At 70.8% G+C, this 114,313-nt stretch carries 98 protein-coding genes and 1 pseudogene (2 of these 99 cut by a window edge); 44 read left to right on the top strand and 55 right to left on the bottom strand.

All coding sequences use genetic code 11. The features are described from left to right. Positions 1–770 carry the 5' portion of an SIS domain-containing protein gene (locus ACTWPV_RS21170; RefSeq protein WP_443153118.1) on the bottom strand. The gene continues 109 nt to the left of window position 1, outside the view, so the window shows 770 of its 879 coding nt (coding positions 1–770); its start codon is at positions 768–770; the stop codon falls past the left edge of the window. Between the two features lie 129 nt (positions 771–899). On the opposite strand from ACTWPV_RS21170, the gene ACTWPV_RS21165 reads away from it, so the two are divergent. Continuing rightward, on the top strand, positions 900–1,670 hold the full coding sequence (locus ACTWPV_RS21165) for a DeoR/GlpR family DNA-binding transcription regulator (protein ID WP_347646524.1): 771 nt from the start codon (positions 900–902) through the stop codon (positions 1,668–1,670). Between the two features lie 77 nt (positions 1,671–1,747). Further along, the gene (locus tag ACTWPV_RS21160; protein ID WP_347646525.1) at positions 1,748–3,481 is read left to right on the top strand and encodes a glycerol-3-phosphate dehydrogenase/oxidase; all 1,734 of its coding nucleotides are present in this window, start codon (positions 1,748–1,750) and stop codon (positions 3,479–3,481) included. A gap of 4 nt (positions 3,482–3,485) precedes the next feature. On the opposite strand, the gene ACTWPV_RS21155 is transcribed toward ACTWPV_RS21160, so the two are convergent. After that, complete coding sequence (locus ACTWPV_RS21155) at positions 3,486–5,642, bottom strand: beta-propeller domain-containing protein (protein WP_443153117.1); 2,157 nt, start codon at positions 5,640–5,642, stop codon at positions 3,486–3,488. A gap of 32 nt (positions 5,643–5,674) precedes the next feature. Then, on the bottom strand, positions 5,675–7,828 hold the full coding sequence (locus ACTWPV_RS21150) for a protein kinase domain-containing protein (protein WP_443153116.1): 2,154 nt from the start codon (positions 7,826–7,828) through the stop codon (positions 5,675–5,677). A gap of 129 nt (positions 7,829–7,957) precedes the next feature. On the opposite strand from ACTWPV_RS21150, the gene ACTWPV_RS21145 reads away from it, so the two are divergent. Then, on the top strand, positions 7,958–8,551 hold the full coding sequence (locus ACTWPV_RS21145; RefSeq protein WP_443153115.1) for a TetR/AcrR family transcriptional regulator: 594 nt from the start codon (positions 7,958–7,960) through the stop codon (positions 8,549–8,551). Between the two features lie 5 nt (positions 8,552–8,556). Then, positions 8,557–9,294: an MBL fold metallo-hydrolase gene (locus ACTWPV_RS21140; RefSeq protein ID WP_443153114.1), complete on the top strand. Its 738-nt coding sequence runs from the start codon at positions 8,557–8,559 to the stop codon at positions 9,292–9,294. A 7-nt stretch (positions 9,295–9,301) separates the two neighbouring features. On the opposite strand, the gene ACTWPV_RS21135 is transcribed toward ACTWPV_RS21140, so the two are convergent. Further along, positions 9,302–10,042 carry an N-acetyltransferase gene (locus ACTWPV_RS21135; RefSeq protein WP_347646530.1) on the bottom strand — a complete coding sequence of 247 codons (741 nt, stop codon included), beginning with the start codon at positions 10,040–10,042 and terminating at the stop codon, positions 9,302–9,304. Positions 10,043–10,120: 78 nt separating this feature from the next. Between ACTWPV_RS21135 and ACTWPV_RS21130 the strand changes: the two genes are divergently transcribed. Both ACTWPV_RS21130 and ACTWPV_RS21125 read left to right on the top strand, forming a co-directional pair. Further along, positions 10,121–11,614: a DUF885 family protein gene (locus ACTWPV_RS21130; RefSeq protein WP_443153113.1), complete on the top strand. Its 1,494-nt coding sequence runs from the start codon at positions 10,121–10,123 to the stop codon at positions 11,612–11,614. 52 nt (positions 11,615–11,666) lie between these two features. Then, the gene (locus ACTWPV_RS21125) at positions 11,667–12,488 is read left to right on the top strand and encodes an SDR family NAD(P)-dependent oxidoreductase (protein ID WP_443153112.1); all 822 of its coding nucleotides are present in this window, start codon (positions 11,667–11,669) and stop codon (positions 12,486–12,488) included. On the opposite strand, the gene ACTWPV_RS21120 is transcribed toward ACTWPV_RS21125, so the two are convergent. Beyond that, positions 12,479–13,417, bottom strand: coding sequence for a hypothetical protein (locus ACTWPV_RS21120; protein WP_443153111.1), 939 nt, complete (start codon positions 13,415–13,417; stop codon positions 12,479–12,481). The genes ACTWPV_RS21125 and ACTWPV_RS21120 overlap by 10 nt on opposite strands. Positions 13,418–13,471: 54 nt before the next feature. Between ACTWPV_RS21120 and guaA the strand changes: the two genes are divergently transcribed. After that, on the top strand, positions 13,472–15,061 hold the full coding sequence (gene guaA / locus ACTWPV_RS21115; RefSeq protein ID WP_443153147.1) for a glutamine-hydrolyzing GMP synthase: 1,590 nt from the start codon (positions 13,472–13,474) through the stop codon (positions 15,059–15,061). A gap of 375 nt (positions 15,062–15,436) precedes the next feature. Here guaA and ACTWPV_RS21110 read toward each other — a convergent pair whose 3' ends face one another. Further along, positions 15,437–15,829: a hypothetical protein gene (locus ACTWPV_RS21110; RefSeq protein ID WP_443153110.1), complete on the bottom strand. Its 393-nt coding sequence runs from the start codon at positions 15,827–15,829 to the stop codon at positions 15,437–15,439. A 121-nt stretch (positions 15,830–15,950) separates the two neighbouring features. Here ACTWPV_RS21110 and ACTWPV_RS21105 point away from each other — a divergent pair, with 121 nt between their 5' ends. Then, positions 15,951–16,427, top strand: coding sequence for a hypothetical protein (locus tag ACTWPV_RS21105; RefSeq protein WP_443153109.1), 477 nt, complete (start codon positions 15,951–15,953; stop codon positions 16,425–16,427). Positions 16,428–16,676: 249 nt separating this feature from the next. After that, the gene (locus tag ACTWPV_RS21100) at positions 16,677–17,912 is read left to right on the top strand and encodes a serine hydrolase domain-containing protein (RefSeq protein WP_443153108.1); all 1,236 of its coding nucleotides are present in this window, start codon (positions 16,677–16,679) and stop codon (positions 17,910–17,912) included. 2 nt (positions 17,913–17,914) lie between these two features. On the opposite strand, the gene ACTWPV_RS21095 is transcribed toward ACTWPV_RS21100, so the two are convergent. Then, positions 17,915–18,382, bottom strand: coding sequence for a hypothetical protein (locus ACTWPV_RS21095; protein WP_443153107.1), 468 nt, complete (start codon positions 18,380–18,382; stop codon positions 17,915–17,917). Positions 18,383–18,455: 73 nt separating this feature from the next. Next, a complete protein-coding gene (locus tag ACTWPV_RS21090) occupies positions 18,456–19,511 on the bottom strand; it encodes a hypothetical protein (protein WP_443153106.1) in 1,056 nt (351 codons plus the stop codon). A 276-nt stretch (positions 19,512–19,787) separates the two neighbouring features. Between ACTWPV_RS21090 and ACTWPV_RS21085 the strand changes: the two genes are divergently transcribed. Together ACTWPV_RS21085 and ACTWPV_RS21080 are read left to right on the top strand one after the other, a co-directional pair. Beyond that, positions 19,788–20,015 (top strand): tautomerase family protein, encoded by a 228-nt coding sequence (locus ACTWPV_RS21085; RefSeq protein ID WP_347773066.1) that lies wholly within the window; start codon positions 19,788–19,790, stop codon positions 20,013–20,015. 81 nt (positions 20,016–20,096) lie between these two features. Further along, positions 20,097–22,505, top strand: coding sequence for a glycoside hydrolase family 2 protein (locus ACTWPV_RS21080; protein ID WP_443153105.1), 2,409 nt, complete (start codon positions 20,097–20,099; stop codon positions 22,503–22,505). A gap of 21 nt (positions 22,506–22,526) precedes the next feature. On the opposite strand, the gene ACTWPV_RS21075 is transcribed toward ACTWPV_RS21080, so the two are convergent. Further along, complete coding sequence (locus tag ACTWPV_RS21075; protein WP_443153104.1) at positions 22,527–23,390, bottom strand: SDR family NAD(P)-dependent oxidoreductase; 864 nt, start codon at positions 23,388–23,390, stop codon at positions 22,527–22,529. A gap of 79 nt (positions 23,391–23,469) precedes the next feature. Between ACTWPV_RS21075 and ACTWPV_RS21070 the strand changes: the two genes are divergently transcribed. Together ACTWPV_RS21070 and ACTWPV_RS21065 are read left to right on the top strand one after the other, a co-directional pair. Next, positions 23,470–24,033 (top strand): TetR family transcriptional regulator, encoded by a 564-nt coding sequence (locus tag ACTWPV_RS21070; RefSeq protein ID WP_443153103.1) that lies wholly within the window; start codon positions 23,470–23,472, stop codon positions 24,031–24,033. A gap of 187 nt (positions 24,034–24,220) precedes the next feature. Further along, entirely contained in the window at positions 24,221–25,624 is a 1,404-nt protein-coding gene (locus ACTWPV_RS21065) for a hypothetical protein (protein WP_443153102.1), read from the top strand. 150 nt (positions 25,625–25,774) lie between these two features. On the opposite strand, the gene ACTWPV_RS21060 is transcribed toward ACTWPV_RS21065, so the two are convergent. The 4 genes from ACTWPV_RS21060 to ACTWPV_RS21045 form a co-directional block, all read right to left on the bottom strand. Then, positions 25,775–26,065 (bottom strand): hypothetical protein, encoded by a 291-nt coding sequence (locus ACTWPV_RS21060; RefSeq protein ID WP_443153101.1) that lies wholly within the window; start codon positions 26,063–26,065, stop codon positions 25,775–25,777. Positions 26,066–26,249: 184 nt separating this feature from the next. Next, positions 26,250–27,374, bottom strand: coding sequence for a serine hydrolase domain-containing protein (locus tag ACTWPV_RS21055; RefSeq protein ID WP_443153100.1), 1,125 nt, complete (start codon positions 27,372–27,374; stop codon positions 26,250–26,252). 177 nt (positions 27,375–27,551) lie between these two features. Then, entirely contained in the window at positions 27,552–28,334 is a 783-nt protein-coding gene (locus tag ACTWPV_RS21050; RefSeq protein WP_443153099.1) for a hypothetical protein, read from the bottom strand. A 114-nt stretch (positions 28,335–28,448) separates the two neighbouring features. Continuing rightward, positions 28,449–29,075, bottom strand: a complete 627-nt coding sequence (locus ACTWPV_RS21045; protein ID WP_347646561.1) for a TetR/AcrR family transcriptional regulator — start codon at positions 29,073–29,075, stop codon at positions 28,449–28,451. Between the two features lie 210 nt (positions 29,076–29,285). Here ACTWPV_RS21045 and ACTWPV_RS21040 point away from each other — a divergent pair, with 210 nt between their 5' ends. The 6 genes from ACTWPV_RS21040 to ACTWPV_RS21015 all read left to right on the top strand — a co-directional run bounded on the left by ACTWPV_RS21040 (position 29,286) and on the right by ACTWPV_RS21015 (position 37,212). Next, positions 29,286–30,323, top strand: a complete 1,038-nt coding sequence (locus ACTWPV_RS21040) for a serine hydrolase domain-containing protein (RefSeq protein WP_443153098.1) — start codon at positions 29,286–29,288, stop codon at positions 30,321–30,323. 24 nt (positions 30,324–30,347) lie between these two features. Then, a complete protein-coding gene (locus ACTWPV_RS21035) occupies positions 30,348–31,496 on the top strand; it encodes a serine hydrolase domain-containing protein (protein ID WP_443153097.1) in 1,149 nt (382 codons plus the stop codon). A 257-nt stretch (positions 31,497–31,753) separates the two neighbouring features. Next, positions 31,754–32,851 (top strand): ThiF family adenylyltransferase, encoded by a 1,098-nt coding sequence (locus tag ACTWPV_RS21030; protein ID WP_443153096.1) that lies wholly within the window; start codon positions 31,754–31,756, stop codon positions 32,849–32,851. Between the two features lie 91 nt (positions 32,852–32,942). Then, the gene (locus ACTWPV_RS21025; protein ID WP_443153095.1) at positions 32,943–34,709 is read left to right on the top strand and encodes an alpha/beta hydrolase family protein; all 1,767 of its coding nucleotides are present in this window, start codon (positions 32,943–32,945) and stop codon (positions 34,707–34,709) included. Further along, positions 34,706–35,962 carry a hypothetical protein gene (locus ACTWPV_RS21020; RefSeq protein WP_443153094.1) on the top strand — a complete coding sequence of 419 codons (1,257 nt, stop codon included), beginning with the start codon at positions 34,706–34,708 and terminating at the stop codon, positions 35,960–35,962. Before ACTWPV_RS21025 ends, ACTWPV_RS21020 begins: the two co-directional genes overlap by 4 nt. Before the next feature lie 8 nt (positions 35,963–35,970). After that, on the top strand, positions 35,971–37,212 hold the full coding sequence (locus ACTWPV_RS21015) for an MFS transporter (protein WP_443153093.1): 1,242 nt from the start codon (positions 35,971–35,973) through the stop codon (positions 37,210–37,212). Between the two features lie 4 nt (positions 37,213–37,216). Here ACTWPV_RS21015 and ACTWPV_RS21010 read toward each other — a convergent pair whose 3' ends face one another. The 11 genes from ACTWPV_RS21010 to ACTWPV_RS20960 form a co-directional block, all read right to left on the bottom strand. Continuing rightward, on the bottom strand, positions 37,217–38,401 hold the full coding sequence (locus ACTWPV_RS21010; RefSeq protein ID WP_443153092.1) for a S8 family serine peptidase: 1,185 nt from the start codon (positions 38,399–38,401) through the stop codon (positions 37,217–37,219). Beyond that, complete coding sequence (locus tag ACTWPV_RS21005) at positions 38,398–39,102, bottom strand: hypothetical protein (RefSeq protein ID WP_347646569.1); 705 nt, start codon at positions 39,100–39,102, stop codon at positions 38,398–38,400. Before ACTWPV_RS21005 ends, ACTWPV_RS21010 begins: the two co-directional genes overlap by 4 nt. A gap of 668 nt (positions 39,103–39,770) precedes the next feature. After that, positions 39,771–40,448, bottom strand: a complete 678-nt coding sequence (locus tag ACTWPV_RS21000) for a polysaccharide deacetylase family protein (protein ID WP_443153091.1) — start codon at positions 40,446–40,448, stop codon at positions 39,771–39,773. Positions 40,449–40,516: 68 nt separating this feature from the next. Continuing rightward, on the bottom strand, positions 40,517–41,224 hold the full coding sequence (locus tag ACTWPV_RS20995) for a class I SAM-dependent methyltransferase (RefSeq protein WP_347646571.1): 708 nt from the start codon (positions 41,222–41,224) through the stop codon (positions 40,517–40,519). Positions 41,225–41,227: 3 nt separating this feature from the next. Then, positions 41,228–42,436, bottom strand: a complete 1,209-nt coding sequence (locus ACTWPV_RS20990; RefSeq protein WP_443153090.1) for a glycosyltransferase — start codon at positions 42,434–42,436, stop codon at positions 41,228–41,230. Positions 42,437–42,551: 115 nt separating this feature from the next. Further along, positions 42,552–44,693, bottom strand: coding sequence for a hypothetical protein (locus tag ACTWPV_RS20985; RefSeq protein ID WP_443153089.1), 2,142 nt, complete (start codon positions 44,691–44,693; stop codon positions 42,552–42,554). Beyond that, on the bottom strand, positions 44,690–45,949 hold the full coding sequence (locus tag ACTWPV_RS20980) for an acyl-CoA reductase (protein WP_443153088.1): 1,260 nt from the start codon (positions 45,947–45,949) through the stop codon (positions 44,690–44,692). Before ACTWPV_RS20980 ends, ACTWPV_RS20985 begins: the two co-directional genes overlap by 4 nt. Next, positions 45,919–46,953, bottom strand: a complete 1,035-nt coding sequence (locus tag ACTWPV_RS20975; RefSeq protein ID WP_347646575.1) for a LuxE/PaaK family acyltransferase — start codon at positions 46,951–46,953, stop codon at positions 45,919–45,921. The genes ACTWPV_RS20980 and ACTWPV_RS20975 overlap by 31 nt, the downstream gene beginning before the upstream one ends. Beyond that, on the bottom strand, positions 46,950–48,386 hold the full coding sequence (locus ACTWPV_RS20970) for an AMP-binding protein (protein WP_443153087.1): 1,437 nt from the start codon (positions 48,384–48,386) through the stop codon (positions 46,950–46,952). Before ACTWPV_RS20970 ends, ACTWPV_RS20975 begins: the two co-directional genes overlap by 4 nt. Then, positions 48,383–49,141 carry an SDR family NAD(P)-dependent oxidoreductase gene (locus tag ACTWPV_RS20965; protein ID WP_347646577.1) on the bottom strand — a complete coding sequence of 253 codons (759 nt, stop codon included), beginning with the start codon at positions 49,139–49,141 and terminating at the stop codon, positions 48,383–48,385. Before ACTWPV_RS20965 ends, ACTWPV_RS20970 begins: the two co-directional genes overlap by 4 nt. Next, positions 49,116–49,364 carry an acyl carrier protein gene (locus tag ACTWPV_RS20960; protein ID WP_443153086.1) on the bottom strand — a complete coding sequence of 83 codons (249 nt, stop codon included), beginning with the start codon at positions 49,362–49,364 and terminating at the stop codon, positions 49,116–49,118. The genes ACTWPV_RS20965 and ACTWPV_RS20960 overlap by 26 nt, the downstream gene beginning before the upstream one ends. Before the next feature lie 161 nt (positions 49,365–49,525). Here ACTWPV_RS20960 and ACTWPV_RS20955 point away from each other — a divergent pair, with 161 nt between their 5' ends. From ACTWPV_RS20955 to ACTWPV_RS20945, 3 genes are read left to right on the top strand one after another with little or no spacing between them, the layout of a single operon-like run. Beyond that, complete coding sequence (locus ACTWPV_RS20955) at positions 49,526–50,392, top strand: hypothetical protein (RefSeq protein ID WP_443153085.1); 867 nt, start codon at positions 49,526–49,528, stop codon at positions 50,390–50,392. Further along, entirely contained in the window at positions 50,389–52,005 is a 1,617-nt protein-coding gene (locus tag ACTWPV_RS20950) for a hypothetical protein (RefSeq protein WP_443153084.1), read from the top strand. The genes ACTWPV_RS20955 and ACTWPV_RS20950 overlap by 4 nt, the downstream gene beginning before the upstream one ends. A gap of 20 nt (positions 52,006–52,025) precedes the next feature. Beyond that, positions 52,026–53,921 (top strand): glycosyltransferase, encoded by a 1,896-nt coding sequence (locus tag ACTWPV_RS20945; protein ID WP_443153083.1) that lies wholly within the window; start codon positions 52,026–52,028, stop codon positions 53,919–53,921. On the opposite strand, the gene ACTWPV_RS20940 is transcribed toward ACTWPV_RS20945, so the two are convergent. Together ACTWPV_RS20940 and pseB are read right to left on the bottom strand one after the other, a co-directional pair. Continuing rightward, the gene (locus ACTWPV_RS20940; RefSeq protein WP_443153082.1) at positions 53,922–55,046 is read right to left on the bottom strand and encodes a DegT/DnrJ/EryC1/StrS family aminotransferase; all 1,125 of its coding nucleotides are present in this window, start codon (positions 55,044–55,046) and stop codon (positions 53,922–53,924) included. Further along, positions 55,046–56,023, bottom strand: coding sequence for a UDP-N-acetylglucosamine 4,6-dehydratase (inverting) (gene pseB, locus ACTWPV_RS20935; RefSeq protein WP_347646583.1), 978 nt, complete (start codon positions 56,021–56,023; stop codon positions 55,046–55,048). The genes ACTWPV_RS20940 and pseB overlap by 1 nt, the downstream gene beginning before the upstream one ends. Positions 56,024–56,125: 102 nt before the next feature. Between pseB and ACTWPV_RS20930 the strand changes: the two genes are divergently transcribed. Both ACTWPV_RS20930 and ACTWPV_RS20925 read left to right on the top strand, forming a co-directional pair. After that, the gene (locus ACTWPV_RS20930) at positions 56,126–56,854 is read left to right on the top strand and encodes a cytidylyltransferase domain-containing protein (protein WP_443153081.1); all 729 of its coding nucleotides are present in this window, start codon (positions 56,126–56,128) and stop codon (positions 56,852–56,854) included. Next, positions 56,851–57,822: a PseG/SpsG family protein gene (locus ACTWPV_RS20925; RefSeq protein ID WP_443153080.1), complete on the top strand. Its 972-nt coding sequence runs from the start codon at positions 56,851–56,853 to the stop codon at positions 57,820–57,822. The genes ACTWPV_RS20930 and ACTWPV_RS20925 overlap by 4 nt, the downstream gene beginning before the upstream one ends. Here the strand turns inward: ACTWPV_RS20925 and pseI are convergent. Together pseI and ACTWPV_RS20915 are read right to left on the bottom strand one after the other, a co-directional pair. Then, a complete protein-coding gene (gene pseI / locus ACTWPV_RS20920; protein ID WP_347646586.1) occupies positions 57,819–58,862 on the bottom strand; it encodes a pseudaminic acid synthase in 1,044 nt (347 codons plus the stop codon). The genes ACTWPV_RS20925 and pseI overlap by 4 nt on opposite strands. Further along, on the bottom strand, positions 58,859–59,350 hold the full coding sequence (locus ACTWPV_RS20915) for a GNAT family N-acetyltransferase (protein ID WP_443153079.1): 492 nt from the start codon (positions 59,348–59,350) through the stop codon (positions 58,859–58,861). Before ACTWPV_RS20915 ends, pseI begins: the two co-directional genes overlap by 4 nt. A gap of 159 nt (positions 59,351–59,509) precedes the next feature. Between ACTWPV_RS20915 and ACTWPV_RS20910 the strand changes: the two genes are divergently transcribed. Genes ACTWPV_RS20910 through ACTWPV_RS20900 form a run of 3 tightly spaced genes read left to right on the top strand, consistent with a single transcriptional unit; the run spans position 59,510 to position 62,908 of the window. Further along, positions 59,510–60,952 carry a glycosyltransferase family 2 protein gene (locus ACTWPV_RS20910; RefSeq protein ID WP_443153078.1) on the top strand — a complete coding sequence of 481 codons (1,443 nt, stop codon included), beginning with the start codon at positions 59,510–59,512 and terminating at the stop codon, positions 60,950–60,952. A 48-nt stretch (positions 60,953–61,000) separates the two neighbouring features. Further along, complete coding sequence (locus ACTWPV_RS20905; RefSeq protein WP_443153077.1) at positions 61,001–61,846, top strand: CDP-alcohol phosphatidyltransferase family protein; 846 nt, start codon at positions 61,001–61,003, stop codon at positions 61,844–61,846. Positions 61,847–61,867: 21 nt separating this feature from the next. Next, positions 61,868–62,908 (top strand): sulfotransferase family protein, encoded by a 1,041-nt coding sequence (locus tag ACTWPV_RS20900; protein WP_443153076.1) that lies wholly within the window; start codon positions 61,868–61,870, stop codon positions 62,906–62,908. A 5-nt stretch (positions 62,909–62,913) separates the two neighbouring features. On the opposite strand, the gene ACTWPV_RS20895 is transcribed toward ACTWPV_RS20900, so the two are convergent. The 8 genes from ACTWPV_RS20895 to ACTWPV_RS20860 form a co-directional block, all read right to left on the bottom strand. Continuing rightward, a complete protein-coding gene (locus ACTWPV_RS20895; protein ID WP_443153075.1) occupies positions 62,914–63,978 on the bottom strand; it encodes a glycosyltransferase in 1,065 nt (354 codons plus the stop codon). Next, complete coding sequence (locus ACTWPV_RS20890; protein ID WP_443153074.1) at positions 63,975–66,605, bottom strand: bifunctional glycosyltransferase/CDP-glycerol:glycerophosphate glycerophosphotransferase; 2,631 nt, start codon at positions 66,603–66,605, stop codon at positions 63,975–63,977. The genes ACTWPV_RS20895 and ACTWPV_RS20890 overlap by 4 nt, the downstream gene beginning before the upstream one ends. Before the next feature lie 87 nt (positions 66,606–66,692). Continuing rightward, the gene (locus ACTWPV_RS20885; RefSeq protein ID WP_443153073.1) at positions 66,693–67,394 is read right to left on the bottom strand and encodes an SRPBCC family protein; all 702 of its coding nucleotides are present in this window, start codon (positions 67,392–67,394) and stop codon (positions 66,693–66,695) included. Positions 67,395–67,463: 69 nt separating this feature from the next. Then, positions 67,464–68,318 carry an FAD binding domain-containing protein gene (locus ACTWPV_RS20880; protein WP_347646594.1) on the bottom strand — a complete coding sequence of 285 codons (855 nt, stop codon included), beginning with the start codon at positions 68,316–68,318 and terminating at the stop codon, positions 67,464–67,466. Further along, on the bottom strand, positions 68,315–70,729 hold the full coding sequence (locus ACTWPV_RS20875) for a xanthine dehydrogenase family protein molybdopterin-binding subunit (RefSeq protein WP_347646595.1): 2,415 nt from the start codon (positions 70,727–70,729) through the stop codon (positions 68,315–68,317). The genes ACTWPV_RS20880 and ACTWPV_RS20875 overlap by 4 nt, the downstream gene beginning before the upstream one ends. Beyond that, entirely contained in the window at positions 70,726–71,208 is a 483-nt protein-coding gene (locus ACTWPV_RS20870; RefSeq protein ID WP_347646596.1) for a (2Fe-2S)-binding protein, read from the bottom strand. Before ACTWPV_RS20870 ends, ACTWPV_RS20875 begins: the two co-directional genes overlap by 4 nt. 71 nt (positions 71,209–71,279) lie before the next feature. Further along, positions 71,280–71,483 carry a hypothetical protein gene (locus ACTWPV_RS20865; RefSeq protein ID WP_347616678.1) on the bottom strand — a complete coding sequence of 68 codons (204 nt, stop codon included), beginning with the start codon at positions 71,481–71,483 and terminating at the stop codon, positions 71,280–71,282. Then, positions 71,473–73,197: a PspC domain-containing protein gene (locus ACTWPV_RS20860; protein ID WP_443153072.1), complete on the bottom strand. Its 1,725-nt coding sequence runs from the start codon at positions 73,195–73,197 to the stop codon at positions 71,473–71,475. Before ACTWPV_RS20860 ends, ACTWPV_RS20865 begins: the two co-directional genes overlap by 11 nt. 112 nt (positions 73,198–73,309) lie before the next feature. Between ACTWPV_RS20860 and ACTWPV_RS20855 the strand changes: the two genes are divergently transcribed. Together ACTWPV_RS20855 and ACTWPV_RS20850 are read left to right on the top strand one after the other, a co-directional pair. Beyond that, entirely contained in the window at positions 73,310–74,521 is a 1,212-nt protein-coding gene (locus tag ACTWPV_RS20855) for an ATP-binding protein (protein WP_347646598.1), read from the top strand. Further along, entirely contained in the window at positions 74,518–75,150 is a 633-nt protein-coding gene (locus ACTWPV_RS20850; protein WP_347646599.1) for a response regulator transcription factor, read from the top strand. Before ACTWPV_RS20855 ends, ACTWPV_RS20850 begins: the two co-directional genes overlap by 4 nt. A 99-nt stretch (positions 75,151–75,249) precedes the next feature. Here ACTWPV_RS20850 and pcrA read toward each other — a convergent pair whose 3' ends face one another. Further along, on the bottom strand, positions 75,250–77,502 hold the full coding sequence (gene pcrA, locus ACTWPV_RS20845; RefSeq protein ID WP_443153071.1) for a DNA helicase PcrA: 2,253 nt from the start codon (positions 77,500–77,502) through the stop codon (positions 75,250–75,252). A gap of 95 nt (positions 77,503–77,597) precedes the next feature. Between pcrA and ACTWPV_RS20840 the strand changes: the two genes are divergently transcribed. Then, entirely contained in the window at positions 77,598–78,317 is a 720-nt protein-coding gene (locus ACTWPV_RS20840; RefSeq protein WP_443153070.1) for a PIG-L deacetylase family protein, read from the top strand. Positions 78,318–78,333: 16 nt separating this feature from the next. On the opposite strand, the gene ACTWPV_RS20835 is transcribed toward ACTWPV_RS20840, so the two are convergent. The 6 genes from ACTWPV_RS20835 to ACTWPV_RS20810 form a co-directional block, all read right to left on the bottom strand. Next, a complete protein-coding gene (locus ACTWPV_RS20835; RefSeq protein ID WP_443153069.1) occupies positions 78,334–78,765 on the bottom strand; it encodes a PIN domain nuclease in 432 nt (143 codons plus the stop codon). Then, positions 78,759–78,959: a type II toxin-antitoxin system VapB family antitoxin gene (locus tag ACTWPV_RS20830; protein ID WP_443153068.1), complete on the bottom strand. Its 201-nt coding sequence runs from the start codon at positions 78,957–78,959 to the stop codon at positions 78,759–78,761. Before ACTWPV_RS20830 ends, ACTWPV_RS20835 begins: the two co-directional genes overlap by 7 nt. A 262-nt stretch (positions 78,960–79,221) precedes the next feature. Beyond that, a complete protein-coding gene (locus tag ACTWPV_RS20825; RefSeq protein ID WP_443153067.1) occupies positions 79,222–79,926 on the bottom strand; it encodes a lysostaphin resistance A-like protein in 705 nt (234 codons plus the stop codon). A gap of 113 nt (positions 79,927–80,039) precedes the next feature. Beyond that, positions 80,040–80,297 (bottom strand): WhiB family transcriptional regulator, encoded by a 258-nt coding sequence (locus ACTWPV_RS20820; RefSeq protein ID WP_347646603.1) that lies wholly within the window; start codon positions 80,295–80,297, stop codon positions 80,040–80,042. Between the two features lie 98 nt (positions 80,298–80,395). Then, positions 80,396–81,040 carry a neutral zinc metallopeptidase gene (locus ACTWPV_RS20815; protein WP_347646604.1) on the bottom strand — a complete coding sequence of 215 codons (645 nt, stop codon included), beginning with the start codon at positions 81,038–81,040 and terminating at the stop codon, positions 80,396–80,398. Then, positions 81,037–82,500: a glutamate--cysteine ligase gene (locus tag ACTWPV_RS20810; protein ID WP_443153066.1), complete on the bottom strand. Its 1,464-nt coding sequence runs from the start codon at positions 82,498–82,500 to the stop codon at positions 81,037–81,039. Before ACTWPV_RS20810 ends, ACTWPV_RS20815 begins: the two co-directional genes overlap by 4 nt. A gap of 403 nt (positions 82,501–82,903) precedes the next feature. On the opposite strand from ACTWPV_RS20810, the gene galE reads away from it, so the two are divergent. After that, the gene (gene galE / locus ACTWPV_RS20805) at positions 82,904–83,881 is read left to right on the top strand and encodes a UDP-glucose 4-epimerase GalE (protein WP_443153065.1); all 978 of its coding nucleotides are present in this window, start codon (positions 82,904–82,906) and stop codon (positions 83,879–83,881) included. A 135-nt stretch (positions 83,882–84,016) separates the two neighbouring features. Here the strand turns inward: galE and ACTWPV_RS20800 are convergent, their stop codons facing one another. Further along, on the bottom strand, positions 84,017–84,889 hold the full coding sequence (locus ACTWPV_RS20800) for a hypothetical protein (RefSeq protein ID WP_443153064.1): 873 nt from the start codon (positions 84,887–84,889) through the stop codon (positions 84,017–84,019). A gap of 652 nt (positions 84,890–85,541) precedes the next feature. Between ACTWPV_RS20800 and sucC the strand changes: the two genes are divergently transcribed. The 3 genes from sucC to ACTWPV_RS20785 all read left to right on the top strand — a co-directional run bounded on the left by sucC (position 85,542) and on the right by ACTWPV_RS20785 (position 89,544). Continuing rightward, on the top strand, positions 85,542–86,723 hold the full coding sequence (gene sucC / locus ACTWPV_RS20795; RefSeq protein WP_443153146.1) for an ADP-forming succinate--CoA ligase subunit beta: 1,182 nt from the start codon (positions 85,542–85,544) through the stop codon (positions 86,721–86,723). A 3-nt stretch (positions 86,724–86,726) separates the two neighbouring features. Further along, complete coding sequence (gene sucD, locus ACTWPV_RS20790) at positions 86,727–87,602, top strand: succinate--CoA ligase subunit alpha (protein WP_347616666.1); 876 nt, start codon at positions 86,727–86,729, stop codon at positions 87,600–87,602. A gap of 301 nt (positions 87,603–87,903) precedes the next feature. Beyond that, positions 87,904–89,544 (top strand): cell division protein PerM, encoded by a 1,641-nt coding sequence (locus ACTWPV_RS20785; RefSeq protein WP_347646608.1) that lies wholly within the window; start codon positions 87,904–87,906, stop codon positions 89,542–89,544. Between the two features lie 60 nt (positions 89,545–89,604). Here the strand turns inward: ACTWPV_RS20785 and ACTWPV_RS20780 are convergent, their stop codons facing one another. Next, positions 89,605–90,570, bottom strand: a complete 966-nt coding sequence (locus ACTWPV_RS20780) for a helix-turn-helix transcriptional regulator (protein WP_443153063.1) — start codon at positions 90,568–90,570, stop codon at positions 89,605–89,607. Between the two features lie 61 nt (positions 90,571–90,631). On the opposite strand from ACTWPV_RS20780, the gene ACTWPV_RS20775 reads away from it, so the two are divergent. Next, positions 90,632–91,822 carry an epoxide hydrolase family protein gene (locus ACTWPV_RS20775; RefSeq protein WP_443153062.1) on the top strand — a complete coding sequence of 397 codons (1,191 nt, stop codon included), beginning with the start codon at positions 90,632–90,634 and terminating at the stop codon, positions 91,820–91,822. 181 nt (positions 91,823–92,003) lie between these two features. On the opposite strand, the gene ACTWPV_RS20770 is transcribed toward ACTWPV_RS20775, so the two are convergent. Beyond that, positions 92,004–92,423: a hypothetical protein gene (locus ACTWPV_RS20770; RefSeq protein ID WP_443153061.1), complete on the bottom strand. Its 420-nt coding sequence runs from the start codon at positions 92,421–92,423 to the stop codon at positions 92,004–92,006. Between the two features lie 76 nt (positions 92,424–92,499). Between ACTWPV_RS20770 and purN the strand changes: the two genes are divergently transcribed. The 3 genes and pseudogenes from purN to ACTWPV_RS20755 all read left to right on the top strand — a co-directional run bounded on the left by purN (position 92,500) and on the right by ACTWPV_RS20755 (position 94,980). Continuing rightward, positions 92,500–93,129: a phosphoribosylglycinamide formyltransferase gene (purN, locus tag ACTWPV_RS20765; RefSeq protein WP_443153060.1), complete on the top strand. Its 630-nt coding sequence runs from the start codon at positions 92,500–92,502 to the stop codon at positions 93,127–93,129. Beyond that, positions 93,126–94,667, top strand: a pseudogene (gene purH / locus ACTWPV_RS20760) (bifunctional phosphoribosylaminoimidazolecarboxamide formyltransferase/IMP cyclohydrolase). The gene purN and the pseudogene purH overlap by 4 nt, the downstream one beginning before the upstream one ends. 37 nt (positions 94,668–94,704) lie before the next feature. Next, complete coding sequence (locus tag ACTWPV_RS20755; protein WP_443153059.1) at positions 94,705–94,980, top strand: hypothetical protein; 276 nt, start codon at positions 94,705–94,707, stop codon at positions 94,978–94,980. Between the two features lie 264 nt (positions 94,981–95,244). Here the strand turns inward: ACTWPV_RS20755 and ACTWPV_RS20750 are convergent, their stop codons facing one another. The 3 genes from ACTWPV_RS20750 to ACTWPV_RS20740 are packed head-to-tail and all read right to left on the bottom strand — an operon-like array spanning position 95,245 to position 101,512. After that, positions 95,245–96,147, bottom strand: a complete 903-nt coding sequence (locus ACTWPV_RS20750) for an ROK family protein (RefSeq protein WP_443153058.1) — start codon at positions 96,145–96,147, stop codon at positions 95,245–95,247. Next, the gene (locus ACTWPV_RS20745) at positions 96,147–97,271 is read right to left on the bottom strand and encodes a DUF7158 domain-containing protein (protein ID WP_443153057.1); all 1,125 of its coding nucleotides are present in this window, start codon (positions 97,269–97,271) and stop codon (positions 96,147–96,149) included. Before ACTWPV_RS20745 ends, ACTWPV_RS20750 begins: the two co-directional genes overlap by 1 nt. Beyond that, entirely contained in the window at positions 97,268–101,512 is a 4,245-nt protein-coding gene (locus ACTWPV_RS20740; protein WP_443153056.1) for a glycoside hydrolase family 38 N-terminal domain-containing protein, read from the bottom strand. Before ACTWPV_RS20740 ends, ACTWPV_RS20745 begins: the two co-directional genes overlap by 4 nt. Positions 101,513–101,744: 232 nt before the next feature. On the opposite strand from ACTWPV_RS20740, the gene ACTWPV_RS20735 reads away from it, so the two are divergent. Continuing rightward, positions 101,745–102,611 (top strand): bifunctional methylenetetrahydrofolate dehydrogenase/methenyltetrahydrofolate cyclohydrolase, encoded by an 867-nt coding sequence (locus tag ACTWPV_RS20735; RefSeq protein WP_443153055.1) that lies wholly within the window; start codon positions 101,745–101,747, stop codon positions 102,609–102,611. 74 nt (positions 102,612–102,685) lie between these two features. Here ACTWPV_RS20735 and ACTWPV_RS20730 read toward each other — a convergent pair whose 3' ends face one another. Genes ACTWPV_RS20730 through ACTWPV_RS20715 form a run of 4 tightly spaced genes read right to left on the bottom strand, consistent with a single transcriptional unit; the run spans position 102,686 to position 107,035 of the window. Next, entirely contained in the window at positions 102,686–102,982 is a 297-nt protein-coding gene (locus ACTWPV_RS20730; protein WP_443153054.1) for a hypothetical protein, read from the bottom strand. 12 nt (positions 102,983–102,994) lie between these two features. Then, complete coding sequence (locus ACTWPV_RS20725) at positions 102,995–104,692, bottom strand: thiamine pyrophosphate-dependent enzyme (RefSeq protein WP_443153053.1); 1,698 nt, start codon at positions 104,690–104,692, stop codon at positions 102,995–102,997. Positions 104,693–104,735: 43 nt separating this feature from the next. Continuing rightward, complete coding sequence (locus tag ACTWPV_RS20720; protein WP_443153052.1) at positions 104,736–105,608, bottom strand: MurR/RpiR family transcriptional regulator; 873 nt, start codon at positions 105,606–105,608, stop codon at positions 104,736–104,738. Next, complete coding sequence (locus ACTWPV_RS20715; RefSeq protein ID WP_347646621.1) at positions 105,593–107,035, bottom strand: glycoside hydrolase family 3 protein; 1,443 nt, start codon at positions 107,033–107,035, stop codon at positions 105,593–105,595. Before ACTWPV_RS20715 ends, ACTWPV_RS20720 begins: the two co-directional genes overlap by 16 nt. 88 nt (positions 107,036–107,123) lie before the next feature. Between ACTWPV_RS20715 and ACTWPV_RS20710 the strand changes: the two genes are divergently transcribed. Continuing rightward, entirely contained in the window at positions 107,124–108,656 is a 1,533-nt protein-coding gene (locus tag ACTWPV_RS20710) for a glycoside hydrolase family 10 protein (protein ID WP_347646622.1), read from the top strand. 181 nt (positions 108,657–108,837) lie between these two features. On the opposite strand, the gene ACTWPV_RS20705 is transcribed toward ACTWPV_RS20710, so the two are convergent. Beyond that, positions 108,838–109,482, bottom strand: a complete 645-nt coding sequence (locus tag ACTWPV_RS20705; RefSeq protein WP_347646623.1) for an FHA domain-containing protein — start codon at positions 109,480–109,482, stop codon at positions 108,838–108,840. Between the two features lie 239 nt (positions 109,483–109,721). Here ACTWPV_RS20705 and ACTWPV_RS20700 point away from each other — a divergent pair, with 239 nt between their 5' ends. The 3 genes from ACTWPV_RS20700 to ACTWPV_RS20690 all read left to right on the top strand — a co-directional run bounded on the left by ACTWPV_RS20700 (position 109,722) and on the right by ACTWPV_RS20690 (position 112,546). After that, positions 109,722–110,843 (top strand): citrate/2-methylcitrate synthase, encoded by a 1,122-nt coding sequence (locus ACTWPV_RS20700; protein WP_347646624.1) that lies wholly within the window; start codon positions 109,722–109,724, stop codon positions 110,841–110,843. Positions 110,844–111,026: 183 nt separating this feature from the next. Continuing rightward, positions 111,027–111,275 (top strand): DUF3017 domain-containing protein, encoded by a 249-nt coding sequence (locus ACTWPV_RS20695; protein ID WP_443153051.1) that lies wholly within the window; start codon positions 111,027–111,029, stop codon positions 111,273–111,275. Positions 111,276–111,328: 53 nt separating this feature from the next. Next, positions 111,329–112,546, top strand: coding sequence for an NADP-dependent isocitrate dehydrogenase (locus tag ACTWPV_RS20690; RefSeq protein ID WP_443153050.1), 1,218 nt, complete (start codon positions 111,329–111,331; stop codon positions 112,544–112,546). A gap of 247 nt (positions 112,547–112,793) precedes the next feature. Here ACTWPV_RS20690 and ACTWPV_RS20685 read toward each other — a convergent pair whose 3' ends face one another. Further along, positions 112,794–114,035, bottom strand: coding sequence for an MFS transporter (locus tag ACTWPV_RS20685; RefSeq protein WP_443153049.1), 1,242 nt, complete (start codon positions 114,033–114,035; stop codon positions 112,794–112,796). 121 nt (positions 114,036–114,156) lie between these two features. Between ACTWPV_RS20685 and ACTWPV_RS20680 the strand changes: the two genes are divergently transcribed. After that, on the top strand, positions 114,157–114,313 hold the 5' end (the start) of the coding sequence (locus tag ACTWPV_RS20680; protein WP_443153048.1) for a MarR family winged helix-turn-helix transcriptional regulator. It continues 293 nt past the right edge of the window; the window shows 157 of its 450 coding nt (coding positions 1–157); its start codon is at positions 114,157–114,159; its stop codon lies off the right edge, out of view.

The following is a 114,313-nucleotide window of genomic DNA, read 5'->3' as shown; positions in this document are numbered from 1 at the left end:
ATGGGGTCGAGCCCGCTCTCGAAGAACGTGCCGCCCGCCTGCTCGACCTGCTCGCGCAGGCCGGCGGGCGCGGTGCCGAGCATCCAGGTGACGCGCCCGGGGCCGGCGATGCTGATCGGGCCGTGCCGATATTCCATCGCCGGGTACGCCTCCGTCCACGAGCGGGACGCCTCGCGCATCTTCAGGGCGGCCTCCTGGGCCAGCCCGACCGTCCAGCCGGCGCCGAGGAAGCTGAACTGCTCGGCCTTGACCAGCTCGTCGGGGAGCGGCGCGGCCACGGCCTGCTCGGCGTCCTCGATCGCCTGGGTGAGGTCCTCGCCGAGGCTGGCCCGCAGCAGGGCCAGCTGCGTGGTGGCGAACCTGGTCTGCACGACCGAGCGCTCGTCGGCGTAGTCGAGCACGACGACCTCGCCGGCGGCCCGCATGATCGGCGTTTCCGGGTCGGCGGTGATGGCCGTGGTCTTCGTGGCGGGGCTGGTGCGGGCGAGCAGCTCCAGCACCTCGGTGGTGGTGCCAGAGCGGGTCAGCGCGAGCACGCGGTCGTACGAGCGGCCGGAGGGCGCCTCGGAGGCGGCGAAGGCGTCGGTCTCGCCGTGCCCGGCCCGCTCCCGCAGCGCCGCGTACGCCATCGCGATGAACCATGACGTGCCGCAGCCGACGACGGCCACCCGCTCCCCGTGGCGCGGCAGCGCGTCGGCGGGAACGTTCGCGACGGCGCGGCGCCAGCAGGACGGCTGGGACGCGATCTCGGCCTCGGTATGGCTGGTCACCACGTGCCTCCCCATGATTGATTATTTCTGCGTTTTTTATACCAGGTAAGAGCATAAACGGACACTGGTGGCTCCGGCTCTCCAGGGTGTGCGACGCTTGCTCCTGACCTCGTCCATCAGGGAGGCCCCGTGTCCCGCTACGACCGCTGGAACGCCATCCTCGAACTGCTCTCCCAGGAGGGCAGGCTGTCGGTGGAGGAGGCGTCGCAGGCCCTCGACGTCTCCACCGCGACCATCCGGCGGGACTTCGACCAGCTCGCCCAGCAGCAGATGCTCATGCGCACGCGGGGCGGCGCGGTGGCCCAGAGCGTGAGCTACGATCTGCCGCTGCGCTACAAGACCGCCCGGCACGCCGACGAGAAGCAGCGCATCGCGGCCGCCGCGGCGGAGTTCGTGACGCCGGGCGGCGTGGTGGGGCTCAACGGCGGCACCACCACCTCCGAGCTGGCCCGCACGCTCGCCACGGCGCCCGCGCTGGAGAGCGGCTTCACCATCGTCACCAACGCGCTCAACATCGCCGCCGAGCTCACCGTCCGCCAGCACGTCAAGATCGTGGTGACCGGGGGTGTGGCCAGGCAGCAGTCGTACGAGCTCATCGGGCCGCTGGCGACCGGGGTGCTGGAGCAGGTGACGCTGGACGTGGCGTTCCTCGGGGTCGACGCGCTGGACATCGGGCTGGGCGCGTCGGCGCACCACGAGGGCGAGGCGAGCGTCAACAACCTGCTGATCAGCCGCGCCGGGCAGGTCGTCGTGGTGGCCGACTCCTCCAAGGTGGGCAAACGGGCGTTCTCCCGCATCTGCCCGATCGCACAGATCGACACACTCGTCACCGACGCCCAGCTCTCCGACGATCTGGCCGGTGAGCTGACAGAGGCGGGGGTAAAGGTCGTACGCGCCTGACCCGCTCAGGCGTTACAGGATGATGTCGGTGAGGGTAGGAACGGGACACAGGCGACAAAGCCATCCCAGGGGGAAATATGGCGTCGGGAAGGACTGTGGCCCGTCTCGGGCCTGCCGAGCGCGCCGAGGCGCTGGAGAGCATGGCCGCGCGAGAGCTCGACGTGGTCGTGGTCGGCGGGGGCATCGTGGGAGCGGGGGTGGCTCTCGACGCCGCCACCCGCGGGCTCGACGTGGGGCTGGTCGAGGCCCGTGACTTCGCCTCGGGCACCTCGTCGCGCTCCTCCAAGCTCATCCACGGAGGCCTGCGCTACCTGGAGCAGCTCAACTTCGAGCTGGTGCGCGAGGCCCTCCAGGAGCGGGCGCTGCTGCTGCAGCACATCGCGCCGCACCTCGTCAGACCGGTGCCGTTCCTCTTCCCGCTGACCCATTACGCCTGGGAACGGGCCTACGTCGGCGCCGGCGTGGCCCTCTACGACACGCTCGGCTTCGCCTCGGGGCTCGCCCGCGGCGTGCCCGGCCACCGGCACCTGTCCAGGTCGCGGGCGCGGCGGCTGGCGCCCGCGCTGAAGAAGAGCGCGTTCACGGGCGCCATCCAGTACTGGGACGCGCAGGTCGACGACGCCCGATACGTGATGACCATGCTGCGCACCGCGGCCACCTACGGCGCCCACATCGCGCCCAGGGCGCAGGTGGTGGGGTTCCTGCGGGAGGGGGAGCGGGTCACCGGCGTACGGGTGCGCGACCTGGAGAGCGGCGAGGAGTTCGAGATCCGCGCCCAGCAGGTCGTCAACGCCACCGGGGTCTGGACCGACGACATCCAGGAACTGGTCGGCGGCCGGGGCCAGATCCACGTACGCGCCTCCAAGGGCATCCACCTCGTGGTGCCGCGCGACCGGATCCAGTCGCTGACCGGGATCATCCTGCGTACGGAGAAGTCCGTGCTCTTCGTGATCCCCTGGGGACGGCACTGGATCATCGGCACCACCGACACGGAGTGGACGCTCGACAAGGGCCACCCGGCCGCCTCCAGGGCCGACATCGACTACCTGCTCGACCACGTCAACGCCGTGCTCTCCGTGCCCCTGAGCCGCGACGACGTCGAAGGCGTCTATGCGGGGCTGCGCCCGCTGCTGTCGGGCGAGTCGGACGAGACGTCCAAGCTGTCCAGGGAGCACGTGGTCGCCCATCCGGTGCCGGGCCTGGTGATGACCGCCGGCGGAAAATACACCACCTACCGGGTCATGGCGCGGGACGCGGTCGACGCCGTGGCGCACGGCCTCGACCAGCGGGTGCCCCAGTCGTGCACCGACCGCATCCCGCTGGCCGGCGCGGAGGGCTACCAGGCGCTGTGGAACTCCCGGCACCGCATCGCCCACACCTCCGGGCTGCACGTGGCCAGGATCGAGCACCTGCTGCAGCGCTACGGCTCGCTGATCGACGAGGTGCTGGAGCTGATCGAGCGTGACCCGTCGCTGGGCAGGCCGCTGAGCGGGGCCGACGACTACCTGCGCGCCGAGATCGTCTACGCCGCCACGCACGAGGGCGCCCGGCATCTCAACGACGTGCTGACCCGGCGTACGCGCATCTCCATCGAGACCTTCCACCGCGGCGTGGCCGTGGCGCAGGAGTCGGCCGAACTGCTCGCCGAGCCGCTCGGCTGGGACGGCGAGCAGGTGAAGCGGGAGGTGGGATATTTCACCAAACGCGTAGAGGCCGAGCGCCGCTCCCAGGAACAGGACTCCGACCAGGAGGCCGACGCGATCAGGCTGGGCGCGCCGGAGATCGTCCCCGTGGTCGCGCCCGAGTCCTAGCCGGTCAGCCCGTCGGGATCCACGCCTGCTCGGCGAGCGTGGTGGCGTCGTTGACCTGCACGCCTTGCGGGGAGACCGTCCACAGGGAGTCGCCGATGACCACCGAGCGCTGGATGCCGGGCTGGAAGCCGCGCTCGTTCACCTCGCGCTGCGCCGGATGCCTGATCATGCCGAGCTTCGACACGCCCGAGTCGTCGATCTTCAGCGCGAGCGCGCCCGACTCCCCTTCGCTCCTCAGCGGGATCACCGCCAGGCCGGTCCTGGGCCAGTAGAGGAAGGCGTGCGGGTCCCACTCGGCCTCGGAGCCGGAGTCCTTCTGGAACAGCTGCGACAACCTGCGCGGTGAGGCGGGGTCGCTGACGTCGAACAACGACACCTGCGTGCCCTGCGTCCTGCCCTCCTCGTTCGCCTCCTGGCCGATGCCGATCAGCCGGCCGTCGCCGGCCGGGTGCAGGTAGGCGGAGTAGCCGGTGATCTTCAGCTCGCCGGTCACCTTGGGCGCCGCCGGGTCGCGCAGGTCGAGCGTGTAGAGGGGATCGACCTGCCTGAACGTGACGGCGTAGCCGACGGGGCCGATGAACCGGACCGAGTAGATGCGCTCGCCCTTGCCGAGGCCGCCGACCTCGCCCCTCTTCTCCATGGTGGAGGCGTCGAGGACGTGGACGGTGCTCGAACTGCTCTGGCCGTCCCCGGAGTTGAGCGTGGTGGCGACGCGGAGATGGCCTTCGTGCTCCGACAGCGAGTACTGGTTCAGCAGACGTCCCGCAACCTTCCCCGACGCCACGTAGGCGGGCGGGCCCGGCTTCGAGACGTCGAACCGGTGGATCTGCGTCTCCTCGGGCGGGAGCGTGGGCGTCGGCCGGGGCACGGGAGGCGACGTCGCCGTGACCGTCATCGTGGTCGGCGGGACTTCGACCATGGATCCCGTCACGGCGGGTTCGCTGGGGGTGGGCTCCTCGGCCGGGGCCACGCCGCGCGAGGTGGCGGAGGCGTCCGGCGAGGTCGTGCGGCCAGGCGGGGTGGCGGGGTCAGGGGTGGCGGGGTCAGAAGAGGCGGTGGAGGAGCCCGGCGAGCTGGTGGGAGCGGGCGAGGCGGGGGCGCTCCGCGAGGTGGTGGTGGCGACCGGCAGCGGGCGGAACGGCATGCCCCACCAGAGCGGGTTGCTGGCCACGTAGAGGCTGCCGCCCGTGCCGTACACGATGTCGCCGTCGGCCGCCAGGGCGATCGGGTCGGTGCCGGTGACGCCCCGGGCCAGGTCGATGGTGTGCACGGTCAACATCGAGGTGCCGGTGTAGTCGGCGGGGTGGCTGACCCGGTCGCACGCGACGGTGCTCTCCTTGGCCGTCCCCGACGCGTCCGTGATCTTGATCTTGGGCAGCCAGGCCTCGGCCGGCGCCTTGCGCACGGCCTCCTGGTTCTGCTTGACGCGCTCGGCCTCCGGGATGTCCCCCCGTCTGACCTGCGGGAACGTGATGTCCGGCTGGCTGCGGGTGACGAGCCTGACCGTCGAACCGACCATCCTGGCGTCGACGTACGTGCCCTGCGGCTCGACCGTGCTCAGCACCTCGGGCTCGCCGGCCAGGTCGACCAGCACGTACCGCGTGTCGCGCGGCGGCCCGAAGGATCGGTGCACGGCGCCGCCGCCGCGCATCATGACCAGCGCGCGGTCCCCGGAGATCAGCAGGTCGGCGGGGACGCCGGGCCCGTCGCCGCCGGTCAGGTCGAGGGACTCGGTGACCTTCCTCGTGGCGGTGTCGATGATCCGCAGGGTGCCGTCCGTGACCGTGACGAGCCGGTCGCCGTCCGTCTTGACCAGGTCGGGCTCGTCCACCCCCGCCTCGTGCACGTTGGTCGTGGAGTGCTCGGAAGTGTCGGCCCCGGTGTCGGCCCCGGTGTCGGCCCCGGTGTCGGCTCCGGTGTCGGCTCTCGCCTCCGCCCTGGCGGTCATGGGCATGACGTTGCCGAAGCCGTACGGGCCGACGTTCCTGGCGGCCTGCTCGCGCAGGCCCGCGAGCAGGTCGTCGCATCCGGTGTAGGCCACCAGGCGGACGGCGCCCAGGCCCGTCCTGCCGGGCGGCGCCCCTTCCGGCGCGGAGGCGCAGGCGGCTGCCGCCGTCGCCAGCGCCGTGGCGGTCACGACCGTACGGATCAGCGTCTTCATGCCCTCCATCACGGTTGTGCGGGCAGGATGGTTCAGGAGACTCTGTCCGGATTGATGGTGAACGCCGGGCTGAAGTTGATGTCGTCGGGCACTTCCAGCAGCTTGCGCAGCAGTTTCCCGCTGAAGTCGATCACCTGGACCTCGTCGTTGGCGGCGTTGTCCTGCTCCCAGCAGTAGAGGTGCTTCTCGTCGTAGAAGCCGAGCACCTTGTCGCAGTCGGAGGAGAACTTGCGCAGGCGCTCGCCCGACTCCGAGTCCCAGATGCAGTGGTCCCCGCCACCGCCGTTGGGGCAGTCGGTGACGAACGCGCGGCCCGAGGGCGAGAAGATGTCCTGCGTGCCGGCCGACATCGTGCCGATGCCGGGGAACGAGCGGGTGGCCTTGCCCTCGGAGTCGAAGAAGCGCAGGCCCTGGTTCTTCTCGTCTCCGTAGACGTTGACCGCGCCCTCGTCGGCGCCGTCGAAGCCGAAGGCGGTCTCGCGGATCGAGGTGTCGGCCACGTCGATGGTGGTGGTCTTCTTCGTGGCCACGTCGATGATGGTGAAGCCCAGGTGGAGCCAGTCGTCGCCGTTCTTCTTCTCGGTGTTCAGCAGGATTCGCTCGCCGTCCTTCGACCAGGCCCTGATGGTACTGATCAGGGGGTCCTTCACGGTCTTGATCGTGGAACGCTCGCCGGAGTCGCGGTCGGTGATGACGATGAAGTCGAAGTCGTCGGAGCTGTAGCTCCTGCCCCGGTGCGCGAGGTGGCGGCCGTCGGGCGAGACCATCGACTCCCAGTTGCCGGCGTACTTCGTGAACGAGCCGTGCAGGGAGTTCCTGGCATAGTCGATCCAGTCGTCCTTCTTCTCGTCCTTGACCTCGTAGGAGGTCAGGAAGATCGCGTCGGCGCGATTCTCGTACAGGTGGATCTCGCCGCCGGGAAGTCGCGTCTTCGTGCCGGTGGGCGGCACGGCGACCCGCGTGGTGCCCGGCGACGGGTCGCGCGTCGCGGTGGTCCGCGACGGCCCGGGGGTCCTGGTGCGGGACGGCTCGGCGAGCGAGGCCTGGTTGACCTGGATGGTCACGACCACGCCGGCGAGCAGCAGCAGGGCGACCGCCACCGTGACGCCGACGATCAGCGCGGTCCTCTTCCTGCGCTGAGGTCGCGTGGCGATCTGCTCCTGCCACGCCGGTGACCAGGGCCCGGGAGGGTGCGGGGGCGGCACCGTGGCGGCGTGTGGTCCGGGCGGCGCGACGGGGCCGTGCCCGAAAGGCGGCCCGGAGTGCGGCGCTGAGTGTGGCGCTGAGTGTGGCCCGGAGGGTTGTCCTCGGTGATGGGCCAAGGGCGGCTGGGGCGCGGCCTCGGCGGCGGCCTCCGCGAGGATGCCGGCGTTGGGCGCGGGGCGCTGCAGCAGCCGCATGATGACCTGCTCCGCGGTCGGCCGTTGCGCGGGGTCCTTGACCAGGCACGCGACCACCACGTCGCGCAGCTGGCCGTCCAGCATGCCGAGGTCGGGGTGCTGGTTGAGCACGCGGTTGATCACCGCGGGCATCGTGTCGCTGCCGAACGGAGCCCGGGCGGAGGCGGCGAAGACCATCGTGCTGGCCCACGAGAACATGTCGGCGGCCGGCCCGGCGGTGTGGCCCATGATCTGCTCGGGCGCCATGTACGCGGGCGTGCCCACGATCGTGCCGGTGATCGTCGCGGTGGCGTTCAGCGCCCTCGCGATGCCGAAGTCGATCACTCTGGGCCCGTCGGCGCCGATGATCACGTTGGCGGGCTTGAAGTCGCGGTGCACGATGCCGGCCTGGTGGATGGCGGCCAGGGCGGTGGCGGTGCCGATGGCCAGCCGGTGCAGGACGGAGCCCGAGCGCGGCCCCTCCTCCATCACGACCTGGTGTAACGACGGCCCTTCGATGAACTCGCTGATGATGTAGGGGCGCTCCTGCTCGACGCCGGTGCCGAGGACGGCGGCGGTGCAGAACGGCGCTACCTGCTGGGCCACCTCGACCTCGCGCAGGAACCGCTCGATGCTCACCTGGTCGCCCGCCAGGTCGGGACGCATCCACTTGACGGCCACGCGGGTGCCCGACGGGTCGCTGGCGAGGTAGACGACGCCCTGGCCGCCCTCGCCTAGCCTGCCGGTGAGATCCAGGCCGCCCAGCCGTGGCGGATCTCCGGGTCGTAGCGGAGCGATGGATGCCATGGGGGAATTGTGTCCCCATGCCATGCATCGGCAAAAACTACCTGTCGGTAGCGATACCGAATCTTCTTCCTCCCGGCACCGGCGTCCGGCGGGGCGCCGCCTTCCCGCTCCTGCGCATACGCTGTAAACGTGACGGGTGCTGGCACGGCCGAACGCATCGTGACCGTCGCGCAGCGCATCCTCCACGAGGAGGGCGCCGCCGCGGTCAGCATGCGGCGCGTCGGCGACGCCGCGGGCATCACCGCCATGGCCATCTACCGGCACTACCCCAACCGGGACGCGCTGCTGCGGGCCGTCGCCAACCGGAGCGCGAGCGAGTTGGCCGCGGAGTGGCGGCGGCGATCCCCCTCGGGGGATCTCCTGGAGCGGATCTCGGCGGCGCTCGACGACTTCCTCGACTTCGCGCTCGGCAACCGGCACCTGTACCAGTTCCTGGTCCTCGACGCGTGGACGGGGGCGCGCCGCTTCCCCGACGACTTCCGCGACGGGCAGGCGCCGCCGTTCGCCGTTCTCGTGGAGCTCGCCGAAGAGGGCATGCGCACGGGGGTGTTGCGCGAGGACGACGTGCTCGAGACCGCGCTGACCGTCTCGTCGTGCACGCAGGGCCTGGTGCAGCAGTTCCTGAGCGGCCGCATGGGGATGGACGAGGACGACTTCCGCGTGCTCTGCCACCGGTCCATGTGGCGGATAATCGAAGGGCTGGCTCAGAACGTGGACAGGTGACGGCCATGGAGATTCGATACGCAGGAGGGCCGACGGCGGTCCTGGAGATCGGCGGGGTGCGGCTGCTGACCGATCCCACGTTCGACCCGCCCGGCGACTACCCGATCGGCGATCGGAAGCTCGCCAAGACCGTGGGGCCCGCCTTCGCCGCCGAGGAGGTCGGCCCCGTCGACGCCGTGCTGCTCTCGCACGACCAGCACCCCGACAACCTGGACCGCTCCGGCCGGTCTCATCTGGCATCCGCGTCACTGGTGCTCTCCACCGAGTCGGCGGCCGAGCGACTGGGCGCGCCAGTGCGGGCGCTGCCCAACTGGACGTCCGTCGAGGTCGGGGCCGTGCGCGTGACCGGGGTACCGGCGCAGCACGGGCCCGACGGGACCGAGCACCTGGTGGGCGAGGTGACCGGGTTCCTGATCGAGGGCGAGGGAAAAACCGTCTACGTGAGCGGCGACAACGCCTCACTCGACGTCGTGCGCGAGATCGCCGGGCGGACCGGCCCCGTGGACATCGCGGTGCTGTTCGCCGGCGGGGCCAGGACACCGCTGGTGGACGGCTACCTGACGCTGTCCAGCGCCGACGCGGTCACGGCCGCCGAGATCCTCGGGGCGGGGCATGTGGTGCCGCTGCACTTCGAGCACTGGGCGCACTTCACCCAGGGCAGGGACACGGTGGAGCGGGCGTTCGCGGGATTCGGCGACCGGCTGCGCCTGCTCGTCCCCGGCGAGCGTACGCGCCTTGCCTGACCTCGCGCTACAGCGGGTGCCTCACCCAGACGTTCGGCTCCACGTAGACGGCGTGGTCGTGCTCCACGTCGCAGCGCACGGGATTGAGCGCCCCCGGCACCTCGACGGGCCCCGTACGGTCGAACGGCAGGCCGGTCCACCCTCGCCACTCCGCGAGCGTGCCCGCGATCACCATCGAGCGCGGCGCCACCTTGACGATCTTCCCGCCGGCCCGCACGTGCACCCGTAGCCAGGCGTCATGGGGCAGGCCGTCGGGGCGGGTGCGGAAGGCGTACTCGCTCATGGGGGTGTGGGGTTCGAGGTGCTTGAGGTTGGGCCTGACCGGCGCGACGAGCTCGTGGAAGCCGCGGTCGGCGGCGTGGCGGCGCATCGCCGCCACCATCGTCGAGGAGAGCCCCGTGCCCTGCAGGTCGCGCCGCACGGTGATCTCCAGGGCGGAGACGGCGTCGGGCCTGGTGCCGCGGTCGCGGGCCAGCCGGCCCGAGCGGATCACGGCGTCCCAGCCGTCGTCGGGCAGCTCGGGCCCTTTCGCCACGAACGGGATCATGCACGCCCGCGCCACCAGCCGGCCGGGTTCGGCGTCGTCGTCGGCCACGAGCACGTAGTCGGCGTAGGTGGTGGTGGCGACCGCGTAGAACAGGTCGGCGATCGGGTCGTTGAGCATGAACTCCTGCCATGTATGGTCCATGTCCCACAACGCCGACGCGAGCTCCGGACGCTCCGCGAGCGTCGTGATCTGGAGGGCCATGCGGTCCAGTTTCGCACCCCGGTCCACAGGGACGCGCGCCATTAATCCGGGCAAAAGTTGTGCGCTAGCGTCGGCGGCATGACCGAACTTGACGCCAGGTTGAGAGCCGTCGCCGACCTGATCGTGCCCGAGGCGCGCGAGGGCGGCGGCAGGCACGAGTACGACGGCCGGATCCAGGACCTGTCACCCGACGGAGTACGCGCGGGACTGGCCCGGCTCGGCGAGGGAGCCGCGCCCGCCGACCCGCACGACGCCAGGCACCTGGAGGTGTTCGAGGAGGGCCTGCGCACCCAGCTCGGCGCGCTGGCCCTGCACCGCAGGAACCCGCTGCTCCACCTCTCCAACCTCGACCTGGCCTGCTACGACCGCGACTACGCCCCGGCCGGCGACCGCGCCGCGGCCAAGGCGGCCCACCTCGCGCTCTGGCCCGAGGCCGTGAGCAACGCGCTCGACGCGCTCGACCAGGTCCCGGCCCCCGTCGCGAAATCCCTGGCGAGCACCGCCAGGGGCCTGGCCGCCGGGGTCACGGACGAGGTCGCGCTGCGGGCGCACGGCAGGCTCGTCGCCCACATCGAGAGGGCGGCGGACGAGGGCGACCCCGACGCGGCGCTCGGCGGCGAGGCCCTGGCCGGCCTCATGGGCACTTCCGAAGGGCTCCCCGTCGACCTGGGCAGGCTGGCGGAGCGGGCCGACGCCGAGCGTGACCGGCTCATGGCGCTGCTCGCCGAGTCCTGCGCCAAGCTGGGGGAGCGGGGCCGCCCGCCGCTCGACGTCGTACGCGAGCTGGTCAAGGACCATCCCGACGCCGACGGCGTGATCGAGGCGGCCAGGATCGGCACGGAGAAGGCCATCGCGTTCACCCGCGAGAAGGACCTCGTGCCCTACCACGACGGCGAGTGCCTGGTCGGGCCGGCACCCGAGTCGCGCCGCTGGGCGATGGCCATGATGTCGTGGAACGCGCCCGGCGAGCCCGAGGGCCCGTCCTGGTACCACGTCACGCCGCCCGACCCGAGCTGGCCACGGCAGGACCAGGAGGAGTGGCTGGAGGTCTTCAGCCGCACCACGCTGCCCGCGATCAACGTGCACGAGGTCGCCCCCGGGCACTTCTCGCACGCCAGGGCGCTGCGGCGGGCGCCGTCGGAGGTGCGCAGGCTGCTGCAGTCGACCGCGTTCATCGAGGGCTGGGCCCACTACGCCGAGGAGCTCTGCGTCGAGGAGGGCTTCGAGGCGGGCGACCCCCGCTTCGAGATCGGCGTCTGGCTGGAGGCGCTGATCCGCGTCACCCGGCTGGCCTGCGCGATCGGCGTGCACACCGGCCAGATGACGGTCGAGGAGGGCGCCAGGCGGTTCGCGTCGGACACACACCTGGCAGGCCCCGCCGCGACGGCGGAGGCGGAACGCGCGTCGTTCGACCCGACGTACGGCCGCTACACGTGGGGCAAGCTGCTCATCCGCGACCTGCGCGAGCAGGCCCGCAAGGAGTGGGGCGCCGGCTTCACCCTGCAGCGCTTCCACAAGTCGCTGCTCGATCTCGGTTCGCCGCCTCTGGGCTTGATCAGAGGCACCCTGTAGCGTCTGGTGATCCGGAGCACCCTGCAGTGCCGGTCGCTGAGGAGGTCTGTCCGTGCGCGAGCTCTCCGGCAAGGTCGCCGTGATAACGGGCGCGGGCAGCGGCATCGGGCGGGCGCTTGCCCTCAGGTTCGCGGCCGAGGGCATGACGCTGATGCTCGCCGACGTCGATCACGGGGCGCTCGCCGAGACGGCCGCGCAGGCGGGCGACGCCGAGGTGCTCACGCAGATCACCGACGTGTCCGACGCGTCCTCCGTACGCCACCTGGCCGACCGGTGTTTCGGGGAGCTGCGGGCCGTACACGTGTTGTGCAACAACGCGGGCGTCTTCCAGGGCGGCCACCTGTGGACCCGCGGCGAGGAGGACCTCGCCTGGCTGCTCGGGGTGAACCTGTGGGGCGTGCTGCACGGCATCCGCGATTTCGTGCCGCGCATGATCGAGCAGGACACCGAGGGACACATCGTCAACACGGTGTCCGCGGCCGGGCTGTTCACCACGCCGGGGACGGGCGGCTACTCGGTCGGCAAACACGCCGCGCTGGCCGCCTCCCAGGCGCTCGCCCACGACCTGGCCGATGCGGGTTCCAAGCTGCGCGTGACCGCGCTCTGTCCCGGCGCGGTCAGGACGCGCATCGCCGACTCGGCGCGGCTGCGCCCTCCGAGCCTGGCCACCATGCCCGGCCGGGACGAGGCGGCCGCGCAGGAGGCGGTGAGCAGGGCGGTCGAGCGCGGCATGGAGCCGTCCGAGGTCGCCGGCCTGGTGGTGGACGCCATCCGTGACGAGAGGTTCCTGCTGCTGACCGACCAGGAACACGCCGCGCGGTTACGCCTGCAGACCGAGACGCTGCTCAGCGGGCGGCTGCCGGTTCACCACTGACGTTCGTGGGCCAGCACCCGTACCACCGTGCCGCTGCGCGGCCTGACCAGCAGGCGTACGGAGTCGCCCGGCAGCACGTCCTGGTAGACGCCCTGCTTGACCCGGAACGCGACGGCCGTCTCCGAGCCGCCGTCGTGCACCGCGATGTGGTAGGTGTTCTCGCTGTCCGTGTGAACCTCGACCCAGCGCTTGACGACGTGGCCGCTGAGCTCCTGCCGCTTGGGCCCCTGCGCGACGGCGGCCGCCGGCACGATCTCGACGCCGCGCCAGCCGCTGCCCGTGAAGATCCATTCCTGCTGCGGGTTCGCCTCCACGTGCCCCGGCCCGGCGACCTCGCGTCCGGCGGGAGTCAGCAGGAACCCGCGGCCCGCCAGGAGCAGCCCGGGCCCCGCCACGAACGACACCATCGTCGCGATCATCCCGGGCCACGACAGGCCGGCCGCGGACACGGTGGCGAACCACGGGACCACCAGCCCGCAGGCCAGCAGCACCGGAACGATCATGCTCGACCAGCGCCGCCGCGCCAGCCCGAGGTCGATGGCGCACTGCCGGACCAGGGGGAGGAACTCGCGGTCGAGCACCTGCCCGTCGGGCATGAGCGCGATCACCGGGGCCCGCGGAGCCCCGCCCATCCGGGTGCTCACCTGATCGAGCACCCACTGCTCGTACGGCCGGAGGGGCTCCGCCCGCCGTGGCGTCAGCGACAGCCGGTCGCCCTCCACGACGGCCCACCCGCGCCCGGCCAGCTCGAACAGCGCCGAATGGAACACGTCCTGCACCCGCATGCCGCGTAAGAGCTCCGCCACGGGGGCGGGCGCCGGATGGCGCGGCTCCCGCTCCGGGGTCCTGTCGCGACCGGACACCTTGAAGGCGGCGGCCAGGGTGGCGACCCAGAGAGCCCAGGTCGTCGCCGGCCAGACAAGATCCATTGTTCTGTGTTAGCACGAGAGCGGGAGCCAGGCCAGGCGTAATGCACAAGGCCGATAGACTGTACTCACCGCGTTCCGCCTTCTGGAGGGTCTTCAGTGTCTGAATTCGACACGGTTCTGGTGGTCGACTTCGGCGCGCAATATGCGCAGCTCATCGCCAGGCGGGTGCGCGAGTGCCACGTCTACTCCGAGATCGTCCCCTCGTCGATGCCCGTCGAGGAGATGATGGCGAAGAATCCGAAGGCGATCATCCTGTCCGGCGGCCCCTCCTCGGTCTACGCCGACGGCGCGCCGCCCGTGCCGCACGGGCTGTTCGCGACGGGCGTGCCCACGTTCGGCATCTGCTACGGCTTCCAGGCCATGGCGCGGGCGCTGGGCGGCGAGGTGGCCCGCACGGGCGTCGCCGAATACGGCGGCACCGCGCTCGAGGTGCTCCAGGAGGGCGTCATCTTCGCCGGCCTGCCGAGCGCCCAGAAGGTCTGGATGTCCCACGGCGACAGCGTGGCCAGCGCCCCCGTGGGGTTCACGGTGACCGCCTCGACGAGCCAGACGCCGGTCGCCGCCTTCGAGCACCCCGAGAAGGGCCTCTACGGCGTGCAGTTCCACCCGGAGGTGCTCCACTCCGAGCACGGGCAGGCGGTGCTCAGGCACTTCCTCGAGGCGGCCGGCTGCCGCCCGTCCTGGACCATGCTCAACATCGTCGAAGACTCCGTCGAGGCCGTGCGCCGCCAGGTCGGCGACGGCCACGCGATCTGCGCACTGTCGGGCGGCGTCGACTCGGCGGTGGCCGCCGCCATCGTGCAGCGCGCCATCGGTGACCGGCTGACCTGCGTCTTCGTCGACCACGGCCTGCTGCGCAAGGGCGAGGCCGAGCAGGTCGAGCGCGACTTCGTGGCCGTCACCGGCGTCAAGCTGCGGGTCGTCGACGCCGCCGACCGCTTCATCAAGGCGCTGGAAGGCGTCACCGACCCCGAGGAGAAGCGGAAGATCATCGGCCGCGAGTTCATCCGCGTCTTCGAGGACGAACAGCGCGCCATCATGGCCGACAAGCCCGTGGAGTTCCTCGTCCAGGGCACGCTCTACCCCGACGTGGTCGAGTCGGGCGGCGGCACCGGCACCGCCAACATCAAGTCCCACCACAACGTCGGCGGCCTGCCGGACGACCTGCGGTTCACGCTGGTGGAGCCGCTGCGGGCGCTGTTCAAGGACGAGGTCCGCCGGGCCGGCGAGGAGCTCGGGCTGCCCGCCGCCATGGTCTGGCGCCAGCCGTTCCCCGGCCCCGGCCTGGGCATCCGCATCGTCGGAGAGGTGACGCGCGAGCGCCTCGAACTGCTGCGCGAGGCCGACGCGATCGCCCGCGAAGAGTTGTCCAGGGCGGGCCTCGACCGGCAGATCTGGCAGTGCCCCGTGGTGCTGCTGGCCGACGTGCGCTCGGTGGGGGTGCAGGGCGACGGGCGCACCTACGGCCATCCGGTGGTGCTGCGCCCGGTGACGTCGGAGGACGCCATGACGGCCGACTGGGCGAAGGTGCCCTACGACGTGCTGTCCCGCATCTCGACCCGGATCACCAACGAGGTCCGCGAGGTCAACCGCGTGGTGCTCGACGTGACCAGCAAGCCCCCCGGCACGATCGAGTGGGAGTGACGCTTTCCGTCCGCGGCGGTTCTGCGGGACCATCCTTTACGGCACGGCCAAGGTCACCCACCCGCCGCACGTGGCTGAGCGCCTCCAGGGAGACGCCGTCTGACCCGCACGTGGCGGGCCGCCGCGACGGCGCTCCCTTGACCGTCCGAGCGGTGAAGCGTTGCCCCGAGCCGCCCGGAGGAGACGGGGCAGGAGGGGACGCGGGTAGGGGAAGACCGCTGGTCAGCGTGTCGTCCGGGTCCAGCGCCGGCTTCGATGTGCCTGCGCACCGGGGTGGACGGTCCGGAAGAAGCGTGGAACGGCGTTGAGCCCCGGCGCTTGTGTGCTCTCAGGGCTGGTGCCGGCCGAACCTTGTCTGTGTCGGGGACCCGTCAATCACCCGGTGAAGCGGATCGTGGCGCCCTTGCTGGTGATGGCCAGCACGCGGAAGGAAAGGGTGTTCTTGCCGTTGCTCTGCATGTTGCCCCGAGCCCCTTCACCCAGGGAAGTCGTCAAGCCGGGGGCCCGCACCACGACCATGTCCTGGTTGAAGATGCCGCCGACGAACTCCTTGGAGACGTACACCCTGGAGAAGCCGTAACGCTTCGCGGAGATGCGGAAGCTCACCTTCTTCGAGAACGTGAACTTGCACTTCCCGTCGTAGCAGCCGCGATAGCTGGGCTTGGCCGTGGCGGCGGCGGGGGCGGCGGCCACGGCGGGCGTCACGACCATGGCGCACGCAAGGGTCAGGGCGCAGATGGCCTTCCTGTGCATGGTCTTACCTTTCATCGGTTTCACGGCATATCGCCGCAGGGGGTGGGATCTTTATATCGGGCATCCGGCGGGAGGGGTCCCGACATCGCGGTACGACACTGGTGCCTGATGTCGTCGCGCGAGCGAGGGAGCAGAGATGCCAGGCGTACCGACCAGGCGGATGGCGCTGGTGAGCGCGGTGACCGTAGCCGGACTGCTCACCGGCTGCGGTTCCCCGGCTGAGAGGACGGCCACGCCGGCGACGTCGCCGCCGCCTTCCGCTCCCGAGGCGAGTCCCCCGTCCTCCACCCCCTCCCCGTCAGCGACCCCGACGGCGTCGGCGCTCCCGAAGGCCAGGAACGGCACGAAACTCCGGGCGTGCCGGGACGCGAAGTGCGAGGTGCTCATCTCCGACGGGCGCACCATCAGGCTGGACGACGAGTGGGGCTTGATGCCCATCAACGTCACCGTCGAGGACGACTCGGTCACCTTCCACGCCTCCACCGCGTCCGGCATGCAGGTCACCATGTCCGAGCAGACACCGGACCAAGGAGGCCCCAGCACCGTCAACGACGTCAGCTTCGAGGTGCTGGCGGTCAAGGGGAAGAAGGCCGTCATCAAGATCACGCATTAGGAGCGGTCACCAGGCGTCGAAGACGTGCAGCAGGCTGTACGTGACCCACCGCGACGACCGTGGGAGGACAGACCATAGGAAGCTTTCGATCGACGCGGCCCCCGTACCTGCGGGATCCAAGACCTGCCGGGTACAGCTGGCTGTACCCGGCAAGCTCCAGCGCGCGGGATCGTTCGAGGGTGGGTCCGGACGACATGCTTGTTCGTGTCCGGAGCGGACACCACCCCCGAATGCAGGAGCGTTTTCCCCATGTCGCGTCTCACTTCCTCCTCCTCGACCCCCCGGCGCATGCGCGTTCTGGCCGCGGCGGCGCTGACGGCGTTGACCGCGATGAGCGTGGCCGCCGCCCCCGCCGCAGCGACGGTCACGCGGCACAACCCGGCCGACGAGTTGCAGGCCGAGCTGGACGAGATGCGCGACGAGGTGAAGGACGCCAAGCGCAACCGCCGCAACGACGCCCTGCAGAAGCAGCTGGACACCCTGGTCAAGAAGCACAAGTTCCCGGGTGCGCTGGCCACCGTCCAGGACCGCGAGGGCCGGACCCGCTACTACACCGCCGGTGTCGGCGACCTCAGGACCAAGGCCGAGGTGCCCGTCGACGGACAGGTGCGCATCGCCAGCAACACCAAGACCTTCACCGCCGTCACCGTGCTCCAGCTGGTCGGAGAGGGCAAGGTCAAGCTGGACGAGCCGATCGAGACCTACCTGCCGAAGCTGCTGCGCGGCAAGTCCGGCGACGGCCGCACGATCACCGTGCGGCAGCTGCTCCAGCACACCAGCGGCCTGCCCAACTACACCCGCTGGATGCCCAACATCCTGGACGTCCGCAACAAGTACAGCAGCCCGAGGGACCTGCTGAAGACCGCCTTCGCCCACAAGGCGTCGTTCAAGCCGGGCAAGAAGTGGGAGTACAGCAACACCGGCTACATCGTGCTCGGCCTGCTCATCGAGAAGATCGACGGCAAGCCCGTCGGCGACGCGATCACCGACCGGGTCATCAAGCGCATCGGCCTGCGCGACACCTACTGGCCGGCCAAGCGCGTCAAGACGATCCGCGAGCCTCACCCCAAGGGCTACGCCTCCAGGAAGCCCGGCGGCAAGCTCATCGACATCACCCACCTGGACCCGTCATGGGGCGGCGCGGCCGGCCAGCTCATCGCCACCCCCAGCGACCTCAACCGCTTCTGGCTCGCGCTGATGGACGGCAAGCTGCTCAGGCCCGCTCAGCTCAAAGCCATGAAGAAGACCGTCAAGGCACCCGGCATGCCGGCCGGCTGGGAGTACGGGCTCGGCCTGATGAAGATGCCGGTGAGCTGCGGCACGGCATGGGGGCACGGCGGCGACATCGACGGCTACGAGACCCGCGGCGGCGTCACCGACAAGGGCCAGGCGGCCACCGTCGCCGTCACGACTCTCCCCGCCACCGAACCCGCCGCGATGAGCGTCATCAAGGCCGCCGACACCGCCCTGTGCGCCAAGAAGTAGGTTCAGGCAGCCGCGTCGCCGGTGACGGACCGGCTAGCGGCGGGGCGGCTGTGCCGCTCTCCCACGCCTGCACTGACTTCGTGCACGCGGGCGTCCGGGCAGCGGACCGTGTGCACGTACGTGGTGCTCCGCCCGCTCCGCGTGCGGCGGGTCTCCTTGTCGACGTCGGTCACCGTGCAAACGTGCTTCTCGCCCAGCGCCGCCAGGGCGATCGTGTCGACGGCCACGGGGGCCACGCCCATCAAGCCGCCCCACGTCACGCAGGCCGCGATCACGACGTACGGCGCCGCGCTCCGAGCCCGACGTACCCCGCCGACGATCCTGCCGATGCCGACGGTGTAGGACAGCGCCCCGGCCAGCCCGAGAATCACGGTGACCACCGTCTGGTGCGGGGGGAAGACGTGGATCAGCGTGCCGACCAGCGTCAGTGCCGCGCCGATGACGATGAAGAGGGTCCCGTTGCGCTTCATTGCCGTGAGCATAGAGGGGCGCGATATAGCGCCCGTATGGCGTGACGCCGGACCCGGGTGCGCGCTGGAGCGGCTAGTTCGGGCGCACGAAGTTGACCCGCTCCAGGTGCGGCTCGTAGTCGGCGGGGCCGACGACGAGCCTCTCCTTGATCAGGTCGAGGCCGGCGCGTCCGGAGAGGTGGACGCGTTGGAAGAGTTGCGTGAGGCCGTGCACCCGCTTCACGATGATGTGCTCGTCGTCGTACCAGCCGGCGAAGGCGCGGACGTCCTTGCCGATCCGGTGGAGGATCTTCCCGGTCGAAGCCTCCACGATGCCGATCTGAACCCTGTCGCCGTCCTTGCGGACCACTGTGGCGAACAACCGCCCCGAGGGCGAGGAGACCGTCACGGCGGACCACTCGTCGAAGGCGCCGACGCCTGAGTAGAACCTGCGCAGCTTCCCGCGCAGGTCGTAGACAGCGATGCGGCTCCTGGCCGAAGAGGGGTCCGCGTCGTTGTGCGTGGCCAGCACCCGGCCGGACCTGCCGGCGAAGTAGAAGCGGAAGGCACGTCCGATGGACCAGTCGGAGACGGTGTGGCGGGGCCCTGCCCTGACCAGACGGGGAACGCGGTCGGCCACGTTCAGAGTGATGAAGCCGATGATGGTCAGGCTTCCGTCGCGGTGCTTGTCGTACGCCGTGAGCAGGAGCGTGCGGCCGTCCGGCGACCACTCGGGCGACGTCACCGGCGCGGGCAGGGAAATGGTGTATGTCCGGCGGCTCTGACGATCGATCAGGTCGATCTTCTTCATGGGCAGCCACAGCCGGTGGTCCGGAATCCCGGCCACCCACCGCTGCCCGGGCGCTGCCAGCGCCTCGCGGTACGGCGTCCTGACGAACCTGTCGCCCTCGCGCAGGTAGCCGTAGTAGCCCTGGCCGGCGTCGAAGATCAGGGAGTACGAGGCCAGGCGGACCGCTCCCCGCTCGTCGTTGAGCCTGCCCGAGGTGCCCGCGAGCTTGATCCACGGTTTCGACGCGATGGACCGGACGTGAACGGTGGGCGTGCTCGTCCCCTGCGCGCTCGCCGGCTGGACGGCGGCCATGGTCAGTGCCAGGGCCATGAACGTGGTGGCAACGGGTCTGATGGGCATGCGAACCTCCTCGCTCTCTTCATCAGACAGGTTGTCCAGGGGTTTGGTTCGCTGCCGTCCGCGAGGCAGCGCTACGGGGCCGCGTTTGCCGGAGGCGTTCGTGAGCAGGTTGGCCTTGAGAGACAAGGTACGACGGGGAACGCTCGGCGAACGGGTGTGGGCCTGCTCGGGGGAACCGCGATGGCCGCTCGTCGCTGACCGGGCCGCGCGCACCTCCGGACGCCCGGGCGACCGGCGTCCGGACGCGGGCGCGTACCACGTCGGATGGAGGAACTCATGCCGCTCATCAATGTGAAGGTCATCGAAGGGGTGTTCACCGAGGCGCAGAAGGCCCAGATCGTACAGAAGCTGACCGACGCGATGGTTGAGATCGAGGGCGAGAACATGCGCTCTCTGACCTTGGTCATCCTCGAGGAGGTCAGGAGCGGCGACTGGGGAATCGGCGGGAGGCCGGTGACGACCGCGGACGTGAAGGCCATGGCCGCCGGCGCGCCACCCGGGTGACGGGGACCAGCCGCCGCCCCTCCAGCGTCCGCGTACTAGGGTTGTGTGGGAACGATCCCACACTGCGGACGGAAGGCGCTCATGGATCAGGGATGGGAGCTTCGGGGTTTCCTCGGGGACGACTGGCAGTTGCACCGGGCCCAGCTCCACGCCAGGGACGGCGGCGGCTCGGGCGGATGGATCCCCGCGAGGGTGCCGGGCAGCGTGCTGGCGGATCTGCTGGCCGCCGGCCAGGTGCCGAGCCCGTACGTCGGCAGGCAGAGCCTGCTCTCCGAGTGGGTGTCGCAGCGGACCTGGGTCTACCGCACCCGGCTGAGCGCGCCGGACATGGCACCCGGCGAGCGGGCGTTCCTGGAGTTCGACGGCATCGACCACTCCGCCTCCGTCTATCTCGACGGCGAGCGCATCGCCACGCACGAGGGCACGTACGTCCCGCTGGTGGTCGAGGTGACCGGGCTCATCACGGGCGAACACAGCCTGGCGGTGGTCGTGGACCCGGCGCCCGTCAGCGAGCCGCAGGTCGGCTACACGGCCAAGGTCAGCGTGCACAAGGGGCGGATGGGGTACGGGTGGGACTTCTGCCCGCGAATCGTGCACCAAGGACTGTGGGGGCCCGTACGGCTGCGCGTCACCGGGCCCACGAGGCTGGCCGACGTCTGGGCCCGGCCCGCGGGCACGGAGATCGTCGTGCGAACCGAGGTGGACGGCCCGCAGGCGGACGTCGAGCACACGCTCAGGGACGCCGACGGCCGGGTGGTCGCGACGGCCACCGGCGAGCACGCGGTCCTCGAGGTCGGGCAGCCCCGCCGATGGCGCCTCAACGGCCACGGCGAGGCCCACCTCTACGAGCTGACCACCGCGGTGAAGGGCGACGAGCGCCGGGTCCGCGTCGGCTTCCGCGACGTACGGTTCATCGCCGAGCAGGCGGGCGCGCTCCCGTACCGGCTGACCGTCGACGGGGAGCCGGTCACGATCAAGGGCTGGAACTGGGTGCCCGCCGACGCTCTCTACGGCGCGGTCGAGGAGGCCAGGGTGCGGCACCTCCTCACGCTGGCCCGCGACGCCGGCGTGACGATGTTGCGGGTGTGGGGCGGCGGGCTCATCGAGAGCACCATGTTCTACGACCTGTGCGACGAGTACGGAATTCTGGTCTGGCAGGAGTTCGCCCAGTCCAGCTCCGGCATGCGCAGCGTGCCCAGCGAGGACGAGGCGTTCGTCGCGCGGATGGCGTGGGAGGCCGAGCGCATCGTGCCCGCCCGCCGCAACCACCCCAGCCTGGCCGTCTGGTGCGGCGGGAACGAGTTGCAGCGAGCCGACGGCGTCCCGCTGACCGACGCCGAATCCCCGGTGCTGCAGGCCCTGCATGACGTCGTGGCGCGGCTCGACCCCGACCGGCACTGGCTGCCGACCTCCCCGTCCGGGCCGGTGTTCGGCAACACCTTCGAAGGCCCGAGCCCGCACGACGCGCACGGCCCGTGGGAGCACCAGGGTTTGTCCGATCACTACGGCTTCCACGACCGCGGCCGGTCGTTGCTGCTCAGCGAGTTCGGGGTCGAGGGGATGAGCAACGTACGGGCGATCGAGTCGGTCGTGCCCGAGCAGGCGCGCCGACTTCCGACGACCCGCCACCCCGTCTGGGACCACCTCGGCCGGTGGTGGAACAACGAGCCGCTGGTCCAGGAGGCGTTCGGCGGCGCGATCGGCGACCTCGCGACCATGTCGAGGGCCAGCCAGTTCCTCCAGGCCGACGGGCTGCGGTACGCGGTGGAGGCCAACCTGCGCCGGCCCGAGAGTTGTGGCGTGCTGCCGTGGCAGCTCAACGAGTCCTTCCCCAACGGGTGGTGCACGGCCGCCGTCGACTACTTCGGCGAGCCCAAGGCCGTCTACCACTACGTGCGCCGGGCGTACCGGAACGACCACGTCTGCGCGGCGCTCCCGGCTCAGCGCGTGGACGGCGAGGTCGCCGCCACGGTCTGGGCCTGGTCGGACGGCCCGGCGGAGGTCACGGCCCGCTTCCTCCGCCTGGACGGGAGCGAGCTCGCCAAGGAGCGCTGGACGACCGAAGGCGGCCCGCCGCGGCCGCTCGGCGAGATCCGGTGCGCAGGTGACGGGGAGCTGCTCCTCCTGGACCTGTCCACCGGCAACCGCTACCTGCTGACCTCCGGCCCCGACTTCGCCGGGTTGCTCACCCTCCGCGAGGCCAGGGTCTCCACGCACCTGGAGACCGCCGGCACGACGTGGACGTTGCGCGTGCGGCACGAGGACGGGCCGGCGGCGCCGTTCCTGCGCCTGCTCGACGCGCGGCCGGCCGCCGCACAGGGCTGGATGCGCTGGGACGACAACGCCGTCGACCTCCTGCCCGGCGAGGAACGGGTGCTCCGCTGCGAGTGGGACGGCGTGCCGTCGGAGGAGCGCCGCGTGCTGCTCGACGGCTGGAACGTCGGCCCTCGTCTGATAACCCCGCACCTTCCGGCAAGGCCGGGTGGCTAGCGTTTCCGCAGGGGCGTGACATCAGATCGTCTCCCTGGTCAGGTCCTCGCAGAGAGCCCAGATCGTGTCCTGGTTGCGCCGGTCGAGCGCGCTGGCCGGCCAGGGAGCGCGGCGGCACTTGCTGCTGAAGTACGTCCCGGTCACCCCCTCCACGTCGCCGCTGGAGGCGAGGTGCACGCTGGAGCGGGACGGCTTGCTCAGGTCGCCGAAGACCCGCGGTGTCACGGCCCGCAGCAGCGGGACGATCGGGCGGTACACGTAGGGGAACCCGGCCGCCGTCATCGACTCGTTCATCGGCGTGTGACCGTGGCCGGGGTAGGCGACGTTGACCGTGACGCCGCTGCCGGCCACCTGCTCCCGCTCGGCGAAGCGCAGGCTCATCGCCATGAGCATCGTCTTGGTGTGGTTGTACTGGCTGAACGTCCACCCCAGGTAGCGCCGCTCCGCCTGCAGGTTGTCCAGCTCGATCTGCCCGCCGGGGATGCCTCCGGTGAGGTTGACGACCCGGCCGCCGAGCAGGGGCAGGAGGAGGTGGGTGAGCGTGAACGGGGTGAGCACGTGGGCGGCGAAGGTGGCCTCCACGCCGTCTTCCGTGAGGGTGCGGCGTGGCGGGTTCGTACCGACGTTGTTGATCAGGACGTCCAGCCGGTCGCAACGTTCGGCCACCTGAGCGGCGAGCCTGGCGAGGTCGCGCTGCCTGGTCACGTCCGCGGCCAGGGCCTCGACCCGGCCGCCGCCCGCGCCGAGCTCGTCCGCCGCCCGCCGCGCGCGTGCGGGGTCGCGGCCGACCAGGATCACCCGGGCGCCGCGCGCGACCAGCCCGCGCGCGGTCTCCTTGCCTATGCCGCCGGTGCCGCCGGTGACCAGGACGGTCTTGCCGTGCATGAGGATCCACCACCTTCGAGATCGATGGACCAAATATGACATCGAGTGCCACAGATGGCAATCGGTGTAGACTGCATGCATGGAAGGTCTGCGGGATCGCACCAGGCGCGCCGTACGCGCCGAACTGGCCGGGCGGGCGCTGGAGCTGTTCGCCGAGCGCGGCTTCGACGAGACGACCGTCGACGACATCGCGAGGGCGGCCGGGATGTCGAAACGCAGCTTCTTCCGCTATTTCCCGACCAAGGAGGACGTCGTCTTCGGTGAGATCGAGACGATGGGGGAGCAGGTCGCGCGGGAGATCGCCGCCCGGCCGCCGCAGGAGGAGCCCTGGCAGTGCCTGCACGCGGTGCTGCGCGGCTGGGAGTCGCGCATCAACGCGCAGGCCGACGCGATGCGGCTCATCGAGTCCACGCCCGCGCTGCGCACCAGGCTCCTGCAGAAACGCGACGAGGCCCGCACCCGGATCATCCAGGCACTGGCCGAGCGCGGGATGCCGCCGCTGGAGGCCGACCTGGCGGCGGCAGCGGCGGGCGCGGCCCTCGACGCGGTGGCCCGCGAATGGCTGCGCAGCGGTGGCGCCGTCGACCGCCTCACCCTGGTCGACCGAGCCTTCACCATGCTCCGCCCGGCGTTCCTCACCTGACCCCCTGCCGGCTGTTCGTACGCGAGATCCGGCCACAGGACAGCTCGGCCATCGTCGCCGACACGGTGGCGTCAGTGCCCGGGCCCGTGCACCCGCGCTGCCGTGTCAAAGCGGTGGCATACCGGCGCCATACCGGTGCCTCCTATGCTGACCGCGTTCATCAACGGATCTTGCTGAAGGGAACCCGGTGTCCCGTTCTGTGCTCGTCATGGTCGTCGCGTTGCTGCTGTCGACGCTCCCCGGCGTGGCCCACGCCCAGGACCCCGGCGTGGTGGGGACCGCGGGAAACCTCATACGGGAGGAGGAGCCGCGGGCCGACGGGATCAGGCACGTCGACAGCAAAGTGATGATCGCGGGGTTGACGGCCCTCAACGCCAACACCTACGTCTATCCGATGGCCGGCGACAACGTGCACTGGGAGGACCTGCGTCAGGAGTTCCTCCCGGCCGCCGCCGCTGCCGGGATCGACGTCTGGGTGCTGGTGTACTCGCCGAGCCAGGCGGGCTGTTGCGTCTCCCGGCCGTACAAGCACGACTACGTGGCATGGGCACGTGAGATCGCCACCCTCTCCAAGGCCCACCCGAACCTGGTCGGCTGGACCGTGGACGACTACGGTTACGACCTCAGGACGTTCACGCCCGAGTACGTCAAGAAGATGCGCGCGGCCGCCAAGCCGATCAACCCCTCGTTGAAGTTCGTCCCCACGGTCTACTACAGCCAGTTCACCGACGCGTTCATCACTGAGCAGGTCCCGTTGCTCGATGGAGTGATCTTCCCCTTCCGGGACGCGCCGCACCGGGACACGTCGTGGACGTGGAGCCTGTCGTACCAGGTCAAGCAGCTCGCCAAGCGGCTTCCCGGCACCGACGTCTACCTGATGCCGTACGCCCACCCGCTGAGCCACGCCGCCCAGAAGCCGACGGTCGGCTACGTCGAGGCCGTCACGAAGAAGGCCCTCGAACACGTACGCACGGGCGAGCTGGCCGGGGTCGTGCAGTACAAGCTCCCCTACGTGTCCCGCGACGGCGGGTGGACCCGGCCCGCGGGCGACAACCTCGCCCGCGCCGGCAACGGGCGGCTGAGCTTCGTCGTTGAGGGAGACACCGCCACCAAGGCGGGGATGTGGTGCGGCGCGAGCCGCCAGGTCCAGCTCACGCCGGGCGCCGGCAAGTACAGCGTGAGCTTCTGGCACGGCGACGGCCGCGGCCGTGGCAACCCGGCCGGCTACCACGTGAAGCAGCTGCTTCTCGACGGCAAGGTGGTGTGGGAGCAGGACGTCGCCGCCAACGACCAGGCGTGGCAGAGGGTCACGGTCGACCTGACGGCCAGGCTGGCCGGGGCGAGGAGCGTGAAGCTGGAGTGGCGGCTGTACGAGCGCAAGGGCGTCAGCGACTATTTCGTCGACGTCAGCGTGGACGACATCGTGGCCACCGGCCTGCAGCTGAGCGACCCGGGCGTGGAGAACGCCGTCACCTGGACCGCCGGCCTGGCCCGGCAAGGCGGGCCGGTCTACTGCTCCGCCCAGGTCTACCACCACGACTACGGCGCCGATCTCGGCGCGCGGATCGCCAAGCTGTACGCCGCCGGATAGTCGCGGACCGGCGGCGTCCGTGTCGTCACGGAGGATCGACGGTCGACCACCCGTCCTGCCGAAGGCCCTCTCGGCCGCCAGGACCTCTGTGTCCTCCAAGGACACGGCATCGCCGGATGTTCGGCGATGCCGTGCCGCGAGCCGTGAGCGTCAGTACGTCTTGATGTCGAAGTAGTGATCCACGGCCTTGGGGTGTGACGTCGGGCAATGCGCGTTCGACTGCACGCCGATTCCCTTCCAGGGGCCGGTGGCGGTCGTCTTCTTGCTGCCGTTGGAGCACGTGGCGATGGCTCGCACATAACCCGAGCCCTTGTCACAGCGGGCCCATGTGTAGTCGTCCTGCCAGCCGAAGTTGTGATGGCAGTCGGTCGGTGGAGGGTCGGCTTTCGCGACGCCGGGTGTGAGCGAGACGACGGCGATGGCGGCAGCTGACGCGAGCACGGCAGAGATTCTCCTGTTCATGAGGCGAACGTACACATGCTCGCCTGGGGCCCCGCACGTGTTCACTGACGTGTCCGGGTATCCGGGCGAAGTGTGCAGCCTGGACCTGGAATCAGTGTTCTCTCTGCTATGGACGTCGGCGCGTCCAGCACGAGGACGTGAAGGCGCGCGGCGCGGTGGTGTTCTACTTCCCGGGGCAGAGGACCGCCTCTGCCGCCTTCTTGGCCAGGGGGTCGATGGCCGGGTCACTGTGCTCGGTGGCCAGCGTGAGCGACATGAGCAACTGCACGCTGCCGTCTTCGGTGCTGAAGGTGAGGGCGTTGAAGCCGGGTGAGCTGCCCTTCGCGCGTCCGTACGTGCCTTCGTCGTCGCACACGTTGAGGTTGGGGGAGCGGTCCGGCTCGGAGGGAGACCGGCCGGCGTTCAGCGCCTTCTTCTCCTCCTTCGTGAGGATCTTGTCCGTGGCGAACGCTCGGTGGAAGGTGCTCAGGTCGTCGGTGGTGGAGATCACGCCGCCGGCCGCGTAGCCGAAGCTCATGTTCTGGTCGTCGAAGTCGACCAGCTTGCCGTTCTCGTCGGGGAAGTAGCCATGGCCGTGCGGGCCCTTGATGCTGCCGGGCCACCTGGTGGGCAGGTAGGTGTCGTCCATGTCCAAGGGCTCGAAGAAGCGCTCCTCGAACTCGGCGGCCAGGGAGTGCCCGGTCACCTCCTCGATGATCAGGCCGAGGAGGTAGTAGTTGGTGTTGGAGTAGGAGAACTTCTCGCCCGGCTCCTGCTCGCGCGGAAGGGTGCGCGATTTGGTGATCAGCTCCATCGGTGTGTACTTCGTCTCGAAGTCGAAGTAGTCGATGAGCTCGGGGGTGTACCAGTTGGGGATGCCCGAGGTGTGGTGGATCATCTGCTCCACGGTGATCTCGTCGGCCCGCTCCACCAGGTCCTTCTCCACCACGACCGGCAGCACCTCGCTGAGCTTGGAGTCCAGGCCGAACTTGCCCTCCGTGACCAGCTTCATGATGGCCGCGGAGGTCATGGACTTGGTCTGCGACCCGATCCGGAAGCGGGCGCCCGCCGGGATCCTGCCGCCCTCGCCGTCGAGGAGACGCGTGCCGCCCGAGCCCTTGCCGACTCTCTTGCCGTCCACGTAGAGCGCGCCGATCGCGCCGAGCACCTCTGGGCTCTTCGCCAGCTCTGACAGAGCCTTCTGCACGTCCCCCATCCGGGGCCGGCCCGCTTCCGCGGCGGTCGCGGGTGCCGCGACGCCCAGCGTCAGCATCGCGCACGCCAGGCCGGCCAGACCAACTGCTTTCACATGCCTCACGAGGAAGATCCTCTCTGCAGGAAATGCCGGGCGTGGTCGCATCGGGTGCGAGACGCCTACCGCCCGGACTCGTAGCGACTGTCTAGACGGGCGGCGGTTTCCCGGCTGTTTCGCCCGTCGGCCGCGCGACGCCGGGCGGCGGATGACGGGCGGTGATCTGCTGGGTCCTCAGCGATCGGCCCGCTTCGGGCAGAGCAGGAAGGTGGTGCCCGTGTCCTGTGGGCTCTCCACCACGAGTCCGGTGGCGGACAGGACCTGCGCGATCAGATCCCGGTCGCCGGCCCACTGCAGCGCGAGCTCGTCGACCAGGTCACCTCGGGCGTCGAAACACGACCTGTGCGCCTGCGTGGTCCAGAAGACGGCCTTCGCCGACGCCCCGGCCTCGTGGACGTGCTGCCACGCCCCGGAGACCGTCGGCCAGAGGTCGGGCTCGGCGAAATAGCCCTGCTCGGCGAGCCGGTCGAAGGCGCGTACGACGCGGCACAGGTCGGAGGAGACCTCGTCGCCCGCCAGGCAGGTGACGAACCCCTCCTCCGGCCTGTTCAGGCCGTGCACCGCGGCGAACAGCGCCTCCATCGCCTCGTCGGCCCGCCTGCTCAATTCCTCGGCGTCCAGGTCCAGCAGCGCGTCGTGGTCGTCGTCCTGCTCCGCCTGGCCGGGAACGGAGGCCACGAGAGCCTCCCGCGCGAACATCGACTGGATCCGTGACGGCAACCCGCCGCGCCAGGAGATCGTGACGTCCTTGACCAGCCCGCCGCCGGGCGCGAAGTGATCGGCCAGGTCGGCGGGCAGGCTCAGCAGGCCGCTCGTCTCGGTGTCGGCCGCGAACCGTCCCGCGTCCACGATCTGCCAGCCTTCGTCCCTCAACCGGTCGAGTGCCTGGTCGAAGCGCTCACGCTGCGAACGGCGCGGCTCGAAGGCCGGCCTGGAGAACTCTTCGTGCGTGACCACGATGCTGCACCTCGTCGTTGCGGAAGGCCCGTGGCGCCAGGCGCCGAGCCAAGATCAAGTCCGCACCAGCGTAGTGGCTGTTCTCCGGCCTCCGACCAGGGTCCGTGCGGCCCGTCAGTTCGTGCAGAGCTGGGAGTGCAGGGTGTCGTGGGCCCAGCGCTCGAACCGCTCGGGCGTCCAGCCCCGGTCACGGGTGAACACCAGGTAGAGCTCCGGGCTGAGCACGCCGTACAGCAGGTCGGCGGCGTGGGACACCTCGGGGCGTGCCCCCGGCTTGGCCATCAGGCTGTCCGCGGCGGTCCGTGTCACCGTGTAGCGCGGATCCCGCTCGTCGGGCCACATGTCGGCGATCTCCGGGTCGGTGGCCACGGCGATCTGCAGCACCTTGGTCATCGGAGCCACCCGCTCCAGCACCGCCCGGGTGCCCGCCACGTAAAGGCGCAGGTGTTCCTGAGCGGTGGCGGCGTCCAGCGCGTCGCGGAACCACGGCCGGTCGAGGGTCGCCACGGGACGGTCGTCGCCCGCGATCGTGACGTCGACGAGCTCCTTGAGCAGGCGGCGTTTGTTGCCGAACACGAAGTAGACGGTCTGCACCGCCACGCCCGCCCTGTCGGCGATCTGCTGCAGCATGGTCGCGCCATAGCCCTGCGCCACGAACAGCTCCCCGGCGGCCTCCAGGATCCGGCGCCGGGTCTCGGCGGACTTCTGCGCCTTCTTGTTGGGCTTCCTGTCCTCGCTCACGAGGAGCAAGGCTAGCCGAACTCTAGATGCGGACTACAGAAGGGCCGGGGCGCCTCTCCCGGGAAACGAGGAGGAAACATCCACTCGGCCATAAAGGACGGCGAGGGGAGCTGGCGCGCCTGCCGGGGCCGGGTTCGACCCCGGCCCCGGCAGTCGTGTGCCACCCCGGCGACATCTCACCGCCCGGGCCGCGCGATCTGAGGAGACATCATGAAACGTACGACGGCCGCCCTGGCGTGTGCCGCGCTGCTGACCCATCCCGCCCCCGCGGCGGCCGCCACCCCGTCCGGGATCGGGGACGTGCAGCGGGCCATGGAAGAGCTCGCCAAGGACGCCGGCGTGGTGGGCGTCATCAGCGAGGCGTTCCACGACGGCAGGCGCGTCGGCCGCGGCTCGGCCGGCTCCCGCCTGATCGGCGGCAAGGGCGGCAGGATCCCCTCTGACTCCCGCTACCGGGGCTGGTCGCACACGAAGGGCATGACCTCCGCCGTGATCGCGCAGCTGGTGGAGGAGGGCAAGCTCTCGCCGGACGACAAGCTCGGTGACCTGCTGCCGGTCGTCGTCGAGAAGGACCTGGTGGAGCGGGCCGGCGAGATCACCGTGGACCACCTGCTCAAGCACACCTCCGGCGTCCCCGACTACGGCGGGAAGCTCGACCTCTTCGACCTCACCTACCACTCACCGATGGATCTGCTGAAGGTCTCCCGAGGGCTGGAGCGCGAGCAGGAACCGGGCGAGAGGTTCTCCTACTCCAGCACCGGCTACGTCCTGCTCGGCCTGATCATCGAGAAGGAGACCGGCGACAGCCTGGGCGCGGCCTTCGCCAGGAGGCTGTGGAAGCCGCTGGGCATGACCAGCACCTACCTGCCCACCAGACCCACGCAGCGCATCAAGGGTCCGCACGGGCACGGCTACTACCCCGACGACAAGGGCAGGTTGCGCGACGCCGACCGGCAGAACGCGACCAACCAATGGGCGGCGGGCGGCGTCGTCTCCACCGCGAAGGACCTCGCCGCCTTCTGGCGCTATCAGGCCGGCAAGCGGCCCCCCAAGGAGCAGCCCGGCACGTGCATCGGCATCGCCGCCCTCGGGTCGGGCCCGGGATCCCTCGCCTATCTCTTCACCACGGAGGACGGGCGCTCGCAACTCGGCGTGAACATCACCCTGAAGGTCCCCAACACCAGCACCGGCGACCTGCCGGACAAGGTGCTGGAAACCGCCGAATCACTGCTCTGCCCCGCGCAGTGACGGGGCCCATCGAAAGGAACCATCATGAAACGTGCGACAGCGACCGGCCTGGCCGGGTTGGCCTGCGCGATGCTGACGTTGGGCGTCACGGCACCTGCCACCTCCGCGGAAACGGACCGCCCCCGGCTGGGCAACGTGCAGAAGGCTCTGTCGGAACTGGCGAAGAGCTCGAAGATCGTCGGCGCGATCGGCGCGGTCTACGTCGACGGCAGGAAGGCCGGCAAGGGCTCGGCCGGCACCCGCCTGCTGAACGACAAGGGCGGCAGGATCCCCGCGGGCGCCCGCTTCAGGGTCGGCTCGCAGACCAAGCTGATGACCCAGGTCGTCATCATGAAGCTGGTCACGGAGGGCAAGCTGTCGCTGGACGACAAGCTCGGTGACCTGCTGCCGGTCGTCGTCGAGAAGGACCTGGTGGAGCGGGCCGGCGAGATCACCGTGGAGCAGATGATCCACCACACCTCGGGCATCCCCAACTGGTACACGAAGGAACTGGTCGACTTCTTCGACTTCGACACCTACTACCCGCCGCTGGAGCTGGTGAAGAAGTCGCGCACGGTGAAGCGGTCGCAGGAGCCGGGCGAGAAGTTCTCCTACTCCAACACCAACTACATGCTCCTCGGGCTGATCATCGAGGACCTCACCGGCCACTCCGTGTCCCGGGAGTTCGAGCGGCGCATCTTCGATCCCCTCCACATGGACGACACCTACCTGCCCACCAGGTGGCCCGGCGGCATCAAGGGCCGGCACGGTCACGGCTACTATCCGGACGACAAGGGCAAGCTGCACGACTTCGACCGTCTCAACATGAGCTACGGCTACGCCGCCGGCGGCGTGATCTCGACCACCGACGATCTGAGCACCTTCCACCGGGCGTTCGCCCTGGACAAGGTCCTGACGAAGGAGGAGAAGGAGGCGCTCAACGCCGGACGCCCCGCTCCCGAGCCGAAGTCGTCCGAGGCCCCGTCGCGGAAACCCGCCGATTCGCAGGTGTGCGGCGGCGAGTACGGGACCACGAAGGGCGGCTCGAGCGGTTTCAGCGCGCTCACGTACAACTCGCGGGACGGCAGTGTGCAGTTCGTCCTGTCCGTCACACTCGGCACGAACAACACCGATCCCACCATCGACCCGCTGGTCAAGAAGGCGGCCGAGGCCGTGCTCTGCCCCGAGAGCTAGGCCTCGCCGGCCCGGGAACGCGCGCCCGCGTCCATCGGCGGTCGTGCGCCACGCCCGGCGAGACCTGTCGGCGCCTCTCCATGCCGCATCCATGGATCGGACACGCCTGCGTCCCGGGCACCCGCCCTCAGAGAACATGCCGTTATATCGGTCTCATAGCCCTTTCATAGCGCTCATCTCTATCGTCGCTTCCTGTTGGAGCCGACACCGAACCGGCCCATCGACTGAATTGTTCGATCCCGGCCGGAGGTGCGAGGGTGTCGCAGGGTGCGTACGATGACCTGCTTCAGTTGCGGCAGAATGTCGCGACGTTGGTCGTCGAGTCGCGGATCGTCATCAACAGTCGTGGGCGGTCCCTTTCCGTTCCCTTCTCGCCGGCGTGGGCGGAAGCGGCCGAGGCCCTGATCACCGGCACGTCACGAGCAGAGTTTCTGTCCGGCGCGGGCGGCGGGTTGAACGCGGACGTCCAGGACACCGCCGAACGATTCCTCGAGGCGCTGGACGGCATAGGGGCGCTCCAGTCGCCGACCCGGCCGACGAGCGTCCCTGCCGCCGTGCTGGAACGCCATGCGCGCTCCTTGCGCTACTTCGGCGCGTACGAGACTTCGGACGTCGATCGCTTCGGATATCTCGAACGGCTCCGTTCGGCGCGCGTTTTCGTCCTCGGACTGGGCGGAGCCGGAAGCTGGATCGTCTACCAGCTGCTGCTGGCCGGCATCGGCACCATGACCGCCGCGGACGGCGACGTGGTCGCGGTCAGCAATCTGAACCGGACGGCGCTCGTGGACGCGGACGATGTCGGCCGGCCCAAGGCAGAGGTCCTGCAGGAGCGCCTCTCCTCGCTCTTCCCGGACGCCGACCTGCGATTCGAGCAGCAAATGATGGCCGGCCCCGAGGAAATCGCGGTGGCCGCGCACGACAGCGACTTGATCATCGGAGCGGCGGACACCCCGCACCGGACCATCCGGCTGTGGGTGTCGCAGGCGTCGCTGCGCCTGGGTGTCCCCTCCATCCAGACCGGGGGCGGGCGGGTCGGTCCGTTCTTCGTGCCGGGACGATCTGCCTGCGCGGGCTGCCTCCAGGCGATGTTACTGGCCCGTGCCGGCCAGGCCGGTGCCGCCGTCCTCGCCGATCTCGACCGGTTCGCCCTGGTCGCGGCCAGCACGCTCTCCCCGCAGCCGTGCGCCGATTCAGCGCTGCTGGTCCAGGAGGCCGTGCGGCACCTCGCCGGACACCAGGAGCCGGCCACCCTGAACCAGGTCATGCAGAAGGGCCCGAACCTTCTGGACGGACATTTCCTCAAGCTTGCTCCGCGCGACGACTGCCTGATCGGTTGCCAAACGCACGGGGCATGAAAATGAACCTTTCTTTCAGATGGGAGGTGAACAGAATGCAGGAAATCGTTGTCTCGGACGAGGTCGTGGAGATGTACGACGTGCTCACTGAGTGGGAGTACGGCATCGACTAACCACTTCTGAATATGGTCGCCTGAGCGCCGCGCCTATCGGCGCTCAGGCGACCTTCGAACTCTACGGCCGGCAACGGTGGGCGGCCGACGCGGGGAAAAGGATGCTGCACGAAAACGACGTCAACGATCTCGTCAGGCGGACGATGCGTGTTTCCCTGCCCCTGTCGGTGACGGTGCTGGGCGACGGCCGCGTGGCCGTGGTCGAGGGCCATGGGGTTGCGGAGCGCGTGGTCGTCCGCGCACCGGACCGCGATGACCTCCATAACGTCCTCGGTGGCGGCGTCCGCCGGATCCTTGGCGACGCGGGCGGCCGCCTGCTCGCCGAGATCGGCGGCGGCTCGGCCTCGGCGGCGGTGGTCGCCCTGCCCTCCCTCGCCCGGGTCACTGACCTCGCGGACGGCGAGATGCCCTGCGTCGTCGGGTCCCAGCTCTGTGTCATCGGCCCGGTGGGAATACGGTTCCCTTCGGCGGAGCCCGAGAAGAAGCCCTGGGAAGCGAGCGGTCTGGGTGAGATCGTCTCCCAGCTGGTACGCGCGGTGGGGACCGCCGCAGTGGCCTGGGTGAGCGAGGATTCCGCAGGGTTCCATCTGCGGATCGTCTCCTGGCACGAGAGTGAACCGGAGATCACCACGATCACCCTAGACGCCCGGCCACAGGACCTGGCGGTCTCGCCGGCCGGGCGGCGGATCGCGTTGGTGCTCCGCGGCCGGGTGATCCTGGTCGAGGACGGCCGGGTCGTCGACGTCCCGGACGCCAGGGCGGAACCAGGGATCTGCTGGCTGGATGAGGAGAGGCTGTGCTGGATCAGCCGTCAGTGGCCCGACTCGGCGCTCGTCACACACTCGTTCGATGACGGCAGCCGGACGAGTGAGGTCTTCGCCGGGTGGACCTTGGGCCGGCTGTACCGCTCGGGTGATGCTGCCGCAGCGATCGCCACCCGGCACCGCAGGCCGCCGATGGCGATCGAGACGGCACGCCTGTCGCGTGCGGATCTCTCCCACCCGGAGTTCGGCTCGGTCGAGGTGTCCGGCGGCTCGCTGCGCATGATCACCTTCCCGCCCGACCGTCCGCCCACCGGCCTGGTGATCATGCTGCGTGGCGGTCCGTACGGCGAGTGGCTGCCCGGCTGGGATCCCATCGTGGAAACGATCGAGGAGAGCGGCTGGGTCGCCGTCCAGCTGGAGTCGCCCTACACCGCGGCCGTTCTCGGCCGCCTCCCGGTCTTTCGCCGGGGCCAGTTCGGTACGCGCGACGCGGCGCTGGTGGCAGAGGCGGCTGGCGCCTTGACGTACCGGTTCGGCCTGAACACCTCTCAGACAACCTTCGTCGGGCACAGCTACGGTGCCTTCCTGGCCGCCCGCGCGACGGCCCACCTGGGGGCGCCGGTCGCCGGGCTGGTCACCATGAACGGTCCGTGGACCACGGGCGACCTGCTGGCCATGGGCGCCGACCCGGCGACGGGGAACAGCCTTTTGAGCAGGTTCCTCCGCCAGGCGTTCCCCGCGGACACGCAGCCGCCCGCTCCGGAGCAGGAGGCTCGCGATCTTCCGAAGCATTGGCGGGTCATTTATGGCACTGCCGACACCACGGCCTCCGCGGCGATCACGGAGCGAGCCGTCAACCGGGACAGACCGTCGGCCGTGCTCCGGCTCGACGGTGAGCCGCACATACCACGACGTCGAGAGTCCATCGCCGAGACGATGCGCTTTCTGGACACGTGGCTCAGAGGAGTTGGTTCGTCATGAACGCCAAGGCGGCGATGGCGGCGCTACGCGGCTACGCACCGCCCAGTGAACGCACCGCGCTCGCCATCCGCCTGCGGCACATGGCGGCGGCCGGACAGGACGAGGCGTGTGCCACGTATTTCGACCTGCGCTCCCCGTCGCCGCGGGCGCCGTTGCACGCGCGCACCACGTACCTGCTCGCTGACCTGCTGGTCAACGGCGGGACCAGACTTCCGCTGCCGATGGACACCATGGTGCCGAGCCGGTGGCGCCTGCTGGTCGCGGCCGGCTTCGGCAGGTTGCGGGACATCGGGCTCACGCTGGCGCCCTCCGCCGCCGCTGCGCCGGGCTCCCTGCTCGGCCGGGTCTGCGCCGGCATCGCCGAACCGCGCCGGCTACCGGACAACGCGTTCCGGCAGGCGGCGCAGATCCTGTGGCGGCTGGGCGCCAAGCAGAGCGTGCTCGATCTGTACGGGGTCGAGCCCGAGGCCGACCTGATCACGGCCATGGGAAAGAGCGACCGCCCGTCCGAGGTGGCCTCGACCTTCTTCCTCCAACATGGCACGAGCGACGGGCTTGAAGAGGCGCTGCTGGATCGGGCCACGGACCCCACGCTGATGCACGCTGAACGCGTACGCCTCACCCGCTTCGTGCTGGTCCGGCGGGGGAAGGCGCGCCGGCCGACGGGCGACCGGCTCAGCCGTGCCTACGCGCTCGGCACGGCGATCCTGCAGGATCTCGCGGACGACACGGAGATCGACGAGTTCTCATCCGCCATGCTCCGCAGCACCTTGCACCGGGCCATGGCGTTCCGTCCCTTCCTCGACGGCCAGGCGCAGGCGGCGCTCGATCACCTGCTTGACGCGGACGCACTGCTGGCCGCGCAGCGACCGGACGACACCGCGCTGCGGTTACTGCTGCAGGACCACCACTTTCCCGCGCTCGAGACGCTCAGCCAGACCGCCGGCATGGTGGGCAGGCATGAGCTGGCAGCCCAAGCGGCGCATCGGCTGGTGGCTCTGGATCCGTACGACGCTCGATCATGGTTCGCCCTGGGCAAGGTGATGATCGGCCGGAACGACCCGCTCGGCGCGGCGGCGGCCTTCACCGCGGCGGCCTCGTGCGAGTTCGCCCAGCAGGCGCGGGCCTGCTACTTCGCGGCCGTTGCATACGCGGAAGCGGGCCTGACCGGCACGGCCGGACACTGGTTGCGCCGCTCCGCGGCGCTGGACCCGACGCCCCCGGCCCTCGAATCGCTCAGCCGTACCCTCTAAGGACAACCATGCCGTCCCCCGAAGCCGCCGCCCGGCCACGCCTTCCGCAGCACTTCGTCCTCACGTGGTCGGCGCTGGCCCTGTCCGCCGCCGGCGATCGGCTGTTCTTCGCCGCGGTGGCCTGGTTCGCCACCGCCCAGTACGGCGCCGCGGTCGGGACGCTCTCCGTCGGCCTTGCCCAATTTCTGCCGAGCGCGTTGCTGGCGCCGTTCGCGGGCGTGCTGGTCGACCGTCTGCCGCGGCACCGCCTGCTGGTCTGGTCGGACGCGGCACGGCTGACCGCCTCGCTGGTCCTCGCCGGAGTGCTCTGGTGGTTCGGGCTCTCCCTCGGCGCGATCCTGGTCAGCGTAATGGTGCTCCGGGTCGCGGGGATGTTGTTCCAGCCGGCGTTGAAGTCGGCGCTCGGGACCGTGGCGCGCAACGAGGGCCAGCTGATCCGCCTCGATGTGTGGGTGCTCGCGGCCGGTATGGTCGCCGGCCTCTTGGGGCCCGGTCTGGCGGCGGTGGCAGTGACGGTCGGTGCGGCCACCGCGATGTTGATGAATGCCGGAACGTTTCTGCTGTCCCTCGCCGCCATGATCCGGGCCCGGCCGCTTTTCGCGCCGCAGGAGGCCACGCTGGACCGGGCGTCGTTGCGCCAGGCGTTCCATGGCTGGTGGAGCTCGGCAGCGGAAGGGCTCGCGGTCGTCCGTACGGATGCTGTGGTGTTACGGGTGGCGCCCACCCTGCCGGTCATCGACCTCGCCGCCGCCGGATTGACGCTTCTCCTGCCCGCTGTCCTGATGGGGCATGGGTACACCGGCGGATACTGGTACGGCCTGCTGACCGGGACGTGGGCGGCAGGCCGTTTCGCGGGGCTCTTCCTGACCCGTCGGTTGCTCGTGCACTCGCGCAAGGGCCCGGTCCTGGCTCTGAACGCCGTCGTCCAGGGTTTGGCCATGACGGGAATCGCCGTGGTCGACTCTCCCGGGGCGATGCTGGTGCTGTTCTTGCTGCTCGGTGTCCCGTCCGGGTGCGCGTCGGTCTGCGTGTCGGTGTACATCCAGACGAAGGTGCGAGAAGAGGTGCGCGGCCGGGTCTTCGCTCTCCTGGGCGCCGTCGTCGCGGCGGCGATGCCGCTCGGCCCCGTGGTGGCGGGCGCGGTCGCCGCCATCGATTCCGTGCCGGTCGCGATCGCCGTTCTGGGCGGCGTGCTGGCTGCCACGGGTCTCATCCCGCTGTTGAGCGGCCGGGTGTGGAACGCGGAATGACCGCTCAGCCGCGCCGCCGCCGTACCAGGAAGAACGTGCCGGTGAAGCACAGGAGCCCGATTCCTAGCCCCACGCCTCCGATGACCAGGTATTCCTGGTCGAGCGGGGGATGGGCGATGGGTGAGTCGACCGGCCCGTCGCCGAAGTGTTTCTCCCCTTCGTACGCCGCCGCCTTCGGCTCGGCGCCCTTGGTCGTGGCCGCCGCCCGCACCGCGCGGTCCGCGTTGACCATTCCGTGGCCGAGGAACAGGGTGTAGCCGTTCGGGGGCTTCGTGGCGGTGCGGACGAGGATGTCGCGCACCTGCCGCGGGCTCAGATCGGGATTGCGCGACAACATCAGCGCCACCGCGCCCGCCGCCAGGGCGCACGCCGGCGAGGTGCCCTGGATCACCCGATAACCGCCGGTGTTGTGGGCGCTGCGGATGCCTACGCCCGGCGCGGCGATGGCGATGTACGAGCGCACCTGTGAGAACTCCGCGCGCCGCCCCTCCGGGCTGACGGCGGCCACGCCGAGTACCCCGGCGTGCGCGGCCGGGTAGGACACGATGTTGTTGGAGTCACTGTCGTGTGGCCGCCCACCGTTGCCCGCGCCGGCGAGCAGGATGACGCCCTTGCCGATGGCGTAGTCGACCGCCGCGGCGACATCCTCCTGATAGGAGAAGAAGTGGTTCCGCTCGTCGGTGCCCAACGACATCGAGATGACCTTGGCGCCCTTGTCGACCGCGTAGCGGATGCCTTCGGACAACGCTCGCTGCCCTTCCAGCATTGCTTTGCTGGGCTTGCCGGTCTCGGCCAACCTTTTCATGGCTTCTGTGAAGTCCACCCGGGCGGGGTCCTCGTCGTCATGAATGACCCTTACCGACAGCACGCGGGCTTTGGGCGCGACGGACAGGACGTTGGAGGCCATCGCGGTGCCGTGCTTGCCCCAGTACGACTGTCCCGGCTTTGCGCCCCCGCCGATGAAGTCGGGCCCGCTGGTCACCCGCCCCTTGAACTCCGGGTGTGTGGCCACCACCCCGGTGTCGAGCACCGCGACCGTGATGTTGTCCCCCTGGCTCGACTGGTGAGCCTCCGGGACGTCCATGACGTTGAGCTCCCAGCCGGTCGGCGCGTTGGCGCGGGCCGGCGCGGCCGCGGTAAGGAGCAGGGGAACGGTCAGTATGGCCGAGACGACACCTTTGCCTATCACGGTCTCGCCTTGTCGATCTGGGCCGCCAGATGGGCGGAGATGCTCTCGGACAGGCCGTCGGACGCTTTGGCCCACGGTGCCCGATCGGCGTTGTCGTCGCCGTCTCGATCACCCCAAGGCTGGGGGATCTTGCCCGGTCGACGCCCGTCGACAGGGCCTGCGGTGGCAGCGACGAACAGCTGTGCATTCGGGACCTGCACCGAGTAGGCGCCGCTGCCCGCCCGCGCGCTGTTCGTCCATTTGGTGCCGGGCGCGGCCAGAACCCGGATGCCGTAGTCGCGCTTGTCGTGCTGCGCTTGGTCAAGGATGGCATCCAGGTCGTTGTCGGCGTCGGGTTTGCCGAACGCGATGATGACCACGGTAGCTGCGGTCCCTCCCGAGTCGTTGACGTAGCTGGCGCGCATCGCTGCCATGCAGCCACGCTCGGCCGCCTCCTCTGCCAGCGTGCCGGCGAGGGCCTTGCCGCACGAGGTTTCGGACGACAGGGCGGCTCGAGTCCAGCCCTTGCTGCCGGACTGGTCGCGCCGTTGCGGATCCCACATACCGATCGTCGCGGGGAACAGGGTCTCCGCCGGCAGGTTGCGCCACAAGTTCGTCACGTACTGCTTGTTGAGAATGTTCTGGTTGCTGTTGGAGATCGCCTTGGCGATGACCCCGCCGCCCACGAGCGTGCACACCAGCCCGAATCCGGCGATCAGCACGCCGAGGACGATCCGGATCGGGCCGGGCTTGCCCTGCGGTGCGGGCGGCCGCTGGAATGGAGCGCCGGGTGGGGCCTGCCCCGCACCGGGCCATGGCCGCTGGTGGTGCTGTGGCGGTTGTTGGTATCCGAATGGTGGCGGCTGCCGCCCACCTGGCGGGTACCCCATGATGGCTCCTGTCGCGTGGCTTCGCGATCACGGGCGCGGGTACGGCCAATCCGGCGACGCGGCGTTCCCCCGATCGCTGACGTGCGCATGGCACTTCAGCCACATTCTTAACCATGGAGAGGGACGCCGAAGGAGGAATCCACGGTGGCTTGGCCGAATTGGTGGGTGATGTGTCCTTTTCTCGCTATGAACGGTCAGTCCTCATCCAACCCGGCGTCGATCACCTGGCCAGGCATGAACTCACCACCTGCTTGACCACTGGGGATTCGATCCGGATTCGTTGCTTTGACCGTCACATGTCAGGTGTGCTATAAATCTTGCCGCCGAGCGGGCAGATATTTTTCCCATTACTTAGTGTGCGCTCTCTATGGTCATTTCCCGCGAGGTCATGGTGTCATGAGACGACGCGCGAGCAGTTCGCCCATGGCTGGCGCATGCTCACCAACTGGTCGCGCCTGCGTCGCCGCCTCCCGGGAGCGCGATGACGCCCGCCAGACCGGCTAGGGGTAGCTCTCCCCGGCGACCGGCCTCTTGCCCCGCAGCAGCGTCGGCACGGTGACCAGGTGGTAACCCCGCTTCTTGAGCTCCTTGACGACGCCCGGCAGGGCCTTCGCCGTCGCCGGGACCACGTCGTGCATCAGCAGCACGCCGTCGCGCTTGGCCAGCCTCAGCACGGCCGCCTTGATCTTCTTCGGGTCACGCAGCTTCCAGTCGAGCGTCGTGCCCGTCCACAACACCTGCGCGAGGTCCGTCTGCGCGGCCAGATTCAGCACCCGCTCGTCGGTGTGCCCGTAGGGCGGGCGGAACATCGCGGGCCGGTGCCCCGCGGCCTGCTCGATCACCCGCTGGGTGACCTTGAGCTCGTCGAGGATCCTGTCGTCGTTGTAGGACGGCAGGGAGGCGTGGGCGTAGGTGTGGTTGCCGATCGCGTGCCCCTGCGCCAGGATCTGCCTGGCGAGCTTCGGGCGTTTCTCCACCTGCTTGCCCACCAGGAAGAAGGTGGCCTTCGCGCCCGCCTTCCTGAGCGTCTTGAGCACGGCGGGCGTGGTCGCGCCCGGTCCGTCGTCGAACGTCAGCGCCAGGCACTTGACCCGCTTGCAGTCGACGGCCGCCTGGGCCGGGAGCGAGGTCGTGGAGGTCAGGGCCAGCGAGGCTGCGAGCACGGCTTGGATCACCACAGAAGACAGCCTAGAGCCATCGCCACCCCCGGAAGTGCCGCCCGCACATCACTTTCCGGGCACTGTCCTCATACCAGCCGGGCACGCAGGAACAGCGAGACGCCCTTGCGCGAGCCCACCGGCAGATACCTCTCGGCGCGGACGACCGCCGACAGGCCGGCGTTGACGAGGAACGGCGTCCTCTTCAGGTCGCTGCCCGCCGACCGGCGCCGGTGCCGCAGCACGAGCGGGCGCAGCAGGACGTTCCAGCTCCAGACCCGGTCGACGGTCAGCCCTGCGCGGCGTACCACGCTGACCAGCGACTCGCGGCCGTAACGCCGTACGTGGCCGACGGCGTGGTCGTGCGCCGACCACAGCGCCATGTCGCTCGGCACCGCGATCAGGGCGTGCCCGCCGGGCGCCAGCACCCTGGCGATCTCCTCGGTGACCAGGTGGTCCTCGCGGATGTGCTCGAGCACGTCGAAGGCGGTCACCAGCCCCATGCTGCCCGACGCGAACGGCAGCGCCCTGGCGTCGGCGTGCACGGCCCTGAGCCCGCGCTCCCTGGCCAGTTCGACCGCCGTCTCGCTGTAGTCGGTGGCGGTGGCGTCCCAGCCGGCCTCGACCAGCACCCGGGTGTTGCCACCGCCGGCGGCGCCGATGTCCAGCGCCCGCCTCAACGGGGCGGGCTGCGGGCCGAGCTCGCGCAGCTGCCGGCGGAGGATGGCCCGGCGCTCGCGATACCACCAGTGGCTGTCCTCGAGCTCGATCAGGCGGCGGATCTCAGTCGTCTCCATCGATCATTTCCTCGGGAAGACCCAGCGGTCCAGGGCCGTGAAGCGGATCAGGGTGAGCAGGCAGTACGTGGCGACGACCACGCCCACTTCGGCCAGCCGTCCGGAGCCTGGGGGCACCTTGAGCACGGCCACGGTGGTGAGGGCATAGTTCGCGAGGAAGAGCAGAAATGCTCGGAAATGCACGGTGGTGCGTTTCCTGAAGGTCCATCGGCGGTTGGCCTCGATGTTGATGATCCCCGTGAGGACGAGCGCACCGAGATTCGTCATGGCCGGTGACCATATATCGCGCAGCGGGAGATAAATGAGGGTGTACAGGACGACGGAGAAGACACCTATCGCCGCGAACGACAGGAATTTCGCCAGCGTCACCGCCCGCGGCCGGGTGACCACCGCGTCCGGATGCGTGGGCCTCGGCTCCGACCGCCGCACCGCGACCGAGGCCCGGCCCGTCGACATCGACCAGGCGACCCTGGCCAGCCCCTTCAGATCGTCGAGCGCCGTCCGCACCACGCGCACGCGCGAATCGGTGTCCTCGATCCAGTCGACCGGCACCTCGTGCACGCGCAGCCCGTTGTGCTCGGCCAGCAGCAGCAGCTCGGTGTCGAAGAACCACGCGTCGTCCTCGACCTTGTCCATCAGCGGCCTGACCACGTCGGTCCTGGCCGCCTTGAAGCCGCACTGGGCGTCGCTGAACCGGACGCCGAAACCATACCTGAGCAGGGCGTTGTAGGCGCGCGACACGACCTCGCGGCGCAGCGAGCGGCGGGTGCGCGCGCTGTGCGCCAGCCGCGTGCCGATGGCGATCTCCGAATGCCCGCTGGCCACCGACGCCACCAGCGGGAACAGGGCGTCGAGGTCGGTGGACAGGTCGACGTCCATGTACGCCACGATGTCGGCGGGGCTGTCGCGCCAGGCCGCCCGCAGCGCCGCGCCCCTGCCCCTGATGTCGAGCCGGCGGGCGTGCACCAGGTCGAACTCCCCGGCCAGCGCGGTGGCGACCCCCCAGGTGCCGTCGGTGCTGCCGTTGTCGACGATCGTGATGCGCCAGGGCAGCGGGAAACGTTCGTCGAGAAACCTGGCCAGCGTGCGTACGCAGCCCGGCAGAGCGCGCTCCTCGTTGAGCACGGGGATGACGATGTCCACCCACGCCAGCCGGTTGGCGGCGTCATCGGCGAGGCGGGGGCGCGGCTCCAGGGCGGCACGCGTGTTCATAGAATCCCCATCTGTTAGCTCGTGGCCGTGGCTCCACGAAAATGGTGCGGGGGATGTCGAGCGAGACGGGCGCGGTTTCTCGTCATCGTTCCATGAAAGGGGATTATCTTTACCTTCAGAATAGCTCGTAGACCGAGGAGCTCTCGTTCCGGAAACGCAGCTGGGCGAATCTCTCCAGCTTCCGATTTTTGTCGGTGAAAAGCCATCTGACGCCATATTTCTGGGCGAGATGCCGCACGTTCTCCGCCGTCGGCCGCTGGAACACCGCGTCGTTCGCCGCCAGCCGCGCCGGATCGGCGAACGGCACGTCGAGGTAGGACGCCCTGAACAGCGGGGTCCGCGACAACGTGCTCTCGGCGTACGCCCACCCCTCCACCAGCACCCGCCGCTCCGTGAACCCGGCCACCCAGTAGTGCCTGCTGTCGCACGGCGACTCCGTGACCGGGCGGCAGTGCAGGTCGGTGGCCACCACGTCGCCCGGCGACGAATGATCGCGCAGCCACCGGCCCGCCTCCATCGCCCCGTCGGGGATCTCCCGCTTACGCTCGCCCTCCTCGGGGATGACGTGCGCGGCCACGTCGCGCGCCGACTCCGGCAGCGCGTACCCCGTGAGCAGCGCCACCACCGCCAGCCCGAACCCCCGCCGCCACAGCGGCAACGCCGCCGCCGCGAGCACCGCGTACGGCACCGCCACCGCCGCCAGCACATCGCCGCCGACGCCGGGCGCCGAGACCAGCAGGGCGGCGCCCGCACCCATCCCCACCAGGCAGGTCACGATCGGCCACGGCACCGGCCGCGCCGCCAGCACCCCGCACACGGCGGCGATCGACAGGTAGGGACGCGCGCCTTCGAGGAAGTACAGCTGCGACAACGACGGATGCCCGAACACCACGGCCGCGCCGACGCCCGCCGCCCCGATGCCCAGCACCAGCAACATCGGCGGCTCCAGCGCCCGCCGCCCCAGCGCGGCCGCCCCGCCCCACACGCACGCCAGGCAGAACAGGTGCACCGCCGTCAGCACCACCAGCGGCCAGGCAGGCACGGACGCCAGCTCCGGCATCCCGATGTCCGCCACCGACCCCCAGAGCGAGCGCATGGTGGCGAACGGCGCGACCGCCGTGCCCTGGGCGCCGCGCCCGAACACCACGAACTGGGCGACCAGCAGGCACACCAGCGTGAGGCCCGCGGCCGCCGCCTGCTCCGCGCGCACCCGCCGCTCCACCACCCCGCGCACGGCCATCACCAGCAGCAGCCCCGCCAGCAGCAACGGCAGGAACGTGGCCTTCGCCCCGGTCAGCGCGAGCAGCAGCACGGCGAGCGCCACCCAGCTCCGCCGCCCGCCGGCCAGCATCAGCACCACGGGCGCGAACAGCAGCGCCCCCAACGTCTGCGTGGGGCTCGCCCAGGCGGTGAACATCGACCGCGACGTGAAGCTCACGCCCTCCTGCAACGCCGGGCTGAACAGGAAGTACGTGACCCCCACTGCCGCGATCCCCGCTCCCCAGCGCCCGCCGAGCCGGCGTCCGAGCACCGCGACCAGCACGACCATCGCCAGCATCATCGGCAGCGTGGACAGCCGGTAGACCAGCGTCACCGGCTCGATCCCGGTGACCCAGCTCGTCGCCGCCATGTCGGCGTAGACGAACCAGTGGTAGGAGAGCCGCTCGCCCAGCACCGACGGCAGCGTGGGCGGCACGTGGTGCTTGACCTCGCCGACCAGCGCCAGGTGGTAGGGCATGTCGACGTACGCGCTGGAGACCGGGTGGCGGTGGAGCGAGATCACGCACCACGCCACCAGGTAGCCGGCCACCGCGGCGAGCGCCCAGCCGCACCAGCCCGGCACGCGCTCCCGGCCGGGCGCCCCACGCCAGTGCCGCCACAGGCGCGGCACGCAGAGGAAGGTGCACACCACGGCCACGGGCGGCGCCAGCACCAGCAGCGGCAGCCCCGCGGCCCGGGCCGGGATGTAGGCCAGCACCTCGACCGCGTATCCCAGCGCCAGCCCGGCCGCGAGATCCTCTGCCAGCGTCCGGCCGCCCCCGGTCAGCGCCCGCCACAGCAGCGTCCCAGGCAGCGCCACGCCGGCGCCGACGTACGCCGCGAAGGCCGCCAGGTCACGGGCGGGAACGCCGCACCACAGCAGCGCGGCCACCGTGCCCGCGCCCACCAGCAGGGCGGGTGCCCAGCCCGGGCCGAACCCGCGCCCCGGCGAGCCGGGAGGGCGGACGTGCGTGCTCTCGGGCGCCGCCAGCGTCATCGGGTCACGGTCACCAGTCGGGTGAACTCGGCGGGCAGGTCGACGCCGTCCCACACCCGGTGGAAGCTCAGCGCGCCGCCGACGGGCACCATCCGGTCGACCCCGCGCCCGGCCAGCCCTCTGGCCAGCTCGTCCAGCTCCGCCCCGGCGAACCCGAAATGCGTCATCGTCTGGTCGCGCCGCTCGACCAGCGCGCCGAGCTCCGCCAGCGCGCCGATCCTGGCGTGCGTGAACGTCCCCGCTCCCAGCCACCGCCTGGGCGGCGCGGCGCCCTCGGCCAGCGTCACGTCCGCCAGCGCGTTGCCCCGGAACTCCACCCGCTCCGCCACCCCGTCGGCGGCCAGCCCGTAGGCGGCGACCCGCTTCTCCACCGCCATCGCCGCATCGACCTCCCACCCGCGCTCGCCCAGCACCCGCGCGACGTGCTCGGCGAAGCCGGCCCGCGCCGCGTCGCAGTCGCTCGGCGTCCCCACCCAGAACACGGTCCTGGGGGACGAGCAGGCCGCCTGGTCGAACCAGTAGGCGTCGTTGACGAACCCCTCGGCCACCCTGACCCGCGCCGCGTCGGGCGCGCCCGACCACGCCGCCGCCCGGATCACCGCGAACGACGACCGGTCGGGGAAGGCCAGGTCACGGGCGTGCGGGGCGAGCGGGTGCCGCCGCAGCGCCTGCACGGTGGCGTCGCCGCCCCACACCACCCGCAGGTCGCAGGCGGCGCAGAGCGCGGCGGTCACGGCGTCGTCGCGGTCATAGGAGACGATCCGCTGGGTGGCGCCGATCACCGGGTCGGCCTCGGCCAGCGCCTCGTGCAGCGTGTCGAGGATGACCCCGGCCACCGGGCCCGAGCGCGGCGACAGGCGCACGATGTTGCGGTTGCCCATCAGGGCCGACAGCGCCCACGAGTAGACGAAGACGGTGTCGACGTTCGCAGGAGGGATGTGGAAGACCAGGCCGCGCGGGACGCGTACGTGCTCGCCGGCCAGCCCCTCCACCGTGCGGGCCAGCTCGCTGGGCCGCAGGAAGAAGCCGAGCGAGCCGAGCTCGGGATGCCGGCGTGCCAGTGCGGGCCGCAGCAGCAGCCTGCCGAACGCGGTGAGGAACGCGCGGACCCGCTCGTCACCCGTCTCCAGCCGGCCGCGCACCTGCCCGAGCAGCACCTCGACGGGCACCCCCTCGACGGGTGGCGCGGCGGCGGGGAACCTGACCGTCACCTCCGGGCCCGGCATCAGCCGCCCTGCCCGAACGTGTCGCTGCAACCCCGCGCCTCGGCCCGCGGCAACCTGCCGAGCACCTCGAACCGGCGCCCCGGCAGGCACCCGTCGTCGACGCCGCGCACCACGCCCACGTCCTCCGTCAGCAGGACGTGCCCCGGATAGGACGTCGGCAGCGTGCTGACCACCTCGATCAGCCCCGGCACGCCGGGTGGCGCCTCCTGCCACGTCTGCGGGTCGCGGATCACGACGTCGGCGAAGTCGGGGCAGTAGAGCCCGTCGCCGTCCGGCCCCTCCAGGAACACGGTGCCGATCTGCTCGACCATCCCGTAGAAGTTGTGCACGCGGCTCAGCCCGCACTCGTCCGCCAGCCGCCGCCGGAACCCGGCGTTGTCCACCGCCTGCTCGGCCAGCCGCTTCCAGCCGCCCGAGTGGATCAGCACCCCCTGCGACAGGTCCGCGCCGAGGCCGCGCAGGTGGAGCCAGACCATGAACGTGAACCCGAAGACCAGGAACCGTTCGCGACCGTGCCGCGCCAGGAAGCCCTTGACCGCCTCCGCGTCCACCCGGCCCCGCTCGTCGAGCACGAACGTGTGGTCCCTGCCGAAGTTCATCATCCCGAGCACGCCGGCGCCGCGCGCGCTCAGCGCCGGGTCACGCACCACGGAGCGGCTGTCGACGACCAGCATCGGCAGCCGCCGCTCGCCCAGCAGCCCTCTGAACGTGGCCGCCAGCATCCGGGTCTGCGCGGCCGCCGCCTCGCGGTCGAGGAACACCCGGCTCGGCCGCTGCCCGGTCGTGCCGCTGGACGTCAGCACCCTGAACACCTGGTCTTCGCGTACGCTGCGCAACTCGTGCGTCTTGAACAGCCGCACCGGCAACCACGGCAGGTCGGCCACCCGCTCGTAGGGAGGCCGCGCGCCGATCGCGTCGAGAATCCGGTCGTAGGGCGGGCACGCCTGCCGGTGCCGCTCGGTCAGCGCCGCCAGCGCCGGCGCCAGCACCGCCTCCCGCTCGGCCCCGCCCAGCGTGAACACGCCCGAGGTCATGCGTGGGACTCCAGCGCGCGGTAGTCGATCTTGCCGTTGGCCAGGAGGGGGAGCCGGTCGACGCTGCGGACGTCGAACCCGCTCCAGTGCACGCGCAACTCCGCGCCGAGCCGCCGGGCCAGCCCCGCGCAGCCCGCCGCGTCGAGCCCTTCCGTCCACACCGTGACCCGGTCGTCGCCGCTGGTGGCCGCCGCCGGTCCGGAGGCGGCCAGCAGGCGCTCGACGTCGTCGAGGTTGACCCGCACGCCGAAGATCTTGGCGATGCGCTTGAGCCGCCCGGTGATGTGGAGGAACCCCTCGGGGTCGAGCCGGCCGAGGTCGCCCGTGCGCAGCACCCCGCCGAGGTCGTCGCCCCTCGCGAGGTCGGCCGCGGTCTCCGCGTAGCCCATCATGACGTTGGGACCGTGGAAGACGACCTCCCCGGCGTCGATGGTCAGCCGGCCCCCGGGGATGGCGAGCCCGGCCGAGCCCGGCTTGTCGGCGAGCCGGTCAGGAGGCAGGACGGCGATGCGGGCCGTGGCCTCGGTCTGTCCGTACATGACGAAGAACCGGTCGGCCTGAGCGGCGAACTCCTTGACCAGCTCCTCGCTGAGCCGCCCGCCCGCCTGCGTGAACGTGGCGAGCGCGGGGTGCTCGGCCCGGTCGTAGCGCAACCGGCGCAACATTTCGTACTGGTAGGGGACGGCCGCCAGCGACGTGCAGTGGTGGGCGTCGAGGTGGGTCCAGAACGAGCGCTCCAGCAGCCCCGCCTCGGTCAGCACGACGGTGGCCCCCGCCATCAGGTGGCTGTTGAGCACCGACAGGCCGTAGCTGTAGTGCAGCGGCAGGCTGGTGGGCACGATCTCGGCGGGCTCGATGGACAGCGCCGTGACGATGGCGGCGGCGTTGGCGAGCACGGCCCGGCGCGAGAGGCGGACGAGGCGGGGATTGCCGGTGGAGCCGGACGTGGCGAGCAGGACCGCCAGGTCGGGATGCGGCTCGGGCGCGTGACCCGCGTCGCGGTGGGACGGAGGCCGTGGCGCCCGCGGGGGGCGCGGTGACGAGCCGTCGGCCGCGAGGGTGAACCCGAGCAGGGCGGCCGGCTGGAACCGGCCCGCCAGGTCGGCCAGCGCCCCGACGGGCAGGTCGGGGTCGAGCAGCGCGATCGGCCGGCCGGAGCGCCAGGCGGCGAGATAGCGCAGCACCGACGCGAGGTTGTTGCGCATCCCGCAGAACAGCGGCCCCGGCCGCAGCCGGGCCAGGGCCTCGGCGGCGCGGTCGATGTGGTCACCCAGCTCACCGCCCGAGAGCGCTGCATCGTCGCCCGCGACGACGAGCCGGGCCTCCGGGTGGGGGAACGGGGGCTCCTGGGCACCGTGGCCCGCGGCCCACCCGTGGAGCGAGCGCGGGTTGTGCCCGTGGGGAGGCTGGGAGCGGGGCGTGGGCGTGGTCACGGCACCAGCCCGCCGTCCACGCCGAGGACCTGGCCGGTGATGAAACCGGCGTCGGAGGAGAGCAGGAACGCCGTGGCACGGGCGACGTCGGCCGGCCTGCCGAGGCGCCCGAGCGGGGTCGCCGCGACCGTGGCCGTGCGGGTGTGCTCGTCGAGCGTGCTGAGCATGTCGGTCTGGATGTAGCCGGGCGCCACGGCGTTGACGCGGATGCCGGCGGGCCCCAGCTCCTTGGCGGCGGCCAGGGTGAGGCCGATGATCGAGGCCTTGGTCGCGGAGTAGACGGCCTGGCCGGCGCCGCCCGCGCGGCCCATGATCGAGGAGACGAGCACCACGGCGGGGCTGGTGCCCCGGCGCAGCAGCCGGAGCGAGGCCTGCAGGGTGTGCGTGGCGCCGATCGCGTTGACCTCGAAGAGGCGGCCGATGGTGTCGGGGCGGACCATGCCGAGCAGGCCCGCGGCGTGCACGCCCGCGTTGATCACCAGGGAGTCGAGCCGGCCGTGCCGCTGGTAGATGCGCCGCATCATGGCCGAGACGAGCCCGGGATCGGCCACGTCGCCGTGGACGGAGCCGGTCAGGCCGCCGGTCTCGGCGGCCACGTCGGCGGCGACCTTCGCGGCCCGCTCCTCGTCGCGGCCGTGGAGCACGACGTCGTGGCCGGCGGCGGCCAGCGCGGTCGCGATGGCCCGGCCGATGCCCGCCGTCGAACCCGTGACCAGGGTGACCCTGGCCTCAGCGGGCGGCAGCGCCGACGCCATGCTTCTCCAGCAGCTCGGCCGCCTTCGCGAACGAGCTCATGTCGATCATCTCGTCGGTGTCGATCATGACGGAGAACTCGTCCTCCATCGCGGCGATCAACGCCATGTGGGCCAGGGAGTCCCACTGCGGGATGGCACGGTATTCGAGCCCGTCGACGTCGGCGCCGTCAGGCAGGTTGAGCGCCATGCGGAAGGTGGCCCGCAGGCGGTCGAGATGACTCATGATCACTCACTCTCTGTCCTCAAGGCGCGACCCAGTGTATCCGTGATCGACAGGTGAGGAGAAACCAAGGCCCCGTGGTGGGTAATGGAAGCGTATAACGACGCGTGGGCTGTGCGGAGGGCTGGGAATGTCGGCTGGGACACGCCAACCGTACGGGGGAAATGATGGACGAATCCAATCACTGGTACGGACACTCCCGCATTCTCGGCAAATATTGCGGCCTGCCGGACGAGCTGCCGAAACGCATCCAGGGGTTTCTCCAGCACGGATGGAACTATCTCCACGGATTTCCCCCGAACGACCACTGGTGCAGCCCCGGCTATCCACGTTTCATCTGGTCGGACGCGCTGCGCCGCCGTGGCTGGTCCATGGGCCGCCGGGGGCACTACCTGATCGGCGCGCCGTGGATTTACCTCCTTCACCTCGAGCCGGACTTGGGCGTGGTTCCCGATCGTGAAGGTACGATCTGGTATCCATTTCATGGATGGGAGAAGCATTCCGTCAGTGGTGACCATGGTCGACTTGCCGACGAAATACGAGATGTCGAGACCGGCCCGGTCACGGTCTGCCTTTACTGGCTGGAGTTCGCAAATCCGGACATTCGGCGGGCGTACGAGTTGAGAGGTTTCCGGGTCATCTGCCATGGCGAGCGCGGATCCCGCTGGGATGCGAAGGGGCGTGACTTCCTGCGCAAGCAACTGCGCCAGTTGCGGCGCCACCGCAGGGTGGCCTCCAACAGGCTCGGCAGCGCGCTGTTCTACGGCGCGTCGGTGGGCTGCGAAGTGGCCGTGTACGGCGATCCGATGCAGTTCGAGGACGAACGGCCGGAATACGGTGGCGCGGCGCGCCGCATGAGGCTCTGGCCCGAACTGCACGGCACGACCGTCGACCCCGGGCTGGCGGCGGAGACGGCGAGGCAGGAGCTGGGTTTCGACTATCAGGCGACACCGGAGGAGCTGCGGCGAATGTTCGGATGGATGCGGGTGCGCTGTGGATCCCCGGCGACCGGGCACGGAGCGAGGTCATGAGCACGCGCATGAGCGAGGCGCCCGAGAACGTCCGGCTGATCGGCGGCGAGATGTTGCTGTGGTCCGACGTGTCCAACATGGGCGGCATCACGGACTGGCGCGGCGCGGCACTCGAGCTGGTCAGGCGGATGACCCCGGCGAGCGGCAGGGTCCTGCTGGTCGGGCCGCATCCACAGGCGCTGGTGGACGAGGTCGTCGCGCTGGCTTCCGAGGCGGCGGCGCTGGTGCGCTCCTACCCCGACGCGTGCGCGCTCGGCTCGCGGCACCCGGGGCTGGAGGTGTTCTGCGGCCGGCTGGAGATGCTGGACGCCGACGAGCCGTACGACCTGGTTCTCGCGATCGACGGGCTGGCGCGCACCCACTCCGCCGAGGCGCCGGCCGCCGGGTGGAAGGAGTCGGTGGCCGCGCTCGCGGCGCTGGTCGCGCCCGGCGGGCGGCTGGTGCTCGGCGTACGCAACGACCTGGGCATCGACCGGTTCATCGAGGCCAGGCCCGCTGACCGGGAGGGCGGCGACGACCAGTGGGCGCCGCACGGTTTCGACCCTGGCTACCCCAGCGGGCCGCTGGCCGTCGACCGCGGCCTGGAGTCCGCGGGTCTGGTCGTGCAGCGCCGCTACGCGGCCTACCCCGGACGCCAGGCGCCGCGCGCGCTGCTGGCCAGCGAGGCGCTGGCCGGCGACCTGCCCGACGCGCTCACGTTCCCGCTCAGCGCGCGCGGCGGCGACCGGATGCTGGTGGCCGACCCGTTGCGGCTGACCCGCGTGGTGTTCCGCCACCGCCTGGGCGAGGAGCTGGCGCCGCTCTGGGTCGCCGTCGCCACCCGCCCGCCGGTCACCCCAGGCGTCGAGGGTGATCTGCCGCTGGGCCTGATCGAGGAGGGCGCGGCCCTGTACGAGTTCACCGGCACGGCAACCCGGCGGCTGCCCGACGGCGACGAGCGCCGGATCCCCACCGGCCGGGTCGTCGAGGAGATCCTCGTCGAGGCCTGCGCCCGCGAGGACGTCAGAGCCGTACGCGACCTGCTCGCCCGTCTCGCCGAGTGGCTGGAGGGCGGCGGCGCCGTCGTGGCCGCGGCCGACAGCCTCGTCCACGACGGCACGCGCTTCGCCGCGATCAGCCCCGCGGCGGCGCCGTCCATGCCTCCCGAGCCGCGCGTCGTGCTCTGCCGGATCCTGTGGCGGTTCGCGGACAGGCTGCTGGCGGCCGGGCACCACCATCCGTGGCCGTGGCCGCTGGAGGCCGACCAGCTCGCGCTGACGCTGTGCGGCATGGCCGGGCGCCCATGCGACCGGAACGACCTCGACCGGGCCAGGAAGTTCGACGCCGAGCTCGGCCAGCCCGCCGAGCCGGCCGAGCAGGCCCCCACCTACCGTGACCTGCTCGGCGCCCGCGACCGCCTGGCCGACCAGCTCACCGCCGCCCTGGCCAGGATCGCCCGCCTGGAGACCAAGCTGACCTACCGCGAACGCGAGCTGGTCAGGTCGAAGTCCCGCCTGCGCAGGACGCAGCGCAGGGCCACCGCCTACAGAAGAACCCTCGGATACCGCCTCTCCCGCCGCCTGGCCCGCCCTCGCAAGGTCGCCCGCCGAGTCATCCGCCTGTTGTCCGGTTGACGTAACGATGAGGAGTGCATGTGCCGGTTCTGTCGGTGATCGTGCCGTTCTATAACGTCGAGAAGTACATCGGACCCTGCCTGGACTCCATCGCCGCGCAGACCCTGGCCGATCTCGAGGTGATCTGCGTCGACGACGGCAGTGACGACGGCGGCCCGGCCGTCGTGGCGTCCCGGCAGGCCGGCGACCGCCGGATCCGCCTCATCAGGCAGGACAACCACGGCGTCGGCCGGGCCCGCAACGTCGGCGTACGGCAGGCGAGCGGCCTCTACCTGGCCTTCGTCGACGGCGACGACACCGTGCCGCCCGACGCGTTCGGCCGGATGGTGGCCTCGCTCGAGAACACCGGCTCCGACCTGGCCTGCGGAAACGTCATGCGCCTGCACCGCAACCTGCTCGTGCCCTCGTGGGCGCACCGGCAGGCGTTCGCCAGGCCGGCCAGGGGCACCCACATCACCCGGCACCGGCTGCTGATCCGCGACCGCATGTTGTGGAACAAGGTCTACCGCCGCTCCTTCTGGGACGACCTGGGCCTGAGCTTCCCCGAGCGCATGTACGAGGACCAGCCCGTCGCCATGGCCGCCCACGTCGGCGCCCGTTCGGTGGACGTGCTGTCCAGGGTCGTCTACCACTGGCGGCAGCGCGACGAGCCCGGCGCCTCGATCACCCAGCGCAGCCTGGAGCCCGGCAACCTGCGCGACCGCCTGCTGTCGGTGGTGCAGACCGCCGATCTGATCGGGCGTGCCGCGCCAGGACTGAAGCCCGCCTTCGACCGCGACACGATGGACATCGACATGGCGGTCGCCGTCGAGGCCGTGGCCTCCATGGCCGCCACGGGCCGGCCGGCCGACGCCGGCCTGCTCGACCTGGCCTGCCACTACCTCGACGGCGTCTCGCGCGAAGCCTGGCGGAGCATCCCGTTCGAGCGCCGCCTCCAGGTCCACCTGCTGCACCGGCGCCGCCTGGAGGAGCTGGCCGACGTGTTCGCCGAGGCCCGCGACGGGCGGTTGCTGCCGAAGGTCAGACCGGCGGGGCTGCTGCGCCGGCGCTGGCACGGCCGCCACCCGTCGATGCCGCGCCACCTGTCGGACGTCTCGGGCGAGCTGCGCCTGAAGGGTCGGCTGGTGAGCCTGGAATGGCGCGACGGAGTGCTGCACGGGGTGGGCCGGGTGTCGCTCGGCAGGTTCGACGCCGCCCGCCTGAGACGGGTGCGGTTGCGCGTGTGGTTGCAGGAGCGCGGGACGGGCGAGACCGTGCTCCTGTCGGAAGCGGGCAGCGCGCCCGTCTGGGAGGACGTCGAGCAGGACGGCGGCGGCCCGGTGGCCGAGCACACCTTCCCGTTCAGGTTCGCCTTCGACCCGGAGACGCTGACGCCCGCGCAGCTGGCCAGGCACGGGCACTGGGACCTGCGCGCGCGGCTGAAGGGTCACGGGCTGCGGCTCGACGGCCGGGTGGGCGGGCCGCGCTGGTCGCGGCCGCTCGTCCCGGAGCCGCTGCGGTTGCCGGGGGTGTGGGTGGTGCCGGTGCGCATGCCCAAGGGCGCCTGGGGCCTGCGCCTGCGTACGCCCAAGGCGGTCATCGGCTCGTGCCGGGTGGACGGCGGCGAGCTGGTGTGCGCGGGGAGGATCTCCGACGCCGGCGACGGCGAGCCCGTGCTGCGGCTGAGACGCAGGAGCGACGGCGAGGAGATGTACTTCCCCGTCGCGCTGGACGGCCGGGAGTTCCGCGCGCGGGTGCCGCTGGCCGACATCGACGAGCGCGTCGGTGACGAGGCGTGGTGGGAGGTGCTCATCGACCAGGGCAGGCCCATCCGCCCGCTGGTGCGTACGGGGGAGCGGCCGGTCGCGACCGTCGCCGACCGGCGCTTCCTCATCGACAGGGACGACGACGGCGGCTTGCTGCTCGCCGAACGCTGATCAGGACAGGATGCCGGCCAGCGTCTCCGCGACCCGCTCCTGCTGGGCGTCGGACAGGCCGGGGAACAACGGCAGCGACAGCTCCTCGGCGTAGTAGGCCTCGGCCACGGGGCAGAGCCCGCGCCGGTAGCCGAGGTCCTCGAACACCGGATGCCGGTAGGCCGGCAGGTAGTTGACCTGCACGCCGATGCCCGCGGCGCGCATGCGCTCGTAGACCTCCCGCCTGCGGCCGTCGCCGACCCTGACGGGATAGAGGTGCCAGGCCGGCTCGACGTAGGCACGCTGGGCGGGCAGGACCAGGCCGGGCACGTCGCTCAGCATCAGGTGGTAGCGGGCGACCAGTTCCGCGCGGCGCGCGCGGAAACGGCGCAGCCGCCGCAGCTGGCTCAGGCCGAGCGCGCACAGCACGTCGGGCAGCCGGTAGTTCAGCCCGAACGCGTGCACCTCCTGGTGCCAGCCGCCCTCGCCGGAATGGCGCTGCTCGGCCGGGTCTCTGACCAGGCCGTGGTTCATGAACCGGGCTGCTCGCAGCAGCCGCTCGGGGTCGGCCGCCGCCACCGCGCCGCCCTCCGCCGTGGTGACGGTCTTGGTCGGGAAGAACGAGAACGTCGTCAGATCCGCCAGCGCCCCCACCGGCCGCCCTTTGTACGCCGACCCGATCGAGTGGGCCGCGTCGGCCATCAGCAGCGCCCCGGCGCCGTCGGCGACCGCGCGCAGCTCGTCGTAGTCGGCGGGATGGCCCGCGTAGTCGACCGCCGTCACCACCCGCGTGCGCGGCGTGACCAGCGCCGCGGCGCTGCCGGGGTCGAGGTTGCCCGTGTCGGGCTGCACGTCGGCGAAGACCACCCGCGCGCCCAGCAGCGCGGCCGTGGCGGCGGTGGCCACGAACGTCAGAGGCGAGGTGACGACCTCGTCGCCCGGCCGCACCCCGGCCGCGACGTAGGCGACGTGCAGCGCCGCGGTGCCGGACGTGACCGCCACGCACGGCACGCCGCCGGTCCAGCGGGCCAGCTCGGCCTCGAACGCGCCGACCGCGGGGCCCGTGGTCAGCCAGTCGCCGCGCAGCACCTCGGCGACGGCCTCGACGTCGGACTCGGTGATCGACTGGCGTCCGTAGGGCAACATCAGCCGGTCACCATGCCGCGCAGGTCGTCGACCGAGAGCCACTGGTCGTTGGTGTCGGACCGGTAGGCGAAACCCTCGGGGAGCAGCTCGCCGGCGTGCGGCGGCCGGTAGCCCCAGGTCGCGATCGTCGGCTGGAGCACGTAGCGGTCGGACAGCCGCAGCGTCCTGCGCCCGTCGTCGGGCCCGATCATCTCCTCGTGCAGTTTCTCGCCGGGGCGCACGCCGATCTCGTAGACCGGGCTGTGCGGGGCGAGCGCCTCGGCCAGGTCGGTGATGCGCATGCTGGGGATGCGCGGCACGTACAGCTCGCCGCCCTGCATCAGGTCGAACGAGTCGACCACGAACCTGACGGCCTGGTCGAGCGTGATCCAGAACCTCGTCATGCGCTTGTCGGTGATCGGCAGGGAGCCGCCCTGCCCGGCCAGCCGCAGGAAGAGCGGCACGACGGAGCCGCGGCTGCCGACGACGTTGCCGTAGCGGACGACGGAGAAGCGGGTCTCGTGGGCGGCGGCGTAGTGGTTGGCCGAGACGAACAGCTTGTCGGCGACGAGCTTCGTGGCGCCGTAGAGGTTGATCGGGCTGGACGCCTTGTCGGTGGAGAGCGCGACGACCCTGCGCACGCCGCAGTCGATGGCGGCCTCGACGACGTTCTGGGAGCCGGAGACGTTGGTGCGGACGTATTCGAACGGGTTGTACTCGGCGGTGTCGACCTGCTTGAGCGCCGCCGCGTGGATGACGTGGTCGACGCCGTGCATGGCGCGGGTCAGCCGGTCGCGGTCGCGGACGTCGCCGATGAACCAGCGCAGCCGCTCGTCGTCGTCGAAGAGCTGCTTGAGTTCGTACTGCTTCAACTCGTCGCGGGAGAAGACCACCAGGCGCCGCACTCCGAGCGAGTCGAGCGCGTGCCTGATGAACGCCTTGCCGAAGGATCCGGTGCCTCCGGTGATCAAGATCGACGATCCGCTGAGAATGCTCACGTGGCCCCCTGAATCGTGCTTGCGCACTGTCGTCGTATGAGCAGGCGGTAGCATAGCGCGATCGTTCGAAGACTCAGCGTCACACGGGGGAATGGGGCTTCGGTGCGCATTGTCGGAATTGTTCAGGCTCGGATGGGCTCCACGCGCCTGCCCGGAAAGGTGCTGCGCGACCTGGGCGGCCGCTCGGTGTTGTCCTGGGTCGTACGCGCGGCGCGCGAGGCGGCCGCCCTCGACGATCTGGTCGTCGCCACCACGATCGAGCCGGCCGACGACGCCGTGGCCGCCGAGTGCCGCGCGCTCGGCGTGGCCTGCCACCGCGGGCCCGTCGACGACGTGCTGACGCGGTTCGTGCAGGCGGTGGCCGGGCGGCGGGCCGACGCGGTGATGCGGTTCACGGCCGACTGCCCGCTGCTCGACCCGGCCGTGATCAGGGAGGCGGCGCTGGTCTACCGGGCCGTGCCCGGCCTCGACTACCTGAGCACGAGCCTGGTGCGCACGCTGCCGCGCGGCCTCGACGTGGAGATCGTCGGCAGGACCGCCTTGGAGCGGGCCGACCGGGAGGCCGCCGCCTTCCACCGAACCCACGTCACCTCCTACGTCTACGAGCATCCCGGTGACGCGCGGCTGCTCGGGCTGACCTACCGGCCCGCCGCCGACGACCTGCGGGTCACGCTCGACACCGAGCACGACTGGGAGCTGATCTCCCGCGTGGTGGGCGAGTTCGGCGACCGCTACGTGCCGGTCAAGGCGCTGGTGAGCTGGTTGCGAGCCCGGCCCGAGGTGTGCGGGCTCAACGCCCACGTGCGGCAGAAGGCGCTGCAGGACGCGTGAACGGCCGCCACAGGGTGGGCTTCCGCTGCGACGCCGGGGAGAGCCTCGGGGTCGGCCATCTGGTGCGCTGCGTGGCCCTGGCCGAGGAGTTGTGCGCCCGGGGCGTCGAGGTGGTCTTCCTCGGGCACGTGCGCGGCTCGCCGTGGGCGCTGGCGCAGTTGGAGCAGCGCGGGCTGCCGCTGGTCGACGCGCCGCCGGCACCCGACCGGCTGGCGGCGCTGGCCCGCGAGTTGCGGCTGGCCGCCGTCGTGCTGGACTCGTACGAGCTGCCCGCGGAGACCGGGGCGGCGCTCGGGCGGGCCGGCCTGGCGGTGCTGGCCATCGCCGACGGCGACCCCCTGGGCCAGCAGGCCGACCTCTATCTCGACCAGAACCTCGGCGCCGAGCGCCGCCACAGGTCCGGTAGGGGCGGGCGGTGGCTGGCCGGAGCACGATACGCGCTGCTGCGCGACCGCGTACGCCGCTGCGCGCGCACGCCAAGGCATGACCGGGTGCCGCACGTGCTCTGCTTCTTCGGCGGCACCGACAGCGCCGGCGTCGCCCCCGCGTGGGCGCGGGCGCTCCAGGCGACGGGCGAGCCGTTCCGCGGCACGGTGATCAGCCCGTCGCCCTTCGACGCGGGTGACCCGATCACCGTGATCCCGCCGACGGACCGCCTGCCCGAGCTGATGGCCGGCGCCGACCTCGTGGTCACCGCCGCCGGCTCGGCCATCTGGGAGCTGCTCCACCTCGGCGTGCCCACGGCGCTGACCTGGGTGGCGGACAACCAGCTCATCGGCTATGGCGAGCTGGTCGGCCGGGGCGTCGCCGCCGGGCTGGGCGGCGAGCCGGACGCGCGGGCCGTGGCCGCGCTCGCCCGGCTGCTCGCCGACCCCGCCACCCGCGAGGAACACGGCAGGCGGGGGAGCGGCCTCGTCGACGGCAAGGGCAGGGAGCGCGTCGCCGAGGCCCTGCTCGCCCTGCTCTAGACGAGGTCCCAGGTCAGCGGCGTGCCGAACGCCGCGTCCTGGGTGAAGCGCCGGCCCATCACCTGCGCGGCGGCCTCGGGAGGCAGCCCGCCCGCCGGCCGGATCGAGCGTACGTTGTCAGGGGTCACCGGCTCGCCCGCGCGCACGTCGCGCACGACGTGGAGGGATCGGCGGAAGCGCAGCCCCTCGCGCTCCGACGGGCGCGGCCCGATCACCGGGCTGCCCAGCGACTGCCAGGCCCGCTCGCTCTCCACCACCAGCGCCAGCAGCTCGCCCGGCTCCAGTGAGAAGGCCGCGTCGACCCCGCCCTCGGCCCTGGACGTCGTGACGTGCTTCTCGATCAGGCAGGCGCCCAGCGCCACCGCTGCCAGCGCGGCGCCCAGCCCCGGCGTGTGGTCGGAGACGCCGACGACCGCTCCGGTGAGTGCGGCCAGCAGCGGCAGCGCGCGCAGGTTGCTCTCGGCGGGCGAGGCCGGATAGGACGCCGTGCACGACAGGACCGCCAGCTGTTCGCAGCCCGCCTCTCGGGCGGCCGTCACGGCGGCCTCGATCTCCCCGGCGGACGCCATGCCCGTCGAGATGATCAGTGGTTTGCCCGTGCTCGCCGCGAGCCTGATCAGCGGCAGGTCCACGATCTCCGACGAGGCGATCTTGTACGCCGGCGTGCCCAGCTTCTCCAGCAGCTCGACGGCCGTGGGGTCGAAGGGGGAGGAGAAGGCGGTGAGCCCGTGCTCGCGGGCCCGCTCGAAGATCGGCTCGTGCCACTCCCACGGCGTGTGGGCACGCTCGTAGAGCTGGTAGAGGTGCTCGCCGCCCCACAGCTCGTGCCCGTCGCCGATCCGGAACGCGGGCCCGTCGCAGTCGACGGTCAGCGTGTCGGCCCGGTAGGTCTGCAGCTTCAGCGCGTGCGCGCCGCTCGCCGCCACCGCGTCCACGATCGCCAGCGCCTGTGCCAGGCTCCCGTTGTGGTTTCCGGACATCTCGGCGACGACGTAGGGCGGATGCCCGGCCCCGATCGGCCGGCCCGCTATGGAGATCACGCCTGCCCCTTCCTGAGCTCGATGGCCACGACGTCACGCGGAACACCGTCGACGTCGCGCTGGTAGGAGCTCACCTCGGCGAAGCCGAACCGCTGGTGCAGCAGCCTGACCGGCGCGTTGTCGGCCAGCACCTCGCCGCGCAGCGCCGTCTGCCCGAGCGGCCCGAAGGCGTGCGCGATGGCCGCCTTCTCCAGCCCGATCCACGCCCGCAGCAGGTCGCCCGACCCTTCGAGTCCTTCGAGGTCGAGGTAGAAGCCCCAGGAGGCGGCGCCGGACGCCAGGTCGGCGTAGGTCACCACCCCCGCGGAGACCCCGTGGTGGTCGTAGATCAGCACGCACCTGCCCGGGTCGGCGCGGGTCGCCTGCCACCACCGAAGGTGCTCGGCCGGCGCGATCTCGTGCGTGGCGAAACTGGCCGCGCGCACCCGTGGGTGGTTGCGCCATCGGCGCATCACGGGCAGATCATCGTCACGGACGCTCCTCAGCATCGCTGCCCCTAACTCTCAGCGCGGACTCAACTGCACAACGTAGCCGATTGTGCGTCAGGTAAAGAGCTGATCAGGGATGCGGATCCGGCCCGGCGGCCACGGCATGCTGCCCTCGACCTGTCCTTTCGAGCCGGGTCCAGGAAGCAAGGAGCAATCGTCATGATCCCCCTGCTCAGCGTCGTCGTCCCGTTTCACGACGTGGAGGCGTACATCACCGAGTGCCTGAAGTCGCTGGCCGCCCAGACACTGGAAGACTTCGAAGTGATCCTCGTCGACGACGGTTCCGAGGACGGCAGCCGGCGCGTGGCCGAGGACTTCGCCGCCCGCGACGAACGTTTCGTCATCGTCACCCAGCGGAACCAGGGCCCGGGGCCCGCGCGGAACGAGGGCATCCGGCACGCCCGCGGCACCTATCTCGCCTTCGCCGACAGTGACGACGTCGTGCCGCCGCACGCGTACGAGCTGCTCGTCGGCAGCCTGGCCGAGACCGGGTCCGACCTCGCGTGCGGCGCGGTGGGACGGCTCGTGGACGGCCGGCTGGAGGAGTCGACGCTGCACGAGAAGGTGTTCAGGCGACCGCAGCTGTGCACCCACATCACCGACAAGCCGGTGCTCGTCAGGGACCGCACGGTGTGGAACAAGGTCTACCGGCGCGCCTTCTGGGAGCGCTGCGGCCTGGCGTTCTCCGCCGGCATCTACGAGGACGTGCCGGTCGCCATGCAGGCGCACGTCCTGGCCACCAGCGTGGACATGGTGGGCGACGTGGTCTACCACTGGCGCAGGCGCGAGACGGGGGCGACGTCGATCACGCAGCGCAGGACCGAGCCGGACAACCTGTACGAGCGCCTCGCGGCCATCCGCGCGGTCCGCGCCTTCCTCGAGGAGCGTGCGCCGGAACTGCTCGACGGCTTCGACGCGCTGGTGCTGGAGAAGGACATCCTGTTCCTCTTCCAGGCGCTGGAGAACTGCGACGAGTGCGGTCCGGTGGTGGAGCTGGCCCACGCGTGGCTGGCCGAGCTGAGCGTGCGGGCACTGGCCACCGCGCCCTCGCTGCGCCGCCTGGAGCTGCACCTGGTCAAGCGCGGCCTGGTGGCGGAACTGCGCAAGGTGCGCGCGTTCCGGAGGGCCCGCGAGGGCAGCACCCGCATCGTGCCGCGCGGCCTGCGCGTCACCAACTGGTACGGCGACTACCCCTTCTTCCGCAACCGCCGGCTCCGGATCCCCGACGAGGTCTTCGACGCCCGGGACGAGCTCAAACTGGTCGCCAGGGTCGACGCGTGCGAGTGGACCGGCACGGAGTACCGGCTGCGGGGGCACGTGTCGTTCCACCGCGTCGACAGGAAGCTGTCCAGGGTCAGCATGTGGCTCGGCGACGGGCGCCGCCGCGTGCCCTTGGAGGTGCGGCGCTCGGGCCGCCACGGCGTGGTCGCCGCCATCGACCCCCGCCGGCTCGGCGGCGGCGGGAAGAACTGGAAGCTCGAGGTGCGCGCCGAACTGCGCGGTCTGGTCATGACCGGCTTGTGCAGGGACGGCGACACCGGGCCCACGTGGCGGTTTTCCGTGCCGGGACGGTCAAGAACAGGCATGGAAACCACCCAGTAGTTCCAGAGAGTAATCGATCCGGCGCGTTGCGTGGCCATGCTGGAGTCCATGAGGACCTATTCGCTCGATGACGTCCACGAGACACGCAAGCGGAGAGATTCCTGGTGGACCGTGTACTTCGTGGACCCGGCCGCCTGCCGGGTCGCGCTGGCCGTCGCCAACCGCACCCAGCTGACGCCCAACGCGCTCACCGTGTTCTCCCTGGTCCTCGGCGCGGTGTCGGCCGTCTGTTTCGCGATGAACCAGCTCGCGGCGGGCGCTCTCGCGTTCTATCTGAGCTTCATGATCGACTGCGTGGACGGCAAGGTCGCCCGGCTCAAGGGCACCGGCACGCCCTTCGGGCTCTGGCTCGACTACGTGGGTGACCGCGTCCGGGTGGTCCTGTGCGCCGGAGGGCTGGCGTACGGGCAGTACGCGCTGACGGGCGAGGTGCACTTCATCGTCCTGGGCGCGGCGGTGGCCGTGCTCGACCTGTTCAGGTACGTCAACGCGCCGCAGATGAAGCGGGTGCGCGAGGCGGTCAAGGAGGGGCGGCAGGAGCCCGGCGACGAGCATGAGCCCTTCGACCAGGATCCTTTCGACCAGGAGCTGCAGGAGCCGCAGGATCGGGTGGCGCTGGGGCGGGGGCCCCGGCGGCGCAGCTTTCCGCGACGGCTCAACAGGTTCCTGGCCCGCCACAGGGTGCGCTCGCACCTGATCAGCGGCATCGAGTTCCATGCGGCGGTGTTCGTGGTCGCGCCTCTTGCGGGGGCATGGGCGCTGATCCCGCTCGCCGCGATGTCGGGGGTTCTGCTGCTGGCCAACGAGGTCTTCCTCGTCTACCGGCTGTGGCTCTTCACGCGCAGGCACGGCGCGGCCTCCTCTCAGGAGAGCCGAGAGCACGTTCTCGTCTAAGTTTTCGGGGGTTACAACGCAATGTCCGACCGGCCAGTCTTCGTCATCGGATGCCCGCGGTCTGGCACCACGATGCTCCAGCTCATGCTCCACTCGCACCCGCGCATGGCGGTGCCTCCGGAGACGCGCTTCCTCGTTCCCGCCTACCACCGCCGGCGCACCTGGGGCGACCTGCGGGTCACCCAGCGCCGGCGCGCCTTCGCCCAGTGGATCGCGACCGAACGCAGCACCAAGTTCCGCGAGCTCAAGATCGACAAGGACGAGTTCGTCCGGCAGTGCGTGGAGGGCCCGGGCTCGCTCGGATCGGTGATCGGCACGGCCTTCCGCATGTACGCCGACCGCTTCGACAAGCCCCGCTGGGGCGACAAGCGACCGAGCTACGTCAAGCAGGTCGACATGCTGCTGCGGCTCTTCCCCGACGCCCAGTTCATCCACCTGATCAGGGACGGCCGCGACTGCGTGTCCTCGCTGAAGGAGATGCCCTGGTACAACCTGGACTCCTTCCACGCCGTGTCCACCTGGGCCGAGGCCATCGACGCGGGCGGCCGGCTGCGCCGGACCCTGCCCGAGGACACGTACTACGAGCTGCGCTACGAGGACCTCACGGACGACCCGGCGACCGAGCTGAAGAAGCTCTGCCACTTCCTGGAGGAGGACTTCGCCCCGTCGATGGTCTCCCCGCGCGAGGCGGCCCAGGTGGCGGTGCCGCAGCACAAGGTCTGGCACAGCAACACGCACAGCGACGTCCTGCGCAGCCGCGTGGGCAGCTGGGCGAACCGGCTGGAGGACTGGGAGATCTCGTTGTGCGAGCACATGCTCGGCGACCGCCTGGAGTCCATGGGGTACGAGCTCACCGGCGCGCCCAAGCCCACCAAGGAGCACGTGGTCGCCTGCCAGAAGACGATGCAGAAGCGTAAGGCCAGCCGCATGCGCAAGGCCATGCGAGACCGGCTGAACCGGCTGCGCGAGCCGAGCCCGGTGGCCGCGATGCTCACCTCGGGCCAGTGCTCGCTCGCGGGCGTGCCGCAACAGCGCCCGGAGCTGGCCGAACCGGCGGTGTAGCCGCCTCAGCGGTCGATGTGGGCGAACATCGACTCCCAGCGGTCCAGCACGGGGTCGAGGCGGAAGGCCTCGGCCCGTGCGCGGGCGGCGGCGCCCGCGCGGCGCCGCTCCTCCGTGGAACGGACGAGCCGGCCCAGCGCCGAGGCGAAGGCGGTGACGTCGCGGGGCGGCACCGCCACCGGCCCGGCCGAGCGCACGCCCCCCGAGACGTCGAACGCCACCGCGGGCACCCCGTGCGCCGCCGACTCCAGCAGCACGACGGGCAGTCCCTCGTGCTCGCTGGTCAGGCCGAGAACCGAGGCCGCGAGATATTCGCCGGGCATGCGCGCGGCGGGCACCCGCCCGCGGAAGACCACCCGGTCACCGACGCCCTCCCCGGCCGCGCGCTCGCGCAGCCGCGCCAGCTCGCCGCCGTCGCCGATCAGGTGCAGCTCCCACGACGGCGGCGCGCCCGACCGGGCGAACGCGGTGATCAGCCGGTCGAACCGTTTGACCCCCTCCAGCCTGCCCACGCCGAGCACCCGCGGCGAGTCGAGCGCGGACGTCTCCTCCGGCCAGGCCGCCAGGGGGTTCGGCAGGCTCCACGTGTTGGGCAGCAGCGCGTGCTCCGAGAACCGCCACGCGTCGTCCTCGCTGAGGAACACCGCCTGGTCGAGCCGGGGGTAGTGCCTCCTGATCGAGGCCAGGTGCCAGCAGCCGCGGGCGTGGTCGTAGGAGCCGTGGTACTGCCCGATGGGCCGGAACGCCGGCGGCAGCAGCCCCGCGATCCTGGCCACCGCCGAGGGCGAGGTCATCACCGCGTACCCCGGCCGGATCGTTTCGAGCAGTTCCTTCAGCTTCCTGTCGACCCGCCTGCGGGCCAGGCGTCCGGCCGTGTCCACGGGCCGGCGGCTGATCACGTGGTGGTGGTAGAGCGGCCGGTGCACATACCGGAAGGGGGCGGCGGGGCGGTGCAGGCCGATCACGTGCACCTCGTGGCCCCGGCCGGCCAGCCCCTGCGCGAGGGTGTGCGTCACCTGCTGGACGCCGCCGAGGGAGTCGGCGTCGAGGCAGGCGAAGACGACGCTCAATGGGCGCCCTCGAAGAAGTCGGCCACGATCCTGGCGGCGGCGTCGCCGTGCTCGTCGGCGCACCAGAGCTCGCGGAAGGCGGCGTACCGCTCGGCGCAGGCCGCGTGCCGGGCGGGCAGGTCTTTGATCGCGGCCACGAGGTCCTCGGTGGTCGTCACGCACGGTCCCGGCGCGATGGCCGGGAGGTCGTGGTAGACGCCGCGCTCCGAAAGCCGGTAGTCGTCCCAGTCGTCGATGAAGAACACCATCGGCTTGCCCGTGAGCGCGTAGTCGCACATCACCGAGGAGTAGTCCGTCAGCAGCGCGTCCGAGGCGGGCATCAGGTCGTTGATCTCCGGGTAGGACCCGGCGGTGCGGACGAAGTGCAGCAGGTGCTCGGGCACGCGATATCGCTCGACCGGATGGGTGCGCAGGACGACGACCCACTCGCCGGCCAGCTCGTCGGCCATGAGTTCCAGGTCCACGCGCACCGACCGGCCGCTGCCCTTGGCCCGGTCCCGGTAGGTGGGCGCGTACAGCAGGATCTTCCTGCCGGGCGGGATCTCCAGCCGCTCCCGCACGTCGCGCGCGCCCTCCCCGCGTACGAGGGCGTCGCAGCGGGGGGTCCCGCAGCGGTAGACCTTGCCCGTGTAGCCGTTGGACGGCAGGAACACCCGCGAGAACTCCGCGCTCGGCGACACCAGCGCGTCCCACCGGGCGACCGCGGCCCGCCACCGTGCCCGCGGCCGGTCGAAGTCACCGCGCAGGTCGGGCGCGTCGAAGCCGATCGACTTGATCCCCTGCCCGTGCCAGGTCTGCAGGTAGCGGGTGCCGCGCGGCTTCGGGTAGTCGAGCGGGAACCCGTGGCTGTCCACCCAGATCCCCGCGCGCGCCATCGTCCAGACGTAACGCCAGCTGCCCCTGCGCACCCGCCGCACGCCTTGGGGAAACCCGCCGCGCCCCTTCGCCGCCGACCAGACCACCTCGATCGGCAGCCCGCGCCGCCGCACCTCCTCGTGCAGGGCCCGCGGGCTGCCGCTGTAGCCCTTCCCGACGTCCGACTCGAACAGCGCGAGGTCCCCGCGCCTCGGCAACACGCGGATCAGCACCTTGTACGCCCGCAGCTTGTTCCGCGGCGTGCTGTACCGCCTGAGCAGGCGCCGCTTGACCCGCTCCCACACGGGCCGCGGCCCGGCCACGGGACGCACGCACAGGTACGCGGCGCGGCCCTCCGCCTTCACCGTGCGGCCGGGCAGCTCGATGGGCTCGGTGCGCGGGTCGACGATGATCCGGTCGGTCGTGGTGTGCCCGTCGGAGGTCCTGGTGAAGCCGATGCGCGGATCGCACTTGCCGGTGGGCGTGAAGACGACCTCGCTGACGTACCCGCCGTCGCCGGACGGCCGCGGCGTGATGGGGACGCGTTTCCCGCCGAGCTGCAGGAACGCCTTCCACTCCAGCGGCAGCTTGCCGAACGGGTCGTAGCTGCGCACGGTCATCCGTACGCGCTCGCCGTCCGAGGACAGGGCGGTCGCCTCGTGCCGCAGCCTGGACGCCGAGTAGGGCAGCTCCGCCAGGCGCAGCCGGGTGATGTCCATGCCGGGCGAGACCGTGGTGCCCCAGTACGTCCGCCCGTCGTGCTGGACGGCGGCCCTGGGGGCGGCTCTCGGCCCGGTGAGCGAGCCCGCCGCGATCCGCAGGTCCTCGATCCGGTCGTCCAGGATGAGCCGGCAGCAGACCCGGTCGAGGGGCGCCATCTCGTCCAGCGCGTCCCCGGGGATCTCCTCCAGGTACGGCCGCACGATGGAGGCGAACTCCTTGATCCATACCAGGTCGCGGGACGGCAGCGGGTTGAGGTAGACGCGCAGGTCCTGGCGGAGGAAGCGGCGCTGGCGGTGCGGCACCAGGTCGCCGGCCCCGTGCCGGCGCAGGGCGTCGTCGCTCATCCGGGCGGCCGTGACCCGCTGGCGCACGTTGTCCAGGTCGTCGATGCTCAGCGAGATCGACTCGTTCGTCGGCGCCCTGTGCCAGTGGTAGACCGTCCACGGCACGACGGCGAACCTGCGTGACAGCGCGTACAACTCGGCGGCGAAGACGTGGTCCTCGTAGTGGATGTCCTCGGGGAAACGCAGCCGGGCGGCGCGCAGCCGGCTCAGGTCGTAGATCTTGTTGGTGGTGAAGCTGTCGAGGAACAACGCGGGCTCCTCGCGGATGCCCTCGACCTCCCGCCGCCGGGCGAACAACCACGGGTAGTACGGCTGCAGGCGTCCGGTCCGCTCGTACAGACGCGAGATCTGCCCCGACACGAAGTCGGCGCCGGTGCGCTCGATCTCGGTGAGCAGGCTCTTGCACGCGTGCCGGGGCAGCTCGTCGTCGCTGTCGAGGAACATGACGTACGGCGCGGTCGCCGCGTCGATGCCGTCGTTGCGCGGGGCCCCGCACCCGCCGCTGTTGTGCCGCCTGCGCAGGTAGCGGACCCGGGGGTCGCCGGCCACGAGCCGTGCCGCCACCTCCGGCGTGCCGTCCGTGCTGGCGTCGTCGGAGATGATCACCTCCAGGTCGCGCAGCGACTGTCCGAGCACGGAGCGTACGGCCCTGGGCAGGCGGGCCGCGTCGTTGTACGTGATGACGACGACGGTGCAGTCCGGCATGCCGAGTCCCCCCAGTAGTCCTCTGCGGGGATGGCTGCCCCTGCCGGAGGGGAAGCGTCAGGAGTTGATCAAATATTTGCCCAAAAATCAGCGCATAAGCCGACGAATCACCCAGAGTATGACCAGCAGCGCCGCGACCGCGCCCGCGATCGGCGCCAGCCGCTTGAGCAGCGGTTGCCCGGCGATCTCCAGCAGGTCGAGCGCCTCCTCGTCGGCCGTGCGCGACGTGCGCAACGTGCCAACGGGCCGCACCTCCTGCCGGATCTCCTCGGGTTCACCGGGCTCCGGCACCGCCGCGACAGGCCGATCCTCCTCCTGCGGAGGGGCGGGCTCGACGGTCGACTCGGACAGCAGCGCGGCCAGGTTCTCGGCGAACCTGTCGATGAGCTTGGCGCCGACCTCGGCCATCACGCCCCGCCCGAACTGGGCCGGCCGGCCGGTCACGTTGAACGTCGTCTCCACGGCCACCGCCGTGGCCCCTTCGCGCGGCGTCATCCGCGCCTTGACCGTGGCGGAGGCCGTGCCCGGCCCTCTCGACTCCTTGCCCGACGCCTTGAGCGTCAGCGTGTGGGAGTCTTTGTCCACTTCCTCGAACGCGGCCGAGCCCTTGTACGTCACCGTGATCGGGCCGACCTTGACCTTCATCCTGCCGGTGAACTCGTCGCCCTCGAAGACGTCCAGGCTCGCCCCCGGCAGGCACGGAGCGACCCGCTCGACGTCGAGCAGCACCGCCCAGGCCTGCTCGACCGGAACAGGAACTGTGAACTCGTGTTCGAAACGCATCGCCATCGACCGCTCCTTCTCCGTTGCGACACTACGCCGGGGTGGGGGCACCCCGGAAGGGATGCCCCCTTGAGATCAGGGCGATCCGGCCGCCGCGCGTACCGCCCGATGGGTCAGCACCCTGGCCAGGTGCCGCCGGTAGTCGGGCTGCGCGTGCAGGTCGGCCGGCGGAGAGGTGTCGGCGGCCGCCTCCTCGCACGCCAGGCGCACCTGGTCACCGAGCTCCACGCCCCGCAGGGCCGACTCGGTGGCTCGGGCGCGCAGCGGCTTCTCTCCCATGTTCGTCAGCCCGATCCTGGCCTCGGTGATCGCGCCGTTGGAACGCTTGACCGCCGCCGCCACCCCGACGATCGCCCACGACTGCGCGGTCCTGTGGAACTTCTCGTAGTGGAAACCCCAGCCCGCGCCCAGCTTCGGGATCTTCACCCCGGTCAGGATCTCGCCCGGCTCCAGCGCCGACTCCAGGTAGTCGACGAAGAAGCCGGCGGCGGGGATCTCCCGCTCACCCTCCGCCGACCTGGCCACGAGCACGCCGTCCAGCGCCAGCACCACGGCCGGCAGGTCGCCCGCCGGGTCGGCGTGCGCCAGCGAGCCGCCGAACGTGCCCCGGTGCCGGATCGCCCGGTCGGCCACCATGGCCGTGGCCAGCGCCACCAGCGGGCAGCCCGCGGTGACCACGTCGGAGCGCACGACCTCGTCGTGCGTGGTCATCGCGCCGATGAAGACGTGGTCGCCGCGGTCGTGCACGCCCTTCAGATCCGGCAGCCGGCCGACGTCCACCAGCGTCGACGGGTACGCCAGCCGCATCCGCAGCAGCGGCAGCAGCGACTGGCCGCCCGCCAGCACCTTGGCTTCCTCGTCGGAGGCGAGCGCCTGGCAGGCCTCCTCCAGCGAGGCGGGCCGGGCGTAGTCGAACTGCGCGGGGATCATGGCCGTGCTCCTTCCTGCGCGCCGTCGTTGAGGACCCGCCAGATGCGTTCCGGCGTGCACGGCATCCGTACGTCGTGCACGCCGCGCGGGCGCAGGGCGTCCACGACGGCGTTCACCACGGCCGGGGTCGAGGCGATCGTGCCCGCCTCGCCGACGCCCTTGACGCCCAGCGGGTTGCTGGTCGCCGGCGTCTCTGTGCGGTCGAGGGTGAAGCCCGGCAGGTCCGCCGCCGACGGGAGCAGATAGTCGGCCATCGTGGTGGTCAGCAGGTTGCCGTCGGCGTCGTAGACGGCCTCCTCGAACAGCGCCTGCGCGATGCCCTGCGCGATGCCGCCGTGCACCTGGCCCTCCACGATCAGCGGGTTGACGACCTTGCCGACGTCGTCGACCGCCACGTACGAGCGGATCTTCACCATGCCCGTCTCCGTGTCCACCTCCACCGCGCACAGGTGGGTGCCGTGCGGGAAGGAGTAGTTCTCCGGATCGAACGTGGCCTCGGAGTCGAGCCGCGCCTCCACCCCGTCGGGCAGGTCGTGCGCCGTGAACGCGGCCAGGGCCAGCTCCTGGATCGTCCGCTGAGACTCGGTGCCCCGCACCTTGAACGCCCCGGCCTCGAACTCCAGGTCGTCCGGCGAGCACTCCAGCACGTGCGCGGCCAGCTTGCGGGCCTTGTCCTTGACCTTGTCGCACGCCTTCAGCACCGCGACGCCGCCGATGACCAGCGAGCGGGAGCCGTAGGTGTCCATGCCCTTGTGGGCGATCGCCGTGTCGCCGTGCAACACCGTGACGTCCTCGAACGGCACGCCGAGCGCGTCGGCCGCGATCTGGCTCCACGACGTCACGTGGCCCTGCCCGTGCGGCGAGGTGCCGGTGATGACCTCGACCTTGCCCGTGGGCAGCATGCGCACCGCGCCGTGCTCCCAGCCGCCCGCGCCGTAGTTGGCCTCGCCGAGCATCCTCGACGGCGCCAGTCCGCACATCTCGGTGTACGTGCTGACGCCGATGCCGAGCTGCACCGGGTCGCCCCTGTCACGCCGGTCGGACTGCTCGGCCCGCAGCTTGTCGTAGCCGAACAACGCCAGCGCCCTGTCCGTGGCCGCCTCGTAGTTGCCCGAGTCGTACGTCAGGCCCGAGATCGTCGTGTACGGGAACTCCTCGTGCCTGATCCAGTTGCGCCTGCGCACCTCCACCGGGTCCATGCGCAGCTCGGCGGCGAGCTCGTCCATCATCCGCTCGATGGCGAACGTGGCCTCCGGGCGGCCCGCGCCTCGGTACGCGTCGGTGGGCATCTTGGTGGTGAACACGCCCGTGCAGGCGAACTCGTACGCGTCCATCTTGTAGATCGCGTTGAACATCGACGCGCCCAGCATCGGGATGCCCGGCGTCACCAGCATCAGGTAGGCGCCCATGTCGGCCAGCAGGTCGACCTGCAGCCCTCTGATGCGCCCGTCTGCGTCGGCGGCCAGCCTGATGTGCTGGATCTGGTCGCGGCCGTGGTGCACGGTCAGGTTGCCCTCGGAGCGGGACTCGGTCCACTTGACCGGCTTGCCGAGCTTGCGCGTGAGCAGCAGGCCCAGCACCTCCTCCGCGGTGACCTGCAACTTCGAGCCGAACCCGCCGCCCACGTCGGGCGCGATCACGCGGATCCGGTGCTCGGGGACGCCGGTCACCATGGCCAGCATGACCCGGAGGACGTGCGGGATCTGCGTGGACGTCCAGAGCGTGAACGACTCGCCGTCGGTGTCGGCCAGCACCGCCCGCGGCTCCATCGCGCTCGGGATGAGCCGCTGCTGCACGTACGTGCGGTCGATGACGACGGGAGCGCCCTCGAACGCGGCGTCGAGGTCGCCCGACGTGATCTTCGCGCTGAACGCCTTGTTGCCCGCCTCGTGCACCTTCGGGCTGCCGTCGGCGAGGGCTTCGTTCATGTCGAGCACGGCAGGCAGCGGCTCGTAGTCGACCTCGATGGCGTCGAGCGCGTCGGCGGCGCGGTAGCGGTCGGTCGCGACCACGCAGGCCACGGCCTCGCCGACGTAGCGCACCTCGGACACGGCCATCGGCGGGTGGTCGGGGATGACGATGTCGTCGCTCACCGGCCAGGCGCACGGCAGGCTGCCCTGCTCGGCGGCGAAATCCTCCCCGCTGTACGCCGCCACGACCCCCGGCAGGTCACGCGCCCCCGATACGTCGACCCTGGTGATCCTGGCGTGCGCCATCGGGCTGCGCAGGTACATCACGTGCAGCATGCCGGGGCGCGAGAGGTTGTCCGTCCACTGCGTCCGCCCCGTGAGCAGCCTCGTGTCCTCTTTGCGCCGCCGCGGCCTGCCCACCTCGGAGCGGTCGGTCGGCTCGTTGAGCTGGTCGCTCCGGGCGATCTGCTCGGCGACCAGGCCGGCGTCCATCTCCGTCATTGCGAACTCACCGCCTGCCCCATCTCCTGCGCGCCCCTCCGTACGGCGCGGACGATGTTGCAGTAGCCGGTGCAGCGGCACAGGTTGCCCTCGAGGCCCTCCCTGATCGTCTCCTCCGACGGGTCGGGATCGTCTCTGAGCAGGTCGATCGAGGCCATGACCATGCCGGGCGTGCAGTATCCGCACTGCAGCGCGTGCTCTTCGTGGAAAGCCCGCTGCATCGGGTGCATCGACCCGTCGGCGCCGAGGCCCTCGATGGTGACGACGTCGCCGCCGTCGGCCTGGACGGCCAGCACCGAGCAGCTCTTCACGCTCTTGCCGTCGAGCATGACCGTGCAGGCGCCGCAGTTGCTCGTGTCGCAGCCGACCGGTGTGCCGGTTTTGCCGAGCCGGTCTCTCAGCAGGTGGACGAGCAGGAGCCGCGGTTCGACGTCCTCCTCGTAGGTGATCCCGTCGACGGTGACGGTGATTCGGGGCATACGTCCTCCCTCAGGAGCAGGGGGAAAGGCGGACACTCCGAACGTACGCCGGTGTTATTCCGGGTCAAGGTCTACTTGCCGCGCAGCCCTTTGGCGATGATCGCCACCAGCCCCGCGAACGCCAATCCCAGCACCATCACACCCCAGAGAACCAGCCAATCCGTGATCGCCCTTGTCACCACCAAAATACCCAAAACGACAAAAAGCACGCCGCTGAGCAGGGCCATCCAGTCCGTCCTGTGCACGCGGCGCGGCCGCTCGACGTCACGCGCCACGTCGCACCTCGATGTCGCCGACGCCGCTGCGCAGATCGAGCACGAGGGTGGCGGGCTCGCCGTCCGGTTTCACCTCGGGTTGCAGCACTTCGTTCACCCGCACATCCACTCCGCCCTGGACCGACTGGTCCAGCGTGATGTCGCCGACCTTGTTGGAGGCACGCACCTCCACTCTCGCCGTCGGTGGCACGATCACCACCAGCTCGCCCGCCTTGACCGAGGCGGTGAACGTCGTCGTCGACCCCGGCGCCAGCTCCAGCTCCGACAGGTCGAGCCTGCCGTCGCCGAGCCCGGCGTCATAGTGCCGGCTCGCCTCCGCGACGCTGGCCGGGGTCCATTCCGACGATCCGACATTGCTCGGCACACCGCCCAGCATCAGCCCCGTGCCCACGAGCAGCGCGACGAACGTACCAGCGGCGACCAGCCCGGCGCCCCGCCCCCACCAGGCGGCGATCAGCAGCCCGGCGCCGATGGTGATGAGCATGGCGCCGCCGACGATGGTCGGGCTCACGCCAGTGACCGTCCTGGCCTGGGCCGCCATGACGATTCCTCCAATGATGAAAGCCAGCAACAGGGTGAAGACGCCGATGAACGACTTCGGGCGGCGTGCCGGCCTGGGCCGTTCCGCGGGGGCCGGGCGGGCGTACAGAGCCGGATCGTACGGCGAGTAGCCGCCGGCTCTCCTGGCCGGATCGAGCGGCTGGTAGGGGCCGTTGGGGGCGAACGGGTCGCCGTAGGCGGCCGTTCGCGGCTGCCGCCGCCCGTGGGCGGGCGGCTGGTACGGGGGCACGGCGTGCTCCGCCGTCACCGCGTCGCCGAGGGCCGCATCCGGCTCGACGGCGTCGTGCCCCCGGGCAGGTCCGGCGGGCGGCGGTTCCTGAGCGTTCTCGCTCACCAGCCCGGTGAACTCCCGGGTCGGCTCGTGGGCCGGTCGGCGGGTCGTCTCCTGCGCCGGTTCCTGGACCGGATGGCGGGTCGTCTCGTGTACCGGTTCCTGGACCGGCCGGTGGCCTGTCTCCTGCGCCGGCTCGGCGTACGGCCGCCGGATCGAATGACCGGCGGCCTCCTGCGCCTGGCCGGGCGCCTCCTGAGCCTGGCCGCCGGCCGCCCGCTGGGTCTGGTCGGCCGCCTCTTCCCGGGACGATGCCGGCGACGACGTCCGCGCGGGCTCGCCCAGGCCGGTGGCCGCGGACTGCGGGCGTACCGGAGACGTCGGCCTGGGAGGCGTGTAGGACGGCGCCGGTCGCCCGTCGCCGGTCCTGCGCCTGCTGAGCCGCTCGGGCATCGACCGGGCCAGCCCCAGCAGGTCGACCCCGCTCGCGTGCGCGGCCAGCAGCGACACGGCCAGGAACACGCCCACCACGAGCGTGCCCACGTCCAGCCACACCGTCGCCATGTTGATCCCCAGGCCGCACGCCAGCACCGCGGCCAGCAGCGCCATCACGGCGTCGGCGTCGAAGTCGCGGCGGGTCCACTGCTCGATGAGGCCGGGCTTGCCGTTCGGCTCCTTCATCAGCAGGAACGCCGCGATGTAGAGGAACAGGCCGATGCCAGAGCCGAGCATCAGCACCGCGAAGCCCACGCGGAACACCACGGGGTCGATGCCGGTGTGCCGCCCGAGGCCCGCGCAGACTCCCATGAGGAAGCGCCCCTCGCTGCTGCGTCGCAGCACACGGTGAGGAGCGGCCGGTTCCCTGGGCGGAGCTTCTGTCATGTCACCATCGTGTACCTGCGTGCGGTGTGCCCGCATCCGGGACACCCCTGACCCGACCCGGGGGTCGTTCCCTGATGCCCTTGTGCCCGGGACGTGTGACTATGGCCATGTTATGGCTGACCAGAAGACACTTGCCGAGCCCAGCGGCGAAACGCCTTATCGGCGGATGATGCGCCCCATGGAGGGCCGCCTGATCGGCGGCGTGGCCCAGGGGCTGGCGACGCAGCTCTCGCTTGATCCGGTGGTGATCAGGCTGATGTTCGTGCTGCTCAGCGTCGTCGACGGCATCGGCATGGTCGCGTACGCGGTGTTGTGGATGGTCGCGCCGAAACAGCCGTACCAGGGGACCGCCCCGCCGCAGCGTGACTGGAGCCAGCTCGCCGCGTTCAGCGCGATCGGGGTGGCGCTGCTGGCGTTCGGCTGGTTGACGGGCGCCTCCCAGGGCGGCATCGGCATGTTGCCGTTCGCCGTGGGCGGGATCGGCGCCCTCATCCTCTGGCAGCAGGCGGACCCGGAACGCCGCAAGACCTGGATGAGCGGCGCGGCCCTCAGCATGCGGAAGAACCGGGTGCGCTCGCTGCTCGGCGTCGTGCTCGTCGTGATCGGCGGGGCCGGGTTCCTGGCGGCACAGGGCGAGCTGGCCCAGGCCAGCCAGGGGCTGCTGTTCACCGCCGTCGTGGTCGGCGGCCTGGCCGTCATCGCCGCCCCCTGGCTGGCCGGCCTGTGGAAAGAGCTGCAGCTCGAACGCCGTGAGCGCATCAGGCAGGAGGAACGCGCCGAAGTGGCCGCCATGGTGCACGACTCGGTGCTCCACACGCTCACGCTGATCCAGCGGGTCGCCCACGACCAGCGCGAGGTCACCCGCCTGGCCCGTGCGCAGGAGCGCGACCTGCGCAACTGGCTCTACCAGCCGGCCCAGGACGCCGACGCCACGGTGGCGGCCGCCGTACGCAGGATCGCGGCCGAGGAGGAGGACGCGCACGGCGTGCCCATCGAGGTGGTCTGCGTCGGAGACATCGACCTCGATTCGGCGGGCAAGCTGGCCGCCATGCTCAAGGCGTCCCGGCAGGCGATGGTCAACGCCGCCAAATACTCTGGCAGTCCGTCCATTTCCGTCTATGCGGAAGTAGAGGGTGAAGAGGTCACGATTTTCGTGAAGGATCGTGGCAAGGGGTTCGACCTTGACGCCGTGCCTCTGGACAGGATGGGAATCAGGGAGTCCATCATCGGGAGAATGGAACGTCACGGAGGCGCGGCCAGGGTGCGCACCGAGCCCGGCGAGGGCACGGAAGTGATGTTGACCATGAAGGTGGAGAAGGCATGACACGGGTGTTGATCGTCGATGATCACCGGCTGTTCCGTTCCGGCGTACGCGCCGAACTCGGCGACTCGATCGAGGTGGTGGGCGAGGCCGAGGACGTGGACTCCGCGGTCAAGGCGATCGCCGAGCTGCAGCCCGACGTGGTGCTGCTCGACGTGCACATGCCCGGGGGCGGCGGCCAGGAGGTGCTGCGCCGCGTCCTGGGCTCCGGCTCCCAGGTGCGTTTCCTCGCCCTGTCGGTCTCCGACGCCGCCGAGGACGTCATCGGCGTGATCCGGGGCGGCGCCAGAGGCTACGTCACCAAGAACATCAGCGGCAAGGAGCTGACCGACGCCATCCGCAGGGTGTCGGAGGGCGACGCGGTCTTCTCGCCGCGGCTGGCGGGCTTCGTGCTGGACGCGTTCGCCTCGTCGGAGGCCCCGTCCATCGACCCTGAGCTCGACTCGCTGACGCAGCGCGAGCGCGAGGTGCTGCGGCTGATCGCGCGCGGCTACGCGTACAAGGAGATCGCGAAGGAGCTGTTCATCTCGGTCAAGACCGTGGAGACGCACGTGTCGTCGGTGCTGCGCAAGCTCCAGCTCTCCAACCGCCACGAGCTTTCCCGCTGGGCCACCGCCCGCCGCCTGGTCTGACCCCCGACTGCCGGACCGTCGGCGCGGACGCCCGCCACCAGCGATCTCACCGCCGGCGGCGGGCGGCAGGGACGGGCGCGGGTTCTGCGCCGGCCGGAGCTACAGCTTCTCGAGCGGCGCGTACGCCAGCAGCAGCGTCTTCTCACCGCCGCTGCCGAAGTCGATCTTGACCTTGGTCTTCTCCGCCACCCCGTCGACGGACACCACCGTGCCCAGCCCGAACGCGTCATGGCTGACCCGGTCGCCCGGCGCCAGCGACGGCACGGTGCGCCCGCCGCTCTTCGCCGGGGCGGGCCGGGCGGCCGGCTCGCGCCGCGTGGCCGCGTTCCATGCGGACTTCTCAGGGTCGGTGCGCCAGTCGACGAGCTGCGCCGGCACCTCGTTGACGAAGCGGGAGGCGGGATTGAACGACGGCGCCCCCCAGGAGCTGCGCACGGCCGCGCGCGTGAGGTAGAGGCGCTGCTGGGCCCGGGTGATGCCGACGTAGGCCAGCCGCCGCTCCTCCTCCAGCTCCTTGGGCTCGCTCAGCGACCTGATGTGCGGGAACACGCCGTCCTCCATCGCCGTCAGGAAGACGACGGGGAACTCCAGCCCCTTGGCGGTGTGCAGGGTCATCAGCGTGACGACGCCCTGCCCGCCGTCAGCGTCGGGGATCTGGTCGGCGTCGGCCACCAGCGACACCTGCTCCAGGAACTCGACCAGCGTGCCCTCCGGATTGGCCTCCTCGAACTCGGAGGCCACGGAGATGAGCTCGTTGAGGTTTTCCAGGCGCGACTCGTCCTGCGGATCCTCTGAGGCCTCCAGCTCGGCGCGGTAGCCGGTGGCCACCAGCACCTCCTCGGCCAGCGCGGACGGCGGCACGCCCTCGGCCTTGGTGATCAGCTCCTCGATCATCGCGACGAACTCGCGCACCGCGTTGAGCGAGCGGGTGGCCATGCCGTACGCCTCGTCGGCCCTGCGCAGCGCGTCCCAGAACGAGATGCGCTCGCGCGACGACAGCGCCTCGATCATGGCCTCCGCCCGGTCGCCGATGCCGCGCTTGGGCACGTTGAGGATGCGCCGCAGCGACACCACGTCGGCCGGGTTGGCCAGCACCCGCAGGTAGGCCAGCAGGTCCTTGACCTCCTTGCGCTCGTAGAAGCGCACGCCCCCGACCACCTTGTAGGGCAGGCCGGTGCGGATGAAGATCTCCTCGAACACGCGGGAGGCGGCGTTGGTGCGGTAGAAGACCGCGACGTCGCCGGCCTTGACGCCCTCCTCGTCGCTGAGCCGGTCGACCTCCTGGGCCACGAACATGGCCTCGTCGTGCTCGTTGTCGGCGACGTAGCCCACGATCTTGGGGCCGTCGCCCTGGTCGGACCAGAGGTTCTTGGGCTTGCGCGACTCGTTGCGCGCGATGACGGCGTTGGCGGCGGCCAGGATGTTCTGGGTGGAGCGGTAGTTCTGCTCCAGCATGATCGTGCGCGCGTCGGGATAGTCGCGCTCGAACTCCAGGATGTTGCGGATCGTCGCGCCGCGGAAGGCGTAGATCGACTGGTCGGCGTCGCCCACCACGCACAGCTCCGACTGGTCGGCCCCCGACCGCACCAGGTCGCCGTCGGTGGTGCGCAGCTCGGGATGCCCCACCAGCTCCCTGATCAATATGTACTGGGCGTGGTTGGTGTCCTGGTATTCGTCGACCAGCACGTGCCTGAAGCGCATCCGGTAGTGCTCGGCCACCTCGGGGAAGAGCTGGAACAACGTCACCGTGTTCATGATGATGTCGTCGAAGTCCATCGCGCCGGCCTCGGTCAGCTTGAGCTGGTAGGCCTTGTACGCCTGCGCGAGCGTCTTCTCCAGATGCGAGCCCGCCCTGTCGAGCGCGCTCTCGTAGTCGACCAGCTCGTTCTTGAAGTTGCTGACCTGGGCGGAGAACGAGCGCGGCGGATAGCGCTTCGGGTCGAGCTCCATCTCCCTGCAGACCATCGCCATGAGCCGCTGGGAGTCGGCCTGGTCGTAGATCGAGAAGCTGGAGGGGAACCCCAGCCGCTTGGCCTCCCGCCGCAGGATGCGCATGCAGGCGCTGTGGAACGTCATCACCCACATGGCCTTGGAGCGCGGCCCGACCAGCTGGTCGATGCGCTCCTTCATCTCCTTGGCGGCCTTGTTGGTGAAGGTGATCGCGAGGATCTCGCCCGGATGCGCGTCGCGCTCGGCCAGCAGATAGGCGATGCGATGCGTCAGCACCCGCGTCTTGCCTGACCCTGCCCCCGCGACGATGAGCAGCGGGCTGCCATGATGGATCACGGCCTCGCGCTGCTGCGGGTTGAGGCCATCGAGCAAGGGGTGGTCAACAGAGACTTGGGTCGGCACCCACCTAGGTTAAGACGCCCCACCGACAAACGTCGCACGGAATGCCGTCGCCGGTGCTCCGGTTGTGCTCGACGGAATGTCCAGAAAGGGGAACCATGCTGCCGGAGAGCGAGATCAACCGGGTTCTTGTCGTGACCGCCCACCCGGATGACGCCGATTTCGGCGCGGCGGGGAGCGTGGCGCTGTTCGTCGACCGGGGCGTGGAGGTCACGTACCTGCTGGTCACGGACGGTGACGCGGGCGGCAACGAACGCACTCTGGACAACTCGGGCATGGCCGAGCTGCGCAGGACCGAGCAGCGGGCCGCCGCCAAGGCGGTCGGCGTCACGGATCTGCGCTTTCTCGGCTATCCGGACGGCCAGGTGGTGCCGTCGCTCGAGCTCAGGCGTGACATCGCCCGCGTGATCCGGCAGGTCAGGCCCGACCTGGTCATCACCCACCATCCGGATCGTAACTACCGGTTCGTCGCGCCCAGCCATCCCGACCATCGCGCGGTGGGCGGCGCCGCCCTCGACGCCGTCTATCCCGACGCCCGCAACCCCTACGCATTCCCCGAGCTGGCGCGGGACGAGGGCCTGGAGGCGTGGACCGTGCGTGAGGTGTGGCTGACCGGCGGCCCCGCACCGGATCACTGGGTGGACGTCACCGGCGCCATGGACCGCAAGCTCGCGGCCTTGCAGTCACATGTGAGCCAGGTCGCTCATGTGGAGGGCTTCGCCGACTTCGTCAGGAGCCGTTTCGCCGGCTGGGGCGAGCAGGCCGGCTTCGGCGAGGGCCGCTACGCGGAGGGCTTCCAGGTCGTCTCCACGGACTGACCTCCGCCTCGCGGTGCTACGGCACCGATCCGGGGGCAACCACCCAGAGCGCGGGCTGCCCCGTGATCTCGGAGATGATGTCGAAGTCGCGGTCGTAGTGCAGGATCGTCGCCCCGTGCACCTCGGCGCAGGCGGCGATCAGCAGATCGTTCGGTCCGACAGCCCGGTGGTGAGACTTGCGTGCGAGCATCCCCTGAACGTCCAGGGCCCGGGAGCAGACCCCCTTGTCTCTGATCGACAGCAGGCGAAAGTCCTCCTGCAGATGGTAGAGGTCGCGCTCGTATCCCTCGGGGTCGCGCGCGCTGAAGAGAACCTCGAGCTGCGTGACCTCGCAGACCGCCAGCATCTTGTCGAGCATGAGAGGCTCGAGTGCTCGCTGGACGTCCGGGTGGGGCATGCGTGCCAGCGCGCTCTTGTCGATGAGGTAGACCACGCCCGTGGCTACCACGCCTGCTTCATGAGCTCCGTATCCAGAAGATCGGTATTGTCCCGAGTGCGCCAGTATTCGAAGGCTTCGCGCCGCCTTGCCCTTTCGGCGATCTCTTGCAGGGCCATGTTCACTGTCTCTTTCATGGTCGACGTCCCCAATTCGTGCTGAGCGACTTCCAGTAGATCTTTGTCGATGTCGATCACTGTACGCATGCAACACCACCTCCGTACCTCCAGCGTATATCAGAACCTGCGATCTTGATATACGCCCTTCCCGAGGAGGAGCGATTTCCCGGGAAGGGCGCCACGCAGACGTTAGAGCATCGAGGTAGGGGTCGTGTGGAACGATCCAGAAGGTGCTGGAGGGATCTTCACTCCCGGGTGGAGAACCTTCATTCCCGGATGGGTAGATGATCTACCGCGGGACGGGAGGGACGGTCACCGTACGTGGTCAGAACGGGATGAGCGGAAGATCTCAGGCTGAGGCGGGAGGGCTTGGTTTCTGCTTGCCGGCGAGGCGGGCGAAGAGGTAGCCGAAGGAGTTGGTGGCCAGGTGCAGCATGACGGGGGTGAGCAGGCCGCCCCGGCGGCGTAGCTCGCAGAACAGCACGCCCGCCGCCGCCGTGGACACCACGCTGCCTGCCACCACGCGGGCGGTGTCGAGGCGCCCGGGGGCTTCGTCGGCGACCAGGGCGCCGAGCGCGGGGTTGGCGCGGGCCATGTCGATGGCCGGGAGGATGTGCCAGAGGCCGAACAGGGCGGAGGAGACCCCGGTGGCGGCGACCGTGCCGTGCCTCTGGCGGAGCAACGCGTGGAGGGCGCCCCTGAAGCCCACCTCTTCCAGCAGGACCGTGCCGAAGGGGACCTGGATCAGCGCCTCCTCCCAGACACGGGCGCGCGAGAGCGACAGGGCGCGGTCGTCGTGGAAGAGGGGCCTGGTGCGCGGCATCGAGATGCCGACCGTGTAGACGGCGGCCACTCCGGCGGCAAGGGCGCCGCCCGCGATCGCGCCCCGGCGGCCGTGCTCGAAGCCGAGCTCCTGCCACGAAAGGCCGGACCTGCGGGCCATCGCCACCAGGGCGGCCGTCGCGGCGGCGGACGTCACCGGGCCGAGCCGGGGGGCGATCTTGTTGTTCATGATGTTGGCGGCGGCGAGGATCGCGATCGAGCGAAGCAGCACCCCTGCAGGCTACGTCGCCCGCGTCGTCAGGGGGCGGGCGACGTAGCCCAGGTCGTCAGGGGGCGGGCGACGGAGCACAGGCCCTCAGGAGGCGGGCGACGTAACACAGGCCGTCAGGAGGCGGCGGGACGGCGCCAGCCCTCGGGGAAGCGGGTGCGGCGGCGCTCCTGCGGGGTGAGGCCGCCCCAGATGCCCTCCGCCTCGCCCTCCCTTAACGCGTAGGAACGGCACTCCTCGATGACCTGGCAGCCGGCGCAGACCGCTTTGGCCCGCGCCTCCTGCAGCGGTGTGGGGGCGAGGGGGAAGAAGAGGTCAGGGTCGCTGGACCTGCACGCGCCCCTGCGCAGCCAGCCGATCTCCTCCAGTGACATGGGTCAAAGGTAGAGCGTGGTCATGATCGGACACATCATCCTCTCGGTTGACGCGCGCGTACATCCCTGGGGTGGAGGGCCGTCCGGTCCGTACGGCGTCAGCAGGCGCTCACCCCGTCCCGGTATCCCCTCGCGAACGAGGCCTGACGTTGCGCCGCCGTTCCGTGTGCCGAGGGGTCGAGCCAGTCGTCCGTCGGGTCGCCCGCCGCCTCCAGGCTGTAGAGCAGCTCTTCCTCGTCGCCCTCCTCCGCCCGCAGCGCGCCCGAGTTCACCAGGGCGGACAGGGTGCCGCCCGCGTAGCAGTCGGCCTGGAGCTCCGCCTGCACGTTCAGCTGGAAGCCCGTCTGGAGCTGCGCCTGTACGGCGTGCCCTATCTCATGCGGGATGATCACATAGACGGATCCGTCGCCCATCTCCGTCCACAGCGCCTCCATCCAGTCCCGGTCAAACGCGACGAAGTGACCGAGCGGACAGTAGAAGGCGTTGTTCGGGACTGCGGGCTCGTTGCCGCAGGCAGGGCCGGAGCGGCCCGCGTAGGGGACGAAGGCGGTCAGTGGCCGATATATCCGGCCTAACTGCTCGAACTGCTGCTTCCAGAACGCCTCCGACAACGTACGTGCCGTGCGGACGTCCTCCTCGAAGGAGTCGGCGCCCTCCGTGTCCATGGACGCCGGCCGGGTGATGCCGCACGCGCCGACCAGCAGGACCAGGACGAGAACCAGGGCTCGGATCACAGGCTTCACACATCCCAAGTGTGCACGGGCTCGTTGCTGTGCATGCGCTCGATGTACTCCAGCGTCATGGCCCGCAGCGCCTCGTGCCGGTCGCCTCCTTGCGCGTGCACGCGCTCCACCTGCCAGCTCGCGCCCGTACGGCCGGCGATGCAGCGTCCCTCGATGATGCCGAGCAGCCGGTCGGCGACGGGCCCGTCCACGCCCCACGCGGCCAGCCCTTCCTGGGCCATGGGCAGCAGGCGGCGCAGGATCAGCTCGGCCGCGGGCACCTCGCCCACCCCTGGCCAGTACAGCCGCGCGTCCAGCCCGTGCCGGGCCGCGGCGGCGAGGTTGTCGGCCGCCGCCTGGAACGACATCCGGCTCCACAGCGGCCGCTCGGCGTACGGCAGGACGCGCATCAACCCGTAGTAGAAGGCCGCGTTGGCGGTGATGTCGGCCACGGAGGGTCCGGCGGGCAGCACCCGGTTCTCGACGCGCAGGTGCGGCACCCCGTTCACCACCGCGTACACCGGCCGGTTCCAGCGGTAGATCGTGCCGTTGTGCAGGGTGAGCTCGTGGAGCTCCGGCATGCGGCCCTGTTCGAGCTCCGCGCGCGGGTCCTCGCTCTCGCAGAGGGGCAGCAGCGCGGGGAAGTAGCTGACGTTCTCCTCGAAGAGGTCGAAGACGCTCGTGATCCACCGCTCGCCGAACCAGACTCTCGGCCGTACGCCCTGCGTCTTCAGCTCCGCCGGCCGCGTGTCCGTGGCCTGCTCGAACAGCGCCATCCTGGTCTCGCGGTGCAGCTCCTTGCCGAACAGGTAGGGTGAGTTGGCCGCGGCCGCGACCTGGGGGGCGGCGATGATCTGGGCCGCGTTCCAGTGGGCGGCGAACGCCTCGGGGCTGACCTGAAGGTGGAGCTGCACGCTGGTGCAGGCGGCTTCGGGTGTGATGCTGTCCGCGTGCGTGTCGAGGCGTTCGACGCCCTCGATGGACAGGTGCAGGTCCTCGCCGCGGGCCGCGAAGATCTGCTCGTTGAGCAGGCGGTAGCGGGGGTTCGCGGAGAGCGTGCCCTCGCCGATGTCCTGCTCGCGCAGGGTGGGCAGGATGCCGACCAGGGCCAGGTGGGCGTCCTGGGAGCGGGCGCGATCCTCGGCGTGGTTGAGCCGCGCCCTGATGTCGTTCTCCAGGAGGAGCGCGCCGTCGCCGCCGAGCTCCCGGGGCTCGATGTTGATCTCGATGTTGAACTGGCCCAGCTCCGTCGCCCAGTCCGGCCGCTCGATGGCGGCGAGCACCTGGGCGTTGCGCATGACGGCCTCGCCGCGCGCGTCCACGATGTTGAGCTCGATCTCCAGTCCGGCGAGCGGGCGTTCGAAGTCGAAGCGGGATTCGCGCAACATCTGGGCGAAGACGTCGAGGCACCGACGCACCTTTTCCCGATATTTCCGGCGGTCGTCCCGGCTGAAGGCGACGACTGGCACGTCCCTGCCCATATCAGGAAATGTCGCACGCCAACGCCGCCAAGACCAGAGCGCAGGCCAGTCTTTACCGCAGCCTGGGCCGCCGGATGACGTCCCATGGACCACCGCCGAAACCGCCGGTCACCGGACGCCCCCGGCCACCGTTTCTGAGAGCGGCCTGCCGCACCTCGATACCCGTCGGTACGGAGTAGGAGGGTCGCCGGCGTGAGCGGTTCACGCGGCGCCGGTCGCCACGGGGCAACGGGTCACCACGGAACACGGCCTGCGGGGCGCTCCGTGGCGGCGGCGCGCCACTGAAGGGTCAGAAAGCGTTGCCCTGGAAGGTCCCCGGCCGGCGTGCGGTGGGTGGCCGGCCTTTGCGGAGCCGTAAAGGATGGGACGGGCAGGAGAGCTGAGGCGAGGCTAGGGTGCTGGGATGCGTGTTCTGATAACTGGCGGGGCGGGTTATATCGGCAGCACGGTCGCGTCGGCGTGCCTGGACGCCGGGATCACTCCCGTGATTCTGGACAGCCTTGTGACGGGGCGGAGGGAGTTCGCCGAAGGGCGGGTGTTCTATGAGGGAGATATCGGCGATGGCCCACTGATTGACAAGATATTCGCCGAAAATCCGGATATCGAGGCTGTCGTCCACTGCGCGGCGCTCATCGTGGTGCCGGATTCCGTGGCCGACCCCATCGGCTACTACCGCGCGAACGTCGCCAAGAGCCTCGAACTCGTCGACCACCTGCTCCGCAACGGGTGCGAGCGGATGATCTTCAGCTCCTCCGCGTCGATCTACCAGGCGGGCGCGGACCACACGGTGGACGAGGACTCGCCGCTCGCCCCTCAGAGCCCGTACGCGCAGACCAAGGCGGTGTGCGAGGCGATGTTCGCCGACATCGCGGCCGGCCGCCCGATCAGGATCCTGTCCCTGCGCTACTTCAACCCGGTCGGCGCCGACCCGCGGATGCGCACCGGCCTGCAACTGCGCCGTCCCAGCCACGCCCTGGGCAAGATGATCGAGGCGTACGAGGACGGCGTGCCCTTCCAGATCACCGGCACCGGCTACTCGACGAGAGACGGCACCGGCATCCGCGACTACGTGCACGTCTGGGATCTGGCGACCGCGCACGTGGCGGCCCTGCGCAGGTTCGACGAACTGGACAACGACGTGATCAACTTGGGCACCGGCGCGGGCACCACGGTCCGCGAGCTGGCCGAGGCGTTCAACCGGGTCGTGGACCGTCCCATCGAGGTCGTCGAGGCCCCCGCCCGCCCCGGCGACGTGCCCGGCGCCTACACCCGCAGCGACCGGGCCCGCCGCCTGCTGGACTGGCAGGCCCGCCACTCCCTCGACGAGGGCATCAGGCACGCTCTCGAATGGGCGGCCCTCCGGGAGTCCAGACTGGGCTGAGCCCGGCCGCCCCTCTCCCGCGCGGCCGCGCCCTTCCCGTCCGGTACGGCATCCGTCCCGTTCTGCGCGGCGCCCATCCCGCCCGGTACGCGCCTCTCCCGTCCTGGGGAGGGAGAGGCGCGGACGGTCAGCAGGTCAGCCGGTGACGGCGAACACGCCGAGGGGGATCTCGGTCAGGCTGGAGATGTCCTCCCGGCCGTCCTCGAACGAGGTCGCGACGTCCTTGGCCGCCGGCGCCTTGATCGACACGGCCTTGCCCCAGCCGGTGTATCTCGTGTCCACGCTCACGCTGCCCTTGTCGCCGGTGCCGTTCACCGTTGAGGAGAACGTCGTGACGAGGCGCGTCGGCAGGCCGGCCGCGTTCACGGTGAGCCGCCACGCGATCGGGGCCTTCAGCGCCTTGGCGGACGGCTTGCTCGGCGAGCCGGCGCGCAGCCAGGGCGAGGCCTTCCACAGGGCGCCCAGCTTGATGGTGCCCTTGTAGCCGTGGCTGGTGGCCTTGGCGCCCTTGAGCAGGGTCTTGAGCGTGGAGTATTCGCCGACGTTGACGGGCTGGCCGTACGTGCCGGTGATGCCGCCGGGCGGGCCCTTGGGCGCCTTGAACCAGGTCTTGCCCTCGGGCAGCAGGGTCGTCCACATGTTGCCGGAGAGGTAGGCCGTGGTGCCGACCCTGATCGTGCGCTCGGGCTTGGCCACGGCCCTGAGGATCTCGCCGAACTCGCTGTCCGGTACGTCGCCCAGGTCCTTGGAGGTGATGTTGAGCTTGCCGGTGATGTCGGAGGCGGCGATGCCCGACCTGCTGAACTGCAGGGTGCCGCTGCGCCGGAGGAACACCTCGCGCTTGTTGCCCTGGGAGACGGTCGTGCGCTCGGTGAAGCTCACCCCCTTGCCGAGGGTCATCCGCTTCTTGACGGCGACCACGGGGTCCTTGGGGGCGGCCATCGCCGGGGTGGCGGTCACCAGCGCGGCGGTCGTGGCTAACGCCACGCCGGTCAGGATTCGCTTCATGCGGATTTCCTTCGTCGAAGTTCTGTTGTTGAGGTCAAGGCAGGAGTAGGGCCTTGTGGAGCGGCTCGGCGGGCCGGCCATTACGGAATGCCGCCGAGCGAGCGGATCGGGTCTTCCTCAAGGAACGCCGTGTGCCCCCGTGCGTGCGGCCGTGGTCACCGCCCGGCCGCGACAAATCGGTTCATACAAGTTTCCTCTGGTTCCAAAAGGAAGAGGCATCGATTCTGCCAATCGAAGATCACGACCGTATATCGAGAACCGGGGCGTATGCCGTCGAATCGGTGCAAAATTCGTGCAGATGCCGTCGTGGAGAAGTGAGATCACCGTCACATAGCGCGAGAACCCCCACCCGATGACCTGGTCAGGTCAAGCTTCGGGCTAGGCTTCACTGGCGGAAACGCCCGGCACGCACCCTGAGCGTAGGAGCTCGCCGTGAGAGAGCGAGGCACGATGCCACCGAACGGCGAAGCGGACGCGACCGTAAGTGCAGGTGCCCGGGCCGCCGAACATCAGTCGGACAAGCGTCGAACATTCAGTCGGATAAGCAAGGAGCGAACCCGACGCAGCGAGCGGAGTGGAGGGCCGACGCAGAAGGCACTCCACGGAGCGAGTGAGGAGGGTGAGCGACAAATGGGAAGAGGACGGACCCCTCGTGGACCTGTTCGAACATCAGGCGAAGGAACTCTTCGCTGACTACGGCATCCCGGTGCCACGCGGCATCGTCGCCCACACCGTGGAGGAGGTGCGGTCGGCGGCCGAGGAGCTGACAGGCCGCGTTGTTGTCAAGGCACAGGTCAAGACCGGTGGCCGTGGCAAGGCCGGCGGTGTGAAGGTGGCGGCCGACGCCGCCGACGCCGTCGAGAAGGCCACCGCCATCCTCGGCATGGACATCAAGGGCCACACGGTCCACAAGGTGCTCGTGGAGGAGGCCAGCGCGATCGCGGAGGAGTATTACTTCTCCTTCCTGCTCGACCGCGCCAACCGTACATTCCTCGCGATCTGCTCCGCCGCCGGCGGCATGGACATCGAAGAGGTCGCCCACACCGCGCCGGAGAAGGTCGCCAAGGTGCCGGTCTCGGCGCTGACCGGCATCGACCGCGCCAAGGCCCGCGAGATCGCGGCGGCCGGCGGCCTGCCGGACAAGGCGCTCGACGGCGCCGCCGAGCTCATCGAGAAGCTGTGGTGCTGCTTCGTCGACGAAGACGCCACGCTCGTCGAGGTCAACCCCATGATCCTGTCGGCCGACGGCCAGGTGAAGGCCCTCGACGGCAAGGTCACCCTCGACGACAACGCCACGTTCCGCCAGCCCGACCACGAGGCGCTCGCCGACAAGGCGGCCGAGGACCCGCTCGAGGCCAAGGCCAAGGAGAAGGACCTCAACTACGTCAAGCTCGACGGCGACGTCGGCATCATCGGCAACGGCGCGGGCCTGGTCATGTCCACGCTCGACGTGGTGGCCTACGCGGGCGAGCAGTTCCCCGGCAAGCCGTCCCCCGCGAACTTCCTCGACATCGGCGGCGGCGCCTCGGCCGAGGTCATGGCCGCGGGCCTGGAGATCATCCTCTCCGACCCGAGCGTCAAGTCGATCTTCGTGAACGTCTTCGGCGGCATCACCGCCTGCGACGCCGTCGCCAACGGCATCGTCTCGGCGTTCAAGCTGCTGGAGAGCCGTGGCGAGGCCGTGACCCATCCCCTGGTGGTCCGCCTCGACGGCAACAACGCCCAGCTCGGGCGGCAGATCCTGGCCGACGCCGCACTCCCGCGGGTCGAGCTGGTAGACACGATGGACGACGCGGCCAAGCGGGCCGCCGAGCTCGCTGCGGCAGGTGTGTGACCCATGGCCATCTGGTTGACCGAGAACAGCAAGATCATCGTTCAGGGCATGACGGGCGGCGAGGGCACCAAGCACACCCGCCGCATGCTCGCCTCCGGCGCCCGCGTGGTCGGCGGCGTCAACGCCCGCAAGGCCGGCACCACGCACGAGGGCTTGCCCGTGTTCGGGACGGTCAAGGAGGCGATGGAGCAGACCGGCGCCGACGTGTCGGTCGTGTTCGTGCCCCCGGCGTTCACCAAGGACGCGGTCAAGGAAGCCATCGACGCCGAGATGCCGCTCTGCGTGGTCATCACCGAGGGCGTGCCGGTGCACGACTCGACCGAGTTCTGGGCCTACGCGGTGGCCAAGGGCAACAAGACCCGCATCATCGGCCCCAACTGCCCGGGCATCGCCTCCCCCGGTGCCTCCAACGCCGGCATCATCCCCGCCGACATCACCACCGCCGGCCGCATCGGCCTGGTCTCGAAGTCCGGCACGCTCACCTACCAGCTGATGTACGAGCTTCGCGACTTCGGCTTCTCCACCGCCGTGGGCATCGGCGGCGACCCGGTCATCGGCACCACGCACATCGACGCGCTCCAGGCGTTCCAGGAAGACCCCGCCACCGACGCGATCGTGATGATCGGCGAGATCGGCGGCGACGCCGAGGAGCGGGCCGCCGCCTACATCGAGCAGCACGTCACCAAGCCGGTCGTGGCCTACGTCGCGGGCTTCACCGCCCCAGAGGGCAAGACGATGGGCCACGCGGGCGCCATCGTGTCCGGCTCCGCCGGCACCGCCCAGGCGAAGAAGGAGGCCCTGGAGAAGGTCGGCGTCCGCGTCGGCAAGACCCCCTCCGAGACGGCCCGCCTGATGCGCGAGATCATGCAGGCTCGCTGAGCGCCTGCCCTGGCAGCCCCGCACGGGATCGATCCCGTGCGGGGCTTCTCGTCTGCCACGGAACACGGTCAGCGAGTCGTTGTGGCGGCGGCGCGCCACTGACCGGCTCAGCAGCGTCTCCCTGGACTGGCGCCGGCCCCGGTCGGCGGCTGGGGCAACCACGGCAGCGCCGTAAAGGAGCGTCGTGAAGGATGGAGAGGGAGAGTTTCGCGCGACCGGGACGGGATCGGCGGCCACAAAGTAAGGGCGGGCGGCGCGTCAACCAAGCGCTGGTCGGGAAAGCTTGAGAAAATCGCCTACTGTGACGGCGATTCTCGACCAGCTACGTGCCGCCCCCCGGTCGGTGCTCGGCCGACTGCCCGGGGTCTCGAGCGACGACGACGAGACCAGGCGGCCGCTGCCCGTGTCGGGGATGCTGGCGGCCGCCGCCACGCTCGGCGTCGGGCTGGCGGCGCTCACCACGCTCACGCTGGTCGGCTGGATCGCAGCGCCACGCGGCACGCTCGAAGCCGGGCTGCCGGGCGTGTTCCGTACGGCGGCGCAGCTCTGGCTGGCCGCGCACCACGCCGGGTTCGCGATCCCCGGCGGGCGGGTCGGCCTGCTGCCGCTGGGGCTGATGCTGCTGCCCGCCGTGCTGCTCTACCGCGCGGCACGATGGATGGCTCGCGACGCCGACCTGCGGCTGCGCCTGCCCGCCCGGCTGCCGAAGAACAGCCCGAAGGCGCAGGCGGGGGCCCGGCGGCGGGCCCAGCTGGTGCTCGTGGTGCAGGCGGGGGTGTCGCTGGCGGCCCCGTACGCGCTGCTCGCCGGACTGATCGCGCTCGTCGCGCGCAACGAGATCACCCAGCCGTTCCTCGGCGAGACGCTGTTCAGCCACTTCGTGCTGGCGTTCCTCGCCGGCTCGCTGGCCACGGCGAGGATGATCGGGCCCTGGCGGGTCATGTTGCGGCTGCTGCCCGAGCGGGTGCGCGCCCTGACCGTCGGCACGGCCGTCGCCACGGCGGTGCTGCTCGTGGCCGGGCTCGCGCTCGTGCTGGTCGCCATCGTGCTCAACTTCGGGCAGATCCAGGAGCTGTCCAGCGTGCTCTCGCCCGGGTTCGTGGGCGGGGTGCTGCTGTTGCTGCTGCAACTCCTCTACGCCCTCAACGCCGTCGTCTGGGCCCTGTCCTACATCGCGGGGCCGGGGTTCGCGATCGGCGCCGACACCCTGGTCGCGCCCACCGGGGTGCAACTCGGCACGGTTCCGAGCCTGCCGCTGCTGGGGGCGCTGCCGGAGAGCGGCACCGTGCCGGCGTGGATGATGGCGGTGATCGCGCTGCCGTTCGCGGCCGGAGCGGTGGCGGGCGTGATGGTGGCCAGGATCTCGCCGTCGCCGTCCTACGAGGCGGCGCCGCTGTGGGGGTTCCTCAGCGGGGTTTCCACAGGCGTCGTGGCGGGGGTCCTGGCGGCGCTGTCCGGCGGCCCCATCGGCGGCGGCAAGCTCGCCACGGTCGGGCCGTCTCCCTGGGAGGTGGCGCTGTCGGTGGCTCTTGAGGTCGGCGTGGCCGCGGGCATCTCCGCCGGCGTGACCAACCTGCTGCTGCTCAACAAACGCGCCCGCACACCCCTCGACAAGGCGGCCGCCCCCGTGCGCAAGGCCGGGGCCGCGCTGGCCAAGGCGGCGAGCAAGGTGGGGCTGGCCGAGTCCGATCCGCGCCCGCTGCCCGGCCACTGGATGGACGCGACGGAGGCCGACACCCAGGAGATCCCCGTCATCAGGGACGACTGGCAGGACGAGCACGCGTCGGCGGCGGCCGAGACGCTGGCCCAGTCCCGCTCGCGCGTGCCGGAGCCGAGCCCGGGGCCGGACGCCCGCCCGCCGCGCAAGGACATCGTCGACGAGTCGGACGACCGCGGCGGCCACGTCATCTACGTCGACCCCTACGCCTGGGACCGCGACTAGCGCTGTGACGGCCATCCGGTCGGGCGGCTCGACGTCCGGCACGCCGCGCGGCGACGTACGTCAAGGTGTTTCCTCCGGAACCGCCCGCCGGTAGCGCTCGGCCAGCGCGCGGATCTCCGCGACGAGTTCGGGCGGCTCGGTGACCTCGAAGCCGGCGCCGAGCATGCCGAGATAGCAGGCCAGCATCTGCGGTGTGTCCGAGCCGACCTCGGCCATGCAGGCGTCATCGCCCAAGGGCTCCACCCGGACGCCGGACGGCAGCCGGTCGCGTACGTGCTCGGCCGGTGCGCGGACCGTCACCCGTGCCCTGCACTGCCAGGTCGCGGTGGCCAGGCCGGTGGTGACATGGCCGACGAGGTCACCGCCGGGATCCTCGCGTGGCGTGAACCGGGGGCCGTTCGGGGTCCGCAACCGCATCCGGTCCACCCGGAACGTGCGCCAGTCGGACCTCGCGACGTCCCACCCGACCAGGTACCAGCGGCCACGGCTGTGCGCGAGCCGGTGCGGCTCGACCTCGCGGCGGCCGGCCGACCCGTCATGGGCGGCGTAGTCGAACCGGAGCCGCTCGTGGTCGCGCGAGGCCGCCGCGATCGCGGTGAGCGTGTCGGCGTCCACCCGGGAACCCGCGTGCGGGAGCGGGACGAGGTAGGCGCGCAAGCCGTTGACACGGTGGCGAAGCCGTGACGGCAGCAGCTGTTCCAGCTTGGTCAGGGCACGCAGCGCCGCCTCCTCGATGCCGGTGACCGCTCCCTGCGTGGCGCCCACCCGGAGGCCGACCGCGACGGCGACCGCCTCGTCGTCATCGAGCAGCAGCGGCGGCAACCGCGCACCAGGTCCGAGCCGGTAACCGCCGGTGACGCCCCTGATCCCGTGCACCGGATAGCCGAGACCGCGCAGGCGTTCGACATCGTTGCGCACGGTGCGCGCGGTGACGCCGAGACGCTCGGCCAGCTCTGGTCCGCTCCAGTCCCGCGGCGTCTGCAACAAGGAGAGCAGCCGCAGCAGTCGTTGTGCTGTGTCCGACATAGGGCAAAGTCTGCCCGGATACAGGAACGGCTGGTTCCGGTATCGCTCCTACATTCCCGGTATGAACACCAACACGGACATCCGCCCGTTCCGCGTCGACATTCCGCAGGCCGAACTGGACGACCTGCGCGATCGCCTCACCCGCACCCGCTGGCCCCGGCAGATCCGCGGAACCGGGTGGGAGCGCGGCGTTCCCGTGGACTACCTCAGGGACTTGGCGGGCTACTGGGCGAACGGCTTCGACTGGCGTGCGCAGGAGAAGACACTGAACGGGTACCCGCAGTTCGTGACCACGATCGACGGCCAGGACATCCACTTCCTGCATGTCCGCTCGCCCGAGCCGGACGCGCTGCCGCTGATTCTCTTCCACGGCTGGCCCGGCTCGTTCGTGGACTTCCTGGACGCGATCGGGCCGCTGACCGACCCTCGCGCGCACGGCGGTGATCCGGCGGACGCGTTCCACGTCGTGGTCCCGTCGCTGCCCGGCTTCGCGTTCTCCAACCCGGTGCGGGACCCGGGCTGGGGCAACCTGTTCCGGGTGGCCGCCGCGTTCGGGGAGCTGATGGCCCGGCTCGGGTACGAGCGGTTCGCCGCGCAAGGCGGCGACGTCGGGGGTGGTGTGACCATGCTGCTGCCCATGGCCGCCCCGGGTCGTGTGGTCGCCACCCATATCAACGGTCCGTCGCCGTACCCCTTCGGCCCGCCCATCGAGCTGGACGGCCTGTCCGGCGCGAACCAAGCCCGCGCCGAGCGCTTCAACGCCGCCCGCCAGGACGGCCTCGGCTATCTGCACCTGCAGTCCACCCGCCCGCGGACCCTGGCCTACTCGCTGAACGACTCGCCGATCGGACAGCTGGCGTGGATCGCGGAGAAGTTCAAAGAATGGACTGATCCTGCCGCCGAACTGCCCGATGACGCGGTGGACCGCGACCGGCTGCTCACCGGCGTGAGCCTGTACTGGTTCACCGGCTCCGGCGCGTCCTCGGCCGACATGCTCTACGAGGGCATGCGCGCCTACCGCGAGATGGCCGCCGGCCAGTTCGGCGCCGACCAGGCGGAGTGGCCGTCCGTGCCGGCGCCGCCGCAGGGGATCGCGGTGTTCGCGGCGGATATGACGATCCGCACCCTCGCCGACCCGGCGAACACCGTCCGCCACTGGTCGGAGTTCGACCGGGGTGGCCACTTCCCGGCGCTGGAAACGCCCGACCTGCTGGTCGGCGACCTGCGGGAGTTCTTCCGCGTCGCACGGTGACCCTGGCGGCGGGCGGCCGGCCTGCGAAGCCCAACGGGTTGGGCGGTCGTCAGGCCACCGCCGGAACGCGCCTGTACCGGCGGCACGCCATGCTCCCCTCATGGCACGAGAGGTCGCCCCTCACCTCGAGTCGACCTGGCCCCAAGCCGGCCTGAGGCCAGGTCCGCGTGAAGAGACGCGCCTACGGTTGCATGGCGCCGAGCAGTTCGAGCACGTCGGCCGGGAGCTTGCGCTCAGCCGCGTCCCTGAACTGCGTGAAACACTCGCCCTGGGACGACACCGTGCCCGCGCCCTTCATGCACTCCTGGTAGGCGGAGTATTCGTCCATCAGGTAGAGCTGCATCCCCGTGGCCATCGCGGACAGCGCCAGGGCGATCGCAGAGACGGTGATGCCGCCCATAGCGACGCCCGTGGGCTTGCCCTCGCCTTTGAGCAGCGGCAGTGCCTTGATGCCGGCCATGAGCGCGAACAACGCCATGACCAGGCCCGCGAGCGGCAACATGAACGTCATGGCCAGCGCTGCGATGGACAACCAGATCGCTCGGCGGCCCGCCGATTCAGCGGGCTGCTGGCCTGCCGGTGCCTTCACCGGTGTCGACACCTGACCTCCTCTGCGTCGCCGGGCGAGGAACAGATACGCTGACAGCCCCACCCTGTTACCTCTTGGGAGAGTGTGCGTGTCTAAGGTTGGGCGGCTCGTCGTCCTCGTCTCTGGCTCTGGAACCAACCTACAGGCCCTGCTGGACGCTTCTGCCGACCCGTCTTACGGTGCTCGCGTGGTCGCGGTCGGCGCCGACAGGGAGGGGATAGAGGGGCTGGTCAGGGCCTCGAAGGCAGGCATCCCGACTTTTGTGGAAAAAGTGGGCGATTACGCGACACGGGCGGAATGGGATGTGGCCATCGCGGCCAGGATCTCCGCGTACGAGCCTGACCTGGTCGTGTCGGCGGGCTTCATGAAAATTCTCGGCAAGCCCACGCTCCAGGCCTTTCCCCTGCTCAACACCCACCCCGCGCTCCTGCCGTCGTTCCCCGGCGCCCACGGCGTGCGCGACGCGCTGGCCCACGGCGTCAAAGTGACCGGCTGCACGGTGATGCTGGCCGACGAGGGCGTCGACAGCGGGCCGATCGTCGCCCAGGAAGCGGTGCCCGTGCTCCCGGACGACGACGAAGCCGTCCTGCACGAGCGCATCAAGACCGTCGAGCGCCGTCTGCTCGTCGAGATCGTCGGCCGGATGGCTCGCGAGGGCTGGACGGTCAGCGGACGCAGCGTCCGCATCGGCAACCACACAGGAGGGGAATCCACGTGACTCGCATCGCCATCCGGCGCGCGTTGATCGCTGTATACGACAAGTCCGGTCTCGAAGAGCTGGCCAGAGGCCTCGACGGCGCAGGCGTGGAGATCGTCTCGACCGGTGGCACCGCGGCCGCGATCTCGTCCTTCGGGATCCCGGTGACGAAGGTGGAGCAGCTGACCGGGTTCCCCGAGTGCCTCGACGGACGGGTCAAGACCCTGCACCCGCGCGTGCACGCCGGGCTGCTGGCCGACATCACCAAGCCCCACCACGTGACCCAGCTGGAGGAGCTGGAGATCGACCCGTTCCAGCTCGTGGTCGTCAACCTCTATCCGTTCCAGGAGACGGTGGCCTCGGGGGCGTCCGGTGAGGAGTGCGTCGAGCAGATCGACATCGGCGGGCCCGCCATGATCCGTGGCGCCGCGAAGAACCACAACACCTGCGCGGTCGTGGTCGATCCCGGCTTCTACGGCGACGTGCTCGCCGCCGTGGCCGAGGGCGGGTTCACGCTGGCCGAGCGCCGGCGCCTGGCCGGCATCGCCTACGCCCACACGGCCTCGTACGACGTGGCCGTGGCCAACTGGTTCGCCGGCACGTACGGAGAGGAGGGTGACTTCCCGTCGTTCACCGGCGGCGCCTACCAGCGCAAGGCCACCCTGCGCTACGGCGAGAACCCGCACCAGGGCGCCGCCCTCTACACGGGGGGCACGGGCGGTCTCGCCAACGCCGAGCAGCTGCACGGCAAGGAGATGTCCTACAACAACTACCTCGACTCCGACGCCGCCTGGCGCGCCGCGTGGGACTTCACCGAGCCCTGCGTCGCCATCATCAAGCACCAGAATCCCTGCGGCATCGCGGTCGGCTCCGACGTGGCCGAGGCGCACCGCAAGGCCCACGCGTGCGACCCCGTGTCCGCCTACGGCGGCGTGATCGCCGTCAACCGCGAGGTCACGGCCGAGCTGGCCAGGCAGATCGCCGACGTCTTCACCGAGGTCGTCATCGCTCCCTCCTACGCCGCCGAGGCGCTGTAGACGTTGCGTGCCAAGAAGAGCCTGCGCCTTCTGGTGTGCCCGCAGGGCCCGTCACGAAGGACGGAGCTGCGCGAGATCGACGGCGGCCTGCTGGTGCAGTCGGTCGACAAGGTGGACGCGCCCGGCGACTCGGCCGCCCAGTGGGAGCTCAAGACCGGCACACCCGCGACGCCCGAGCAACTGGCCGACCTGGAGTTCGCCTGGCGGGCCTGCCGCTCGGTCAAGTCGAACGCCATCCTGCTCGCCGCCGACGGCGCGACCGTGGGCGTCGGCATGGGCCAGGTCAACCGGGTCGACTCCTGCCGCCTGGCGGCCACCAGGGCGGGCGAGCGCGCCGCCGGCGCGGTCGCGGCCTCCGACGCGTTCTTCCCGTTCCTCGACGGCCCGCAGGTGCTGATCGAGGCGGGTGTGCGGGCGATCGTCGAACCCGGCGGCTCCATCCGTGACCAGGAGGTCATCGACGCGGCCGAGAAGGCGGGCATCACCCTCTACTTCACCGGCACGCGCCACTTCTTCCACTGATCACCCTACGTCCAGTGATCATCCGCCAAAGGGCGACATGGCCGATCATGTCGCCCTTTGGCCGTTTTGCGGCGAGCATCCCTTGTCTCCGGTTAACCTGATGCCTTCTCCCGTTGCTCGTTCTCCGGAGTCTTCGTTGCTTGACGCGATGCTGCAGGCCCTCGTCACTGTGAACGGCCTCGCTACCAGCCCCTTCGTCCTCCTGGTGCTCGCCTTCATCGGTGCCTATCTGGGCAGCCGCGTCATGGAGATCATCCCCTTCACCCGCCGCATCATCGAGCGCCGCGAGGCCCGGCTCACCGAACCGGAGTAAACCGGGCGACCCACGGCAGGGTTTCCCCGCCACACGGGCCGCCGTCTCCACACGGCACGGGCCGTCTTCCCCATGCGGCACACGGGCTGTCGTCCCCGCGCGGCACACGGGCCGTCTTCCCCATGCGGCACATGGGCTGTCGTCTCCACGCGGCACAGGCCGTCGTCCCCACGCGGTACGGGCCGTCGTCTCCACGCGGCACGGGCCGTCGTCCCCATGCGGTACGGGCGTGGCACAACTCGCCGTCCCAGCGGTCGGTAAGGGCTATGCCGGTGGTGAATGATCCAGCGCGAGCTTCGCCGCGCCGGCCAGAGAGGCCCGGACGCCCAGTACGGAAGGCACGACGCGGACGGCCCGGACGAAGGCGAGGCCCGCGACGTCGTCGAGCGCCCGCGCCAAGGGTTCGAACAGCACCTTGCCGGCCATCGACACGCCGCCACCGACCACCACCTTCGTGGTCTCGGTTGCGGCCGTCACCGAGGCGATCATCCCCGCGAGCGCCCTGGCCCCACGCTCGAACGCGGCCAGCGCGACCGAGTCGCCCGCGGCCGCGTCCTCGGCCAGAGTGCGGGCGTCGGCCGGCTCGCCTTTCCAGCCGTGACCGACGGCCCAGCGAACCAGGTTGGGGCCACTGGAGTAGCGCTCCACGCACCCGCGGCCGCCGCACTCGCACCGCTCACCGTTCGGGTCGACGGACATGTGCCCCACATGGCCGGAGTTGCCTGTCGGGCCGAGCAGCGGCGAGCCGTTGATCACCAGGCCGCCGCCGATGCCCGTGGAGACCACGATGCCGAGCAGCGCGTCGCTGCCCTGGCCCGCGCCCAGCCAGTGCTCCCCGAGCGCGAAGCACTGCGCGTCGCCCGCCAGCATGGTGGGCAGGCCGGTCAGCTTCCGTACTTCGTCGCGCAGCGGGAATGCCCGCCAACTCGGCATGTTGACCGGGCTCACGGTTCCGGCGGCGAGGTCGATGGGCCCCGCGCAGCCGATGCCGGCGGCCACGGGCGGCGGACCGCCCGTCTTCACCTCCGAGATGAGAGCCGCCAGCACGTTCATGACGTCCGCACGCGGTGTGGGCCGGGTCGCGGAACGCAGGATCGACCCCGACTCGTCCACCAGTGCGGCGGCGAGCTTGGTCCCTCCGATGTCGATGGCGAGTACGCAGGTCATCAGTGTTTGTGGTGGTTGTCGGGCTGGCGTGGATCGCCAGGATGCTCAAAGCCGGGAACGAGCTTCACCTTCTTGGCACGTAGGTCGTCGAGCCATCGCGCGAACGCCTGCCGCTGCGCCGCCTCCAAGAGGTATGGATCTTGGCGCGACGCACGGGACATCCGATGCGATTGTTGCTCCTCCAGGGCGGATCCTCCCATAAAGCCCGCCACAGCCGTTCTCGGGGTCGTGGTTGCGGCAGTTTCCTGAGGTGACGGCGAGCTCACATCGGTGGCCGGGTCGGGGATCGGGGCAGGGACCACGCCCGGGCCGGTCCGGGTCGTGCCTGCGGCCGGTCGCCCGGTAGCGGTTGCGGAAGGTCCGGGGGGCGACGGCGAGCTCGTCTGCGAGGTCGGGCCTGGGGCGGTGCCGAAGGCCGAGCCCGAAGCCGGGACGGTGGTGGGTTCAAGGGCTGAACGTGGGGCCGAGTGGGCGGGCGGGCGCGGGGTAGCGATGGCGACGTGCCAGCCGAGGTTGTCTTCGACCGGGCCGACGAGCGTGGCGCACGGGTGGGCCTGGAGGGCTTCGGCGACGGCGATCGGTAGCGAGTCGAGCGTGATCGCCCCGAGAGGTTCGAGATCGGCGGGGGAGGCTTCGCTCGCCCGCTCGCGATCGGTGAACAGACGATGTCGTACGAGGTGCCGTGACGGAGAAGCAGGGGCGGGAGACGGCCTGCGCCGCCATTCCGATGGGGTGATGACATCGGCTGTGACGTGGTCGAACATGGCGCGCACCCACGGGCTGCCGTTGTAGGCGGCGGCGTTGATCGAGCCCAGCTCGACGGCGGCCAAGCGATCCAGTGGCGGTCTCTCCTTCGGGCGCAGGCCGAGACCGGTGGCCGTGCTCTCGCACAGTGCCTCGGTGAGGATGACCTGGGTGAGCCACCTGGCGAGCTGGCGGTCCTCGGAGGTGCCCGGCACCGGAAGCGCCGCGCTGAGCGGGCCCTCTCGCAGGGCGGTGAGGCGCTCGTCGAGGAGCTTGCGGGAGATCGGGCGGCCGTCCACCCAGCCGATCACCTCCCGCTGACCGGAGTGCGTCTCGTGCCGTGTCTCCGCCGCCGTGGGACTCTGGAGGTGGTGGGTCACCGGGTCACCTCCAGGCGGATGGCTGGGGCGTACTGGCAGCGGCCGAACCACATGACCTTGGCCAGGGCCCAGGCGTGGCCGTCGCTCGCGTCCGTGGGGACCTCCACCGGGAACGACACCTCCGCCGTCTCGCCCGCGGCCACCGTGAAGCCCTGGATGACCTCCGTCAGCATGGACCACGTGCCCCAAGGGGAGGCGAGCTGGGCCTCGCCGCGGATCTCGTCCGAGGTCGTGTTGGCGAGCCTGAGCGTGAGCGAGGCGCGGTCGCCGGGCTGGAGCTTCAGCGACCCGGTGGCGGGGGTGACCGACAGGCCCGTCGGGCGGGCATCGGCGGACTTGGTGCCCCGGTTGGCTCTGCGAGGTTCGGCGGGGGTGCCGGCCACGGGCAACTCGGGGGCGTCGCCGAAGGCGACCGTGGTGACGTCTTCGATGAGCTGGCCGCCCGCGGTGGTGCGGGCCGAGACGAAGCAGAGGCCGGATCCCGGGAGGGACGGGGGCGTCACGGTCACCGGGAACCGCAGGTGGCCGCCGGGTGGGAGGCGGAAGGGGCGCTGGGCCGGGGTGGCGGTCCACCCTTCGGGCACGCGGACCTCTGCCACGCCCTCGTGGGGCTCGTCGGTCAGGTGGGAGGAGACGACGACCTCCACCTCGAAGGGCTCCCGCGGTGAGGTGACGAGGCCGGGGTCGATGGCGATGGAGACCGGCAGGTAGCCCAGGGGTGCGGGGCCCTTGTTGTGCAGCCAGTAGCGGCTGTAGACCGGCTGCGCCGGCTCCGTGGCCGGGCCGAACTCGGGTGCGTCGGTGGCGGGCAGGGCTGCGGGGGCGATGAAGGTGGCGATCTCGGCGCCGGTCAGGGTGAGGTCGGTGGCCGGCGCGCCGGGACGTTCGAGCAGATCGGCGTGGACGAGCCGGTCGAGGAGGAGCACGGGAGAGCCGAGCCCGGCCTGGGAACCCAGCCCGGTCGACTCGACCAGGCGGATGGTGACACCGTCGTCGGGCCGGCCGGCGCGGCCGTGGGCGTGCGTATTGCCGGTGGCCTTGAGGGTGCTCAGCAGCACGTCGCGCGCCGGCGTGAGGGTCAGCAGAGAGTGGACCTCGGGAAGAGCGCCCTGCTGTGCGGCGTCGACGGTGCGGGGGAGCAGCGGGGTGATGTGCTCCTGGGCCGCCGCCGGCAGCCGCAGGGCCCGCCAGTCACCCTCACCGGCCACCAGGGAGTAGGAGAACTCGTGGGTCCAGTGCTGGAGCTGGAAACCCGAGCCGTCGGGCGTCGTGCGGTGGGGCGGGTCGAGCCAGATGCCCGACGGCCAGCCCGTGCACGAGCGCATCAGGGACAGGTGCAGCGCGCCGGACGGGTCGACGGCGAAGCCGGGCAGGCCATAGGTCAGCAGGGCGACCGTACGGTCGTCGAGCCGCTCGGCGCCCAGCGGGCAGACCGCCTCGATCGTGGCGTCGGCGAGGTCGGCCACCAGGTCGGTGACGGGGCCGGTGACGATCAGGGCGGGCAGGGCGCGGACGTCGCGCAGGTCGGCGCTGGGCTGCCAGACCTCCGTCAGCGGGCGTTCGGCGGGCACCCACACCCGGGACGCGCCCGACTTGAGCGCGTCGAGATAGGCCGGGTCGGCGCGGGAGAGCAGCTCGGCGGCCAGCGGGTTGTCGTCGGGGCCGCCGATGACGATGCGCACGTCGGGCAGGTTGGAGTCGACGTCGAGCCAGCCGTAACGGGTGCCGGGCGCGCAGGACGTGGTGGCGGTGACACCGACGCGGGCCAGGGCGACCACCAGGTCGCGGGCCTTGGGGGCGTCGTCGAGTGCGGGCACCACGACCTCGGCCACGCCCAACGCCCGCGAACCCGCTTCGCCGAGGTCGACCTTCGCCGTGGTGGACAGGCCGAACCAGGTGTTGGCCGGGTTGTCGAGGGTCCACGGGTGCTCGGCGGTGTCGACGTCGGGCAGCGCGAACCCGCGCCCCACCACGGCGCCGGCCACGTCGGACACCGGCAGCGCCCCGTCGACACGGGCGGGGAAACGCACCCGCAGCAGGCGGTCCGCGCCGGTGTGGTCGAGGACGCGGGTGGTGAAGTCGATGCGGTCGGAGCCGTCCGTCAGGGTCACGGTCTGCTCGTAGGTGATCTCGCCGACCTGGCCCGTGACCGTCAGGCGGTGGCCGATCGGGCTCGTCTGCGCGCAGGCCGACAGCGCCCGCGTCTCGGCGGAGCCTTCGGCCTGGCCGGTGGGGATGAGATGCCACGGGCCTTCGCCCATGTCGGGATGTTGCGGGTATTCGTGATAAAGGCGCAGCTCGTTGCCGGGACCGGTGAGCAACTCCCGGCCTGAGGCGAGATCGAGGATGGAGGTCAGCGCCCCGCCGCGCGCCGGATCGGCCGTGACGCGCCACCGGTCGTTTTCGATGGTGACCGGCGTCGGCGCGCCGGCGGGGACGGGGCCGGAACGCGAGGTGTCCGAGGCGACCGGCGTCGGAGGGGTCTCCGGCTCGGTGGCGTGGGTCACGGGAGCCTGAGCCTGCCAGGAGCCGGGGACGCCCCGCACCACGCGATAGGTGCGCCAGCCCAGCGAGGGCACGTCGCGGGCCAGGAAGGTCAGCGTGCCGCCCTCCGCGACGGCGGGGACCTCGGCTCCCGAGTGGCCGGCCACGGTGTGCCCGGCGGGAACGCTCACGCGGACCAGGCCGTCGCGGGCGAAGGGCAGGGTGTTGGTCACCACCACGCTGTGGCCGTCGAGCGTGATCTGGCCGGTCAGCGCGTCGAGCGCGCGGTCGCGGGCGGTCGCGGCCAGGTCGTGGGCCTCGCGCCAGCCGGTCAGCAGGTCGATGTAGACCTGGTCGGACTCGGAGCCGGTGATCGCGTCGTGGTGTGCGCCGTAGGCCAGCTGCCGCCACACCTTGTCGAGCGCGGTGTGCGGGTAGCGGCCGAGCCCGAGCAGGGCGGCGAACGTCGACAGGCGCTCGGCGTCGAGTGCCGCCACCTCGGCGGCCCGCTGGGCCTGCTTGGTGTCGATGTAGGAGACGTCTTTGCCGGTGTAGATGGGGTTCATGTCGCGCGTCTGAGGGCTGAACGACGACCTGCCGGCGCGAACGGCGTCGAGGAAGTCGCGGGGTGTGGCGCAGACGAATCTGGGCCACACGTAGCGGGAGGCCCAGGTGCGGTGGATGTCGGTGACCCACTTGTTGGGCGGTGTGTAGTCGGTGCCGACGGGGAGCAGGATGTTCTTCGTCGCGGCGACGGGCTTGAGCGAGCGGTAGAGGTCGTAGACCGCCTGACAGGCCTCGTCGAGGGAGGGCGAGGAGTCCATCGACCAGCCGGCGGAATAGTGGGCGGGCATGTAGTGGGTCAGCACACCCTGCCCTGACGGCGAGATCCACTCGAACTCGCTGGGAAACTGCATCAGCGCCGCGTCGTTCTTGGCCTGCTTGAAGTTTTTGCTGATCGGGCCCCACTGGTGGAACGGCCCGCGTGCCCACGCGCTGCCGGTCAGCCCGGCCGCCGCGAGGTAGCCGGGGAACTGGGGGTCGTGCCCGAACACGTCGAGCTGCCACGCGGTGCGCGGATCGCCGCCGAGGATGTCGCGCTGGTAGCCGATGCCGTAGACGAGGTTGCGGATGGTGGTCTCGGCGCCGGTCAGGTTGGTGTTGGGCTCGTTGTAGGTGCCGCCGATCAGCTCGACGCGACCCTCGGCCATGAGGACCCGCAGGTCAGCCCGCCGCTCGGGGTGGGTGTCGAAGAACGGCTTGAGATAGTCGACCTCGGCCAGCACGAAGCGGTAGTCGGGGTCGCGCAGCGCCAGCTCGATGTGCGCCTCGACCAGCGCGAACGCGTTTCGCTCATAGAGCGGCCTGGTCGTGTTGTCGGCGGAGAGCAGCTCCCACGGGCCGGTGTAGGCGGCCTGAGTGTTCCACCACACCGGGTCGTAGTGGAAGTGGGAGACCATGTGCATGGTCCAGCCAGGCTCCTCGGCCGTGACGGTGACCTCGAGGGACTCCTCGCCCAGGGTGAGCAGGCAGGGCACGGCGGCGCCCGGGGGCGCGGACACGGCCATGGGGACCTCCAGCACGCCGGCCGTGGCGGGAACGCGCACGGGCCCGGCCAGGCGGACGCCCTCGCCGCGCAGGTCGAGCGACGTCTCCTGGTCTCCTGCGGCGACGGTGACGCGCAGCACTTGATGCGGCTCGTCACGCGAGCCCACGAACAGATCGGTCGACTCCGCGGACAACAGGCGGGTGGGCAAGGGGGACCTCCTGAGCTTGTTGCTGGCGCCCGCAACACTAAGCCTTCGAAAGATCGATGACAACGATGTCAAGAGCGGCCTGTGGATAACCGGATCCAGCTGCCTGGGGTCTGTGGATAACTGGCGGCCCCGCTCCGTTCTCCGCCGCGTACGTGATCACTGGTCTCCCTCGTTGCGAACGCCCCCGAGCACCCTGTACGAGGGCCGAGACGAGGCATGGAAGGATTGCCGCATGAGTGCAGTGAAACTCGATGGCAAGGCCACCGCCGCCAAGATCAAGTCCGACCTCGCGACCAGGGTGGCCGCGCTGAGAGAACGCGGCATCACGCCCGGCCTCGGCACCGTGCTCGTGGGCGACGACCCCGGCAGCCAGATCTACGTCGCAGGCAAGCACCGGGACTGCGCGGAGGTGGGCATCGCCTCCATCCGCGTCGATCTGCCTGAGACCGCCACCCAGGCCGAGGTCGAGGCGGCCATCGACGAGCTCAACGCCTCCCCCGAGTGCACCGGCTACATCGTCCAGCTGCCCCTGCCCAAGCACCTCGACACGATGGCCCTGCTGGAGCGGATGGACCCGGCGAAGGACGCCGACGGCCTCCACCCGATCAACCTCGGCCGCCTCGTGCACATGGTCGACGCGCCCCTCCCGTGCACCCCGCACGGCATCGTGCTGCTCCTGCAGGAATACGGCGTGCCGATCAAGGGCGCCGAGGTGGCCGTGGTCGGCCGCGGCATCACGGTGGGCCGCTCGCTGGGGCTGCTGCTGACCCGCCGCAGCGAGAACGCCACTGTCACTCTTTGCCACACCGGCACCCAAGACCTGGCCGGCCACGTGCGCAGGGCCGACATCGTGGTCGCGGCGGCCGGCGTTCCCGAGCTCATCACCCGTGACATGGTCAAGCCCGGCGCGGCCGTGCTCGACGTGGGCGTCTCCCGGGTCAACGGGAAGATCGCCGGAGACGTGGCGCTCGACGTCGAGGGGGTCGCGGGCTTCCTCACCCCCAATCCGGGCGGAGTCGGCCCCATGACCCGAGCCCTGCTGCTCTCCAACGTGGTGGAGGCGGCTGAGCGGCTCCGGTCCGGCGCTTCCGGCGGCTGACGCGGGCCGCACCCGGCTGCCGCCGTACGGGCCGCGTGCCCAGGAAGCGTGAGGGCGTTCCAGGGTGCCGGGCGTCAGAACGGGTACGCCGCGACGTCGCCCTGCATGGTGACCCACTGCGTCTCCGTGAAGGCGCCGATGTTCGCACCCGGCCCGCCCAGCCGCGTGCCCGTCCCCGACGCGCCCCGCCCGCCGAACGAGGCCACGGCGGCCCGCTGCTTCTCGCGGGCTCGTACGGTGGCCGCCGCGACGTCGTCGGCTCCGGCGGTGCCCGCCCGGCCGAGTTCGATGACGGGCGCGTCTCCGGAGCGGGAGGCGGTCCAGCCGCCGAAGACGGAGCCCGTCCAGGTCTTGGGGTCCAGGAACGTCAAGGGAGCAGCGTCTCAAGGCTGGAAGTCGGGATCAACGGCCACGGTCACGTCGAGCAGCAGGGGTTCCTCGCGGGCGGACAGCCCGGGCAGGACCTCGTCGAGGGTCGCCGTCAGCTCGTCGTACGAGTCCACCCGCCGGGCCGGGCAGCCGAGCGACCTGGCCAGGCCATGTACGTCCACCTCGGTGAACGGTGGCCACGGCGCCTTGCCGCCCTGCTTGTCGGCCAGCCGGTCCATGACCGCGTACCGGCCGTTGGCGAGCACGACGAACAGCGCGCCGACGCGGTAGTGGGTGGCGCTCCAGAGGGCGTGCAGTCCGTAGAGCGCCGACCCGTCGCCCACGACCGCGACCACCGGGCGGTCGGGGAGCGCCATGCGCAGTCCTACGGCGGCGGGCAGGGCGAAGCCGAGTCCGCCCATGGCCGCGGAGACGAAGCCGAGCGGGGTCTTCGCGGGCACGAGGCGGTGCAGGTCGGGGCGAGAGGACGGGGTCTCCTCGATGAGCACGGTGTCCGCGGGCAGCCGGCTTGCCAGCGCGCGCAGCACGTGCGCGGCCCGCAGCGGCCCACCGTCACGGGGAGGCTCGCCGGGGCCGGACGCGGGAGCGCCGCCCGGGGTGCCTGCCGGGGGTGCCGGGCCGTCAAGGCCGGGCTCCAGGGTGGCAGGGCCGCCTGCCGGGGGTTCGGGGCTGAGGGTGGCGGGGACGTTCGGTCGGTGGTGCGGCGGGGTGGCCGGGACGGCGGGGAGGAGGGTGGCGAGGCGGGCGCAGACGGCGGCGGGGGAGGCGAGGCAGGCCAGGTCGGCCGCGCTGCGGTGCGCCTCCGCCGGGTCGTCGGTGACCAGGGCGACCGAGGTGCCCGGGGCGACCAGCGGGCCCGGCACGTACACGTACTGCCGGAACACAGGGGCGCCCACCGCGAGCACCACGTCATGCGGGGCCAGCCGCTTTCGCAGGCGTTCCCTGTCGGCGGGCAGGACGCCCGCGTACTGCGGGTGGTCCTGCGGGAAGCCGGCGCGCGCCCCGAACGACTCCTGGAACACCGGGCACCGCAGCCGCTCGGCCAGCGCGACCAGGGGGTCCCATGCGGCCCCCGCGCCGGCCACGATCGCCGGGGAGCGCGCGCCCGCCAGCAGCCGCACCAGCGGCGCCAGGTCGGCGTCGGGGACGGCGGCCGGGCGCAGCAGCCGGGCCGGCGCCGCGAGGACCTCCCCGTCGAAGGGCTCCTGCCAGTCGTCCATCGGCACGATCACCAGCGCGGGCCCGCGGGCCGTGACCGCCTCGTGCCAGGCGCGGGCCAGCGCCCCTGGTACGTCCTGCGCGCGTGCCGGCTGGTTCACCCAAACCGGGTAGTCGCCGGCCAGCCCCTCCAGCCGTCCGGTCAGGAACGGCTCCAGCGCCAGGTGCCGCCGGTCCTGCTGCCCCACGATGATCACCAGGGGCGCCCGGTTGACCCGGGCGGTGGCGATGGCGCCGACGGCGGTGCCCAGCCCGGCGGTGGTGTGCAGCACGACCAGCGCGGGGGCTTCGTTCCCGATGGCCCAGCCGGTCGCCATCCCGACCACGGAGGCCTCGTGCAGGCCGAGCACGAAGCGCAGATCGTCCGGCAGGTCCACGAGCAGCGACACCTCGGTGGAGCCGGGGTTGCAGAAGATCGTGGTCAGCCCGCGGCTGCTCAGCACGTCGAACGCGGCGTCCCTGACGGTGCTCACCGTTCTAGCATTCCCCGCCGGATCTGCCGGTAGACGTGTCCGGTCAGCGGGCGCGGTAGCGGTCGGTGGCCTCCCTGGTGGCGCGGATGGCCGCGTCGGCCCTGTCGTAGGTGCGCTGCGCCAGTCCCACGAAGATGCAGTCGACGATCAGCAGTTGGCTGATCCGGCTGGCCAGCGCGCCGGGCCGGAAGGCCGTCTCGCGGCCCGCCGACACCAGCGTGTGGTGCGCCATCTCGGCCAGCGACGAACGGGGGTTGTTGGTGATCGCGACGATCATCGCGCCCGTGTCCGCGGCCGTCCTGGCGGGGACGAGCACGTCGGGCGTCTCGCCGCTGCAGCTGATCGCCACCGCCACGTCGCCTTTCCTGAGCAGCGCCGCGCTGGTCAGGGCCAGGTGCGCGTCGCTGAACGGATGGCTGGACAGCCCGATCCGCAGCAGCTTCTGCGACATGTCGGCGGCTACCAGGCCGGAGGCCGCCACGCCGTACACGTCGACGCGCCGGGCCGTCGAGATGGCCTGCACGATCTCGCCCAGCTGGTCGGGGTCGAGCTGCGCCGCCGTGTCGGCCAGCGCCTCCGACTCGGCGCGCGCGACCTTGGCGATCACGTCGGTCAGCGGGTCGTCGGGCGCGAGGTCGCCCGGCACCAGCCGCTCGGGCTCCTTGGCGACGGCCGCGGCCAGCGCGAAGCGCATCTGCGAGTACCCGGCGAACCCGAGCGCCCGCGCCGTGCGGACGATCGTCGCCTCGCTGGTGCCGGAGACCGAGCTGAACTCGGTGATCGTGCTCCGTACGACCAGCCCGGGATCGTCGAGGATGATGCGGGCGATGGACTGCGCGGCGGGGGTGAGCGACGGCAGCACGGCGCGTACGGCCGCGACCGGGTTCGCGGGCTCGGCGGTCACCGAAGCAGCCATTCCGCCGCCGCGAGGGCGGACACGCGGGAGATGCCGTGGGTGGCCACATGGGTGAACCCGTGGGTGGCGCCGTCGGGCGGGGCGGGGATGCCGGTGTCGACCACGATCGCGTCGGGCCTGAGCGCGAGGGCCTTCGCCACGGTCTCCCGCACCCAGGCGTGCCGGGCGGCGTCGTGCACCACCAGCACGACCGGCCGTTCGTCGAAGGGCGGCAGCTCGCCCTGCGGCTCCATCTGCACCCTGGCCGTGTTCGGCAGCAGGGAGGCCAGCGCGGCCGTGACGCCGGTCGGCGTGGCCGGGTCGACCGCCTTGCTGAAGCGGGTGTTGACCTCGACGACCAGGGGTCCGCGGTCGAGCGCGGGGGTGCCGGAGGTGGTGAGCGCCGCCCTGGCGGCCTCCAGGCCGACGCCTTCGTCGACGTCGCCGCGGACCTTGTCGCGCAGCTCCGTGCGGGCGGCGTACCAGCCGGCGAGTGCGCGGACCCGGGCGGCGGCCTCCGCCAGGCGCTCCTCCTGCAGCGTCCCCTCGCGCACGGCGGCCACGATCGCGTCGCGGATCTCGTGCAGGCTGTCCTCCGTGGACAGCCCCACGCAGATCGCGTCCACGCCCGCGTCGAGCGCGCGCACCGCGATCTCGCCGGGGCCGAACATGTCGGCCACCGCCTGCATCTCGATCGCGTCGGTGACGAGCATCCCGTCGAAACCGAGCTCGCCCCTCAGGAGCTCGGTCAGGATGGTACGGCTGAGCGTCGCCGGCATCGACGGATCGAGGGCGGGGATGAGCAGGTGGCCCGACATGATGGAGCGCACCCCGGCGTCGATCGCGGCGCGGAAGGGCGGGAGGTCGCGTTCGTGGAAGACCTCGCGCGAGGCGTGCACGGTGGGCAGCGCCAGGTGGGAGTCGGTGACCGTGTCGCCGTGCCCGGGGAAGTGCTTGGCGCAGGCGGCCACGCCGGCGCCCTGCACGCCGTTGACGTAGGCGACGGTGTGGCGGGTGACCAGGTCGGGCGTCGCACCGAACGAGCGCACGCCGATCACGGGGTTGGCCGGGTTGGAGTTCACGTCGGCGGAGGGCGCGTAGTCGAGCGTGATGTCGAGGTCGGCGAGCATCCTGCCGATCTGCCGGCCCACCCGCTCGGTGAGCGTCACGTCGTCGACCACGCCCAGCGCCCGGTTGCCGGGGAAGGAGCTGCCGTTCGTGACCTCGAGCCGGGTGACCGCGCCGCCCTCCTCGTCGATCGCCACGATTGTGTCCGGGTTCTCGGCGCGGAAGTGCCGTACGAGCTGCGCGTCGATGGCGTTGCGGGCGAACAGCACCACGCCGCCAAGACCTTCGCCCAGCGCCCGGCGCAGCCAGTCGGGGGTGGAGGTCCCCTCGTACCCCGGATGCAGCACCGTCATCGCCAGTCTGTACAGGTCACCGCTCATCGGCATTTTCCTTCACGATTGTTGATCTGAAGGTAATTTTCTGTCATTGTCGCCCTCGACACAACCACTTCCGAGAGGCCACCCCCCAATGCCCAGCAGAAGGACTCTCCTGAAGGGCTTAGCCCTCGCCGCCGCCGCCTCCGCCGTTCCGCTGCCCGCCTACGCGTCGACGAACGGCCACATCCCGCCGCTGCGCCAGATGCGCGGCATGTGGATCGCCTCCGTGGTCAACATCAACTGGCCCTCGAAGCCGGGACTGACCGCGGACGAGCAGAAGGCCGAATATCTCGCCTGGCTGGACGTGGCCGTGCAGCGCAAGCTCAACTCGGTGTTCGTGCAGATCAGGCCGACCGCCGACGCGTTCTGGCCGTCGCCGTTCGAACCCTGGTCACAGTATCTGACCGGGACGCAGGGGCAGGACCCCGGCTACGACCCGCTCGGGTTCGCCGTGGAGGAGACCCACAAGCGCGGCCTGGCCTTCCACGCGTGGTTCAACCCCTACCGCGTCTCGATGCAGGACGACCCGGCCAAGCTGCACCCCGACCACCCCGGGCGCAAGCACCCCGACTGGATCCTGCCGTTCGGCGGCAAGCTCTACTACAACCCCGGCATGCCGGAAGTGCGGAAGTTCTGTCAGGACGCCATGATGGACGCGGTCACCCGCTACGACATCGACGGCCTCCACTTCGACGACTACTTCTACCCGACCAACACCACGGGCTTCGACGACAGCGCCGCGTTCGCCGAGCACGGCGCCGGCTTCCCCGACCTGGCCTCCTGGCGGCGCAACAACGTCGACCTCATGGTCCAGGAGATGCAGCAGCGGGTGCTGGAGTCCAAGCCGGAGATCGCGTGGGGCATCAGCCCGTCCGGCATCTGGCGCAACAAGGCCAGCGACCCGCTCGGCTCCGACACCAACGGCGGCCAGTCGTACGACAACCTGCACGCCGACACCCGCGGCTGGGTCAAGAAGGGCTGGCTCGACTACATCGCCCCGCAGCTCTACTGGTACATCGGGCAGCCGCCGGCCGACTACTCCAAGCTCGTCCCCTGGTGGTCCGACGTCGCCGCGGGCACGAAGACGCAGCTGTGGATCGGCCAGGCCGCCTACAAGGCCGGCGACCCCGCCCAGGCGGCGGAGTGGCAGGCGCCGGACGAGTTGTCCAGGCACCTGACCCTCAACAGGGACCACCCCGAGATCGGCGGCGACATCTGGTACAACGCCAACGACGTCAAGGTCGACAGGATCGCCTCCATCTCGACCGCGGTCGACGACCACTACCGGCGGCCCGCGTTGGCGCCCGTGCTGCCCAGGCTCGCCAAGGGGGAGCCGCCGCGCCGGCCGGTGCTGGCGTACGCGCTGCGCCGCCACGGCGGGGTCGAGGTGCGGGCGGTGGCGACCGGCCGGGACGAGCCGTTCCTGTTCGCCGTCTTCCGCTTCGACAGGAACGCGCGGTCCGGCGACTTCGCTGACGCGCGCCACCTGGTGGCCGTCGTGCCCGGCGACCGGCAGGTGCGCTGGACCGACCCCGACGGCGGACGCGGCGACCACTACTACGTGGTGGCGGTCGACCGCGCCAACAGGACGAGTAAGCCCAGCAACGGCTTCCGGGTGATCTGAGCCGGTTCGCGGGCGTGCTGCGCCCGTACGTGTCGCCGGCCGGTCATCCGGCCGGCGATCACCCGGCACGCCCCGCCCGAGTGCATGCCCCCGCCACCGCTCGTGAAGGTTCCGATGCCGCCGGAACCCCTCGCCGTGGCCCCGGTCGCGATCCGGTCTACGCAGGTGGCCTTTCAGGCACCTAAGAAGCCCTCCGCCCAGCGGGCGACGGCTGCTCGGTGGCTCCCGACGACCTCTGTGGCGGCACCACGGGGGTCGGGCGTACCAGTCCGAGCGCGACGACCTCGTTGGCCAGCCGTGTGCGCCGGTTGGTGCCCTCGGGAATCCTGAACTTCTGGTAGAGCCGCAGCAAATGCTGCTTGACCGCGGCCTCGGTCACGACCAGGTCGTCGGCGATCTCGCGTGCGGTCGCCGGGGCGACGAACGCCTCGTCCGACAGCGCCGGCCTGCAGAGCGAGGTCAGCACGTCGACCTCGCGCCTGGTCAGCTCGGGCGCGGCCGCCCTGCGCAGCTCGACCTCAGGGGTGAAGTCCTCACGGGGGACTCCACCGATGCGACCCCGGGCCGCGCCGAAGGAGACGACGTCGCCGTCGTCAAGGACCCTCCGGGCGATCGGCCTGCCGTTCACCCGCGTGCCGTTCCTGGACAGCCCCAGGTCGACGACATACAGGTAGGGTCCTCGTCTGACGAACTCGGCATGGAGTCGAGACACGCTGGGGTCGGTGAGCCGGATGTCCACACCCCGGCCCCTCCCCACCGTCGTGATCTCGGGGCGCAAGGGGACCACCTCGCCGGTGTCCTCGATGCGTATGAACGGCCCCTCCACTGGCGGTTCCTCCCCTGGGTTGACGCAGCGTATGAACGGCACGCCTACTCCTGGGCACGGCAGTTCCTCCCCAGGTAGCCCGCCGTAACTATTACTACAGCTCCGGCTTACCCAAACGAGGGGATGCGGAATCTCCTTTGCTGAAAGGAGAATCCGACGTGAAATTGGTCTGGACCTTTGAAGCCGGTTTTGCCTGCTCACGGGTAGACTCCGAGGGAAGATAAGCGGAGGAAACACCCATGGCGGACAAGCCCACGAAAGGTCTGGCCGATGTCGTCGCCGCGTCCACAGCGCTGAGCGACATCGACGGAAAGGCCGGCCGGCTCTTCTACCGTGGATACGACATCCACGACCTGGCCGGCCGTGCGACGTTCGAGGAGACCGCACACTTGCTGCAGCGCGGCAAGCTGCCCGACAGGGCCGAGCTCGACGCGTACGGCGCCGAGCTGGCGCGCGGCAGGGAGCTCGGTGCCCTGGTCTCGGCGAACATCGCCGAAATCGCCGAGAAACAGAAACCCATGGAGGCGCTGCGCTCGCTGGTCTCGCTGTCGGGCGCCGACGACCCGGACAAGGACTCCATCACCCCGGACGCCAACCTGCGCAAGGCCGCCCGGCTGACCGCGCAGCAACCCCTCCTGGTCGCCCGCTTCCACGCCGCCCGCGGCGGCGGGAGCGTTCCCGACCCCGACTCCTCGCTGAGCATCGCCGCGAACTTCCTGCTCCAGGTGACCGGTCGCACTCCCGACCCCCGTGAGGTCGAGATCTTCGACGAGTGCCTGGTGCTGCACGCCGACCACACCATGAACGCCTCCACGTTCGCCGCCCGCGTGTGCGCCGCGACGCTGTCGGACATGCACTCCGCCATCGTCGCCGCCATCGGCACCCTCAAGGGCCCGCTGCACGGCGGGGCGAACGAGCAGGTCATGAAGACCCTGGAGTCGCTGACGCCCGGCAGCGTGGCCCAGGCCGTACGCGACAAGCTCGCGGCCGGCGAGAAGATCATGGGCTTCGGCCACCGCGTCTACAAGACCGAGGACCCGCGCGCCACCCACCTGCGCAGGATGTCCGCCGAACTGGCCGGGGCGTCCGGGGACGACACCTACTACCGGATGTCCAAGGAGATGGAGGAGGTCGTCTTCGAGACGAAGGGCCTCTATCCGAACGTCGACTTCTACGCCGCGTCCGTCTACCACTACCTGGGCATCCCGACCGACCTGTTCACGCCGGTCTTCTCCATCAGCCGCATGTCCGGCTGGACCGCCCACGTCATCGAGCAGCACGCCGACAACCGGCTCATCCGCCCGGACAGCGAGTACATCGGGGAGACGGACCAGAAGTGGAAGCCGGTCGACGAGCGATGAGCCGGGTGAATGCGACCGTCAGCACGAGCGATGAGCCGGGCGAATGCGACCGTCAGCACGAGCGATGAGCCGGGCCGGGGAGAATGGGACCATCAACAGGTGCGATGACTGATGTGACTGTGAGCGGATGCGTTGAGCCAGGGGACTGAACGCGAGAGCTGGGGACCGTACCCGCTGATCCTGGTGGGTGCGGTCGTCGGCGTGCTCGTGACCTACTTCGTGAACCTGCGCTGGGGCGGGTTCACCATGGGCGCCGTCATCATGGTCGCCGCCGCCCTCCGCTTCGCCGGATACGGCGGGCAACTGTCCGTGCGGAGCAGGCGGACCGATGTCGTCACGCTGTCGGTCTTCGGCTTCGTGCTGGTGCTGACCTCACTGCTGCTTTACAACAACGAGCTGAAGGCGCTGATCCTGTCCCTTTTAGCCCGGTGACTTGACGGTCCGATAGCCTCAACGCATCACATCATTGAAGGGGAACCATTCGCATGCCCAAGATCAAGGTGGAGGGTCCCGTCGTCGAGCTTGACGGCGACGAGATGACCCGGATCATCTGGCAGTTCATCAAGGACCAGTTGATCCTTCCCTACCTCGATGTCGATCTGAAGTACTACGACCTCGGCATCGAGCATCGGGACGCGACGGACGACCAGGTCACCATCGACGCCGCCAACGCCATCAAGCAGCACGGCGTCGGCGTGAAGTGCGCCACCATCACCCCGGACGAGGCGCGGGTCGAGGAGTTCGGCCTCAAGAAGATGTGGAAGTCCCCCAACGGGACCATCCGCAACATCCTCGGCGGCGTCATCTTCCGCGAGCCGATCATCATGTCCAACGTGCCGCGGCTCGTCCCGGGCTGGACCAAGCCGATCGTCGTCGGCCGTCACGCCTTCGGTGACCAGTATCGCGCCACCGATCTGAAGGTCCCCGGCGAGGGCACGCTCACCCTGACGTTCACGCCGAAGGACGGCTCCGAGCCGATCGAGCTCGACGTGTACGACTTCCCCGGCAGCGGCATCGCGATGGCGATGTACAACCTGGACGAGTCGATCCGCGACTTCGCCCGCGCGTCGATGCGTTACGGCCTGTCCCGCAACTACCCGGTCTACCTCTCGACGAAGAACACGATCCTCAAGGCGTACGACGGCCGCTTCAAGGACATCTTCGCCGAGGTCTACGAGTCGGAGTTCAAGGCCGACTTCGAGAAGGCCGGCCTCACCTACGAGCACCGCCTCATCGACGACATGGTCGCGGCGGCGCTGAAGTGGGAGGGCGGCTACGTCTGGGCGGCGAAGAACTACGACGGCGACGTGCAGTCCGACACCGTGGCGCAGGGCTTCGGCTCGCTCGGCCTGATGACCTCGGTGCTGATGACCCCTGACGGCCGCACCGTCGAGGCGGAGGCCGCGCACGGCACGGTGACCCGCCACTACCGCCAGCACCAGCAGGGCAAGCCGACCTCCACCAACCCGATCGCCTCGATCTTCGCGTGGACGCGCGGCCTGGCCCACCGGGGCAAGCTCGACGGCACCCCCGCCGTGATCGACTTCGCCGACAAGCTGGAGCAGGTCTGCGTCGAGACCGTCGAGGGCGGCCAGATGACCAAGGACCTCGCGCTCCTGGTCGGCGGCGACGCCCAGTGGCTGACCACCCAGGACTTCCTGGCGGCGCTGGACGAGAACCTCAAGAAGAAGATGTCCGCCTAGTCGAATACGGCCTCTATCCGCGGTTTCGCTGCGTGATAGAGGCCGTTTCGCATGTTTGTGAGCCGTCACGGCTCCGGATCGGGTGCGGACACGGCGGCGTCCCGAGCAGCCGATGACGTGCTGGTCGAGAAGAGCTTCGACGCCTCCTCAACACCCGAGAGCCGCTGGACGAAGCCGCGGCCGCGGCAATCGCGCGCGCCGGGGTGGCCGACCGCCCGCGGTGACCGGCGGGGAGCAGGTGATCAACTCAACGTGCCGGGCGCTCGGTCGGCGAGGCCGCTGCGGTCGGGCAGGGTGCCGGCGACATCGCGCGTGGGGTCCGCTGAGCGGGCCGTACGGCGAGCCGCGCCGCGACCGCCAGCACGGCGACCGCGCCGATCGTCAGGCCCGTGCCCGCCCAGACCGGCGAGGTGAAGCCGAGGCCCGCGCCGATCGTCAGCCCGCCCAGCCAGGCGCCGAGCGCGTTGCCCACGTTGAAGGCGGCGATGTTGCTGCCCGAGGCCAGCGTTTCGGCGCGCCCCGCGTAGTGCATGATCCGCATCTGCAGGCCCGGCACGGTAGCGAAGCCGAACGCCCCCATCAGCAGCAGTGAGACGAGGGTCATCGCCTGGCTTCGCGCGGTGAGCGCGAACACGGCGAGCACGACCGCGAGTGCGGTGAACACCACCGCGAGAGTGCCGTCGGCGGTCCATCGGTCGGCGGCCTTGCCGCCGGCCAGGTTCCCCACGAACAGGCCGCAGCCGAACAGGATGAGGAGCCACGGCACGGTTGTGGCGGCGAAGCCGCTCACCTCGGTGAGGGTGAAGGCGATGTAGGCGAAGGCGCCGAACATGCCACCGAAGCCGAGAACCGTCAGAAGCAGTGAGAACCACACCTGCGGGTGCGCGAACGCGGCGATCTCGGCCCGTAGTCCGTCCGAGCGCGTCGCGACGGACCGGCCCGCCGTACGTCCGGGCACCAGCAGTGCCACCCCGCCCAGCGCGACCACCCGGATGAGGGTGATCACCCAGAACGTGGCCCGCCAGCCGAACTGCTGGCCGACGAAGGTGCCGAGCGGCACTCCGAGCACGTTGGCCGTGGTCAGTCCGGTGAACATCGTCGCGATGGCGCCCGCGCGCCGGTCGGGCGCCACCAGTCCGGCGGCCACGACCGAGCCCACCCCGAAGAACGCGCCGTGCGGCAGGGCGGCGACGATCCTTCCCGCGAGCATGGCGCCGTAGCCGGGGGCGAGCGCGGAGATCATGTTGCCCGCGATGAAGATCACCATCAGGCCGAGGAGCACGTGCTTGCGGTTGATCCTGGTCATGGCTGCGGTGAGCCCGATGCCGCCCACCGCGACGCTGAGCGCGTAGCCGGAGATGAGCCATCCGGCGACCGGCTCCGTGACCCCAAGGTCCGTCGCGACCTCGGGCAGCAGTCCCGTGATCACGAACTCGGTGAGTCCGATCCCGAAACCTCCGATAGCGAGAGCGAGCAGGCCTAGAGGCATGACTCATCCATCCTTGGTTGTGCAGGCTAAAAGAGCGCGTATGCAACTAACTGCGCGAGCAGCAACATACTTGCAGGCGCGGTATATTTCAAAGCGGGCAATCTTGGCAGGAGGACGGACCGTGGGCATCTCTGACGACGCCGTGCAGATCCGCGCTCGAGGCTGGCGCACCCTGGCCGCGCTCCACGGCATGATCGACACCGCTCTGGAGAAGGCTCTTCAGTCCAGCCTCCGGCTCTCCGTGGTGGAGTACACCGTCCTCGACGCGCTGTCCCGCC

Source organism: Nonomuraea sp. KM88, assembly GCF_052245635.1.
Taxonomy (GTDB): Bacteria; Actinomycetota; Actinomycetes; order Streptosporangiales; family Streptosporangiaceae; genus Nonomuraea.
Note: the sequence above shows the minus strand (reverse complement) of the source record. Positions and strands in the feature narration are given on the sequence as shown.

Coding starts and splice junctions, on each gene's coding strand:
- ACTWPV_RS21160 (WP_347646525.1), top strand. CDS start 1,748: ATGGCGTCGGGAAGGACTGTGGCCCGTCTCGGGCCTGCCGAGCGCGCC.
- ACTWPV_RS21155 (WP_443153117.1), bottom strand. CDS start 5,642: ATGAAGACGCTGATCCGTACGGTCGTGACCGCCACGGCGCTGGCGACG.
- ACTWPV_RS21150 (WP_443153116.1), bottom strand. CDS start 7,828: ATGGCATCCATCGCTCCGCTACGACCCGGAGATCCGCCACGGCTGGGC.
- ACTWPV_RS21140 (WP_443153114.1), top strand. CDS start 8,557: ATGGAGATTCGATACGCAGGAGGGCCGACGGCGGTCCTGGAGATCGGC.
- ACTWPV_RS21135 (WP_347646530.1), bottom strand. CDS start 10,042: ATGGCCCTCCAGATCACGACGCTCGCGGAGCGTCCGGAGCTCGCGTCG.
- ACTWPV_RS21130 (WP_443153113.1), top strand. CDS start 10,121: ATGACCGAACTTGACGCCAGGTTGAGAGCCGTCGCCGACCTGATCGTG.
- ACTWPV_RS21120 (WP_443153111.1), bottom strand. CDS start 13,417: ATGGATCTTGTCTGGCCGGCGACGACCTGGGCTCTCTGGGTCGCCACC.
- ACTWPV_RS21110 (WP_443153110.1), bottom strand. CDS start 15,829: ATGAAAGGTAAGACCATGCACAGGAAGGCCATCTGCGCCCTGACCCTT.
- ACTWPV_RS21105 (WP_443153109.1), top strand. CDS start 15,951: ATGCCAGGCGTACCGACCAGGCGGATGGCGCTGGTGAGCGCGGTGACC.
- ACTWPV_RS21100 (WP_443153108.1), top strand. CDS start 16,677: ATGTCGCGTCTCACTTCCTCCTCCTCGACCCCCCGGCGCATGCGCGTT.
- ACTWPV_RS21095 (WP_443153107.1), bottom strand. CDS start 18,382: ATGAAGCGCAACGGGACCCTCTTCATCGTCATCGGCGCGGCACTGACG.
- ACTWPV_RS21090 (WP_443153106.1), bottom strand. CDS start 19,511: ATGCCCATCAGACCCGTTGCCACCACGTTCATGGCCCTGGCACTGACC.
- ACTWPV_RS21085 (WP_347773066.1), top strand. CDS start 19,788: ATGCCGCTCATCAATGTGAAGGTCATCGAAGGGGTGTTCACCGAGGCG.
- ACTWPV_RS21080 (WP_443153105.1), top strand. CDS start 20,097: ATGGATCAGGGATGGGAGCTTCGGGGTTTCCTCGGGGACGACTGGCAG.
- ACTWPV_RS21075 (WP_443153104.1), bottom strand. CDS start 23,390: ATGCACGGCAAGACCGTCCTGGTCACCGGCGGCACCGGCGGCATAGGC.
- ACTWPV_RS21070 (WP_443153103.1), top strand. CDS start 23,470: ATGGAAGGTCTGCGGGATCGCACCAGGCGCGCCGTACGCGCCGAACTG.
- ACTWPV_RS21040 (WP_443153098.1), top strand. CDS start 29,286: ATGAAACGTACGACGGCCGCCCTGGCGTGTGCCGCGCTGCTGACCCAT.
- ACTWPV_RS21035 (WP_443153097.1), top strand. CDS start 30,348: ATGAAACGTGCGACAGCGACCGGCCTGGCCGGGTTGGCCTGCGCGATG.
- ACTWPV_RS21020 (WP_443153094.1), top strand. CDS start 34,706: ATGAACGCCAAGGCGGCGATGGCGGCGCTACGCGGCTACGCACCGCCC.
- ACTWPV_RS21015 (WP_443153093.1), top strand. CDS start 35,971: ATGCCGTCCCCCGAAGCCGCCGCCCGGCCACGCCTTCCGCAGCACTTC.
- ACTWPV_RS20995 (WP_347646571.1), bottom strand. CDS start 41,224: ATGGAGACGACTGAGATCCGCCGCCTGATCGAGCTCGAGGACAGCCAC.
- ACTWPV_RS20990 (WP_443153090.1), bottom strand. CDS start 42,436: ATGAACACGCGTGCCGCCCTGGAGCCGCGCCCCCGCCTCGCCGATGAC.
- ACTWPV_RS20985 (WP_443153089.1), bottom strand. CDS start 44,693: ATGACGCTGGCGGCGCCCGAGAGCACGCACGTCCGCCCTCCCGGCTCG.
- ACTWPV_RS20975 (WP_347646575.1), bottom strand. CDS start 46,953: ATGACCTCGGGCGTGTTCACGCTGGGCGGGGCCGAGCGGGAGGCGGTG.
- ACTWPV_RS20965 (WP_347646577.1), bottom strand. CDS start 49,141: ATGGCGTCGGCGCTGCCGCCCGCTGAGGCCAGGGTCACCCTGGTCACG.
- ACTWPV_RS20960 (WP_443153086.1), bottom strand. CDS start 49,364: ATGAGTCATCTCGACCGCCTGCGGGCCACCTTCCGCATGGCGCTCAAC.
- ACTWPV_RS20955 (WP_443153085.1), top strand. CDS start 49,526: ATGATGGACGAATCCAATCACTGGTACGGACACTCCCGCATTCTCGGC.
- ACTWPV_RS20950 (WP_443153084.1), top strand. CDS start 50,389: ATGAGCACGCGCATGAGCGAGGCGCCCGAGAACGTCCGGCTGATCGGC.
- ACTWPV_RS20940 (WP_443153082.1), bottom strand. CDS start 55,046: ATGTTGCCCTACGGACGCCAGTCGATCACCGAGTCCGACGTCGAGGCC.
- ACTWPV_RS20915 (WP_443153079.1), bottom strand. CDS start 59,350: ATGCTGAGGAGCGTCCGTGACGATGATCTGCCCGTGATGCGCCGATGG.
- ACTWPV_RS20910 (WP_443153078.1), top strand. CDS start 59,510: ATGATCCCCCTGCTCAGCGTCGTCGTCCCGTTTCACGACGTGGAGGCG.
- ACTWPV_RS20905 (WP_443153077.1), top strand. CDS start 61,001: ATGAGGACCTATTCGCTCGATGACGTCCACGAGACACGCAAGCGGAGA.
- ACTWPV_RS20900 (WP_443153076.1), top strand. CDS start 61,868: ATGTCCGACCGGCCAGTCTTCGTCATCGGATGCCCGCGGTCTGGCACC.
- ACTWPV_RS20890 (WP_443153074.1), bottom strand. CDS start 66,605: ATGCCGGACTGCACCGTCGTCGTCATCACGTACAACGACGCGGCCCGC.
- ACTWPV_RS20885 (WP_443153073.1), bottom strand. CDS start 67,394: ATGGCGATGCGTTTCGAACACGAGTTCACAGTTCCTGTTCCGGTCGAG.
- ACTWPV_RS20880 (WP_347646594.1), bottom strand. CDS start 68,318: ATGATCCCCGCGCAGTTCGACTACGCCCGGCCCGCCTCGCTGGAGGAG.
- ACTWPV_RS20875 (WP_347646595.1), bottom strand. CDS start 70,729: ATGACGGAGATGGACGCCGGCCTGGTCGCCGAGCAGATCGCCCGGAGC.
- ACTWPV_RS20870 (WP_347646596.1), bottom strand. CDS start 71,208: ATGCCCCGAATCACCGTCACCGTCGACGGGATCACCTACGAGGAGGAC.
- ACTWPV_RS20860 (WP_443153072.1), bottom strand. CDS start 73,197: ATGACAGAAGCTCCGCCCAGGGAACCGGCCGCTCCTCACCGTGTGCTG.
- ACTWPV_RS20855 (WP_347646598.1), top strand. CDS start 73,310: ATGGCTGACCAGAAGACACTTGCCGAGCCCAGCGGCGAAACGCCTTAT.
- ACTWPV_RS20850 (WP_347646599.1), top strand. CDS start 74,518: ATGACACGGGTGTTGATCGTCGATGATCACCGGCTGTTCCGTTCCGGC.
- ACTWPV_RS20840 (WP_443153070.1), top strand. CDS start 77,598: ATGCTGCCGGAGAGCGAGATCAACCGGGTTCTTGTCGTGACCGCCCAC.
- ACTWPV_RS20830 (WP_443153068.1), bottom strand. CDS start 78,959: ATGCGTACAGTGATCGACATCGACAAAGATCTACTGGAAGTCGCTCAG.
- ACTWPV_RS20820 (WP_347646603.1), bottom strand. CDS start 80,297: ATGTCACTGGAGGAGATCGGCTGGCTGCGCAGGGGCGCGTGCAGGTCC.
- ACTWPV_RS20810 (WP_443153066.1), bottom strand. CDS start 82,500: ATGGGCAGGGACGTGCCAGTCGTCGCCTTCAGCCGGGACGACCGCCGG.
- galE (WP_443153065.1), top strand. CDS start 82,904: ATGCGTGTTCTGATAACTGGCGGGGCGGGTTATATCGGCAGCACGGTC.
- ACTWPV_RS20800 (WP_443153064.1), bottom strand. CDS start 84,889: ATGAAGCGAATCCTGACCGGCGTGGCGTTAGCCACGACCGCCGCGCTG.
- sucD (WP_347616666.1), top strand. CDS start 86,727: ATGGCCATCTGGTTGACCGAGAACAGCAAGATCATCGTTCAGGGCATG.
- ACTWPV_RS20780 (WP_443153063.1), bottom strand. CDS start 90,570: ATGTCGGACACAGCACAACGACTGCTGCGGCTGCTCTCCTTGTTGCAG.
- ACTWPV_RS20775 (WP_443153062.1), top strand. CDS start 90,632: ATGAACACCAACACGGACATCCGCCCGTTCCGCGTCGACATTCCGCAG.
- ACTWPV_RS20755 (WP_443153059.1), top strand. CDS start 94,705: ATGGCCGATCATGTCGCCCTTTGGCCGTTTTGCGGCGAGCATCCCTTG.
- ACTWPV_RS20750 (WP_443153058.1), bottom strand. CDS start 96,147: ATGACCTGCGTACTCGCCATCGACATCGGAGGGACCAAGCTCGCCGCC.
- ACTWPV_RS20735 (WP_443153055.1), top strand. CDS start 101,745: ATGAGTGCAGTGAAACTCGATGGCAAGGCCACCGCCGCCAAGATCAAG.
- ACTWPV_RS20720 (WP_443153052.1), bottom strand. CDS start 105,608: ATGGCTGCTTCGGTGACCGCCGAGCCCGCGAACCCGGTCGCGGCCGTA.
- ACTWPV_RS20715 (WP_347646621.1), bottom strand. CDS start 107,035: ATGAGCGGTGACCTGTACAGACTGGCGATGACGGTGCTGCATCCGGGG.
- ACTWPV_RS20710 (WP_347646622.1), top strand. CDS start 107,124: ATGCCCAGCAGAAGGACTCTCCTGAAGGGCTTAGCCCTCGCCGCCGCC.
- ACTWPV_RS20700 (WP_347646624.1), top strand. CDS start 109,722: ATGGCGGACAAGCCCACGAAAGGTCTGGCCGATGTCGTCGCCGCGTCC.
- ACTWPV_RS20690 (WP_443153050.1), top strand. CDS start 111,329: ATGCCCAAGATCAAGGTGGAGGGTCCCGTCGTCGAGCTTGACGGCGAC.
- ACTWPV_RS20685 (WP_443153049.1), bottom strand. CDS start 114,035: ATGCCTCTAGGCCTGCTCGCTCTCGCTATCGGAGGTTTCGGGATCGGA.